The following is a 112,400-nucleotide window of genomic DNA, read 5'->3' on the forward strand; positions in this document are numbered from 1 at the left end:
ACCGATTTCATTCTGGTTGTTATTGTTTTACTCAGGTGTGATATTCCCATCACGTAGGGGCAGGGCGTCGCCGCCGAGGGACGTCGCCGCCACGTAGGGGCGGCGACGTGACCGCTGAAGAGGTGGTGTGGCTGCGGGTGTGGGAGGTGTCCGTGGATGGGTCGACTTCGGCGGTCGACGCGAGGAGTTTCGGATGCGACGGCCGCCTCATCCCCTCCGCGATGCCACTGCACCCATCCGTCTGGTCGTCGAGGGGGCGTACGAGCTGGTTCTCCAGACGCTCGCCAGTGGACGGCGCGGGCCCATGCGTGACGAACCGTTCAGGGCCGGGGACCCGCGTTCCCCTCGGCCGGCTCTACGGCAGGCGAAGGCGTTCGAGGTCGGGATCGGCCGTCCCCGGCACGACGGCGGTCAGCACTTCGGACGCCTTCCCTGACGTGACCGTCACCGCCTCCTCGGTGCGCAGGTAGCCGGAGGAGACGGTGGCCGTCCCCACCTCCATCCCCGTCGCGGGCCACTGCAGCAGCGTGACCCGCCAGTCGCCGTCGCCGAGCACCACGGCGCCCGCCCGCCGCTCGACCACCCGCAGCGCGGGGTCGAAGTGCCACAGGCTGCGCAGTGTCCCGGACGGCACCGAGTCGCGTACGGCCATCACGTCGTCGCCGTGCCCGACCAGGACGCGGCGGGTCCTGGTCACCCCGTAGGCGTCGTCGGCCAGCTCGAACACCTGACGTTCCGGGCCGAGGTCGGCGCTCAGCAGGTGGGTGTCCGTGCCGGGACGGAAGTCCCCGTCCGGGATCAGCACGTTGTGGGCCTGCGGGGTACGGGTCCAGGCGGCGTAGTCGGTCCGCTCGTAGGAGTGGAACCCGGCCTCGACCAGGATGCGGCGGCCCTGGGCGGAGTAGGTGACGCCGAGGTGGTCCTCGTGGCCGTGCAGGCGGCGGCCAGGGCCGAACCTGATCGAGTAGTGGGCCGAGCGCGGGTCGTCCCAGGCGGTCCGGCCGAAGACGTAGCCGGCGTCGAAGACCCGTACGAGGGGGCCGTCGTGGGGGAAGCCGGGGGCGCGGGTGCCGGCCGGGCTGTCGCCGATGGGGGTCAGGCAGCCGTCGGGCTGGGTGGCGTGCGCGACGTAGCTCTCCAGGGCGGTTCTGCGCTCGGTGAGGCGGGTGGGGGGCTGGGCGCCGCTCTCGCTGATGGCGCGCAGGGCCACGCCGAGGCGGCGGTGCACGTACAGGCCATAGCGGGGGGCCTGCTCGTGCAGGGCGCCCTGGGCGTCGACGGCCAGCTCGGCCGAGCCGGTCATCCTGCGTACGGCCAGCTCGCGCCACCTGGCGCGGCCAAGGCGGCAGGCGATGACCAACAGCCCGATGTCCTGGTCCAGGCCGTGGTTGTGGCCCGCGCGGTAGAACGCGGGGTCGGCCAGGATCTCGCCGTGCTCGGCCAGGCTCTCCCACAGCAGCGGCGTGCGTACGTGCTCGCTCAGGCAGACCAGCACGGGGGCGCGCAGCGCGACGGCGTGCTCGGCCCACGCCCACTCGCTCACCTCGCGCCCGCCGCGCGGGTTCCGGCTGATCCACTGCGCGGTCACGTCGGCGGCGCGCTCCAGGTACGACCGTTCGCCGGTGCGCTCGTACGCGGTGACCAGGCGGCCGGCCCAGCGCAGCGTGTGCAGGTTCAGCGACCAGGAGCGGTTGCCGTACGGGTCGGCGGTCCAGTCGATCTCCGTGCCGAGGTCGGCGGGCGGCAGGCCGGCGAACCTGACACGTCCGTCCATCACCTCCGCCACGTCTGCGGCGGGGAACTGGTCGCTCAGGCAGATGGCCCTGCCGGTGGTCGTGCGGGCACGCCAGAACACGTCGCGGCTCCTGTTTTCGGGCGCGCCGAACTCGCCGCGTGGCGGGTCACGCACCTGTCGAGGGTGGGATCAGTGCAGGTCGGGGGCCTGGTCGGTCCAGCCCGCCGTGAGGACGATCTGCGAGCCGCCCGTCCCGCCCGTGTCGGTGCCGGCGAGGACCTGGGAGGTGGCCGGATCGATGATCAACGTCCGCCGGACTCCGGCGGGGAGCGGATAGCTGAACGCCTCGCCGGAGCGTCCCCTGGGGTCGGCGCGGCGTCCCAGGTAGCGGACGTCGGGCAGGTCGGCGAGCGCCCGGTAGGCGGCGGCGCGGACGGCGGGCGGTGACGGCTTGCTCCACAGCAGGCCGCTGAGCGCGTCGGCCAGCAGGTCCGACGAGCCGGTGGGCAACATCGAGGCGACCCGTTCCCTGAGGGCTACGGGGTCGTCGGGCAGCTGCTGGATCTGCCGGAACGTCAGGTCGCGGCCCGCCATGCTGAACGGCGCCCGGCCGGTCACGGGCACGGCACGCCCCGCACAACTCTCCTCGGCGGCCGAACCCGAGGTGCAGGTCCACGCTTGGCCGGTGCTGGTGGCCCAGAGCTCGGTCAGGCGGTCGCCGTCGTGCAGCCGGCTGATGTGCCAGTAGGCGGCCTGCTGCCCGGAGGCCGCCGTACTGGCCGCCGCGAGCAGGATCGAGCGGCCCGGCGCGGCGGACGGCGTGCCCCGGACCAGCATGAGCGCCACGGCGAGTGCGGCGGCCGTGGCCAGGGACAGCGCCGACAGCCGGGCCAGGCGCCTGCGGCGGCGCGCGGCCGCCACTCGCCGCCACACCCTGGCCTGGGCGTAGGGTGCGGGCGCCGGATGCCCGTACAGGTCACGAACGGCCCCCAGGTCGTCGGGCGCGGGGGGCGGGGTGGGGGTGCGGAGGTGGGGGTCAGGCATGGGTGGCCTCCTCCAGGACGTGGGTGCCGAGCCGGCCGCGCAGCTTCCTGCGGGCGCGGCTGAGGCGCGACCCGACGGTTCCGTACGGGATGCCGAGCGCGGTGGCGATCTCGTCGTGGCTCAGCCCGGCGAGCGCGACGAGCAGCAGCACGTCGCGGTCGCGCCGGTCGAGCTCGGCCAGGGCGGCGGCCAGGTTCGGGCGCAGGCTCTGGGCGCTGACCCGCAGGGCGACGGCCTCCTCGTGGCCGGGCGCGTCGGCGTCGGGACCGAACCGGCCGAGTGCCCGCAGGGTGCGGGCCTCCAGTCTGCGCTGCTTGCCGATGAGGTTCGTGGCGATGCCGTAGAGCCAGGCGCGTACGCCCGCCCGCGACGGGTCGTAGTGAGCGCGCTTGCGGAAGGCCGTCAGGAAGGTCTCGGCGACGATGTCCTCGGCGTGGTCGGGGCCGAGCCGCTGGGCGACGTAGGCGTGGATCTCGCCGAAGTACTGGTCGAACACCTCCTCGAAGCGCTCGTCGAGCGTGCGCTCGCCGGGTGCGCGGGCGGCCCACGGCACCGCCGTCGCGATGGTCTCCCCCGTCATGTCCAGCCTCCGTGCGTCAAGTGGTTCATCTCTTATCACCCGACGCGCCGGATCACTTTCACGAAAGTTCGGCGAGGAAGCGGCGGATGTCCGCGATCTCGTCCTGGACCGGGCCCTCGGGCAGCTCGTCGAACGGCTGCACGCTCACCTGCGCCCCCTTCCTGGACCACACGCCCCTGACCATCCCGCCGGCCAGCACGACCGGCCGCAGGACGCCGCCGCCGGGGAACACCTTCGCGGCGTGCTCGGGGGCCAGGACGCCGTCCCTGCCGCGCCAGCCCATCAGGTACTCGTCGAAGGCGGGCGCGAGGCGCAGCACGGGCTCGCCCGGCTCGGGCGGGTCCTGGGCGGCGCTCGTACGCCAGGCCGTGCGGGCCTCGCCGAGCGGCAGGCCCGACCAGGCGGCCAGGTCCTCGGGGGTCGCCGGGTGGTGGGCGCGCCGGTAGCGCACCGCCAGCTCCTTCAGCGCCTTCCCGCGGTCGGACTCGGGGACGACGGGCGCGCCGAGCCAGTCGCCCGCGTGCACGTACGTCGGCTTGCCCGCCCGGGACGGGCCGAGCACGGCCAGGCCATGATGGGCGGCCAGGGCCATCAGGTGCACGACGCCCTGGCCTCGGGCCCGTCCGGCGAGGCGCTCCTCAAGCTGGGCCTTGGTCAGCGGGCCCTGGCCGGCGAGGGCCCCCTCGGCGAGCGGGAGCAGGTCGTCGCCCGTGACGCCCTCCTGGCGCAGGCGGCGCAGGGCACTGGTGTCGCTGCTGGTGAGGGTGTGGATCCAGGGGAGGTCGTCGGCGTGCACGAAGTGCAGCGTGCCGCGCGGGCCCCACGTCCTGACGATCTCGCGGGCCTGCCAGGCGTCCTCGACGGCGGACGGCGTGAGGGTGGCCGAGCGGGCGCGGAAGGCCAGCAGGGCGGAGGGCACGTCCTGGGCCTGGATCGCGGTCAGGTGCCTGACGACGTCGGCCGCGGCGAGGCCGGGCGGGCGGTGCAGGAGCTGGGCCTCGGCGCTTCTCATGGTCTGGATCATCGCAGGAGGAGGCGGTCGCGCAGGCGGGCGGGGAGGGGGGTGCGCGACCGGGCGGCGCGGCGGACGGCGTCGCTGTGGTCCCATGCGCGGGCGGCGTCGGCGTCGGTGACGTCGTCGGGGGCGTACCGGACGAAGTTTGAAATTTCGGCCAACGGCCCGAGATGGGGGGTGATGTCGGGTGATTGGCCGGTCAGGACGTCCTCGGCGGTCAGCGTCCGCCTGCCGCCCAGCCGCAGGTCGTCGCAGGTCTGCCGCCAGGCGCCGAGCACGCGTTCACCGGGCGCTCCACCGCTCCGCCTGGACCGCCTGCGCCACCAGGGCAGCACGGCGGCCGTCACCGCGTACGCCACCAGCAGGCCCCCGCCCACGGCGGCGCCGAGCACCCAGGGGGACGGCCCGCCGCCGGGCCGGACGTCCTCACTGCGAGCCTTCGGCCGCGACGTGCCGGACCGGTCGCCGTCCCCACGCGTGAACTCGCCTTCCAGCTGCTCGCTCTCCTCGATCGCCGAGGAGACGACGTCATGATCGTCCTTGGCGCCGCTGCGGCCCGGCGTGGGGTAGAACGGCCGCCAGCCCAGCTTCTCGAACTTGATCTCCGCCCAGGCCATGACGTGCCCCGACTTGACGCGATAGATCCCCCCGGACGCCTGCCCCGGCCGGAAGCCCACCACCACCCGCGACGGCAGCCCGAGCGTCCTGGCCATGAGCGCGAACGTCGCCGCGAACTGCTCCGACGTGCCCCGGTGCGTGGTCCGCAGGAAGAACTCCAGGCCCTTGAGCGAGTGACCGGGCGGCGCGGTGACGTCGTAGGAGGCGCTGGTGCGGAGGTAGCTCTGCAACCGGTACGCCTGCTTGATCGGCGCGTCCGCCCCCTTGGTCGCCTCCTGCGCGAGCTCGCGGAACAGCGCCTCCTGCGGACCCGCCGGGAACGCGGTCAGCTCGGGGTCGTCGTGCGCCGGGGTGGCCGCCAGCAGGTCCGCCTTGGACGGCTGCGGCACCTTCGAGGTCACCTCGTAGGTGAAGCCCTTGCCGGGGCTCGGGCCCGTCCCCGGGGCGGGGTCGGCCAGCAGGGCGCCGCTCCGCAGGTCGGTGGCCAGCCCGCGTACCCCGGTGACCTCGACCGGCCGTTCGGCGGCGGGCAGCCACGTCCCCGGCAGCCCGGCGAAGGTCACCCGCTGGCGTACGAGCCGCGCGGCCCCCGTCCACTCGCCCTCGGGGATCCGGCCGCCCGTGGGCTGGAAGCGGGCCCCGGACGTCCAGCGCACGCCGTCGTAGCGGTCGAGCACGGCCAGCCGCCAGTTGAGCGGTTTGTCCGCCCTGACGGTGAACAGTTCCCTGTCGGGGATCTGCAGCCAGCCCGACACGCGGTCCAGCGGGCTGACGCTGTCCACCCGCCGGGGCGGCGGCAGGTCCGCGTCCTGCCTCGGGTCGTACGGCTGCGCCGCCACGGGCAGCAGCGGGCCCAGCACCAGGGCCAGGGCCGCCAGCGCGGCGGCGACCGGCAGGCCGCCGAGCAGCCAGAGCGGTGAGCGGTCGTCGCGGATCAGGGCGAGGGCCGCGACGAGCACGAACAGGGCGGCGGCGACCGGCAGGTTCGAGCCCTCGCCGTGCACGCCGAGCAGCAGCGCGGCGGCGTACACGGCCAGGGCGGGGACGGCGGCGGCGATCCTCGTGCGGGTACGGGTGAGGGTCTCGGCGCCGATGACGGCGGCTGCCCAGACGAGCGTGTGCACGAGGACGAGCAGGCGCGGCTCGGGCTGGGCGGGGAGCAGCGTGGTGAGCAGCGCCTGCCAGGCGTTGGCCACGTCGGCGAGCACGCCGGGGGCCAGGCCGTGGTAGAGCGGGATCGTCCCGGCGAACCAGGCGACGAGGTCGAGCGCGAGCGCCGGCCACAGGGGGCGTCGCGCGGTGAGCGCCGCCACCAAGGCCGGGGCGACGGCCGCGGGGACGACGGCGAGCAGCAGGTCGCCGCCGGGGAAGACCCGGTGAAACCCCCACCCGGCGACCCCGCAGACCGCGGCCACCACCCCAAGCCCGACACCCCCACGCCACCCCACCCCGGACGCGGAAGCAACGGACGCAGAAGCAACAGGCGCGGAGACGACAGGCGCGGGGGATTCGGGGGTTCTGGTTCGGTGTGCCCTCGGCGCGGGGTCCGGGGGTGTCATCGGGGGGCCCAGGCGAAGGGGAGGGTGGCGAGGTCGGTGAGGGGGATGACCGTGACGCCGGGCGCGGCCGCCGTACCCGGCCCGGTGTGGACGCAGATGACCCGGTCGAACCGCCGCCGGACGCCGGCCGCCCGTCCCACCTCGGCCGCGTCACCGGTGACCAGCACCAGCGACCCGCCCCCACGCGCCACCCGCATCGTCTCCGCCACGCCCGCCGGGCCGGGCCGGGCGAGGGCGAGCCGGTCGAGGATCGTGTCGGGATCGGCCTTGGCGTCGGTCGCGACCCCCTCTCCGGCCTGCACCCGCACCGGGAACCCCGCGAGGGCCGCCGCCACCGCCACGGACGCCGCCGCGTCCACCGCCAGTTCCGTCAGCTCCCGCGTGTCCAGGACGACGGTCGTGGTGGGCAGGCTTGCGTCGATGAGCTGGCGGACCATCAGCGTGCCGGTCCTGGCGCTGGAGCGCCAGTGGACGTGCCGCAGGTCGTCGCCCACGACGTACTCGCGCAGGGTGTGGAAGGTGACCGTGCCGCTGGGGGCGTTGTCGCTGGTGGGCCCCTCCAGGTGGTGGGCCTTGCCGGACGGCGGCACGGGCAGCGCGACGGTGCGCGGGCGGACGAGGAGGGTGACGGCGTCGCCGTACCGGCGCACCCGGCGCGTGAGGCCGAACGGGTCGGCCCGGACCAGCAGCAGCGGCCCGACCGGGATCTCCCCGCGCACGTCGGTGGGCAGCGGGTACGACACCGTGCGCGCGGCGTTCCTGGGCAGCCGCGGCAGGCCGATCAGGTGCTCCGACGCCCCGACGCGGTCCTGGACGCGCAGCCCCGACAGGCCGCGCCGGCCCCGGTTGACCACGTTCAGCACGGCGACCGCCGCCTCGCCCCGCGGCACCTTGAGCGGCGTCACCTCGCGCCGCACCTCCAGGTCGGGCGCGGGGGCCGTCCAGGCGAGCGCGGCGGCCAGCGCGAGCACGCCGCCGCTGGCGAGCACGACCGGCTCGGGGTAGCCCAGCGCGAACCCCGCCGCGTAGAGCGCCGCCGAGCCCGCGAGCGTGGCCCACCCGAGCGGGGTGAACAGGGCCGTGAGCCGCATCTACGCCGCCTGCGGCACCGGCGTCCCGGCGAGGATCTCGCCGAGCGCCGACGCTGCGCCGACCTCGCGCAGCTCGGCCTCGGGCGTCAGGATCAGCCGGTGGGCCAGCACCGGGACGGCCAGCGCCTTGACGTCCTCGGGCACCACGTAGTGCCGTCCGGCGGCGGCCGCCTTGACGCGGGCGGCGCGCAGCAGCGCGAGGCTGCCCCGCGGGCTCGCGCCCAGCCGCAGGTGCGGGCTGGTACGGGTGGCCCCGCACAGCCCGACGATGTAGTCATAGACGGGGTCGGCCACGTGGATGCGGGAGGCGAAGTCGATCATCCCGGCCACGTCCGTCGCCCGCGCCACCACCGGCAGCCGTTCGACCTGCGGCCCGGTCGGCCCGCCCTTGAGCACCTCGACCTCCGACACGTGGTCGGGGTACCCGACGGAGATCTTCATCAGGAACCGGTCGAGCTGGGCCTCGGGCAGCGGGTACGTGCCGTCCATGTCCACCGGGTTCTGCGTGGCCACCACCAGGAACGGCCGCGGTACCGGGTGCGGCTCGGCGTCCACCGTGACGCGGCGCTCCTCCATGACCTCCAGCAGGGCCGACTGGGTCTTGGGCGAGGCCCGGTTGATCTCGTCGGCGAGCACGATGTTGGCGAACACCGGCCCCTGGTGGAACTCGAACCTCTGGTGCGCCTGGTTGAAGATGGACACGCCGGTGATGTCGCTGGGCAGCAGGTCGGGGGTGAACTGGATGCGCCGCCACTCGGCGTCCACGCTGGCGGCGATCGAGCGGGCCAGGGTGGTCTTGCCGGTGCCGGGGACGTCCTCGATGAGCAGGTGGCCCTCGGCGAACAGGCAGATCAGGGCCAGTTCAATGGCCTCGTGCTTGCCGCGGATGACGCGTTCGATGTTGCCGGCCAGGAGCTGGAACCGCTGGGCGAACTGGCCCGCCATGGCGGCGGACTGTTGCGGCGGGGGTTGCTGCGGGTAGGCGTGGGCGGTCTGCTCGAACTGGTCCTGGTAGTTGTACTGGGTCAACCGAGTCCCCCTCCTCAGTCGGTGCACTCGAAGAGCGGTGGCGCCGGGAACGAGCCGCGGGGCGTGGTCATGAGCGTCTCGCTCAGGTAGGCCACACCACCGTTCCACTCGATCCTGTTCCAGACGACGCTGGTCTCCTTGCTCTCGTCCTCGGTCACGCTCTGGCCCTTGACCTGGCAGATGACGGTGATCGTGAGGTACTGCCCCTTGGGGATGCGGCCCGCCTCGCCGGTCTTCGTCGCGGCGGGGCGGACCAGCGTGTCCACCACGTTGTTGTTGGCGTTCTTGTACTGCTGCCTCGGATAGGCCAGGTCCACGTCGGCGGTGGCGACGTCGGGGCTCTCCCCGGCCGCGTTCGTGGCCTTGAGCCTGAAGGAGTACTTCGCGTTGTTCTTCAGCCCGTCCACGGTGAACGACGTGCCCTTGATCGCGTCGTTCGCGGCCCCGCCGCTGAGCTGGTACGTCACGTCCGGATCGCCGTTCTCGGGGGCGTTCCAGGTCAGTTCGGCGCCCCGGTTCCTGGGCTTGGCGGCGAAGTTCGACGGCGCGCCCGGCGCCACGCACGGCCTGGCCCCGGCGCTCTGCTCCGACTCCACCTCGCCGCCCTTCCAGTGGGCGACGACGACGAAGGTGTACTCCCGCGCGCAGTCCCCGCCGGTGAACTCGAACTGTAAGGGCCCGTCGCCGGGCACCGACTCCGGTTCCGGCCGTCCCTCGCCGGACGCCTTGAGCGTGTAGCGCTCGACCTCGCCGCCGGCGGACGGGCTGAAGGTGACGATCACCCGGCCGGGGCCCGACCGCGCGGTCACCGCGCCGGGCGCGCCGGGCGCGGTGCCGGTGGTGGGCGTCGGTGTGGACGTCGGGGTCGGGGTGGGGGCCGGCGTGGCCGTCCTGGCCGGGCGGCGGGGCCGTTCGGCGTCCTTCGTCCTGGTCGGGTCGGGTTCGCTGGTCTCGGGCGGGTCGTCCGGCGGCGGTGGGTCGGTGTTCGTGGGGTCGGGGCGCGGGGTCTGCTTGGGCTTGGGGGTGTTGGTCGGCCCCGGTACGTCGGAGTCGTCCTTGTCCACGTCGTGCTTGCGGCCCTCGGGGTCGATGACCACGGCCTTGTCGCCGTTCTCGTCGTTGGCCCAGAGCAGGCCGTCCTTGACGAACACGTCCACCGGGCCCGGCCGGTCCGCCACCTGGAGCGTGGTGGGCTGCCCGCCGGCGGCGCTGTCCCAGACGATCAGCGCGCCACGGCCCTTGTCCGGTACGTACACCTTCGCCCCCAGCACGTGCGGCACCCCGAGCCCCGCGGGGTCGTCGATCGCGAACTTGGTGCTGAGGACGGCGTTCGAGGAGGTGTCGATCACGACGAGCAGCCCCGAGTCGCCCGGCGTCAGCACCGGGACGAGCGGGCCCTCGGTCGTGGCCGGGGTGAGCACGCCGCCCTTGGCCGCCCGCGCGACCTCCTTGGGCAGGGTGATCTCGCCGACGCCGCCGTCCGAGCCGATGGTGACGGCGGTGGCGGCCCGCGTGTTGACCACGACGGGCAGGCCACCGGCGATGGTGACGGCCAGTTCCTCGCCCGGTTCGCCCACCTTGACGGGGGTCGCGGCGACGCCGCCGGACACCGGCACGACCTCGCCCCTGGCGGTCACCGGCACCCACAGCCGGCCGCCGCCGTCGATGCGGGCCGCGCCGAGCGGTCCCGGCAGCGTGATCGGCGCGCCCACGGCGTTCAGCGTGACCGGGTCGATGCGCTGGACGCGGCCCGCCGCCGGATCGACGGCGTACGCGGTGCCGCCGGAGACGGCGAGCTGCATCCCGGCCGCGCCGAGGTCACGGGTCTGCGTGACGGTGAGCTGGCTGGGCTCGACCCGGCTGACGAAGCCGGTGCCGTCGTCGACGAGCAGCACGTTCGTGCCGTCCTGGACGACGCGCAGCCGTTTGCCGGCCTTGTCGTCGAGGTAGCCGTCCACCTCGCCGGACAGGCCGTTGACGTGCACGACCTTGCCCCGGGCCGTGGTCCACAGCCACGCGCCGACGTCGGCCAGCTTGGGATTGGCGCTGGAGACGCCCACGCCGAACCACGCCGCCGCGGCCACCAGGACCACGGCCGCTCCCCCGGCTATCAAGGCCGTCGCCCGGTCACCTCGGAGCACACGGATGGACAACCGTCACTCACCCCGTATGTACGATCACAGAGAGTTTGCCCCGCTTTTACCGGGGATCACCCTAGCGGGCAGGAGTCCCATCTGCGCCCGTACCGACTGGTAGCCCGCGTCGGGTTCCGAGTCTGTCGGTGTGAAGCCGTACCTTAGTGCGCGTGTCCGAACAGCCCCTGACCCTCGACGCCGCCCTCTCCGAGGAGGCGGTCCTGTCGACCTACCGCCGCATGTTCGCCGCGCTGGCCCGTGACAGCGGCGCGGTGGTCGACGACCCCGCCCTGGTCGACATCGCCGAGACGCTGTTCGCGGCGTTCGCCGAGGCGGGCGAGGAGTGGCTGACGCACGAGCAGATGCGCTTCGCCTGCCGGGCCTACCCGAGCGACCAGTTCGACAACCGGCTGCGAGTGCTCAAGGGGCTCGGCGCGATCCGCGAGGTGTTCCCCAAGCCCAACCAGCTCCGCTACCGCGCCTCGTTCACCAGCGTGGTCGGCCTGATGTTCATCCGCCGCATGATGGACGACGGCGGCCAGTCCGAGATGCACCGCCTGCTCGCCCTGGAAGACCTCAACGTCGCCGACCCCCGCACCACGATGGAGGAGGCCCGGCAGAGCGCGGTCAACCTGGCCCGCGCGTTCCGCCTGTGGGCCCTGGAGCTGATCACGCTGACCACGGGCACGATCGAGGAGCTGCGCGAGCAGGCCCCCAAGCTGTGGGGCACCGAGGAGATCGCCCGGCGCGCCCAGGGCCTCCACGGCACGATCCTGACCCGCTGGCCCGAGCTCGACCGGGTCTGCACCGACCTGCGCGCGTCCATCTACTCCTACAGCGACGCCTCGCGCCGCGCCGCCGGCCGTCTGGCCGACTCGGCGGGCACCACCCGCAACCTGACGCTGCTGCCCACCGAGACGTGGCGCACGTTCTCCCAGACCGCCTCCAAGGAACGCCTGGCCTCGGTCCTCGACGGGTTCGTCTTCGACGCGCCCGCGCCGTGGCACGATCCGGCCGCCGTCGCGCGGGCGGTCGACGAGGCGCCGCGGCCGGCGCCCGTCCAGCCCACTCCCCCGCGTTCGGCGCTGCCCGACCCCGGGCCGGAGGGCTCGCTCGACTCCTCGCCCGGGGCCGCCGTCGAGCGCCTCACCCAGGTGGCCGAGTCGCTGCTCGGCACGGCCTCGCGGGTCGCGCTGGCCGACGTGATCGGCTCCGACTGGCCCTCGGCCCGCCGCCTGCTCGCCGACCTGACCACCGCCGACCTGCGCCCCGAGCTGCCCTACCGGCTGGCCTGGTCCGACGGCCTGACCGTCGATCCCGACGGCGAGCCCGCGTGGCTCTCCCACGGCTACCTGGAGCGCACCTCATGACGTCCACCGGTTCTTCCGCGGGCCAGGCGCTCGCCCACGCGCGGGCGCGCTCCGGCGGGCCGCTGCGGCTGGGGGCCGGGGTGCCCGCGCCCGCCGGGATGACCCGGCTGACCCGTCCCGACTCCACCGGGCACGCGCTGCCGGTGTGGCCCGACGGGGTGACACCGTCGCTGCTGGAGGAGTACCAGGTCGCCGCCGTGCCGGTGGAGCGGGCCGGTGAGACGCGGCGGGTGCTGGCGGCCACGCTCAAGTGCTGCTGGAACGATCTTTCCGTCGATCCCTGGCCGGGCGATCCGGCGCCCGTCGAGCTGGTGCTCGACACGTACCGGGCGTTGATCGGGCGTACCGACGACCTGATGCGCAACTGGGCGCGGGGCGCGCTGCGGCGGCTGCACGACTCGGCGTGGATCGTCCTCGACGACGGGGTGGTGACGCTCGGGCCGCGCTGCGCGCTGTGGCCGGTGGAGTCGCACGCCCAGTTGCAGGAGCTGGTCCGCCGCCTGCCGGAGCCCGAGCGGCCGGAGCTCACCGTGGTGGCCGACGCCGACATCGTGGCCGCGGCGGTCCTGCCCCTGCCCGGCGCCGGTGGGCGGGCCGAGCCCGGCCTGGCGGAGTTCGACGACCTGCTGGGGGCCTACGACGAGCGGCGGCGGGCCGAGCTGGTGGCGGCGTTCATGGTGGTCGAGCACGCGGCCGATCCGGTCCCGGAGGGCCGATTCGCCGCGCTGCGCGATCCGGCGCTGCGCCACACGCTGGGCGAGATGCTGGCCCGCCGCGGCCGCGCCCTCATCCAGCTCCGCGAACGCTGGACCTCCGGCTACGACGACACCCACACGGCCGCCCTGGCCCGGCCCCAGGCCCCCGAGCCCCCGCCCGTCTCCCCGGCCGGAGATCCGCCCGCGCCCGAGGAAGAGGCCGAGAGGTCGGCGGATGCCGGGAGCGCGGGGCTCGGGGTCGGTGAGCGTGCGGTGCTGACGCTGGTGCTGGTGCACTCGGTCGCGATCCCCAGGGCCGAGGGCCTGCTGCCGGAGGACTCGTGGCTGTCGCCGCACCCCACCCCGGTCGACGAGCTGCGCCGCCACACCCAGGTCCCGATCGGCGAGCTGGAGTCGGCGCTGCGCACGTTGCGGCACGCCGGCCTGCTGGCCCAGGTGAAGGCCGGCGAGGAGGCGGGCGGCTACGTCCCGGGGCCGCAGTTCCACCGGCTCACGCCGGCGGCCAGGCGGCGGTTGCAGGAGGAGCTGATCCTGGCCGCCGGCCCGCACACGCCGCTCGCGGCGGCCGTACGCGCCCGCAGGTCGGCGCAGTGAACGTCATGACAGATGGAAGGGTTACGGGGGTTCGGGTGTCGCAGATGGAGAACGTCGTCGGAGACCGGGTGCTGATCGCCGTGCAGGCGGTCAACATCTCACGGCTCTCGACCCATCCGGTGCCCACGGTCCCCGGCACGCTCATCGTCGTCGCGGGCGCGGGCCCCAAAGACTCCAACGGCGCGGGCAAGTCGTCGTTCATCGCCTCGATCACGGCGCTGCTCGGCGACGAGCAGTGGCGGTTCGCCTCGGGCGCCAAGGCGGTCTCCGAGCTGCTCTTCAACGCAGAGCTGGCCAGCGGCGCGGGCGCCCGTCAGTGGGCGAGCGCCGACCACGGCTACATCGTGGGCGTCTTCGGCCCGCCCGGCATGGACTCCTTCTCCCCGCCGCCCGCCCCGGCTCCGGTCGAGCAGGTCGCCGCGCAGGACCTCACCCTGACCGAGGAGGGCGAGGAGGTCGAGGAGGACAGCGCGGAGCTGTTCGAGGTGCCCGACACCTCCGGCGGGGCGATCACCGTGTGGCTCAAGGTCAACCAGGAGGCCCCCCACCTGGAGATCCGCTGGCGGGAGGGCGTCCACCTGGCCGCCTCGCCGTCCGAGGCCGAGCGGGTGGCGCGGGCCGACGAGATCTGGGCGTCGCTGCCCAGGTCCGCCGGCAAGCGCGACGTCGTGGCCCGCGACCTGACCAAGGTGCTCTACGGCGACCGGGTCAGGTGCGTGTCGTTCCTGTCCACGTCCGTGCGCAGCAAGGTCGCCACCAACCTGCTCTCCCAGCCGCTCAACGAGATCTCCCCCGAGCGCGTCTTCGAGGCCATCGCCGCGCTCACCGGCCTCGACGCCGAGCTGGAGCAGGAGCGCGAGGCCCGCCGCGACGAGCACGCCAAGCGGGTGCGGGCGGCGCAGGCGGCCGACCGGCTGGCCGAGTTCGAGGTGGAGTCGAAGGCGCTGCTCGGCACGTTCGACCGGCGCGACCAGGCCCGGGTGCGCCTGGCCGAGGCGTTGCGCTGCTGGCGCGGCAGGCAGGCGCGCAAGCTCGCCGACGCCGCCGCCAAGGACGAGCTGCTGGCCGCCGACCTCGGACGCCACCGCGCGGCCGGCGAGTCGGCGGCCGAGGCGATCGCGCTGGTCAAGGCCGAGATCACCACGCTGCGCGAGGACACCCTCGACCGCCAGGTGTCCCAGGCCCGCAAGGAGCTGGCCGCCCTGCAGGCCCGTACCACCAAGCTCGACGCCGACCGCGCGGTGGCCGAGAACTCCGCCGACGAGCTGCGGGCCGCGATCCCGGCCCTGGAGGAGACGCGCAGGTTCGCCGACGGGCGCGACGTGCCCGCCGCCGAGGGCGAGCTGCGGGAGGCCGGGCTCCGGCTCAACCAGGCGCTCAAGGCGCTCGGCGTGGCCGACCAGGAGGTGGCCTCGGCGCGGGCGGCGCTCGACGACGCGGAGGGCGGCCCGGCCGCGGCCCAGCTCGACGCCCTGTCGGCGGCGGGCGTCGGGGCGACCGGCCTGCTCGATGCCCTCGACGTGGCCGAGCAGGCCCGCGACGCCGCCCTTCCCGGCGGTGGCCTGCGCGGCTGGCCGCACGAGCACGCCGTCATCGTCGACGCCGCGCGGCTCGGCGAGGCGGCCCGCGCCCTGGCCGGCCTGCCGGGGTCAGTGCTGGTCAGCGCGGCCGGGGTGAGCGTGGTGGGGGCGTTCGACGGGGTGGCGACCGGGCGGGAGGCCCGGATCAAGGCCGCCGGGCAGCGGCTCAACCGGGCCGAGGACGCGCAGGAGAGCGCCGCGGAGGTGGTGCGCGAGGCCGAGGAGGCCGTCGCCGAGGCGCAGCGGCGGCTGGAGGGCGCGCGGGCCGGGGTGCGGCTGGCGGAGCTGGAGGACCGGCTCGCTGAGCGGCGTGAGCGGCTCGTCGGGCTCAACGCGGCGATCGAGGAGCTGGCGCCGAAGGTGGCCGAGGCCGAGCGGCAGGCGGGCGCGCTCGACTTCCGGGCCCGTACCCGGGACATGGAGATCGAGCGGCTCGACGGGCGGCGGCAGCGGCACGAGAGCGAGCGGGCGCAGGCCCGCGAGCAGGAGGCCAAGGTCACGGGCGAGCGCGAGGCGCTCAGGCTCGACGCGCTGGCCGCCGACTGGGGCGGCACGGTGGAGACGGCCCGCGAGTGGATCGCGGCGCTGCCCGAGGAGGAGCGTCCGCGGGCGGCCGAGGAGTGGTGGCGGATCGCCGAGCGCCACTTCGACCAGGCGCTGCGCGACACCTTCCCCGAGGAGGACGCGGAGATCCCGGAGGAGCTGGCGTTCCTGCTGTCCGAGCGGGGCGGCAGCACGGCGCGCGAGCAGGCGACGTTCGCGGCGGTGTGCGGGGCGCTGGCCTCCTACCTGCGCGGCCAGGAGGAGTACGAGAAGCACCAGCGGCGGCAGATCGAGGCGCAGGTCGTCTCCCGGCAGCGCGACCTGGCGGCGGCGGCCCGGGGCGCGGAGGAGGCGGCGCAGTCGACGGCCGTGCACCGGGCGGCGCTGACGGCGGCGATCAAGGCGCGGCTGACGCGGGTGGCCGAGGAGTTCGAGAAGCTCGACACCTCCTACGGCGGCTACGGCGCGACGCTGGAGTTCCCGGTGCCGCCCGCACCCGCCGACCCCGAGCAGCGCTGGCAGTGGCGGGTGACGCCGAAGTGGCGGCGGGGCGAGGGGCAGGGGTTCGTGCCGTACAACCGGCGGGCCAACACCGCGCTCATGGACGAGAAGGCCGTCAAGCTGGTGTGCGCGGCGGCCATCGCCTCCTCCGGCGGCGGCCATCTGTGCCTGGTGCTCGACGAGCTGGGCCGCAACCTGGGCAAGGAGCACCGCAGGGAGGCGGTCGCGCTGTTCCGGCGGATCGGCGAGACGTACGGGATCACGGTGATCGGGGCGTTGCAGGACGACATGGAGCCGTACGCGATCGACGCCTGCGGCCAGTACGTCAAGCTACGGCGGTCGTCGGACGCGATGCCGTACAACGAGCCGCCGGTGATCGTGGGCCATGACCAGCACGCCGAGCGGGTGCGCTCGCTGGCCGCGTACGTCGACCGGGGTCAGCCGGTCGAGCACGCGGTCTAGCAGGCCCGCGGGGCAGGTACGCGGGGGCGGGTGGGTCAGGCGGCGCGGTCGAGGTCGTCCGGGGCCAGGGCCTGGCGGAAGTCCTCCTCCGCGTGCTCGATGGCGGCGAGCTGCACCGCCTCCCGCCGGAACACCATCGACAGCCCCCAGTCGGCCAGCACCCGCGCCTTGTGGTTGAACGTCGGCACCCACGCCAGGTGGTAGGCCCGGTGCGCCAGCCACCCCAGGAACCCGGTCAGCCTGATCGAGTACACCTGGGCCACGCCCTGGTGATGGCCGAGCCCGGCCACCGACCCCAGGTACGCGTGCCGGTACGCCTTCAGCTTCCGCCCCCTGACGTATGCCACCAGGTTGCGGGCCAGCAGCTTGGCCTGGCGCACCGCGTGCTGGGCGTTGGGCGCCGTGAACCGTCCCGGACTGGTCAGGTCGGGCACCGCCGCGCCGTCGCCGGCCGTGAACGCGTCCTCCAGGCCCGCCACCGTGAGGTATTCGGTGGCCTGCAACCGTCCGGCGGCGTCCACGGGCAGCCCGCTGCCGGCGGCGAGCGGGCTGGGCCGGCCGCCGGCCGCCCACACCAGCGTCCCGGCCTCCAGCGACGTGCCGTCCGACAATGTCGCCACGCCGCCCTCGGCCGAGGCCAGCCGGGTCTCCAGCCGCACGTCCACGCCTCGGGCGCGCAGCGCGTCCACGGTCCAGCGGCCGAGGTCGGGGTGGAGTTCGGGCAGGATGCCGCCGGTCGCCTCGACCAGTGTCCAGCTCAGCTCGGCGGGCGCGATCCCATCGTGGTAGCGCAGCGCCTCGTCGGCCAGCCCCTGCATCTCGGCCAGCGCCTCGACGCCCGAGAACCCGCCGCCGACCACCACGAACGTCAGCGCCCTGCGCCGCACCTGCGGGTCGTCGGTCGAGGCGGCCGCGGCGAGCTGGGTCAGGACGTGGTTGCGCAGGTGCACGGCCTCGCCGAGGCTCTTGAACCCGACCGCGTGCTCGGCCAGCCCGGGGATGGGCAGCGCGCGGGTGATCGACCCGGCCGCCATCACGAGGATGTCGTACGTGAGCGTCCTGGCCGGCCCCTGGACCGGCTGGAACCGCGCGGTGCGGTTCTCGTGGAACACGCGGGTGACGCGGCCCGTGAGCACCTGCGCGCCCTTGAGCACCCGGTTGAGCGGGGCGACGACGTGGCGGGGCTCGATCGTCCCGCCGACCGCCTCGGCCAGGAACGGCTGGTACGTCATGTACCCCCGCGGATCGACCACGGTGACCGTCACCTCGCCCGACCGGATCAGCCGCCGCAGCCCGAGGGCCGTGTACATCCCGACATATCCACCGCCGACGATCAGAATGTGCTTGCTCATCGCCCGCTCCTCCTTCATCAGGTTCTGCATCAGGAGGACGAGACAGCCCCGGCGAATGTGACCGGAAAAATAGAGTTATTTGAGTGATGTGCCGCCGGTCTCCGGCAGGGCGAACAGGCACAGCAGGCTCAGCAGGGCCATCGCCGAGACGTACAGGCCGACGCCCATGACGCCGAGGGCGCTCGTCTGCAGGCTGGTGGCGACCAGCGGCGGCACCGCGCCGCCCAGGACGCCGCCGAGGCTGTAGGCGACCGAGGCGCCGCTGTAGCGGAACTCCGTCCTGAACAGCTCGGGCAGGTACGCCCCCATCGGCCCGAAGATCAACCCCATCAGCCCGAGCGCGCCGGCCAGCGCCAGCCCGGCCAGGACGACCGACCCGGTCTCCATCAGCGGGAACATCACCAGGCCCCACGCGACGGCGGCGGCCGTGCCGACGAGGAGGGTGCGGCGGCGGCCCAGCCGGTCGCTGACCACCGCCGAGACGACCGTGCCCGCGCCCATGAACAGCACGCCGATCATGGTCAGGCTCAGCATGGTCGTCTTCGGGATGCCGAGGGTGGCGGTGCCGTAGGACAGGCAGTAGGTGGTGGCGGTGTAGAAGAGCGTGTAGGCGACGGTCATTGCGCCGGCGGCGAGCAGCACCCGCCGCCACTGGTGGCGCATCAGGCCGGCGAACGGCACCTTGGCGATGCGGCGCTCGTCCATGGCGGCCCGGAAGACCGGCGTCTCGGAGATCCTCAGGCGCACGTAGAGGCCGACGACGACGAGGAGCAGGCTGGCCACGAACGGCAGCCGCCATCCCCAGTCGCCGAACTGCTCGTCGGTCAGCGTCTCGCCGAGGATCAGGAACAGCCCGTTGGCCACGATGAACCCGGCCGACGGGCCGAGCTGGGGGAACATCGCGTACAGGCCGCGCTTGCCGGGCGGGGCGTGCTCGGTGGCCAGCAGCGCCGCGCCGCCCCACTCGCCACCCAGGCCGATGCCCTGGGTGAACCGCAGCAGCACCAGCAGCACGGGCGCGGCCACGCCGATGGCGGCGTAGCCGGGCAGCAGGCCGATCGCCACCGTGGACAGGCCCATCACCAGCAGCGAGACGACCAGCATCGACTTGCGCCCCACGCGGTCGCCCCAGTGGCCGAACACCGCCGACCCGAGCGGGCGCGAGACGAACGCCACCGCGAACGTCGAGAACGCGGCCAGGCGGCCGGCCACCGGGTCCATGCCGGGGAAGAACGCGGTGTTGAGCACCAGCGCGGCGGCGGTCCCGTAGATGTAGAAGTCGTAGAACTCGATCGCGGTGCCCATGAGGCTGGCCATGGCGATCCTGGTCGTGCTGGGCGCCGCGGCCCGGGGGGAGGTCTTCACATCGCTTCTCACTATCCGGACTGACATCTTGTCAAGTGATACAACGACGCTACCACCTGCGCAATGTCACACAGCCGCCCGATAGATTCGACCGCAAACGTCACTTTTTGGGAGGTTCACACCTTGGCCGTCGAACTGGTCATCTTCGACTGTGACGGGGTGCTCGTCGACAGCGAGCGCATCTCGGTACGTGTGGGCACCGCCGCCCTGCGCCGCCTGGGCTGGACGATCGACGAGACCGAGTACGCCGAGCGCTTCGTCGGCTGCAGCAACGAATACTGGGACGAGCAGGTCGGCGAGACGCCCCCGGGCTGGCGCGACCAGATCACCCAGGAGTACCTGGCCGCGATGGCGGCCGAACTGTGCGCGATCGAGGGCATCGAGTCCGCCCTTGACCGCCTGGACATCCCCAAGTGCGTGGCCTCCAACGGCCGGCACGCCAACGTCCGCAAGAGCCTGGAGCTGACCGGGCTCGCCCGGCACTTCGACGGCCGCGTCTTCAGCGCCGAGGACGTGGCCCGCGGCAAGCCCGCCCCCGACCTGTTCCTGCACGCGGCGGCCACGATGGGCGCGGCCCCCGAGGGGTGCGTGGTGATCGAGGACAGCCCGTTCGGCGTGCGGGCGGCGACGAGCGCGGGGATGCGGTGCCTGGCGTTCGCGGGCGGCCTGACGCCGCCCTCGCGCCTCACCGGCCTGGGCGCCACCCTCTTCCACGACCCCACCACCATCCCCGACCTGATCGCCACCCTCCCCTGACGCCCCGGACCGGCCCCCTCCCTCGCGACGCCCGAACCGGCTCCCGGCCCGCCCCAACCTGACGCCCCGCCGTCCCAGCTACCCCAGCGGAGGCGGGGCGGCGGGGCTGGGCGACTGGCGGGTGGGCATATCGGGACTGCCCGGGGCGCACGAGCAGGGCGTCACGCCTCGCCGTATCGGGCGGGTGGGCAGGTGGGGTCGAGGCGGTCGGCGGTGCGGCGCAGCGAGTGTGCGAGCCGGGCCCGTACGGCGACCCGTTCCGGATCCCGTCTGCGCGGCGCCCCCGGCAGGGCCGCGTCGAGCGAGTCGCGGAACCCCATCGCCGTCCGGTGCGCGAGAACCTGCATGGCATCCATGTCTCTCCTCCTTAATCAATTAAGACCTTAATCAATTAAGAGCGCACCGGCAAGGCCGTTCGATACGGTTGGACGATGGCAAGGGTCACCCTGCAGACGATCGCCGACAGGCTCGGCGTGTCCCGCGCCACCGTGTCGTACGCCTTCTCCCGGCCCGACCAGCTCAGCGACGGGCTGCGGCGGCGCATCCTGGAGGTGGCCGACGAACTCGGCTACGCGGGCCCCAACCCGACGGCGCGCTCGCTCCGGCTCGGCCGCGCCGGCGCGCTCGGCCTGCTGTTCAGCGAGACGCTGGCCTACGCCTTCGCCGACCCGTACGCGCTCGGGTTCTTCCGGGGGCTCGCCACGGCGGCCGAGGAGGCGGGCGTCGGCCTGCTCATCCTGCCGCTGCCGCACGGCGACCGGCGCAGCGACACCGTGCGTGACGCGGTGGTCGACGCGTTCTGCGTGGTCTCGCTGCCCGACGGCCATCCGGCGCTGGCCGAGGTGCTGGCCAGGAAGCTGCCCGTCGTCGTGGTGGACGAGCCGTACGTGCCCGGCCACCCCTTCGTCGGCATCGACGAGCCCGCCGCCGGGGCCGCCGCCGCCGCGCACGTGCTCGGCCTCGGGCACCGGCGGGTCGCGGTGGCGATGGTCGGCCTGCACGACGACGGCCACACCGGCTGGGCCGACCGCGCCCGCCAGGAGGGCGCGGTGTTCGCGGCGATGCGCGCCCGGCGCGGCGGCTACCAGGCCGCCTGCGAACGGGCCGGCCTCGACTGGGACGACGTGCCCTGCTACGAGGTCGCCAGGAACTCGCGGGAGGCGGGCAGGAAGGCCGGCCACGCGCTGCTGCGGCTGGACCCCCGCCCCACGGCGATCCTGACCAACACCGACGTGCTCGCCCTCGGCGTTCTCGACGCCGCCGCGGACCTGGACCTCGACGTGCCGGGCGAGTTGTCGGTCGTCGGGTTCTCCGACAGCGCGGCCGAGGAGGCGGGGCTCACCACGATCCGGCAGGCAAAGCAGGAGATCGGGGAGGCGGCCGGGCGGCTGCTGCTGTCGGGGGCCGCGGCCCGGCCGGAGCGGCGGCTGTTCCCGTACGAGCTGATCGTGCGCGCCTCGACCGCGCCGCCGGCTAGCTGACCAGTGTCGAGCCTCTGCGGGTCTTGCCCACCTTGAGCTGCACGGGGATGCGCGTGCGCAGCTCGCCGACGTGGCTGACGATGCCGACCGCGCGGCCGCCGTCGCGCAGCCCGTCGAGGATGTCGAGCACGTCGTCGAGGGTGTCCTCGTCGAGGGTGCCGAAGCCCTCGTCCACGAACAGCGTGCCGACCTCCGCGCCACCCGCCTCGGCCGTGACCACGTCGGCCAGGCCGAGCGCGAGCGCGAGCGAGGTGATGAAGCTCTCGCCGCCCGACAGGGTCGCCGGGTCGCGGTCGACGCCGGTCCAGGCGTCGGCCACCTTCAGGCCCAGCCCGCCGCCCGAACGCGCCCGCGATCCGGCGGTCTTGCGCAGGTCGTGCCGGAGCAGGTAGCGGCCGGACGACATGTGGTCGAGGCGTTCGTTGGCGGCGTCGACGACCTGCCTGAGCCGCTCCCCCAGCACGAACGACGTCAGGCTCATGTTCCACTGGTTGTCGCCGGACGTGCCCGAGGCCAGCGCTGCCATGCGTTCGGCCAGCCGGTGCCGCTCGGCCGCGGGGCGCCACCGCCCGATGCGCGCCGCCAGCTCCTCGCGCAGCTCGGCGAGGCGTCCGGCCCTGGCCACCGCCCGGTCGCGCTCGCTGGCCAGCCGCGTGTACGCCTCCTCCGCCGTGTCCCGCTCGGCCCCGGCCGCCGCCAGGTCCGGCTCGGGCTCGGCGGCGGCGGCGACCAGCTCGGGGTCGGCCAGCAGGGCGGTGACGGCGGCGTGCTGATCGTCCAGCCGCCGCAGCAGCTCCGCCCTGCCCTCCCGCTCGGCCGGGCTCCGGTACGCCTCCTCCGCCTCCCGCGCGTCGGCGAACCCGGCCTCGGCCGCCGCCCGCTCGGCCGCCTCGACGGCGGAGTCGAGTTCGCCGGCCGCCGCGACCGACGCCCTGGTGGCCTCCAGCGCCTCGCGCAACAGCTCGGCCTCGTCGTGGAGCCTGGACAGGCGGGCCGTCAGGGTCGGGTCTCCGCCCCGGGCCGCGTCGAGCCGTGCCGTCAACCGCCCGGCGTCGCCGCTCAACTCCTCATGCCTGGTGCGTCCGGCCGCCAGCCGCGCCGTGACGCGCCGCCCCTGTTCCTCCAGCTCGGCACGTTCGCGGCCGAGCGCGGCCACCTCGGCCGCCGCGCCCGGTTCCCTGGCCGCCACCGCCGCCAGCCGCCGCAGCTCCTCCTCGGCTGCCCTCAGCACCCGCACCCCGTCGACCTCGGAACCCGTGTCGGCGTCGGCCGCCCCGGGCCCGTCCGCCGCGAGGGGGCCGTCCGGCTGGGAGGGGTGGAGGGTCTGGGCGAGCCGGGTGTGCAGACGGGTGCGCTCGGCGGTGAGCCGGGTGCGATGGGCGTGGTGGGCGGCGAGCGCCTCGGCGATCTCCCTGGCCTGGTCTCTGACGTGGTCGCGCTCGCCTTCGAGGCGGTCGAGCGCGTCGGCGAGGACGGGCTCCCGGTCGGCGACCGACCGCAGCCGGGCCAGCTCCCGCTCGGCCGCGAGCACGCGTTCGGAGGCGGAGTCGGCGGACAACCCCTCGGTGGCCTCCGAGGCGTCGGCGAGCCGGGACTCGATCGAGGCCAGAGCGCGCTCGGCGGCCTCCCGGTCGGCCGCGGCCGACTCGTGGGCGGTCTCGGCGGCGTGCTCGTCCTCGGGCGAGGGGGCGCTGGGGGCCGGTGAGGCGGGCATGGGGTGGTGCTCGGAGCCGCAGACCGCGCACGGACGCCCGTCGGCCAGGTCGCGGGCCAGCTCCGCCGCCATGCCGTCGATCCTGGCCTGGCGCAGGTCGAGCCAGCGTTCGCGGGTCTCCTGGGCACGGTCGACCAGGGCCTGGTGGGCGGCGGCGGCCGACTCCAGCTCGGCGGCCAGGGTGTCACGGCGGTGCGCGGCCTCCAGGGCGGAACGGGCGGCGTCGAGCTGCGCGGCGGCGGCGGGGACGGCCGCCGCCTCGGCGCGTACCTCGGCCAGGGCGGCGCTCGCCTCGGCCAGCCGGGCGGGGAGCTCGGCCTCGGCCGCCGACACCTCGGCCTCGCGCCGCGCCAGCGTTTCGAGCTCGCCGGCCAGGGCGGTGAGCTCGCGGTCGACGTCGATCAGGTCGGCGGCGGCGTCGCGTACGGCCTGGGCCGCCGGGATGCGCGCCGCGGCCACCCGCGCGCCGGCGAGCCTGCCCTCGGCCTCCTCGATCAGCCCCGGCAGGACGCCGAGCCGCGCGGCCACGGCCGCGTCGGCTCCGACCAGCTCGGCCAGCTCCTGCTCCACCCGCAGCAGGTCGCGCCGGACGACCGACAGCCGGGCCTCCTCGGTGAGCAGCTCGGACAACCGGGCCGGCTCGGCCCGCCGCTCCCGTTCCAGGCTCTCCAGCTCCTCCACCGACGGCTCCCCGCCGCCCGCGGGCCCGCCGTCGCGCCGGGCCGGTGGGGTGAGGAGGTGGCGGGCGCGGGCCAGGGCGTCGGCGACCATGGCGCGGGCCTTGGCTGCGGCCTCGGCGCGCTGCCCGGCGGCCGTGACCAGCGGGAGCACCCGGTCGGCGCGGACGGCGTCGTCGAGGACGGCCTGGAGGTCGGCGCGTTCGTCGGCGCGCTCGTCGAGGGTGCGGCGCAGGGTCAGGGCCTCGGCGTGGCGGCGCCGGCGTTCGGCGAGGGCGGCGGCCTGCTCGAACCGCGACCGCGCCGCCCGCGCGGCCTCGCCCGCGGCGGCGTGCCGCTCCTCGCACCGGTGGACGACGGCCCGCGCCGCGTCGAGCAGCGCGCCCGCCCACGCGAGCGGATCGTCGTCCGCCGACGGCGGCCCGCCGTCGGCGAGCACGTCGAAGAGGGCGGGCGGGACGTCGGCGGGCCGCCCTTCGGGAGCCGGGGCACCGTCCGGCCCGGAGGGACGCGGCGCGAGGGAGAAGGCGGGGTCGGAAGGGTGCGACGTCAGGGCGGGCCCGGCGGCCTCTTCCAGGCGCTTGACGGCGAAGGCCACCTCCCGCCCCAGCTCCTGCTCCTCCCGCCCCGTGGCCCGCCGCAGCTCGGCCAGCCACGACTCGGCCTGGGTGAACACCTTGACGGTGAACAGCCGCTCCAGCAGCCGGGAGCGGTCGTCGCCGTCGGCGCGCAGGAACTTGGCGAAGTCGCCCTGCGGCAGCATCACCACCTGGCAGAACTGCTCGGCGTTCATCCCGAGCAGCCCGCCCACCAGGTCGCCCGCCTCGTCGAGCCGGGTCGTGAGCCCCTGCCAGGCCGACCCGTGGCGCTCCTCGACGACGACCTTGGCCTTCTCCTCGGTGAACCCGGCGCCGCGCAGCTTGGGACGCTGCCACGACGGCGACCGCCGGATGCGCAGCGACCGGCCCCGGATCGAGACCTCCAGCGTCACCGACGGCCCGGTGCCGGCGGGCGCGTGGTCGCAGCGCAGGCTGCGGGCGCTGTTGCGCTGGCCGGGCACGACGCCGTAGAGGGCGAAGCAGAGCGCGTCGAGGATCGTGGTCTTGCCCGCCCCGGTGGGCCCGTGGATGAGGAACAGGCCGGCCTCGGTCAGGGCGTCGAAGTCGACCGTCTCGGTGCCGGGGAAGGAGCCGAAGGCGGTGAGGGAGAGCCGGTGGGGTCGCATCTACGCCATCACCTCCTTCACCCGCGACGCCTCGATCGCCCGTCTGAGCAGGTCTTCCTCCTCGGGCGCGGCGGGCTCGCCGCGCACCTCGCGGACGAAGTCGAGGGCGACCTCCGCCTCGGGCCGTCCGCTGACCTTCACCGGCCCGGCGGCCGGCGCGGCGCCCACCGGCTCGAAGGACAGCGCGAGGGCGTGCGGGAAGCGGGCGCGCAGCCGGTCCATGGCCTGCTTGGGACGGACGGCGTCGGTCAGGGTGATCTGCAGCCAGTGGTCTTCGTAGGAGGCGAAGGCGGGCTGCGTGAGCAGGTCGTCGAGGTCGCCTCGGAGCCGCCCGACCGGCCGGGGCACGGGCGCGGGCACGAACTCCGCGCCCGACCCGAGTGTGACCAGCCAGCAGCCCTTGACGTGGCCGGTCTCGGAGAAGGAGTAGGCCAGCGGGGAGCCGGAGTAGCGGACGGTCTCGGACATGCGCTGGCGGCCGTGCAGGTGGCCGAGCGCGACGTAGTCGACGCCGTCGAAGGCCGACAGGGGCACGTGGGAGACGCCGCCCACGCTGATGTCGCGCTCGCTGTCGCTGGCCTGCCCACCGGTCACGAAGCAGTGGGCCAGCACGACGGCGGCCCGATGGCGTACGGCGTCGGCGCGGACGCGGCTCATCGCGTGGGAGAGCGCGGCGGTGTGGCCGCGGTCGGGCAGTTGCCAGGGGGCGCGCACCAGCTCCGGTTCCAGGTAGGGGATGCCGTAGAAGGCGACGTCGCCGACCAGCACCGGCTCCCACGACCGGTCGGGCTCGGTGCGGACGTGCACCCCCGAGGACTCGAACAGCGCCGACCCGAACCCCAGCCGCAGCGCCGAGTCGTGGTTGCCGCTGATCAGGACCACCCGCGCCCCGGCGGCGCGCAGGCGGGCGAGCGCGTCGGAGAGCAGGGCCACCGCGTCGACCGGCGGCAGGGCGCGGTCGTAGACGTCGCCGGAGACGGCCACGACGTCGACCCGCTCGGCGCGCACCGTCTCGACCAGGTGGTCCATGAACGCGGCCTGCGCCCCGAGCAGGCTCTCCCGATGGAAGGAGCGCCCGAGGTGCCAGTCGGAGGTGTGCAGGATCCGCATGTCGCAGGAAGCTAACATCTCTCACCGACAAATGCGGCCCCTCCCGTCACAGAAGCCGGGAGTAGGCTGGATGATCAGCGGGCAAACCAACGCACATGGGGAGGCCGATGCGCACTGGCCGTGGCACCTTGAGCGTCGCCGCCGGCCTGGTGCTGGTGGCTCTTGCGTCAGTCGGTTACGTGCTGCCGCCCGCGTTCGACCCGCCGCCCCTGAAGGCGGACCCGGCGTTCGCGGCGATCCCGGCGCAACCGGCGGACGAGCTGCGCCCGGTGGTCTCCGCCGACCCCGTGCGGCGGGAGGAGATCTCGCTGCCGGCCGAGGGCCAGCGTCTGGAGGGCACCTTACGCGTCCCGCTCACGCCCGGCCGGCACCCGGCGATGGTGTTCGTGTCGGGATCGGGCAACGGGTCGCGGACGGAGTTCACGCCGCAGGCGGAGTTCCTGGCCAGGGCGGGCGTGGCGACGATCGCGTTCGACAAGCGCACGGTCGGCTACGACTTCCGGGAACGCGACTTCGGCCTGCTCGCCGACGACGCGCTGCGCATGGTGGAGTACCTGCGCACCCGGCCGGAGGTGGACGCCGCGCGCGTCGGGCTGTGGGGGGTCAGCGAGGGCGGCTGGGTCGTCCCGATCGCGGCGGCCAAGAGCGCGGCGGTGGGCTTCACGGTGCTGGTCTCCTCGCCGAACGTCTCGCCGCTGCGGCAGGTCGCCTGGGCCCTGAACGAGCAGCTGGTACGGCTGCACGCCCCCATCGGCGCCCGTGACCTGCTGACCAGGGCGATGGGCGGCGTCGGCTTCAACTTCCTGCGCTACGACGCGATGCCCGCCTTACGGCAGGTCAGGCAGCCGGTCCTGGCGTTCTACGGCACGACCGACCCCTCGATCCCCTTCGTGGAGTCCACCAGGGCGCTGGTCACGGCGCTCACCGAGGCGGGCAACGACCGGTACACGATCCGTTTCATGGACAAGGGCGACCACGCGATGCGGGTCAACGGCGGCCCGTTCACCAGGGGCTACCTGGAGACCCTGGCCAACTGGATCACCGGCCTGCCCGCCACCGCCAGGCCGTCCGTGCACATGGCGGGCAGCACGCCGGTCCAGCGGTTCGAGGCCAGCGACGTGCCCGCGGCCCCCTGGTACGCCGGCGGCACGATGCTCGGGCTGACCATCTGCCTGGCCGCCGTCGGGTACGTGGCGGGCCCGGTGGCGGCGATGGTCGTCCGGCTGCGCGGCCACGGCAGGCCGCCCGTGGAGACCAACGCCCGGTTGTGGCCGCCGATCCGGCGCAGGCTGCGCAGGATGGCGTGGACGGGCCTCGGCCTGCTGGCGTCGGTCGTGGCGTTCATCACGCTGCTGGTGCTGTTCTCGGTGAACCAGGCGGGCGCCTGGCCGGCCGTGCTGGCGGGCTGGCTGGTGGTCCGCGTGCTGGCCGTGCTCATGCTGGTCCAGGAGGTCACGGCGGTGGCCGCGTACGTGTCGGCGCTGCGCGAGGGCATGCAGCCGACCCGGTGGCAGTACGTGGCGATCGGCGGCGTGCTCGGCGGCACCGGGCTGCTGCTGGTGGCGGCGGCCTACTACGGCCTGTTCGCGTTCCCCTGGTAGGCGTTCATCCAGCGGTCCAGCTCGGCGAAGACCTGCTTGCGCGCGGGCTCGGCCGACAGCACCAGGTCGTGCAGGCCGTCCTGGATCCGCACGCAGGTGACGTGGGGGCCGATCGAGGTGGCCCAGCGGGCCATGTGGGCGGGGTCGAGCACGATGTCGGCCGAGCGCGCCTCGGGCACGAAGTCGCGGACCCGCAGGCCGGTCGAGGAGGCGAGGACGAGCACCGGCACGTCCACCGCCAGCCCCCGGTGCAGCCGCCGCTGGGCCCGCCGGACGGCGGCCAGCCACATGCCGTGCACGGAGAACCCGACCAGCGGCTTGAGCTCCAGGTCGTAGTCCCATTCGCCCTGCTCGGTGCGGTGCAGGCTCTGGCCGTAGGCGGTGCTGATGCCCAGGGGCAGCGGGCGGCGGACGTAGGACATCGGGGTCTTGAGCAGGTCGGCGGCCAGCCGGAGCGGGGCGGGCACGTTGAGGTCGAGGAACGGGCTGTTGAGCACGAGCCCCTGCACCAGCCCCCGGCCGCGGACGCGGTCGGCCCACAGCGCGGCGATCAGGCCGCCGGTGGAGTGGGCGTTGACGGTCAGCTCGTCGTGGTCGCGGCGGATGAGGCGGACTGCCTCGTCGATCTCGGGGAAGTAGTCGGTGATGCTCCTGATCAGTCCCCTGGTCTGGTGCGGGAGCAGTGAGCGGCCGTACTTGCGCAGGTCGAGGGCGTAGAAGTCGATGCCGCGCTGGACGTAGTAGTCGGCCAGATGGTCCTGGAAGAAGTAGTCGGTGAACCCGTGGACGTAGAGCACCGCCCTGCGCGAACCGGCCTTCCTGGCAATCAGGGTCGCGACGACCTCGCCCTCGAAGTCGGGCTGCATGGGGAGAACGGTGATCTCGTACATATCAGACAGAATATGGATTGTCCGGCCATGAGGGGATGCCGGGCGGAAGGTCGGTGCTTACCTTCATCGGGAAGTCGGCCTGACGCTTCTCCAGGAACGCCGTCACCCCCTCCACCGTGTCGGCCGCGCCGCCGAGTTCGGCCATGAGCCTGGAGTCGGCCGCGTGCGCCTCCCACGGTGAGGCCGCCGACAGGCCCGACCACATCAGCCTGCGCACGGCGGCGACGGAGACGGCCGAGGTGTTGCCGGCGATCTCGCGGCCCAGCGCGTACGCGGCGGGCAGCAGCTCGTCGTCGGGCAGCACCCGTGACACCAGTCGGCCCTCCAGCGCCTCGGCGGCGGGGAAGATCCGGCCGGTCACGGCCCACTCCATGGCCCGGGAGATGCCGACCACCCGGGGCAGGAACCAGCCCGACGCCGCCTCGGTGACGATGCCGCGCCGGGCGAACACGAACCCGAACCTGGCACTCTCGGCGGCCAGCCGCACGTCCATGGGCAGTGTCATCGTGACGCCCACGCCCACCGCCGGGCCGTTGATCGCGGCGATGACGGGCTTGAGCGAGGCGGCGATCCGCAGCGCGACCGTGCCGCCGCCGTCGCGCGGCGCGCCGTCGACCAACTCGGCCTTCTCCCCATGGCCGGGCGCCCGGTGGTCGAAGGTGTCGCCGCCGCCGCTCAGGTCGGCCCCGGCACAGAAGGCGCGTCCGGCCCCCGTGACCACCACCGCGCGCACGTCATCGTCGGCGTCGGCGAGGTCGAACGCGCTGATCAGCTCGGCGCGCATGGTCAAGGTGAACGCGTTGAGCCGCTCGGGGCGAGACAGTGTGATGGTGGCGACGCGATCGGCCACGTGGTACTCGATCTCGGAGAAGGCCATGACCCGAATCTTATTCGGTTACCGATGTTCACCCTCCGATAAAGACATATTTCGCATCCAATGCGTAGGCTGCCCGCGCTGTTCGTGCCTGCGGGTTACGGTGGACTTCGGGGAAACGGGGATGGCGTGCAGGATGGCATGCAGGGCAGGAGACCGGTGAGCGCGGCAGCGGTCCTCGGCTGGCTGGCGCTCTCGGCGCTGGCGCCCGGGGCCGCCCATCTGCGCGCCGGCCGGCGCCGGACCGGCCTGATCCTGCTCTCGTGCTACGTCGCCGGGCTGTTTGCACTGCTGGCGGTGGCGCTGACGACCGACAACCTGCTGGGCTCGCTGACCCAGGACTCGTGGCTGACCGCGATCGTCGTCGGGGCCGTGTCGCTGGGCGTCGCCTGGTTCGTCGTGATCGTGCACTCCTTCGTGGTGCTGCGTCCCGGACGGCTGCCGCAGAGCGGCCAGATCCTGGCCGGCACGCTGGCCGGGCTGCTCGCCGTCGTGGTGGTGGTGCCGTTCGGGGTGGTCGCGAACAACGTGTGGACCTACCAGAAGACCCTCGGCGACATCTTCACCGGCCCCGAGCCGGTCGAGTCCCCCGTCCAGGCCGGGCAGAAGCCGCCGGAGGACCCGTGGACCGGGCGGGAGCGGGTCAACCTCCTGCTCCTCGGCGGCGACGCCGACGACAACCGCACCGGCGTGCGCACCGACAGCATGAACGTGGCCAGCATCGACGTGAAGTCCGGCAACACCGTGCTGGTCAGCCTGCCGCGCAACCTGGAGAACGTGCGCTTCCGCCCCGGCACGCCCATGGCCCAGCGGTTCCCCGGCGGCTTCCGCCTGCCGGCCGACCCCGGCGGCGGCCGCAGCGACCTGCTCAACAGCGTCTGGGAGTACGCCGACGCCCACCCGGAGATCTTCGGCGGCCGCCGGCACCAGGGCCCGCAGGTGCTCATGGAGACCATCGGCTACACCCTCGGCCTGGAGATCGACTGGTACGCCCTGGTCAACATGTGGGGCTTCGCCCGTCTCATCGACGCCATCGGCGGCATCACCATCACCGTCGAGCAGGACGTCGTGTTCGGCAAGTACAACGAGGGCCTGGTCAAGGCCGGCACCAGGAAGCTCAAGGGCGCCGACGCGATGTGGTACGCCCGCTCGCGCACGTTCAGCGACGACTACACCAGGATGCGGCGGCAGCGCTGCGTGCTCGGCGCGCTGCTGGGCCAGGCCGACCCGGCGACCGTGCTGGCCCGGTTCAACCGGATCGCGCTGGCCGCCAAGGAGCTGATCAGGACCGACATCCCGCGCTCGATGCTGACGAACCTGGTGCCGCTGGCGCTCAAGGTCAAGAACGCGAAGGTGACGAGCCTGCAGTTCGTGCCGCCGCTGATCAGCACCGGTTACCCCGACTGGGACAAGATCCGCGAGCTGACCGCCAAGGCCGTCCGCGACTCGACCGCGGCCACGTCCGCCGTCGCGGCCTCGGCGACCCCGTCGGCCGGCCCGTCGGCGTCGGACGGCACGTCCTCCCCCAAGCCCGGCAAGTCCGCCGAACCGGGGAAGTCCGGGCCGCCGACGAAGGGGCTCACCGAGGGGTGCGGGGCGGGCTGAGTCCGCGCGAGACGCTCCGGAGCCCCGGTCACCGATGGCATCCTGGACGGACCGGCAAATCTGGAGGAGATTCGCGATGTCCCACCCCCTCGGCACGTCACCCGCCATCCGGCACACCCCTCTCGACGCCGACGAGAGAGCGCGGGCCGAGGCCGGCTTCGTCCCCCTGGTGGCCCAGCAGCTCGCCGAGAACGGGCGGTTCAGGGTGAGTGCCGACACCCCGGAGCTGGTGGAGGTGTTCCAGGGGGTCGCCCGCAAGGTGGGCGAGCTGCTCGGGCGGCCCGTGGTCAGCTACTCCAACGGCCGGTACATGGTGATCACCTTCGGTCAGGGCTCAACGGGCGGCTGAGGCCGGAAGGCGTTCCAGGAGGGCGCGCAGGATCCGGTGGGGGTGCGTCCACAGCAGGGCGCCGCCGACGCCGGGCACGACGTGCCGCACGGCTCCCCGGATGCGGGCGGTCAGCCCCTCCCCCTGGTCGGGCGAGTGGGTGGCGTCATGCTCGCCGTACCAGACGTCGACCGGCACCGTGATCGACGACAGGTCGATGCCCCAGCGGCCCATCGCCAGGACGGTGTCGCGGGCGTAACCGGCCGGCCCCTGCGCGAACGCCTCCCCCAGCGCCTCGCGGTACCCGTCGGCGAACTCCGGGCCCTGGTAGACGGCCAGGTCGCAGGCGGGGCTGCCGCCCATCACCAGGTCCCACATGGCCTGCGGGGTGAAGCCCGCGAAGACCTGCTCGGCGGCCTGCGGATCGTGCGTGGACAGCTCCGTCAGCCGCCGCAGCTCGTCGGGCAGCGCGTCGGCGAAGCGCGGGTCGGCCACCTCGTCGGCGGCGGAGACCAGGGCCAGCGCGCCGACCACGTCTGCGGCGGCGCAGGCCAGCGCGAACGGCGCGCCCTGCGAGTTGCCGACCATGGCGGGACGCCCGAGGCCCAGACGCCCGGCGAAGACCTCCACGTCGGCGGCGAAGTCCGCGAACGTGCGGCCCGGCGCGGGGGTGGAGGCGCCCAGTCCGGGCCGGTCGAGGGAGATCAGGCGCACGCCGAGGTCGCCGGGCGCCGCCGCGCCCATGCCGAGCCGGCGGCTCGTGGCGGCCCCCGGGGAGAGCAGGACCGGCGTCCCGTCCGCCGGCCCCCATTCGGCCCAGCCCAGAAGCCGGCCGCCGGGCAGCCGTTCCGCGCCGGTGCGGGCAGGGCGTTCGATCAAGGTGGTCATGCGCCCATCATCGCGTGAGCACCTCGGAGGGCATCCACCGGTTTTCCGGGCGCGCCGGAGCCGCCGACGGGTGAATCCGCAGGTCATCCGGCACACTTGGCTTGTGCTCATCGATCTGGTCCCGCCCTTTGAAGGGCGTCACTGCGAGACGACCACCGCCGGCACCCTGCTGCGGCACGCGGGCGTGGAGTTGTCTGAGTCGATGCTGTTCGGGCTGGGCGAGGGGCTGAGCTTCGTCTACTGGGACAGCGGCTCGCTGGACGTCCCGCTGATCGGCGGCCGGGTCAAGCCGCACGCGATCACCGAGAAGCTGGCCTCGGCGCTCGGGTTCACGCTGGACACGCAGGAGACGTCCTCCCCCATCACGGCCTGGTCGAACGTCCGCCGCCACCTCGACGAGGGCACCCCCGTCGGGCTCCGGCTCGACTGCTACCACCTCGACTACATCAGGACGCCCTACCACTTCGGCGGCCACTACGTCGCGATGGTCGGCTACGACGAGGGCCACGCCCACCTCGTGGACACCGCCCAGCAGGGCACCCGCAACCGGGTGCCGCTCGACTCGCTCGAACGCGCCCGCGCGGCGACCGGGCCGATGACGGCGCACAACCTGTCGTACACGGTGGGGCCGTGCGCCGAGCCCGACCTGCCGTACGCCATCAAGGAGGCCGTCCGGTCCACCGCCGCCGCCTTCCTCAACCCGGCGATGAGGAACGTCGGCTACCGGGGCATCGAGCAGGCCGCCGCGCTCGTCCCCACCTGGCTGGAACGCGGGCCGACCGCGCAGCTCACGCGTACGGCCAACCTCATGGAGCGGGGCGGCACCGGCGGCGCGTTCTTCCGCAACCTCTACACCGAGTTCCTGGCCGAGGCCCAGACGATCGCGCCCGGCAAGGCCCTGGAGACGGCCTGCCAGGCGTACATGGCGCTGGCGCCCAAGTGGAGCCAGGTGGCGGACCTGCTGGCGCAGGCCGGGGAGACGGGCCGGCAGCAGCCGCTCGACGAGGCCGGGTCGCTGCTGTACGACCTGGCCGAACGCGAGCGGCTGGCCATGGAGACGCTGTACGAGGTGTCCTGAGAATCCCGCCGGACGCCCGGGGCGCGGGTCAGCGGGGGCGGCGGAAGGTGGCGCGCCAGCGGTGGCGACCGCCGTCGCGGAGGTCCTCGATCCGCTCCGCCGTCAGCCCGCCGGTCGCGAACGCCGCGATCTCCGAAGGCGTCAGCGGCCACGGCGGGCCGCCGACCGGGCCGCCGTGCTCGCGGCCCGACGCGATCACCAGCAGCGTGCCTCCGGGACGGACGAACGCGGCGACGCTCTCGGTGGCGCGAGCGTGCAGCGCCTCGGGCAGGGCCTGCACCGTCATGATCTCCACGACCAGGTCGAAGGCGTGCCGCCAGTCGGCGGGCGGGTCGAGCAGGTCGGCGGTGACGTACTCGACGGCACTGTCCGGGAAACGCTCGCGGGCCAGGCGCACGGCCGACTCGCTGACGTCGAAGGCGACCGTCGCGTAACCGAGGGCGGCCACGTGCTCGGCGTCGTCGCCCAGGCCCGCGCCCACCACGAGCGCCCGCCCGTCGCCGGGCTTCCGGTCGGCGGCCCACTCCACGAGCAGGAAGTGCGGGGTACGCGTGTCCCACGGCACGATCGCGTCGCCGGTCGCCGACTCGGCGTAGAGGCGCTCGAACCAGCCGGTCGGATCGCCGTCCGCGAGCGACCGGGCGGCCAGCCGCCGGGCGTCGGCGTCGGGGTCGAGGTCGGAGTCGGCGGCGGGGTCAGGGGCGGTCATGCGTGGAACGACTCCTTGGCGAGGCGGCTCAGGCGGCTCTCGTCGATCGTGTGGCCCAGGCCGGGCTGGGTGAGTGGGACGGCGATGACGCCCGCGTTCGCGCCGACCAGCGGCGTGACGATCTGGTTCTGCTTGGGCGGCTGGGTGACGTCGCACGGCAGCGTGCAGCCCGGCAGGCTCGCGACCGCCACCGTGGCCGCCCTGGCCAGGCCCGCTCCCTGGCCGCCCGTGCACTGGATGTCCCAGCCCGCGGCGGCGGCGCGGTCGTGCGCCCGGCGGGCCTCCGAGAGCGACGGGAAGGCGGTGGGCCGCAGCAGGAGGACCCTGGCGGCGCGCAGGGTCAGGTAGTCGTCCAGCTCCGCGGTCGAGCGCACCTCGACGGCGACCGAGGCGGACACGTCGTCCTGCAGCGCGGCGTGCGCGTGGACGTCGCCGAGCGGGAAGGGCCGCTCGATGACCTCAAGGCCGTAGGAGTCGAGGGCGACGAGCTGGCCGAGGTCGGAGTAGGCGTTGCCGCCGTCGACGGCCAGGGTCAGCGCGGGGTAGGCCTGCCGCACCGCGCGTACGGGCTCGACGTCCCAGCCGGGCCTGATGTCGAGGGTGACGTGCCCGTAACCGGCGCAGACCTGCTGGTTGACGCGGGCGACCAGGCTCTCGACGGACGGGTCGGGCGCCAGCCGCACGGTGGCCATCACCGAGGTTCGGGTGCCGCCGATGGCGTGCGCGAGCGGCACGCCGCGCATCCTGGTCCACAGGTCCCAGCAGGCCATGTCGACGGCCGGGTCGCCGCTCGGCACGGCGTCGGGGTGCTCCCAGTCGACGCCGATCAGCAGCGCGGCCAGTGACTCCTCCAGCCGCGACCAGGCTTTGGGCTCGGGTGAGACGGCCTCGCCCCAGCCGGTCATGCCGCCGTGGTCGGTGAGCTTGACGAGCAGGCTCTCCGTCCTCGCGCCGTACGGCAGGACCAGCCGGAAGACCTCCAGCTCCCGCACTCGCGGCATGAGAACCCCCCTTTAGCCATGACGAGAGAGTCGTCGCGCCTGGTGAAGGCCGTCCACGCCGATGCGTTTGGCAGCGTTCTCAGCACTTTGACGTTCTCATCACTATGACGCGGTCCCTTCCATAGTGCCTGCCTTGGCGGACTGCACAAAACGGGGGGCCAGCACGAAGGCCAGGACGGCGAGCACGACGGTGAATCCGAGCCCCACGGCGTAGTTCTCGCCGGTGGCGGTGAACAGGGCGCCGCTGACCGCGACGGCGACCACGGTGAACACCGACTCACCGACGCCCACGGCCGCGCTGTTCTGCCCCTCCTCGCCCTCCTTGGACATCTCCAGCACCAGCACGGACACCGTGGGGTGCAGAGCGCCGATGCCGAGGCCGGAGATGGCCATGGCGACGTAGGCGACCGCGATGGGCAGGGAGTCGACGAGCACGAGCGACACCAGCGTGATGCCGACGGCGATCATCGCGGCGCCGCCGCGGATGGCGGTCATGTGGCTGATCGTGCCGCGGCCCTTGATCCAGGAGCCGGTGGACCAGCCGAGCGCGCCCACCGTGAGGACGACGCCCGCGCCGGTGGCGGTCAGGCCGCGCTCGTGGATCAGCATGAGCGGGATGAGCACCTCGGCGGCCATGAGCGAGCCGTAGGCCAGGCCGCGCAGCACGGGAGCGGTCGGCAGGCCGCGGGCGGCGCGCAGCGAGCCGGGCAGCAGCAGCTTGGGCAGGGCCACGACCAGCAGCACGATGCCGGCCACGAGCAGCGGCAGGCCGGCCAGCTCCAGGGCGCTGCCGTACTGGATGAGGGCGGCGGCGACGGCGGTCAGCATGGCCCAGACGAGCTTGCGGCCGAGGCCGGGGGCGGGTTCGGCGGAGCCGCGCTCGGCCGAACGCCCGGCGGTGCCGCGCCACAGCAGCAGGGCCGAGGGGATGACCAGGGCGGAGACGCCGAGGAAGATCCACCGCCAGCTCACGTTCTCCACGACGAACCCGGCGATGGCCGGGCCGATCATGGAGGGCACCACCCAGGCGGCCGAGAACAAGGCGAACACCTTGGGATGCATGGCCCCCGGGAAGACCCGGGCGACCAGCACGTACAGGGAGACCTGGATCAACCCGGCGCCGAGCCCCTGCACGAAACGGCCCGCGACCAGCACCTCCATCGTCGGCGCGAATCCGGCCACCAGGAGCCCGGCCACGAAGGTGGCCACGCCGACGGCGATCGGCTGCACCGGCCCCCGCACGTCGCTCCACCGGCCGCCGAGCACGGTCGCGATCACGCTGGCCGCGAGAGTGGCGCTGAAGGCCAGGTTGTACAGGGCCATGCCGCCCAGGTCGCCGGCCACGATGGGCATCGCGGTCGCCACCGCCATCGCCTCGAAGGCCACCAGCATGACGAGCGCGACCAGGCCGACGCTGAGCGCCCGGTACTGCGCGGACAGCACGCCGGCCGGGGCCGGGGCGACGTCTTCGATCGGTTCAACAGTCGTTGTCATGACCGTAAAAGTAGGGGGAACCGCGCGTCGGCACATCGGGCGCGGGGCCTAGGCAATTGGGCCTAAGGCATGCGGGACTCGATGCCGTCGAGGAGCAGTTCGAGGCCGTAGCGGAAACGTTCCTCGCCGTCGGCGGCGATCAGGTCGTCGATGTGCTCGACCAGGTACGGGAAGCGGTCGCGCGGCAGGGCGCGGTAGTAGTCGGCGATCTGGGTCGCGAACGCGGTGAAGTACTCCTCCGGCGTGGACATGTCCGAGGCGCGCAGCCGGCTGATGTGCACCGAGCCCTCGTAGGCGTCGCCGATGAGGTAGAGGGACAGGCGGTCGAGGCACAGGGCGGCCTCGCGCGGCGGCATCCCGGCCTCCACCATCAGCCCGTACACGAACTCGCCGGTGCGCAGCGAGTTCTCGCCCGTGGGGATGTTCGCCAGGGCCGCCCTGGCGACGTCGGCGTGCTTGTTCAGCACCCGGTAGACCTCCAGCGCGTACGCCCTGAGCTGGTCCTTCCACCGGCCGGGGTCGCGCTCGGGCAGCCGGATCTCGCCGAGGACGCGGTCGTAGACGAGTTCGAGCAGCTCCTCCTTGTTCGCGACGTGCGCGTACAAGGAGGCGGGGCCGGTGTCGAGCTCCTGGGCGACGCGTCTCATGCTCAGCGCGTCGAGCCCTTCGGCGTCGAGGACGCGCAGCCCGGTCTCGACGATGAGGTCCTGGCTGAGCTGCCGCCTGATCGGCGCGGGCTTGCGGGACTTGCGCCACGGCGGCACCGGCACGGCTTCTTCCTTGCTCCCCATGGCGAACACTGTACTTGACACGAACGCTGTTCGCTACTAAAACGGTGTTCGTAACGAACAGTGTTCGTATCAAGAACAGCGTTCTTAAGGAGTTCCCCCCGATGACAGTGACCAACTCGGCGCAGGCCACGGAGGCCGTCGCGCCCTACCGGTGGCGCTGGGCCGCCCTTTTCGTGATCCTCGCCGCCGAGGTGATGGACCTGCTCGACGCGTTGATCACCACGATCGCCGCCCCCACCATCCGCGCCGACCTGGGCGGCAGCGACAGCCTCGTACAGTGGCTCGGCGCCGGCTACACGCTGGCCATGGCCGTCGGCCTGGTCACCGGCGGACGGCTCGGCGACCTGTTCGGCCGCAAGCGCATGTTCCTCATCGGCGCCTTCGGGTTCACCGCCGCCTCGCTGCTGTGCGGCGTGGCGGGCAGCCCCGAGATGCTGATCGCCAGCCGGGTGCTGCAGGGCCTGTTCGGCGCCGTGATGTTGCCCCAGGGCCTCGGCCTGATCAAGGAGATGTTCCCGCCGCAGGAGATCGGCAAGGCGTTCGGCATGTTCGGGCCCGTCATGACGATCTCGTCGGTCGGCGGCCCCGTGCTGGCCGGCTGGCTGGTCGACGCCGACTTCTTCGGCACCGGCTGGCGCATGATCTTCCTGATCAACCTGCCGCTCGGCCTGGCCGCCGCGCTGGCCGGCATCCGCTTCCTCCCCGAGTACCGCCTCTCGAACGCCACCAGGCTCGACCTGGTCGGCGTCGGCCTGGTCTCGGTCGCCGGATTCCTGCTGATCTACCCGCTGATCCAGGGCCGCGAGCTCGGCTGGCCCGCCTGGACGTTCGTCTCGATGGCCGCCTCGCTGGTCGTCTTCGCCCTGTTCGGCAGGTACGAGTCGCGCCGCGCCGCCTCCGGCAAGGACCCGCTGGTCACCCCCAGCCTCTTCCGCAAGCGGGCCTTCTCCGGCGGCCTGGTGGCCGGCCTGGCGTTCTTCTCCGGCATGATCGGCCTCAGCCTGGTCTTCAGCATCTACATGCAGGCCGGCCTGCACTTCAGCCCGCTCAAGGCCGGCCTGGCCAGCCTTCCCCAGGCGGTCGGCGGCGTGATCGGCTTCGGCCTGGCCATGTCCGGGCTCCAGGAGAAGCTGGGCCGCGGCCTGCTGCAGATCGGCGTGGTCGTCATGGCCGCCGGCGCGGCCGTGCTCGGGGTGACCATCCACCTGGCCGGCACCGACGTCGGCGTCTGGCAGCTCGCCCCCGGGCTGGCGCTGGTCGGCATCGGCATGGGCCTGACCATGGCGCCGTTCTTCGACATCGTGCTGGCCGGGGTCGAGCCGCACGAGTCGGGGTCGGCCTCGGGCACGATGACCGCCGTCCAGCAGCTCGGCGGCGCGCTCGGCACCGCCGTCCTCGGCACGCTCTTCTTCAACCTGCTCAAGGATCAGTGGAGCTTCGGCTCGGCCATGCAGGTGACCGTCTGGGTCGAGATCGGGCTGCTGGCGATCACCTTCGCCCTGTCGTTCCTCATGCCGCGCAAGGCCCGCCCCGAACAGGCCGGCCACTGAGCGCTGACCCGGCCGCGGCTCCCCTGCGGGGGTGGAGCCGCGGCCTCGGCCTTTCTCAGCCGCCGGCGTGACGCTCGGCCCACCGGGTGATGTCGCGGCGTTCGACGGCGGCGGCCATCAGGTCGGGGAAGGCGTCGGGGGTGCAGGCGAAGGCGGGCACGCCCATCGCGGCCAGCGCGGCGGCGTTCTCGTGGTCGTAGAAGGGCGCGCCCTCGTCGGAGAGCGCGAGCAGCACGATCACCTGCACGCCGGCCTGCGTCATCGCCGCCACCCGGCGCAGCATCTCCTCGCGCACACCGCCCTCGTACAGGTCGCTGATCAAGACGAAGATCGAGTCGGCCGGACGGGTGATGAGACCCTGGGAGTAGGCGATGGCCCTGTTGATGTCGGTGCCGCCGCCGAGCTGGGTGCCGAACAGCAGCTCGACCGGGTCGTGCAACTGCTCGGTCAGGTCGACCACCGCCGTGTCGAACACCACGAGCGACGTCTTCAGCGACCGCATCGAGGCCAGGACCGCCCCGAACACGCTCGAATACACCACCGAGGCCGCCATCGAACCGCTCTGGTCGATGCAGAGCACCACCTCGCGCTGCACCGACCGCTGCCTGCGCGCGTAGCCGACCAGCCGCGACGGGACGACCGTGTTCCGCTCCGGCAGGTAGTTCTTGAGGTTCGCCCGGATCGTGCGGTCCCAGTCGATGTCGGCCACCCGCTTGGGCCGGTGCGTACGCGCCGAACGGTCGAGCGCACCCGTCACCGCCGCCCGCGTACGGTCGGCGAGGCGGCGTTCGAGCTCCTGGACCACCTTGCGCACCACGGCCCTGGCCGACTCGCGGGCCTGGGCGGGCATGACCCGGTTGAGCGCGAGCAGCGTGCCGACCAGGTGCACGTCGGGCTCGACGGCCTCCAGCATCTCCGGTTCGAGCAGCAGCCTGGTGAGGTTCAGCCGCTCGATCGCGTCCTTCTGCATGACCTGGACGACCGTGGACGGGAAGTACGTCCGGATGTCACCCAGCCAGCGGGCCACCCGCGGCGCGGACGCCCCGAGGCCGCCCTCGCGACGGCTCTGCCCCTCGCGGCCGTCCTGGTCGTAGACGGCGGCCAGGGCCGCGTCCATCTGCGCGTCGGCACCCTCCAGGGCGCGGCCGGTGCCGTCGGCGTCGCCGCCCCCGAGCACCAGCCGCCACCTGCGCATGCGCTCATCCACGGTCTCTCCCGATGATCGCCAGCACGGTCGCCACGGCTCCCGCCGCGCGCCGCTCGTCCACGTCCGGCTCCGCCGCGCCGCCGGGGTCGCCCGTGCGGCCCGCCGCGCTCACCCGCTCTCCGACGGCCCGCCGCTCCGGCGCGGCGAACCCGCCGAACGTGCGGCGCAGCAGCGGCAGCACGTCGGTGAACTGGTCGGCGGGCAGCGCGGTCAGCCAGGCGTCGACCAGGCCCAGCAGGCGCGGGTCGTGCACCAGGAGCAGGCCGCCGCCGGACAGGAAGCCCTCGACCCAGGCCGCCGCCCTGACCGGGGTCTGGCCCCGGGACATGGCCCTGGACATGCGGTCGCCCGCGTCGTCGAGCTCGCCGCAGTCGAGCAGGAGGCGGGTGAGCCGGCCCTCGATGAGACCGTGCAGGTCAGGCCGGTCGGCGATGCCCCGCAACGTGCCCAGCCACCGCCCGCGCGGCGACGCCCCCTCACCGGCCGCTCCGCCGTCACCGGCCGCGTCATCAGCGGCCTCGGCGGCAGGTTCGGCGAGGAGGGCGACGGCGGCGTGGACGGCGTCGACGTGCTTCAGCAGCCCGGCCGCCGCGTCGTCGTCGAGCGCGGTGACCGCCACCGGCAGCCCGACGCAGATCCGGTCGAGCATCGAGCGCACGATCACCGCCAGCCCCTCGGCCGAGGTGCCGCGCACGTCGCCGTAGCGGTGGGCGCGCACCATCGCGGGCAGCGCCGCCATCAGGTGCGTGACGTCGGTGTCCAGCGCCGCCTTGGCCGACAGCGCGGCGAGCACGCCGGGCAGCGCCTTCGGCAGGTCGGCCAGCAGGCACAGCTCGACCAGCGCGGTCAGGTCGGCGAGCGCCGCCGACGCCGCCCCGGCCAGGTCGCGGGCCCGCTGCGCGGCCGCGGCGGCGACGGTGGTGCCGAGGGCGGCGTGCTCGATGAGCGCGAGGTCGTGCTCGGGCCGCCACTGCAGCGTCCACGACTCCCTGAACGTGCCCTTGCCGCGCGCCTGGCCCGGCGTGCCCCAGCCCACCTCCAGCATCCGCAGCCGGTGCAGCAGGTGGCTGCGCTCCAGGTCGAGCGGCTTGCGCAGGTCGAGGTCGAGCTCCCGGTCGAGGGCCTCGGGCCGGAGCTTGAGCCGCCGCCGCTGCTCGCGCAGGTCGCGCTGGAGCGGGACCATCGGGGTGCCGTCGGTGACGTGGCCCAGCCGGTCGCCGACGACCATGCGCCGCTGGATCAGCTCGACGGCCAGGTCGTCGCCCTCGCACAGCACCGCCCTGGCCGCCTCGGTGACCTCGCCCAGCCCGGCCAGCGGCCTGCCGCGCAGCCCCGCCAGGGTCGCGGCCAGGCGCACGGATTCGATGACGTGCGCGGACGAGACCGGCAGGCCCTCCTCGCGCAGCACGGCGGCGGCCTCGGTGAGCCAGCGCTCGACCGGCCGGTCGGGGGCGGCGAACAGGTGGTGGTACCAGCCCGGCGAGGTGATGCCCGCGCCGTAGCCGCTCCGGGAGGCCAGCCGTCCGTACGTCCACGGCACCCAGGTCAGCTCGGCCTTCACCTTCGGCATCCCGCGCAGCAGCGCGTTGTCGGCCGAGGCCGGGGGCAGCGGACCGGTCAGCGCGGGCACGTGCCAGGCGCCGCAGACCACCGCGATCGTGCCGAACCCCTCCTTGATCGCCGCGCGCAGCGTCCTGCGCATGTACGCCTCGCGCCTGGCCTCCCGGCCGGTCGGCTCGTGCCCCTCGCGCACGGCGGCCATGGCCTCGGCGATCGCCTCGAAGGGGGTGTCGCCGCGGTGCTCGACGACGTCCTCCCACCAGCGTTCGGGGTCGTCGTGCCCGGCGGCGGCCGCCAGCGCGCCGATGGGGTCGGTACGCAGCCCGTCGCCCCCCGCCTCGGCCTCCTCCTCGCCCTCGGCCTCGTCGGCCAGGGAGTGGGCGGCGGGCAGGTCGCAGAAGCGCACCGGGACGCCGGCGGCGACGCCGTACAGGATCGCCTGCCATTCGGGGGAGAACTCCGCGAACGGCCAGAACGCGGCCTTCGCCGGAGCGCCGGGGACGTGCGCGAGCAGCGCGACCGGCGGCTCCAGGTCGGGGGCGAGCGGCACGAGCGCGTCGGCCTCCGGCGGCCCCTCGACGAGGATCGCGTCGGGGCGCAGGCGTTCGAGCTCACGCCGGAGCGCGCGGGCCGAGCCGGGGCCGTGATGGCGCACGCCCAGGACGGACACGGTGCTCATGACACCTCGCGGCAGGCGCGGTAGAAGTCGCGCCAGTCGGGACGCTCGCGCACCACGGTCTCCAGGTACTCGCGCCACACCACCCGGTCGGAGACCGGTTCCTGCACCACCGCGCCCACGATCCCGGCCGCCACGTCGGACGGCCGCAGCACGCCGTCGCCGAAGTGGGCGGCCAGCGCGATGCCGCTGGTGAGCACCGAGATCGCCTCGGCCGTGGACAGGGTGCCGCTGGGCGACTTGACCTTGGTGCGGCCGTCCTCGGTGACGCCGGCGCGCAGCTCGCGGAAGACGGTCACCACGCGCCGGATCTCGGCCAGGCCGGTGGTGGTCTCCGGCAGCTCCAGCGCACGGCCCAGATCGGTGACGCGGCGGGCGACGATGTGCACCTCCTCCTCGGCGTCGGCGGGCACGGGGAGCACGACGGTGTTGAACCGGCGGCGCAGGGCGCTGGACAGCTCGTTGACGCCCCGGTCGCGGTCGTTGGCGGTGGCGATGACGTTGAAGCCGCGCTCGGCCTGCACCTCGCGGTTGAGCTCGGGGATCGGCAGCGTCTTCTCCGACAGGACGGTGATCAGCGCGTCCTGGACGTCGGAGGGCATGCGGGTCAGCTCCTCGACGCGGGCGACCCGCCCCTCGGCCATGGCCCGCATCACCGGCGAGGGGGTCAGCGCCTCGAACGACGGGCCCTCCGACAGCAGCCTGGCGTAGTTCCAGCCGTACCTGACGGCCTCTTCCGCGGTGCCCGCGGTGCCCTGGACGAGCAGCGTCGAGTCGCCGCTTACCGCGGCGGCCAGGTGCTCCGACAGCCACGTCTTGGCCGTGCCGGGCACGCCGAGCAGCAGCAGCGCGCGGTCGGTCGCGAGCGTGGCCACGGCGACCTCGACGATGCGGCGGGCGCCGACGTATTTGGGGGTGACGCGGTCGCCGTCGCCCAGGATGTACCGGGTCACCGCCCAGGGCGACAGCTTCCAGCCGGGGGGCCGGGGACGGTCGTCGTCCTTGGCCAGGTAGGCCAGCTCCTCGGCGTACTGGTCTTCGGCGTGGGGACGCAGGACGGTCATGCGAGCTCCTTGTACATGTCGGCACGGAAACGCAGGAGGGCGGCGACCTGCTGGATCGGCGCCACCGGCGAGTAGCTCTCGGCCAGCGGGAACAGGGCGGGGTCGATGTGCTCGCCCGCCAGCTTGACCAGCTCGCCGAGGTTCCACGGCTGGACGGCCGCCACCTTGACGATCTTGTGGAGGACGGCCGTCGCCAGCCCCTCCCCCCACTGGGACGAGACGCCGCCGAGAACCATGATCAACTGGCTGTCCAGGTCGTGCTCGACGACGAAGCCGGCGGCGAGCTCCTGCTGCTCGCCCGGCGGGAGCGCTTCGAGCAGGTCGGCGATCGGGTCCCAGCCGAACATCGCGCGCGCCCACTCCGGGTCCTTCTGCAGCACCGCGGCCCGCACCCAGGCGGCCTTCACCTCGGCGTCCCAGTCGGGGACGCGCATCGTGAGCAGCTCGGACGGCGGCCGGCCCCAGACGCCCAGCGGGGCGCGGGCCAGGATCTGCTGCAACCACCAGGCCCGCTCGCCGATGCCGCGCGGCGGCTTGGGACGCACGCCGTCGCGTTCCATCGCCCGGTCGCACTCCAGGGGCGCCTCGACGGCGATGGTCGAGCCGGAGATCGACACGCAGGCCCGCGCCCGCTCGGCCATGCGCCTGGACAGGCGGGAGCCGGGCAGCCGGGTCAGCAGGTTGGCGGCGGCCTGGCGGACCTCGCGGCGGCGGTCGTCGAGCGCCGCTTCGAGGAACGGCTCGTCGCCCATGCCGAGCCCGTCGGCCAGCAGCTCGACGAACTCGGCCCGGTCGTCGGGCGTCTCCCGCTCCCACGTGCTCTCCAGCAGCTCCCTGGCCCCGGCGGGGTCGGCGGCGCGCAGGGCGCGCAGGTGGGCGCGGCGGTCGGCGGCGCCGCCCAGCTCCCACGTCTCGCCGGTGGGCTCCTCCAGCAGGTAGCCCCACGCCGGGTTGAGCCCGGCCAGCCAACGGCCGCGCTGCCCGGCCAGGACGCCCAGATGGGCCCGGATCGAGCGGTCGCGCCTGCCTCTTTCGAGCAGGTCGGGCAGCACGTCGCAGGGCACCCGGCGGCCGGTCGCGGCGGCCGCGGCCAGCCATTCGGGGAGCAGGCGGGCGTACTCGCCGCCCATGATGCGGACCAGCCGCCCGGCCGCGCGCCGGTCGACGGCGGGCAGCTCCTCGGCGGGGGCGGGCGCCGGCGGCGCGGACCCGACCGGGCGGCGGCCCGCGCGCCGCCGGGCCGTCTCGACGGCGGCGGCCTCCAGCAGGTCTCCTCCGTACGGCCTGCGGTCGGTGCCCACGAGGGCCGTGGAGGCCAGGTCGTCCCAGGTCACAGGATCACCGCCGTTCCTTCGTCGTCCCAGGTGGTGAGCGGGCGCAGGCCCTGCGGGGTCCATTCGGCGGCCAGCGTGACGGGATGGCCGCCCGAGACGGCGATCAGCCGCCAGGGGTCACGGGCCCGGGGGTGCAACGGCAGCCCCCCGACCGACGCCCGGCCGGGGACGACGCCGGCCAGCACGACCGGCCACGACTCGGTCCAGGGATCCTCGGCCAGCACCCGCGCCACCTCGTCGAGCGCCTCGTCGGCCGACACCCCGACCGGCCCGGCGGCCCCGGCCGCGAGAGGCGTGGCGGGGTGGCGGGCGGCGACGAGGGCGCGCAGGGGGGCGGCGCCCGGGTAGAAGGCGAGGTCGGCGTCGATCGTGGTGCCCGTGACCAGGGAGGCGTCGAGCGGCTGGCCCTGAGGGGCGAAGGAGAGGATCAGCGCCGCCCGGCCGGTCGCCCGGCCCTTGAGCCAGACGCGGCGGGCGGTCAGCCGGTCGTGCTCGTCGTCGCGCCCGCCGAGCACGTGCCAGTGGTCGCGCACCGCCGGCCCGGCCAGCACCTCTTCCTTCGTGACGGGGAAACCGGTGCGGATCTGGACGGTCTGTGCCAGGGGCCCGGGGAGGTCGGCGCGGCGGCGGTAGGCGACGGCGAGGAGGTTGACCAGCGCGTACTCCTCCAGGAGCCGGCCGGGCCAGTCGTCCTCGGCACGCACCTGGGTCAGCCGGGACACCAGGCCGGCGACGCCGGGGGCCTGGGCGTCGATGAGGCGCTTGGCCAGGCCGTCCCAGTCGTGCTCGGCGGAGGAGGCCAGGCCCTGGCGGATCTGGTCGGCCAGCCAGCGCTCCAGCTCCGCCAGCCCGGCCCCCACCCGCGCGTGCCGCACCGACTCCGCCCGCTCGGCCCGCTCCACCCGCTCCTTCCCGGCAGCCTCGCCATCGGCCACCCCGGCCGCATCGGCGCGGGACGCCTCGACGCGGGCCGCGGACCTGGCGGCGCGCTCGGCGCGGCCGTCGAGCCACTCGGTCACCCACTGCGGCGCGGCCTCCTCGGCGGGCACGCCGTCGGCCGACCACAGCAGCAGCAGGCCCAGCGCGTGCTTGCAGGGGAACTTGCGGCTGGGGCAGCTGCACCGGTAGGCGGGCTCGCTCAGGTCGACGCACGCCAGGTAGGGCTTGGACCCGCTGCCCTTGCACTCGCCGTAGAGGACGCTGCCCGTCGTGCCGCGCGAGGACCACTTGCCCGCCGCGGCCACCCCCTGGGCCGCCTTCTGGGACGAGGCGTCGGGGGCGAGGGCGAGCACCTGATCACGGCTCCACCGTTCGATCACCTGCCGCAGACTAGCCAGGCCGACCGACAGTTCGCGCGGCGAGCACCCCGCCGACGGGCGCCGACGAACACGGGCGTGGGCGAGGTGGTCGGCCCGCGCGCCCGGTTCCTCGTAAGATCGGCCATGTGGAGCTGAGGATCTTTCCCGACGGCGCGCCCACCGAGGTCGCCGACGAGGCGGCCGCCCTGGCGCTGGCCGCGACGTTCGACGGGCAGGCCGTCCTCGACGGCGCCCGTTTCCTGCGGCGCGACGTCACCGGCGCGCCCGTCGCGTTCGTCGCCCGGCCGCCCGTGGCCGCCGAGCTGGACCTGCTTCCCCATCCGGAGGGCGGCTGGTACCGCGAGACCTGGCGGTCGCCCGTCACGATCCGGCCCGACGGCTACCCGGGCCCGCGCGCCAGCGCCACCGGCATCTACTTCCTGCTCCAGCCGGGCGAGGAGTCCGTCCCGCACATGGTGAGGTCGGACGAGGTGTGGCTGTGGCACCGGGGCGGCCCGCTGAGCCTGACCGTCGGCGACCGGGACGTCGTCCTGGGGCCGCTGGTGGAGCGGGGGCAGGTGCCGCAGGCGGTCGTGCCCGGCGGCGTGTGGCAGTCCGCGCGTCCGGCCGGGGACGAGGCGGTGCTGGTGAGCTGCGTCGTGTCGCCGGGGTTCGACTTCGCCGATTTCACCGCGTGACCGGAAAGATCGTCTTATATAGAAGGCATGCCGGGCATCGAGGCGGCCCTGACCGCCGCTGGGAAGAGCATCGCTGAACGTGCCATGCGCGAATGGCTGGCCACCCGGGCCGCGCGCAAGGACCGTACGAGTGAGCTGAAGGATCTCGTCCAGAGCGGGTTCCGTGACCGGCTGGCGCCACGGAAGATCGACAACCAGCTCCAGGGCATCGCGCTGGCCGTCGAGGGCCGGCTGTCGCGGCTCGTCGAGCAGGAGTTCCGCGGGCTGGACGAGTCCGCGCGGGCCGCCGTCCTGCTGGAGGCCGTGGCCGCGCTGCGCGCCGCCGACCTGTCGGACGAGGCCCTGTTCGAGTCGGACGCCGACCCCGCCAAACTCGCCGGACGCATCCTGGCGGCCCTTCCGGAACCCCGCCTCGGGGAGGCCGAGGACCGCCTGTACGCCGTCCTGCTCGCCGAGTCCGTCGACTGCCTGGTCGGTCTCATGCGTCAGCTCCCCCAGTACCTGCCGCGCGCCGCCACCGAGACGCTGGGCCGGCTCAGCAGCCTGGCCGAGGGCGTCGAACGCCTGCTCGCCAGGATGCCGCAACGCACGCTGGAGGCCCCCGAGGGCACCCAGGACGACGCCGCGTTCGCCCGCCTCTACCTCGGTTTCGCCAGCCGCACCCTCGACGAGGTCGAGCTGTTCGGCGTCCGGGTGGAGACCTACCGTCCGCGCACGTCGCTGAGCGTCGCCTACATCAGCCTCAACGTCTCCTCCGGCGAACGCGGCCCGCGCACGCCGGAGCGGCTGTCGGTCGCCGCGCTCACCGGCGTGCACCCCGCCGAGCGCGGCACCGAGCGCATCGAGTCGGCGCTCGGCCGCTCCAGGCTCACGCTGCTGCGCGGCGACGCGGGTTCGGGCAAGAGCACGCTGCTGCGCTGGCTGGCGGTCACCGCCGCGCGCGGCGGCTTCTCGGGCGACCTGGCCGCCTGGAACGGCTGTGTGCCCCTGATGATCAAGCTGAGGAGCCATTCGTCAGGACGGCTGCCCGCGCCCGCCGACTTCCTCGACGACGTCGCGCGGGAGGTCGCCGGCCGCATGCCGCGCGGCTGGGTGGAGCGCGTGCTGGCGTCCGGCCGCGGGTTGCTCCTGGTCGACGGCGTGGACGAGCTGCTCGTACGGCACCGGCCGGCCGTACGGGAGTGGCTGTCGCGGCTGCTGGCGGCCTATCCGGAGCTGCGCGTCGTGGTGACCTCCCGCCCGACCGCCGCCGACGCCCGCTGGCTGGCCGACGAGGGGTTCGCGGCGGCCACGCTGGAGCCCATGACGCCCGACGACCAGCGGGAGCTGATCCGTCAGTGGCACGTCGCGATACGCGACTGCCCGAGCCTGCCGTGCGACCCCGGCGAGCTGGAAGGCTACGAGGTCGCCCTGCTGGCCAGGATGGAGTCCAATCCGCACCTGGGCGTGGTCGCCTCGACCCCGCTGCTGGCCGCCATGCTGTGCGCGCTCAACCTCGACCGCCGCACCCAGCTCCCGCGCAGCCGGATGGGCTTCTACGACGCCGTGCTCGGCCTGCTGCTCGAACGCCGCGACGCCGAGCGGCGGATCGACGACGACGTGTCCCTCGACCCCGGCCAGAAGGTGTGGATCCTGCGCGACCTGGCCTGGCGGCTGGTGTCGATGGGCCGTTCCGAGCTGTCGAAGGCGACCGCGCTGCGGCGGGTCGAGCAGAAGCTCGGCTCGATGACCCGCGTCTCGCACACCGCCTCCGACGTGCTCGAACACCTGTTACGCCGGAGCGGCGTGCTGCGCGAGCCGGTGCCCGGCCGGATCGACTTCGCACACCGGACCGTCCAGGAGTACCTGGCCGCCGGGCAGCTCGTGGAGGACGAGGACGTCGAGGCGGCGGTCGAGCGGGCGCACCTGGACCAGTGGCGCGAGGTCGTGGTGATGGCCGCCGGGCACGCGAACGGCCGGCTGCGCGGCGAGCTGCTGAGCGGCCTGCTGGACCGCGCCGACCAGGGCGGCAAGCACGCCCGCAGGCTGCGGCTGCTGGTGGCGGCGTGCCTGGAGACCGTCCAGGAGATCCCGGCCGGGGTGCGCGACCGGTTCGAGGCGTGCCTGGCGCAGGTGGTCCCGCCGCGCACGGAGGAGGAGGCGACCCTGCTGGCGGCGGCGGGCGAGGAGATCCTGCGCCGCCTGCCCCGCGACCTGACGGGCCTGCCGGCGAGCCGCGCGGCGTGGACGGTCCGCACGACGTTCCTGATCAACGGCCCGGAGGCCCTGGACCGCCTGGCCGGCTACGCGTCCGACCCGCGGTGGCAGGTGCGGGAGCAGCTCCGCCAGGGCTGGGAGTACTTCGACGCCGACGTCTACGCCCGGCGGGTCCTGGCCGACATGGAGGACGTCACCTTCTCCAGCGCCCGCCATCTCCGCAGCGCCGCCCTCCTGAAGGCGTCCGAGGTGCTCGTCACCGTGCCCACCCCCCTCCCCGACCTGCGATTCCTCCGCGACATGCCCCAGACGCAACTGCTGAGCGTGCAGGACGCCCCGATCCGCTCCTTGGACGGGGTGGCGTCGCTGCCCCGGCTGACCGAACTCGGCCTGCACTTCTACGCCACGCCTCACGCCGTGGACCTCGGCCCCCTGGACGGATCGCCGCGTCTGCGCACCATGCGGCTCTGGGGAGTCCGGCTCGACGATCCGGCCTTCCTCGACCGTCTGCCGCGCCTGAGGGAGCTCGTCCTCGACCTGCGCGACGACGACCGGGACGCCTGGCACGCGCCGCTCGCCCGGCAGGACCAGCTGGAGTCACTGCACCTCCGGCGCGACGGCCTGCCGATCCCCGGGACGGTCTTCGCCGGGATGCGGCGACTGGAGAAACTGTGGCTGGACGGCGTCGCGGAAGCCGGCGCCTGCCTCGACGCCGCCTCCCTGACCTGCCCGTCCGTCGCCGACGTGTCCCTCGACGAGGTCGGCGGGCTCGATCTCGCGGCACTCGGCCGCTTCTCCCTGACCCGCCTCCGCCTGCGCCACTGCCCCGCCCTGACGGATCTCACCCCGCTGTGCGGGCAGACGCGGCTCTCCTCCCTGACCCTGGCCGTGTGCCCCGGCGTCACCGACCTGTCCCCGCTCGCCGCTCTGCCCGGGCTGCGCAACCTGAATCTGTTCCTCATGCCCGCCGACCTCGACGTGAGCCCGCTGGCCGGGATGCCGGGGCTCACCGTCCAGCTCGGGCGTACGCAGCGGGTGGTCAACGGGGACGGTGTCAGGGTCAGGAGGCTGTGACGCCCGGCGGTCGGTGGGGGCCGCTTTAACTACCCGGAATTTCGTGCTAAACGTGGCAATATCCCGTTCGGAGTTCCCATCAACCGGCCATGCCGGCCTGGCGCCCTGCTCTGATCACCGTCCAGGCCGTTGTCACAGAACGTCACAGAACGTCACAGAACTTGCACGGCGTACGCGTTCACCCCCCAGGACGCCCGGCGCCCGCCCGCGTGCGGGCGCCGCCTCCTGCTGGACGAGAAGGGGAACCACCATGACCCTGCCCCTCGCCGCCACCCCCGCCGTCGAACCCGCGCCCGCCCGCCGCCGCGGGCTCGTGCTGCTGCTCAGCGCCCTCGCCGGATTCCTGCTGACCGTCGTGTGGTCGGCCGAGTTCGTGGACCAGACGATCGGCTCGACGGTCGCCGACACGATGCTCGGCCACGACGCCGACGCCACCCCCATCGCCGGGACGCTCTCCGGCATCGTGTTCGCCTTCGCCTCCGGCCTGGCGGGCTCGTTCACCGCGTGCAACATCGCCGCGCTCGGCGCGGTCGCGCCCCTCGTCGGGGCCAGGCCGTCGGTCGGCGCCCGGATCCGCGGGACGCTGCGCCCGCTCGGTTGGCTGGCCGCCGGCGCGCTGACCGTGTCCGGCGCGTACGGCGTCGTGGTGGGCATCGTCGGCACCTCCATGCCGCAGTTCGCCACGGCCAGACCCGCGCCGGGCACCCTGTCCCCCGGCCTGGTCCAGGCGATGGTCACGTTCGGGCTGATCGGGCTGGCCTTCCTCTACCTGGGCCTGGCCGCGCTCGGCTACCTGCCCGACCCGCTGTCCCGCCACCCGAGCGCCCGCATGGCCGTCATGGGCGCGCTGATCGGCGGCTTCCTGATCGGCCGCCCGTTCCCGCTGTTCCGCCAGCTCTTCAGGGACGCCGCCGAGAGCCACAACCCCCTGTACGGCGCGCTGGCCTTCATGCTCCAGTCGGCCGGCAACATCGTCGTCATGGCGGTCCTGTTCATGCTGCTCGCCCTGGCCACCGGGGGCCGCGCGCACCGCTGGCTGACCGCGACCCCGGCCCGCCTGGCCCTCATCACCGGCGCGGCGCTGGTCGTGGCCGGGGTCTTCACCCTTCTGTACTGGGACGTCCGGATCCTGGCCCGCCGCGACCTCATCTGGTACCCGACGGCGCCCTGGAGCTGAACGGCGCGGCAGCCCGCTTCCTGGCGGGCTACCCGCCGTTTCTGCGGGAAGGAGGAAGGTGACCGTGGGAGGTGCGCGATGAGGGCCGTCATGAACGCCGCGATGCTGCGGATCCGCAGGCACCGGCCGGACCGCAACCCGTTGCGCCGCCGCTCCGACCGGCTGGAGAGCGCCGGGCTGGCAGTGGCGGTGCTCCTGGTCCTGCTCAGCGTCTGGCCGGCGGTGCTGGCCGGCCGGGTCGCCTTCGAGGGCGGCCTGCGCGACGCCCGCGTGGGCCCCGGCCACCGCCAGCAGGTGACCGCGACGGTGCTGCGGGAGCCGCGGCCCGTGCGGCCGGGGTTCGGCGAGGCCGCGACCTCCACGGTGCCGGCGAGCTGGACCACTCCGGCGGGCTCGGCCAGGACCGGGCAGGTCCAGGTCCCGGCCGGTACGCGGGCGGGCCAGACCGTGCCCCTGTGGATCGACCCCGAGGGCGACCCGACGACGCCGCCGGCCGGCCACACCGACGTGGTCCTGCGCGGCGTGGGCCTGGCGGCGTTCGTCCAGGTGCTGGCGTGCCTGCTGGTGCTGGGGGCGGTCGCGGGGCTGCGCCGGCTGCTGGACCGGCGCAGGTACGCCGACTGGGACGCCGCCTGGCTGCGCGCCGACGACCGGTGGCGCCGTCCTCGCCGCCCGTAGCCGGGCCATCCGGTTTACCGCCGTACGTCCGGGCAGCCGTACGGCGGAGGAGGCGAGAGATGGAAGCCAAGGAGTGGACCGTGCGGATCCGACTCGCCGAGGACGGCGACGACACCTCGGCGCGGGCGGTCCTGACCACCCCGGACGGCACGACGGCCGAGGGCGCGGGCCACGCCCGCCGCAACCCCGCCGACCCGTCCATGCCGGTGGTCGGGGACGAGCTGGCCGTCGCGCGGGCGCTGGCCGACCTGGCCGGCCGGCTGGCCGGCGACGCCCGGCACGAACTGGGTGACGGCGGCCCGGTGCCGACCCGGTCCTGGTGAGAGCGGAGGCGGCGAAAACGGTTTGACGCGCCTGCCCCCGGCCCGCTGACATGGGCCTCGGACCGTACGGACCGAGGGGGAGCGCATGGGCGGCAGGATGCACGCGGACGAGGCCGACATCGACGAGGCCCTCGTGCGGCGGCTGCTGGCCGCGCAGTTCCCGCGCTGGGCCGGCCTCCCGCTGCGCCGCTTCCCCTCCTCCGGCACCGTCAACGCGGTCTTCCGGCTCGGCGACGACCTGGCCGTCCGCCTGCCGCGCGTCGGGAACGGCGTCGGCGACGTCGCCAAGGAGCGGCGGTGGCTGCCGCTGCTGGTCCCCGCGCTGCCCGTCCCGATCCCCTCGGTGCTCGGCCAGGGCTCACCGGGAGAGGGTTTCCCCTGGCCGTGGTCGGTGTGCCGGTGGCTCGACGGCGAGAACCCGGAGGCGGGCGCGCTCTCCGACGCCGAGGCGCTGGCCGCCGACGTGGCGGCGTTCGTCGCCGCGCTGCGCGAGGTCGATCCCGCCGGCGCCCCCGACGCCTACCGGGGCGGCCCGCTGGCCCGCCTCGACGACGCGACCCGGGCCGCGATCGGCGAGCTCGACGGCCTGATCGACACCGCCGCGGCCACGGCGGCCTGGAAGGAGGCGCTGAGCGCGCCCGGATGGCAGGGCGGGCCCGTCTGGGTGCACGCCGACCTGATGCCGGGCAACCTGCTGGTCCGCGACGGGCGGCTGAGCGGGGTCATCGACTGGGGCACGCTCGGCGCGGGCGACCCGGCCTGCGACCTGATCCCGGCCTGGAACCTGCTGCCGCCCGCCGCGCGCGAGGTCTTCCGCGCCGCGCTCGGCGTCGACGACGCCACCTGGGCCCGCGGGCGCGGCCGGGCCCTGTCCATGGCGCTCATCCAGCTCCCCTACTACAAGGACACCAACCCGGCCATGGCGGCCAACGCCCGGCACGTGATCCGCGAGGTGCTCGGCCGGCCCGTACGCTGACGGGATTCTTGGGTTTTTTCCGGCGAGATGATTGTCTGTCCGGAGGAACTACGAGGAGGCCACCGGTGAGCCGTCAGATCGTTTCAATCGTGGGTGGGAAGGACACCACCGGCGAGAGCGTGTACGAGTCGACCAACCCCGCCCGCCCCGGCGAGGTCGTGGCCCGGGTCGGCCTGGCCGACGCCGCCGCGTTCGCCGCCGCCTGCCGCACCGCGAAGGAGGCCCAGCGCGAGTGGGCCAAGGTGCCGGCGCCGGTGCGCGGACGGGTGATCGCCTCCATCGGGCGGCTGGTCGAGGCCAACGCCGAGAGCCTGGCCCGTCTGGTCACCCGGGAGATCGGCAAGCCGTACGCCGAGGCGCTGGGCGAGGTGCGGGAGATCGTCGACACCTGCGACTTCTTCCTGGGCGAGGGCCGCAGGCTCTACGGTCAGACCGTCCCCTCGGAGATGCCGGACAAGAACCTGTTCACCTTCCGCAACCCGGTCGGGGTGGCCGCGGTGATCACGGCGGGCAACTTCCCCGTGGCCGTGCCCTCCTGGTACCTCGTGCCCGCGCTGCTGTGCGGCAACGCCGTGGTGTGGAAGCCCGCCGAGTACGCCGCCGCCTCCGCCGAGGCCATGTACCGGCTGTTCGCCGCCTCGGGGCTGCCCGACGGGGTGCTCAACGTGGTCTTCGCCGACGGCGCCCAGACCTTCGCGGGGCTGGAGCTGGCCCTGGAGGAGGGCAGCGTGCACAAGGTCGGCTTCACCGGGTCGAGCGAGGTCGGCAGGAAGGTCGGCGAGCTGACCGGACGCCACCTGCAGTCGGCGTGCCTGGAGCTCGGCGGCAAGAACCCGATGGTGATCATGCCGGACGCCGACCTCGACCTGGCCGTCGAGGGCGCGCTGTTCTCCGGCTTCGGCACCGCCGGCCAGCGCTGCACCAGCCTCGGCACGGTCATCGTGCACGAGAGCGTGCACGACGAGTTCGTCGAGCGGTTCGCGCGGGCGGCCGGGGAGGCCAGGATCGGCGACCCCGAGCAGGACGTGCTGGCCGGCCCGCTGCTCGACCAGAAGTTCGCCGACCGGTACGAGGAGTACCTGACCTGGATCCAGCCGCACCACGAGGTCGTCTCGGGCCGCACCGGCAGGATCACCAAGGACAACCCGCGCGGCGACTTCGACGGCGACGGCGGCCTGTACTACCACCCGGTCATCGTCGACGGCGTGCGCCCCGGCGACCGGCTGTTCCTGGAGGAGACGTTCGGCCCGCTCGTCGGCGTCACCACCTTCACCACCCTGGACGAGGCCGTCGAGCTGGCCAACCGCCCCGGTTACGGCCTGTCGAGCTCGATCTACACGACCAACCCCAAGCACGCCTTCCGCTTCCGCGAGGGCATCTCGGCGGGCATGGTCAGCGTCAACAACTCCACCTCCGGCGCCGAGGCCCACCTGCCCTTCGGCGGCAACGGCAAGTCGGGCAACGGCAGCCGCCAGTCGGGCGTGTGGGTGCTCGACCAGTTCACCCGCTGGCAGGCGATGAACTGGGACTTCTCGGGCCGTCTGCAGAAGGCGCAGATGGACGTGGCGGAGATCGTCCCGGATCTGGAGTTCCGGATCTGAGAAAGGCGAAGCCGCCCCCGGGAGCCGGGGGCGGCTGTCACGCGTACGGGCGGATCAGACCTGGCCGGCCTTCTCCAGGGCCGCGCAGCAGGTGTTCACCAGCAGGCGGGTGACCACGTACGGGTCGACGTTGGCGTTCGGGCGGCGGTCCTCGATGTAGCCCTTCTTGTCCACCTCGACCTGCCACGGGATGCGTACGGACGCGCCGCGGTTGGACACGCCGTAGGTGTACTTGTTCCACGGGGCGGTCTCGTGGTGGCCGGTCAGGCGCAGCTCGATGTCGGCGCCGTACTGGGAGACGTGCTCCATGGGCTTGTCGCCCTCGCCGAGCGACTCGCAGGCGGTGATGATGGCGTCGTAGCTCTCGCGCATGGCCTTGGTGGAGAAGTTGGTGTGCGCGCCGGCGCCGTTCCAGTCGCCGCGGGCGGGCTTGGCGTCGAGGGTGGCCTCGACGCCGAACTCCTCGGCCGTCCGGTAGAGCAGGTAGCGGGCGACCCACATGTGGTCGGAGACCTCAAGGGGGCCGGCCGGGCCGATCTGGAACTCCCACTGGCCGGGCATGACCTCGGCGTTGATGCCGGAGACGGCCAGGCCGGCCGTCAGGCAGCGGTCGAGGTGCAGCTCGACGATGTCGCGGCCGAACACGGCCTCGGCGCCCACACCGCAGTAGTAGTGGCCCTGCGGGGCGGGGAAGCCGCCCTCGGGGAAGCCGAGCGGGCGGCTGCCCTTGAAGAAGGTGTACTCTTGCTCGATGCCGAACCAGGACTCCTGGTCGGCGTACCGCTCGGCGATCGGGCGGAGCAGAGCGCGGGTGTTGCTGGAGTGGGCCTGCCCGTCGATCTCCTCGACCTCGCACAGGACGAGCACGTTGTCGCCGCCGCGGATCGGGTCGGGGCAGGTGAACACCGGGCGGAGCACGCGGTCGGAGGCGTGGCCCTGGGCCTGGTTGGTGCTGGAGCCGTCGAAGCCCCAGACCGGAGGCTCGGCACCGTCGGCCAGGATCTTCGTCTTAGAGCGCAGCAGAGCCGTGGGCTCGGTGCCGTCGATCCAGATGTACTCAGCCTTGTAGCTCACGGTGTTCCTTTCGGGATTTCTCTCAGCCACGCCGAGTCTTATGGACGGCCATTTCCCGGTTTTTGCCCGAATGTGAACGCCGTGTTAATCGTGCCGCCAACCGCGTCCTTATTAGGGGGTAAATCCAATAAGGGCGGTTAGCTGGGGCAGGTCGGCCGTCCGGGGGACGGCGGCCGTACGACGATCGAGGCCGGGGGATGATGATCATGGAGGATGTCTGGTTCGGCGCGTTCCTCGCGCCCGAGGCGGCGGGCGCCGACCGGGTGATGCGCCACGCGGAGCTGGCCGACCGGCTGGGCCTGGACCTGGTCGGCGTCCAGGACCACCCCTACCAGGCGGGCTTCCTCGACTCCTGGACCCTGCTGGCCTCGATCGCGCAGCGCACCGAGCGCGTCCGGCTGGTGCCCGACGTGGCCAACCTGCCGCTGCGCCCGCCCGCCGTGCTGGCCAGGGCCGCCGCCTCGCTCGACGTCCTCAGCGGCGGCCGGGTGGAGCTGGGCCTCGGCGCGGGCGCGCTCTGGGACGCCATCGCCGCCATGGGCGGGCGCCGCCTCTCCCCCGGCGAGTCGATCGACGCGCTGGCCGAGGCGATCACCGTCATAAGGGCGCTGTGGACGCCGGGCGACCCGGTGACCTTCTCCGGCGCCCACCACCGCCTGGAGGGCGCGCGGCCCGGCCCGTTCCCGCCGCACCCGATCGGGATCTGGATCGGCGCGACCAGGCGGCGGATGCTGGAGCTGACCGGGCGGACGGCCGACGGCTGGCTGACCTCCTCCTTCCACAGCCCGCCCGACGCCGTGACCGCGCAGGCCAAGATCATCGACACGGCCGCCGAGGACGCCGGACGCGACCCGGCCTCGATTCGCAAGGTCTACAACCTCTGCGGCAGCCTGTCGCCACTGCGTGGTGAGGGCTTCCTCGACGGCCCGGCCGCCCTGTGGGCCGAGCAGCTCACGGAGCTGGTGTTCGAGGCGGGCATGAGCGGGTTCGTGCTGGCCCCGGGGGTGGAGGCCGAGCGGGACCTGCGGGTGTTCGCCGAGGAGGTCGCGCCCGCCGTACGGGAGGCCGTGGCCGGGGAACGTGGCCGGCCCGCGCCAGAACCGGTCCGGCGGCCGGTGCTGATCCCCGACCTGGACGAGGCCGGCCGCCCGAGGACGGCGGAACGCGCCCCCGGCCCCCTGCCGCCCGGCCAGGCCCGGCCCGGCCGCCGCCTGGTGGACGTGCACGACGGCTACCGCGCCCAGCTCCGCCAGGTCAGGGACGCCGTCGAGCAGGTCGCGGCCGAGACGGCGGCCCCCCACCCGGACGGCGGCCGGCTCGCGGTGCGCCAGAACCACTGGACGCTGGGCGTGTTCTGCGCGACCTTCCGCCGCCTGCTGACCGTGCACCACGAGATCGAGAACGGCCGGACCTTCCCGGCCCTCACCGAGCACGACCCCGCCCTGGAGCCGGTGGTCAAGAAGCTGGAGCAGGAGCACGAGGTCATCGCCGAACTGCTGGCCCGCCTGGATCGGGCGTGCGCGGAGCTGATCGCCGACCCGGCCAGGATCGACCGCGTGCGGGCCGGCGTCGAACGGCTCTCGCAGGCCCTCGCCTCGCACTTCGCCTACGAGGAGGAGGAACTGGCCGAGGCCGTCGGCCGCCTGGAGATCGGCCTCTAGCCCGAGGAGCCGTCGTGGACGTGTCCGCGCCCGTGTGGTGGCTGACGATCCTGGGGATCGCCGGCCTGCTGCTGTTCGACTTCTTCTTCCACGTACGGCGGGCGCACGTCCCCACGCTGCGCGAGGCGGCCGTCTGGTCGAGCCTGTACGTCGGGATCGCGCTGCTGTTCGGCGTGGGCGTGTGGGCGTTCGGCGGCGCCGAGCCGGGCGCGGAGTACTTCGCCGGGTACGTGACCGAGAAGGCGCTGTCGGTCGACAACCTGTTCGTCTTCCTCGTCATCATGGCGAGCTTCCGGGTGCCGCGCGCCGACCAGCAGAAGGCCCTGCTGTTCGGGATCGTGTTCTCGCTGATCGCCCGGACCGGGTTCATCCTCATCGGGGCCGCGATGATCGAGACGTTCGCCTGGGTGTTCTACGTCTTCAGCCTGATCCTGCTGCTCACCGCGGGCAACCTGCTGCGGCCCGAGGGCAGCGAGGGCCACACCGACAACTTCATGGTCCGCCTGGCCCGCAGGGTGTTCCGCGCTTCCGACACCTACGACGGCGACCGGCTGTTCACGGTGCGGGACGGCAAGCGGGTGATGACGCCGATGCTGCTGGTCATGGTCGCCCTGGCCGGCACCGACGTGCTGTTCGCGCTCGACTCCATCCCGGCCATCTTCGGCCTCACCCAGAACGTCTACCTGGTCTTCACCGCCACCGCCTTCTCCCTGCTGGGGCTGCGCCAGCTCTACTTCCTCATCGACGGCCTGCTCGACCGGCTCATCTACCTCGCCTACGGGCTGGCTGTCATCCTGGCCTTCATCGGCGTCAAGCTCGGGCTGCACGCGCTGCACGAGAACAACGTGCCGTTCGTCAACGACGGCGAGCCGGTGAACGTGACCGAGATCAGCACCGGGCTGTCCCTGTCGGTGATCGTCGGCGTGCTGCTCGTCACCGTGGCCGCCTCGCTGGCCAGCCCCCGCGGCCGGGCGCAGAACGTGCTGTCGGCCGTGCGCCGGCACGCCCAGGACTACCTCGACGTGGAGAAGGACCCGGCGCGACGCGAGGAGGTCTACCGCGACCTGCTCGCGGCCGAGGCGCGGCTGGGCGAGCTGCCGGACCGCCAGCGGGCCCACGCCGCCCGGGACGAGTCGCTGGCGGCCCTGGTGGCCCGGGCGCACGCCGAGCACGACGCTTCTACGTCTGGGTGACCTGACGGGAGGTCAGCGGCGCCGCGATGTGCTCCAGCGGGGTGCGCTCCGCCTTCACCCCGAACGCGATCTCCACCAGCCCCGCCGCCACCATCATCGCCGCGCCGAAGCAGTAGCCGTAGAACAGCCTGGTCGGGTCGGGGTTGTGCTGGTCGCCGATGAGCGAGGCGAAGACGGTCGGCCCGAACGCCCCCGCGACCTGCCCGAGCGCGAAGAAGATCGCGATGGCCTGCGCCCGCAGCTCGATCGGGAAGATCTCGCTCACGGTCAGGTACGCCGAGCTGGCCGCCGCCGAGGCGATGAAGAAGATCACCGACCAGAGCACGGTCTGCGTGACCGCCGTCAGCAGCCCCTCCTTGAACAGCCACCCGGTCACCGCCAGCAGCAGCCCTGAGGCGATGTACGTGCCCGAGATCATCTGCCTGCGCCCGACCGTGTCGAACAGCCTGCCCAGCAGCAGCGGCCCGAGCAGGTTCCCGGCCGCGAAGGCGAACATGTACTGCGGCACCGAACCCGCCGGGACGCCGTAGAAGTGCGTCAGCACCAGCGCGTACGTGAAGAAGATGGCGTTGTAGAGGAACGACTGGCAGATCATCAGCGTCGCCCCCAGCACCGAACGCTGCGGGTAGGTGCGGAACAACGTCCTGGCGACCTGCGACAGCGGCGCGTGGTGCTCGGGGACGACCTCCAGCGCCTGGTCCTGCGGCACCGGCTCCAGCCTGACCCGGTCCTCCCGCTCGACCTCCCGCTCGATGCGGCCGACGACCTCCTCGGCCTCCTCCTCGCGGCCGTGCGTCATCAGCCAGCGCGGGCTCTCCGGCAGGTGCCTGCGCAGCCGCCAGATGGCCAGGCCGATCACCGGCCCGACCACGAACCCCAGCCGCCAGGCCCAGTCGGGGTCCAGCGGCCCGCCCGGGTGCAGCAGCAGGAACGTGGCCGAGGTCGCCAGCAGCGACCCCAGCCAGTACGTGCCGTTGATGGCCAGGTCGACGTGGCCCCGGTAGTGGGAGGGGATCATCTCGTCGATGGCGGAGTTGACGGCCGCGTACTCGCCGCCGATGCCCGCCCCGGCCACGAAACGCAGCAGCAGGAAGCTCCACAGGTCCCACGACAGCGCGGTCAGGCCGCTGGCGACCAGGTAGATGCCGAGCGTGAGGATGAACAGCTTCCTGCGGCCGAGCCGGTCGGACAGCCAGCCGAAGTAGAGCGCGCCGACCACCTCGCCCATCAGGTAGACGGTGGCCGACAGGCCCACCTGCGTGGAGGTGAAGCCGAGCGTGTCGGGACGCTGCAGGAACGCCCCGACGTTGCTGGCGATGGTGATCTCCAGTCCGTCGAGCACCCAGGCCACGCCGAGCGCGATCACCAGGCGGGTGTGGAACGGCGCCCACGGCAGGCGGTCCATCCGGGCGGGGACCAGGCTGCGCACGACGCCGTCCTTGCTCATGCCTCCCTACTCTAGGTGACCGGGCGATCACCCGTCGGCGCGGGCGCCGTTGCCGTTGCCGTCGTAGCCGAGCAGTCGCATGGCCGTGTCCGGGTCCATGGCCGCGGCCAGGAGCTGGGCCCGCCGGTGGGCCTCGTCGCGCTCGCGTTCCGCCTTGGCCTGCGCCGTCCGTACGCCCCTGACCGCCACGAACGCCAGCCCGGCGCCCACGATCACCCCGACGACCACGACGAACAGCAGGAGCAGCAGGGCCGGCGAGGCGAGCGCGGGAGCCGCCGCGACGCCCGCGCCCGGCGTTGTGCCGGACCCTGTGATAGGCGCTGTGCCGAACACTGTGCCGGTCACCGCGAGCCCCGCGATGAGGGCCAGCGCGATCAGGCCGAGCAGGCTGGCCACGACCAGCCAGACCCGCCCGGCACGCCGCCGCCGCCGGGGCTCGGGGACCGCCACCGGGGAGCCCACCAATGGAACCGTGCCCGGAACCGCGCCCGGGACCGCGGCCGACGCCACACCCGCCACCGGGACCGCGGCGGGTCTCGGGCCGGGCGACCAGGGCACGAACTCGGGCCGGTCCACGGCCTGCGCCACCCCCTGGTCGAGCCGGGTGACCTCCGCCGTGATCACCTGCGCCACCGCCGTGCCGGCGCCCGCCGCCGGAGCGGCGAAGGCCGCCGCCCGTGGCTCGGCCCGCTCCTCCACCGGGCCGGGAAGCTCGCGATCGATGCGGCTGTGCTCCTTGTGCGCCCTGGCCGCGTCGCGGTGGTAGTCCTCAAGCTGCTCGTAGAGCTCGTCGGAGGCGTAGATCGTGCCGTTGACGAGCGGTCCGGGCTCCCTGCGGATGACCGCCACCACGTCGTCGCCGTTGAGCGTCTTGTGCGTCTCCAGCGCGTGTGCCAGGCACAGCACCTCCCTGCGGTGCTCCTCCAGCAGCCGCTCGGTCTTCTCCAGCAGCCGCACCAGGTTGAACTCGATCCGCTCGCCCAGCACGTCGGGCGTCAGGTCGGGCTGGGCGCGCACCGGCTCGCGCTCGGTGATGCCGATGCCGCCGCCCGCGCCGCCCCGGCCGCGCACGGACTTGCCGCCGTGGATGTCCAGTTCCTGGAGCGCGGGCAGCGAGGTGACGCCGGACCCCATCCCCCAGTACGACTCCATCAGCGCGGTGAGGAACGTGGCCGCGTGCAGGTCGCCGGAGACGCCGGAGGAGTTGTCCTCGCCGAAGAACATGCGCTCGCCGGCCAGCGAGGCCAGGGAGACCATGATGTCGGCCTCGTACTCGGACTTCCAGCGGGTGAACTGGTCCTCGGGCTTGATCGAGGCGACCATGCCCAGGTAGTCGGCGCCCTTCTCGATGGTGGCGATGTCGATCTCCAGGTGGAACCGGGTCACGTACGCCACCACCGCGTGGCACGCCTCGTGCACGGCCACCGCGTGCCGCTCGCGCTCGATGTACTCGACGTCCTCGGGCGGGCCGAGCTGCTTGAGCCGCTTGGCGCGCAGCACGTCCGACCAGGTGATGACCTCCCGCCCGTCGCGGATGGCGGTGATCAGCGACTCGTTGACCAGGTCCTTGATCGTGGCCCCGGTCGCGTACGGCGTGATCGTGGCCAGCTTGTCGACCTGCTCCTCGGTGAGCTCGTGCTCGACCTTGTCGAAGTAGCCCTGGTACGTCCGGACCCGTCCGGCCTTGGACGGGTAGCCGACCTTGTAGATGCGGTCGATGCGGCCCGGCCGCAGCAGCGCCTCGTCCAGCGCGTCGGGCCGGTTGGTGGCCATCATGACGAGGATGCGGTATTTGGGCGGCGGCTTGGGCCGCATCCCGAGCAGCCGCCTGACCAGCCGGTTGAAGAAGCCACGCGGCTTCTTGAGCCCGGACAGCTCGGTGAGCAGCGCCTGGAGGGTGCCGGGGTCGCCGCTGTTCATCATGCCGCCGCCGGCGAAGAAGCGCTCGCGCCAGGTGCCCGGCGGGTCGTCGGCCTCGCGCCGCCCCTTGAAGGCCAGCACCGAACGGGTCTCCTCCGACAGGTACGTCATCCCGTGGCAGCCGGAGTGCGCCGAGAAGCCGCCCTGCCCGGGAGGCCCCTGCTGGGCCAGCTTGCCGCGCTTGCCGAGCGAGTCGGCCTCGTCGAAGAAGACGATCACGCCGCCGTACCGCAGCGCCAGCTTGCGCAGCTTCCTGAACAGGCCCTTGACCTTCAGGATGCCGATGCCCATGAACATGTTCGTGAAGGCTCCCGGATCCACGAACACGTACGGCTTGCCCGTCTCGCCGGCCACGGCCTCGGCCATCAGGGTCTTGCCGGTGCCGGGCGGGCCCCACAGCAGCAGGCCGCTGGGCACGTATCCGCCGCGTCGCTCGATCTCGTCGGGCCGCTCCAGGAAGACGATGTTCTCCTGCACCCGCTCGACCACGTGGTCCTGGCCCCAGACGTCGGCGAAGCGGGTCTTGATGTCGTCGGGGAAGTACGTCTCCACGCCGCCCCTGGACAGGAACCAGAACAGGCCGACGAACTGGATGATGACGAAGAAGAACAGGAAGACGATCTGCATCAGGAACGGCAGCGCCTGCCAGATCAGCGTCGGCGCCTGCAACAGGGCGACGAACGGGCTGACGTCCAGCACCGCCCCCGCCACGAGCGCGGTCAGCGTGACGAAGAAGGCGATCTTCAGGGCTCTGGAGATGCGGTACCTGGTCCAGTCGTCGAAGCGCCGGTGCGTCCACCGTTCGAACCCGCCGAAGACCTTCTGGCTCCAGAACCGGTGGTAGCCCGACCAGTGCTCGCTGACCAGGAAGTGCAGTTGCCGCGCCGCCTCGGCGCCGAGCAGCCAGAAGATCCACTGGTACTCGTAGCCGATCTTCTGTGCCGCCTCGGGGAAGGTCACCACGCCCGTCCAGTCGGCCATCACCTTCCAGGTGAGGATCAGGTAGGCCAGGACCAGCGCGACGAGGAACTTGCTCCGGTCCCAGAACTGCATCTTCTTCCTGGTCACGGAGTCCGGGTCGGAGGGCCCGCTGCCGGGGGCGCGCAGCCCTTCGTGCTGAATGGTGGTGGTCACTGGCGCTCCCTCATCCGGGCACCCGGAGCAGCTTGAAAGAACCCGCGATCTTGTCGAACTCGGCGCCGCGGTCGCGGAAGCAGGTCGCCTGGCAGCCGATGAGCATGACCGAGACCGTCGCGCCCTTCTCGTCGAGAATCGCGGTCTGGTCGAACGTCTGCACGCCGAGGCCGATCTGGTAGTTGAAGCGCACCCGTACGCCCTTGGCGCCGTCGTCCAGAATGAGCACGTCGTCGCTGAGGAGCTCGAAGTTCGCGAACATCGGCGGCCGGCCGGTGCTCGTGACCTTCTGCTCGTACAGCTCGCGCATCGTGTCGGTCACCGGCAGGACGAAGTCGCGCAGCCGGTTGAGCGAGATCGCGTCGCGCTGCTGCTCGGTGAGTTTGTGCACGGTCGCGTACACGAAGGGGTCGGACGAGCTCAGCAGGTGGTTGACCGACGGCTCGGACGACTGGTCGAACGCCGTGGACCAGACCCGCTGCGCGCGTGTCGCCGCCGCCAGCGAACCGGGTTGGTCACCCGTCAGATACAGTTCGATCGGATAGGCGTTGAGCTGGGTGAACGAGGCGGGCACCTTGAAATAGGTGGTGCCTTCCCTGTCCCGTACGTAGGTGAAATCCGGCTGCCCGCAGGCCGACAGCATGAGGATCGCGACCATGAGCGCGATCCAAGCCCGTGTCTTTTTCACCAGGGCTTACCTCCGCTTTACGGACCAACGCAGTTGTTGTGCCCGCTTTCATGCGGAATGAGGCCGGATGCGCGCTGAGAAATCTTGACCAAATCTTGGCCATTGATTGGCTTTACTTGTTACAGATCGACAAAACCTGGTATGCGCCAGGCCGACACACTCTACGGTCGCCCGGGATACAACGTTCCTGCAACCCCCATTGGTTCACCACAGGAAGTAGCAAAGGATATGAGGACGCCCATCCCGAGCCTCGGAGCGCACCATGAAAGAACCCGCGACGGAGACCGTGGACTCCTTCGGCATGACGGCTGAGCGGCAGTTCGCCGACCTGTGGTCCAGGACCGCCCTGTCGGTCAAGGAGCGCCGGCTGCTCCTGCTCGGGCTGCTCGTCGGACAGGGGCTCGACGACATGACCGGCGTGCAGCTCGACGTCGCGCTGCGTGCGGGCGACCTGAGCGAGACCGAGCTGCGCGAGGTGGTGGTGTTCCTGACCCACTACGCCGGATGGACGCGCGGATCGCGGCTCAACGACCAGGTCGAGGAGCTGATCGAGCGGGTCAGGCAGGCTCGATCCGGTAGAGCGGACCCCGCAGGCTGAGCGCGTACAGCTCGCCGTCGAGCCCCTCCCCGAACGACGAGAGCTGCTCGACCCTGCCGATCTCGGCCGCCTTCGACGGCTCGCCCGCGGGCGCGGCCCTGACCCAGCCCGCGCAGAAGTCCCCGTACAGGAAGCTGCCGCGCAGCCAGGACAGCGCGGCGCCGCGGTAGACGTACCCGGCGATCACCGAGCAGTTGCCGTCCTTGTGCAGCGGGTAGGTGATGACCGGCTCGGTCAGGCCGCGGCCCGTGCCGCCACGGAAGGGCCGCTCGCCCTCGCGCAGGTTCCAGCCGTAGTTCTCGCCGCCCTTGGAGGCGGCCGGCTGGTGGTCGACCTCCTCCGCCGAGTCCTGGCCGACGTCGCCGATCCACAGGTCGCCGGTCCGCCGGTCGAAGCCGAACCGCCAGGGGTTGCGCAGGCCGTAGGCCCAGATCTCGGCCCGCGCGCCGTCCTTGCCGACGAACGGGTTGTCCTCGGGCACCTTGTACGGCCTGCCGCGCGGGTCGATGCGCAGGATCTTGCCCAGCAGCGTGCCGAGGTCCTGGCCGTTGCCCTGCGGGTCGCCCGCGCTGCCGCCGTCGCCGAGCCCGACGTAGAGGTGGCCGTCGGGGCCGAAGGCGAGCTGGCCGCCGTTGTGGTTGGCGTAGGGCTGCTCCTGGGTGAGCACGTCGCGCCGGCCGGTGGCGCGCCGGCCGTCGAAGGCCCATTCGGTGACGTGGGTGGCGCCGCGCGCGTCGGTCCAGTCGAGGTAGAGCCAGCGGCCCGAGGGATGGAAGGCCACGCCGAGCAGGCCCTGCTCGTTGCCGCCGCTCACCTCGCCCGACAGGTCCACGACGACGTCGCCGTCGGTGGCGCGCAGCCGGCCGCCCTGTTCGGCGACGTAGAGCCGCTCCTCGCCCGCGCGCACGGCGAGGGCGACCGGCCGCTCGAACCGGCCGAGCTCGCGGAAGCGCACCTGCCCGGGAGCGCTCTTCGGTTCCGGGCTCGCCGGCGTGGAAGCCCGGGTGGAGGCCGGCGGGGCGGAGGACACGGTGGCCGGGCCGGGTGGCGGCGAGGCGGCCGAGCAGGCGGTGAGGGCCAGGAGGAGCACGGCCGCGAGGGGGCGCACGCCGTCCATACTCGCACGCCTGATCGGGGACGTTAAGGTTCAGAGCATGCCTACCGCATTGATCACGGGCGCCACCGCCGGCATCGGCGCCGCCTTCGCCCGCCGCCTGGCCGCCGACGCCTGCTCGCTCGTCCTGGTCGCCCGCGACGAGCGGCGGCTCGTCCAGGCCGCCGACCAGCTCAAGCTCAGGTACGGCGTGAACGTCGAGGTGCTGCCCGCCGACCTGGCCACCGAGGAGGGCCTGGCCAAGGTCGAGTCGAGGCTCCGCGACGGCGTCGACCTGCTGGTGAACAACGCCGGCTTCGGCCACCCCGGCGACTTCCTCAAGGTGCCGGTCGCCGACGAGCTGCGCATGCTCAAGGTCCACTGCGAGGCCGTGCTGCGGCTCACCCTGGCGGCGCTGCCCGCGATGCGCAAGCGCGACCGGGGCGCGGTGATCAACGTGGCGTCGGTCGCGGCGTTCTTCTCGCGCGGCACCTACAGCGCGTCGAAGGCGTGGGTGGTCAACTTCAGCGAGTCCGCGGCCAACGACGTGCGCAACCCGCGGATCAAGATCATGGCGCTGTGCCCCGGTTTCGTGCGCACCGAGTTCCACCAGCGGGCGTCCATGGACACCTCGGGCATCCCCGGGTTCCTGTGGCTGAAGGCCGACAACGTGGTCAGGGACGCCATGCGCGACCTCGCGCTCGGCAAGCGGGTCTCGGTGCCCGACCTGCGTTACAAGGCCATCGTCGCGATCGGCAAGCTGGTGCCGCACAACCTGGCCGGGCGCGTGTCGGCCAGGCTCGGCCGCCGCTGACGCCGGGCGTACGACAAAGTGGGCCCCCGCCGCGGGAGGGGGTCGCGGTGGGGGCCCGGGACGGCCGTGAGGAACTCACGGCCGGGAACCGGCAGATCCGGCTGGACCTGCTAGCGGTTGGCCTCGTGACCGATGGCCAGGCCGCTCGTCGGGTCGAAGAAGTGCAGGTTGTGCGTGTCCAGCACCAGGTCGATGCGCTGGCCGGGACGCGCGTGGCTGCGGGCGTTGACGCGGGCGGTCCACAGGGACTTGTCGCCCACGAGCGGCAGCGCCGCCTCCTCGTCGTCGCCCGTGTCGGCGGCGGCGACGGTGTCCTTGTGCTCGACCGGCGGGGCGTCGATCAGGAACAGCACGTTGATCTCGGAGCCCAGCTCCTCGGTGACCTCCGCCTTGACGGGCAGGGTGGCCCAGCCGTTGGCGTGGTTGCCGGCCGAGTTGGCGTCCTCGAAGTCGGACGGGCGGATGCCGAGGATGACCTTCTTGCCGATGTACTGGTCGAGGCCCGGCTTGTCGGCGAACGCCGAGTCGGGGATCGGCAGGCTGATGTCGGCGAAGCGCACGGCCGCGCCGTTGTCACGGACCAGCTCGGCGGTGACGAAGTTCATCGAGGGCGAGCCCATGAAGCCGGCGACGAACAGGTTGACCGGCTTGTCGAACAGGTTCTGCGGGGTGTCGACCTGCTGGAGCAGACCGTCGCGCAGGACGCAGACGCGGTCGCCCAGGGTCATGGCCTCGACCTGGTCGTGGGTGACGTACACGGTGGTGACGCCGAGGCGCTCGTGCAGGGTGTTGAGCGAGGCGCGCATGGAGACGCGGAGCTTGGCGTCGAGGTTCGACAGCGGCTCGTCCATGAGGAAGGCCTGCGGCTCGCGGACGATGGCGCGGCCCATGGCGACACGCTGGCGCTGACCACCGGACAGGGCGGCCGGCTTGCGCTTGAGGTAGGTCTCCAGGCCGAGCATCTTGGCGGCCTCGTTGACCCGCTTCTGGATCTCCGGCTTGGGCATCTTGCGGAGCTTGAGGCCGAAGGCGAGGTTCTCCTCGACCGTCATGTGCGGGTAGAGCGCGTAGTTCTGGAAGACCATCGCGATGTCGCGGTCCTTGGGCGGCAGGTGGTTGACCACCTTGTCGCCGATGGCGATCTCGCCGCCGCTGATGTCCTCCAGGCCGGCGATCATCCGGAGCGCGGTCGACTTACCGCAACCCGATGGGCCCACCAGCACCATGAACTCGCCGTCCTTGATCTCAAGGTTCAGCCCGTTCACGGCCTTCACGCCACCGGCGTAGATCTTGTCGACGTTCGTCAGAACGATGGATGCCATGACATTCCTTCGCGCTCCAGGGCGATCGGCCCGGATGTTGGTTCTCGGTTCCCGTGGATACGTTTTCACGTATCTCACCCGAAACGGACATCGGTGTCAAGGGGTACCGCGTGACCAGCCCTTGTGGGAACGGTGACCTTCCAGTGGGACGGAATCCATGATGGAATCGTTTCCATGGAGAAGCGGGCGACGATCAAGGATGTGGCCGAGGCGGCCGGCGTGGGCGTCGCGACCGTGTCCCGGGTGTTGTCGGGCGGCTCGGCCAGCCCCAGCACCAGGGAACGGGTCCTGGCCGTCGCCGCCCAGCTCGACTACCGGCCCAGCGCGCTCGGCCGCAACCTGCGCCAGCGCCGCACCGGCGGCCTCGGGCTGCTCGTGCCCGACCTCACCGACACCTTCTACGGCCAGCTCTCCGAGGGCGTGCTCGCCTGCGCCCGGTCGGCGGGCGAGCCGGTCGTGCTGGGCTCGACGGGCGGCGACCCCGAGCAGGAGGCCGAGCTGATCGGCATGCTCCTCGAACAGAGCGTCGACCGGGTCATCGCGGTGCCCTCCGGCGACGCCGAGACGTGGGCGCCGGTGATCAGGGCGGGCATGACGGTGGTCTTCGCCGACCGCCTGCCGCCCGAGGCCGGACGCGAGGAGGAACACGACCGCGACCCCGCCGAGAGCGCGCTCGACGATCTCATGCTCCTCGACGGCGTGTCCCCCCGGGGGCGCGTCCCCGAGGTCGCCGCGCGTCCGCCGGACGTGCCCGCCGTCCTGGCCGACGACCGCGCCGGCATCCGCACGGCCGTGCGCTACCTCAGGGGCCTCGGCCACCGGCGCATCGCCTTCCTCGGCGGCCCCGGGCACGACCGGCGGGCCGACGCCTTCCGCGAGGCCGTGGGCGCGCCGGTCGACGAGGAGCTGGTGGTCTTCGGCACCGGCAGCCGCGACTCGGCGTACGCCGCCGCCTCGGGCCTGTTCCAGAGCCGTCCCGACCTGTCGGCCGTCGTCGCGGGCGGGAACGTCCTGGGCGAGGCCGCCGTGCTGGCCGCCCGCGAGCTGGACCTGCGGGTGCCGCGGGACGTGTCGCTGGTGATGTACGACGACGTGCCCTGGGCCGAGCTGTGCGCCCCGCCGCTGACCGTGATCGCCCAGCCGGGGCGGGACATGGGGTACCGGGCGTGCGAGCTGGTGCTGCGCGAGGGCACCCGGCGGGCCCGCTCGGTGGTCCTGCCCACCGAGCTGATCATCCGGGGGAGCTGCGGCCCTCGCAGGTGAACGAGGGCTCCCGTACCTCTCAACCCCGTAGTACCTCAGAGCTACGCGGAAGGTGCATCCTCCAGCGGGAAGCCGACTACAAGGCGTGATCCCTACCTTCGGTGCCGGAAGGAAGAACCGGCACGAAAGGGATATCCGCCATGGCCTCGCTCAGGAACCGTCTGCTCGCCGCGCTCGTCACCGCCTCGGTGGCGCTGCCGGCGTCCGGCGCGGGCGGGTCCGCCGGGGTGCCCGCGCCCGTTCCCGCCGCCGTGGCGCCGCTGCGCGCCGCGACCCCCGCCGCGCTCGCCGAGCGGTACGCCGCCGGCCGTACGGCCGTCCTGGCCGCCGAGCACACCGCCGCCGCGCGGGGGCACCACCTGCGGGCGGCGGCGCTGCGGGCCATGGCGGACCCGTCGCGCACGTTCCTGTCCTTCGACGGGCGCGACGGCGGCCGGACCGTGGAGGTCTTCGGCGACCTCGCCACCGCCCGGCGGATCGCCGTCCTGGTGCCCGGCTCCGACACGAACCTCGACCGGTACGGCCTCCTGCGCGCCGGCGCGACCCGCCTGCGCGAGGCGCTCGGGGACGGCTCGGCGGTCGTCGCCTGGGCCGGGTACCGCACGCCCAGCACGCTCAGCCTGGACGTGCTCACGCCCACGCGGGCCGACGAGGCCGTGCCGGGGTTGCGGGCGTTCGTCCGGGAGCTGCGCGCGCTCAAGCCCGACGCCCGGCTGTCGCTGGTGTGCCACTCCTACGGCTCGGTGGTGTGCGGACGTGCCGCGCCCGGCCTGGACGTGGCCGACATCGTCCTGATGGGCAGCCCCGGCGCGGGCGTCCCCGACGTCGCCGCGATGCGCACCCGCGCGGCCGTGTGGGCCGGGCGCGGCGGCGGCGACTGGATCGGCGGCGTGCCGCACGCGCTGGTCGAGCTGCCGTTCGTCACGTTCGGGCTGGGGGCCGACCCGGTCTCGCCGGGGTTCGGCGCCCGCGTCTTCCCGGCGGGGGACGGCGGCCACAGCGACTACCTGCGGCCCGGCTCCCCCGCGCTGACGGCCGTCGTCCGCATCGTCTCCGGAAAGGCCGCCCACGATGGCTGACTCCTCCCTGCCCGACTCCCCCCTGCCCGACTCCCCCCTGCCCGCCCCCTCCCACCGCACGCCCCGCGCCCTGCGCGGCCGCCCGTCGGACGGTCGGCGGGGGCTCGTCGCGCGGATCGAGGCCGGGACGCCGCCGGAGCGCGACCGGGCACTCGACGCCCTGCGGGCCCTGGCCATCCTCGGGGTGGTCGCCGGGCACTGGCTGGTGACCGCCGTGGTCACCGACAGCGGCAGCCTGCGCGTCACCAGCCCGCTCAAGGCCCTCCCGCAGCTCGCCCCGGTGTCCTGGGCGTTGCAGATGCTGGCGATCTTCTTCCTGGTCGGCGGCCTGGTCGCGGCGAAGGGCTACACGTCGGCGCGGGCGGCGGGCATCGGGTACGGCCCGTGGCTGCGCGGCCGGCTGGGCCGGCTGTTCCGCCCGGCCTCGGTCGTCCTGGCGGTGTGGGCGGCGGCGGCGGTCGCGATGCTCGCCTCCGGTGTGTCGCTGGAGGAGGTCCGGGTGATGGTCAGGATGGCCGTGGCCCCGATGTGGTTCCTGCTGGTGTTCGCCGCGCTGACGGCGGCCACGCCGCTGGTCGCCCGCCTGCACCCGGTCTGGCCGTTCGCGGCGGTCGTGGTCGCCGACGTGCTGCGGTTCGGGCCCGGCGGCCCGGCGTGGCTCTGGTGGGTGAACGTGGCGGCCGGATGGCTGGTGCCGTACTGCCTGGGCGCGGCCTGGGCCCGCGGGGAGCTGCGGAGCCGGGCCACCGGCTGGACGCTGCTGGCCGGCGGCGGGGCCGGGGCCGTGGCGCTGGTGGTGTGGGGCGGCTATCCGGCGACCATGGTCGGGGTGCCGGGCGCCCCCGTCTCCAACCTGGACCCGCCCTCGCTCGCGGCCGTCGCCTACGGGCTCGCCCAGTGCGGCGCGGCGCTGCTGCTGCTCGGCCCGCTGCGCAGGCTGCTGCGCCGCCCCGCCGCGTGGGCGGCCGTGGCCGTCGCCAACCTGGCCGCCATGACGATCTTCCTGTGGCACCAGACCGCGTTGATCGTGGTGACCGAGCTGGGCCTGCTGGCGAGCCGGGTGCTGCCCGGCCCGCCGGGCGGCACCCAACTGCCCGGCCTGCACACGGTTCCCGACGGGTTCGGCTGGCTGGCGGCCCGGCTGGCCTGGCTCCCGGCGTTCGCGGTGGCGCTGCTGGTGTGCTGCGCCGCCTTCCACGCCTACGAACGCCGCGGCGCCCGCTAGAGCCCGCTAGAGCAGCTTCTCGATGGCCGAGACGACGGCCGGGTCGTCGGGGGTGGTGCGGGGACGGAAGCGGCCCACGACGTTGCCCTCGCGGTCGAGCAGGAACTTCTCGAAGTTCCACTGGACGTCGCCCGCCGCGCCCTCCTCGTCGGCGGTCTGGGTGAGCTCGGCGTAGAGCGGATGCCGGTCGGGGCCGTTGACGTCGGCCTTGGCCAGCAGCGGGAAGTCGACGCCGTACGTCGCCGAGCAGAACTCCTGGATCTCCTCCGCCGTGCCGGGCTCCTGGCCGGCGAACTGGTTGCAGGGCATGCCGACCACGCTGAAGCCGCGCGGGCCGAAGTCCTGCTGAAGCTTGACCAGGCCGGTGTACTGGGGGGTCAGGCCGCAGCGGGAGGCCACGTTGACCAGGAGCACGGCCTTGTCCCCGGCGAGGTCGCCGAGCGTGGTGGGGTCGTCCGCGAGGGTGCGGAGCGGGATGTCGCGAAGGCTCATGATCTGAAGCTTACAGAACGACGCCGGCCGCAGATTGTGACCTATTCCTCATTTTTCCCCTAAAACCCCTGAATATCCACTATTCGTGATCTTGTAATTGTTCCCGATTTTTCATGGTCAATTAGGAAAGAAGGTCGTTTGTCAGGCAGGGTGACGCGGTCCCCGTCACCTTCGAAAGGGAATCCGCATGCCCATGCTCCGCCGTACCGGTGTCCTGGTCCTGGCCGCCACTCTCGTGGCGGCGACCGGCACCACGGCCGCACAGGCGCAGACCTCCCAGAGCAGCGGCAGGAACAAAGCCATCGCCAAGTCCCTGCTCGCCCAGCGCGGCTGGGGTGCCGCGAGCTACGGCTGCCTGGTCAGACTCTGGGCCAGAGAGAGCGGCTGGAACCACAGGGCCGGCAACCGGTCGGGCGCCTACGGCATCCCGCAGGCACTCCCGGGCCACAAGATGGCCTCCTCGGGCGCCGACTGGCGCACCAACCCGCGTACCCAGATCAGGTGGGGTCTGGGCTACATCAAGCAGCGGTACGGCTCGCCGTGTCGCGCGTGGGCGCACTTCCAATCCCACAGTTGGTACTGAGTCAAACCCCAGGTATGTCCGCGTTTTTCCTCAAGGACATGCCATATAGGCGACGGGCAGGGCAATCCCGGCCCAGCGAGATCGCCTTTTATCCGAATTGAGCGCGCAAACTCCTGTCCTTCGCGTGTCGCGATCGCGGCCCGCGGTCACGGCCCGTAATAGGAATCGTGCTAGAGGACACGTCGTGGCGCCTTCCGGGCCGTCCAGCACGATCGGGCGGTACAGGATCCCGGGGGGCCGCGCGGACCCTCCGCGTCCGAGCCACGGACGCCGGACGGCAGGGCGCCCCCGCGGGGGCGCCCGTCCGCACGCGACCCGGAAGCAAGGATCGCCTTGGACAGCAAACGCGTGCTCAGCGGCACTCTTCTCACTATCAGCGCGTTCGGCGTCACGACCGGTGCGGCCTGGGCGGAGTCCCAGCCACCGATGATCAAGATGCGGACCTGGACAACGTCAGCGCAACCGAAGATCGCGGCCGTGAGGCCCGCCGGAAGAAACAAGAAGATCGCCCTGGGACAGGTCGTCCAGCGTGCGTGGAACTACCGGGAGTTCCGCTGCCTGGACAACCTGTGGACCAGAGAGAGCAATTGGAACCACCACGCGCTCAACAGATCGTCGGGCGCCTACGGAATCCCGCAGGCGCTGCCCGCGGGCAAGATGAGCGGCGCGGGCAAGGACTGGAGGTCCAACCCCGAGACGCAGATCCGCTGGGGCCTGGCCTACATCAAGGGCAGGTACGGCAGGCCCTGCGGCGCCTGGGGACACTGGAGATCGCACAACTGGTACTGATCTCCCGCTCCGGAGGGCACCCGGGCCCGCCTCGGGTGCCCTCCTACTGGCCCGCGTGCACCGCGATGGCCTGGATCAGCAGCTCGACCCCGAACTCGAACTCCGCCTCATGGTCGCACTCGGTCAGCAGCGGCGCCAGCGCGCTCACCTCGGGGAACAGCGCCGGATCGACCTCGGCGGCCTCGACCGTCCGGCTGTGGACGGGCGCGAACGTGGGCGTCACGCCGACCTCGCGCAGCAGCGAGCCCACGATGAAGGCGATGAACATGCGCAGCATGCGGACGGCGTCCGGCCCGTCGAAGCCCGCGCCGCGCAGCGTGGCCAGCGCCCGCTCGACCGGCAGCAGCCCGGCGTGGGAGTGGAGCTGACGGCTGACCACCACCATGGTCGAGCGCGGATGGTGATGGGCGATCTGCCGGAAGGCGCGGGCCTGCGCCCGCACCCGGTCGGTCCAGTGGGCGTCGGGGTCGTCGGTGAACTCGATCCCGCTCAGCACGCTCTCGGCCACGCCGTTGAGCAGGGCGTCCTTGTTCGGCACGTGGTTGTACAGGGACATCACGCCGACGCCGAGCTCGGCCGCGATGCGGCGCATGGAGACCGCGTCCGCGCCCTCACGCTCGATGAGGTCGATGGCCGCGGCCACGATGCGCGGCCTGGACAAGGGCTCGGTGGTCATAGCTCATTCTATTGACGCACGTACACCGTACGTGCAAGGGTCGAGCCGTGGACGTACACCGTACGTAATCCCCCTCGCGGAGGTCCCTATGTCGACGCACGATCTCTACACCCTCCCCGCCGAGCTCTCCACCTGGGACGTCGGGATGGCCGGCGCCAGCCGGTTCACCTGGGAGTACGACGAGGGCCGCGATCGCATGCTGGCCTTGTACCAGAAGGGCAAGGACAAGCAGTGGGACTCGACCAAGCGCATCGACTGGGACCTGGAGGTGGACCCGTACAACGTGCTCGGCATCCCCGACACCACGATCGCCATCTACGACACCCCGCTGTGGCACCGGCTCGGCCCCCAGCAGCGCCAGGACGTCCGGCTGCACGGCGCGGCCTGGCAGTTCTCCCAGTTCCTGCACGGCGAGCAGGGCGCGATGATCTGCTCGGCCCGGATCGTGGAGTCGGTCCCCGACCTCGACTCCAAGTTCTACGCCGCCACCCAGACCATGGACGAGGCCCGCCACGCCGAGACCTACGCCCGTTTCCTCCAGGAGAAGGTGGGCCTGGCCTACCCGATCAACGAGCATCTCAAGGCGCTGCTGGAGAGCACGCTCAGCGACTCCCGCTGGGACATGCCCTACCTCGGCATGCAGGTGCTCATCGAGGGCCTGGCCCTGGCCGCGTTCGGCGTGATGCGCGACATCACCACCAAGCCGCTGCCCAAGCAGATCCTCGCGTACGTGATGCAGGACGAGGCCCGGCACGTCGCCTTCGGCCGCATGGCGCTGCGCGACTACTACCAGAACCTGTCGGAGTCCGAGCTGCGCGAGCGCGAGGACTTCGTCATCGAGGGCTGCTACCTGATGCGCGACCGGCTGCGCGGCGCGGAGTCCTGGGAGCACCTGGGCCTGTCCAGGGCCGAGACCGACGAGGTCATGCGGGCCACCGACCAGTCGGAGTACCTGCGGCTGTTCCGCTCGCTGCTGTTCAGCAGGATCGTGCCGTGCGTCAAGGACATCGGGCTGTGGAGCCCCCGGCTGCAGCAGGCGTACGCCGACATGGGCGTGCTGGAGATGGCCGGCCAGTCGCTCGACGCCCTCATGAAGCAGGACGAGGACATCGCCGACCAGCTGGACGCGGCCCGCTTCGCCGCCGAGGAGTCCGAGCGGCACGCCGAGGTCGCCGACACCATCGCCCTCGGCTCGACCACCCCCTGACCGGTGGCGGGCCGAACGGCCTGTCCTCAGCGTCCGCCGTAGAAGCGCCGGTGCAGCGCGTGCACCTCGTCGGCCAGCTCGGGGACGGGCCCGTCCACCGTCACGCCCGGCGCGACGGCGCTGACCGGCAGCGTGCTCACCGGCGGCGCCGGCACGCCCAGCTCGCCCAGCCAGTCGGCGAGCTGGGCCGACGACGCCACGTAGACGATGCGTCCCAGCCCCACCCAGGCGTGGGCCGCCGCGCACATCGGGCAATGCTCGCCGGAGGTGTAGACGGTGGCCGCCGCCCGCTCCGGCGGGGTCAGGTTGGCCGCCGCCCAACGTGCCAGCTCGAACTCCGGGTGCCGGGTGCGGTCTCCCCCGGCCACCCGGTTGTGGTCCTCGGCCAGCACGGCGCCGTCCCCGGCGACCAGCACCGACCCGAAGGGCTCGTCGCCCGACTCAAGCGCCTCGGCGGCCAGCTCGACACAGCGGCGCAGGTACGGCAGTTCACTCTGGTCGATCATCACGACTTCCTGTCCGGTGAGAAATGGTGAGCGGAAAGGACAGCCCCGTTGGCCTACGCCGCACCCGAGCCGCAGGTGGACGTGTTGCCCGGCCGCCGCGACGGTGACGGAGGCGGGGCCGGCGGGCAGGTCATGGGGGTCTCGTTTCCGCACGTTACCTGCAGAAACCCCCACATTTACCGCAAAAAATGGGTTGATCCCACGTATTAACCTGGATGGGATGCCTCCCGATACTGACACACCTCGCCGTCCCCTGCTCTCCTCCAACTCCCTGTGGCGGATGAAGTCCTACCTCCGCCCGTACGCCGCCAGACTGGTGCTCATCTGGCTGGCCGCGATACTCAGCATCGCCGCGAGCATCGCGCTGCCCCTGATCAGTGAGAAGGTCATCGACGGCCCCGTGACGCGGGGCGACTCCGACGGGCTGCTCCCGCTCGGGCTCATCGCCCTGGGCGTGGGCGTCGTGGAGGCCGGGCTGATCTTCCTGCGACGCTGGACCCAGGTCAAGCCCGTCCTCGGGCTGGAGACCGCGATCCGCGACGACCTCTACGAGCACCTTCAGCGCCTGCCGATGGGTTTCCACGGCGACTGGCAGTCGGGCCAGTTGTTGTCGCGGGCCACGACGGACCTGTCCACGATCCGCCGCTTCCTCGGCTTCGGCATGCTCTTCCTGGTGATGAACGTCCTCCAGCTCATCACCGTGACCGTGCTGCTGCTGAACAAGTACTGGCCGCTCGGGCTGCTGGTGCTGGCCTCGGCCGTGCCGATCGTGTGGACGTCCCTGCGGTTCGAGAAGCGGTACATCAAGATCTCCCGGCAGGTCCAGGACGAGCAGGGCGACCTCGCCACGCTCGTCGAGGAGTCGGCCATCGGCATCCGTACGATCAAGGCCTTCGGCCGCCGCCACCACGTCTACGACCGGTACGACGAGGCGGCCCGCAAGGTGTACGGCAGCTCGGTCGACAAGGCCAACCTGTCGGCGAAGTTCTTCGCCTTCCTCGAAGTGATCCCCAACGTCACCCTCGCCCTGGTGCTGCTGCTCGGCGCCCTCGCGGTGGGCTCCGGCTCGATGACGCTGGGCACGCTGGTCGCCTTCACCACCCTGATGCTCCAGCTCGTCTGGCCCATCGCCAGCCTCGGCTACATCCTGGCCATGGCCCAGGAGGCGATGACCTCCGCCGACCGTGTCATGGAGGTCATGGACACCGTCCCGGCCATCGAGAGCGGCACCCGCACGATCGAGCTGCCCCGCGGCCACCTGCGGTTCGAGGGCGTCGGGTTCACCTTCCCCGGCGCGGACGGGCCGGTGCTGCGGGACGTCTGGCTGGACGTGCACCCCGGCGAGACGGTGGCCGTCGTCGGCGCGACCGGCGCCGGCAAGACCACGCTGACCGCGCTGGTGCCCCGGCTGATCGACCCCACCGTGGGCCGCGTCACGATCGACGGCGAGGACGTGCGCGCCCTCGACCTGACCACGCTGCGCTCGCTGGTGGCCACCGCGTTCGAGGAGCCGACGCTGTTCTCGATGAGCGTGCGCGAGAACCTCATGCTCGGCCGGCTCGACGCCACCGAGGAGGAGCTGGCCGACGCCATCCGCACCGCGCAGGCCGGTTTCGTGTACGACCTGCCCTGGGGCCTCGACACCCGCATCGGCGAGCAGGGCCTGTCGCTGTCCGGCGGGCAGCGGCAGCGGCTCGCCCTGGCGCGGGCGGTGCTGAGCAGGCCGCGCGTCCTCGTCCTCGACGACACCCTGTCCGCGCTCGACGTGGAGACCGAGGCGCTGGTGGAGGAGGCGCTGCGGCACGTCCTGCGCGAGGCGACCGGCATCGTGGTCGCCCACCGCGCCTCGACCGTGCTGCTGGCCGACAAGGTGGCGCTGCTGCGCGACGGCACCATCACCCACGTCGGACGTCACCACGAACTGCTGGCCGACGTGCCCGAGTACCGCGAGCTGCTGGCCCAGGACGCCGACTTCGACCCCTCGGAAGGAGCGCTGCGATGACCACCGCCCCCGTCTCCTCCTGGCGCGGCGTCGCCTCCGAGGAGCAGGACGAACTGCCGGAGAAGGTCTCGGTGCTTCTGCGGGAGCGCTCCCGCAGGCTGCTCGGCGACCTGCTGCGCCCGTACCGCAAGCCCATCGCGCTGCTCACAGCGATCATCGTCGTCTCGAACGCCGCTGCGCTCGCGATCCCGTACCTGGTCAAGGTGGGGATCGACGACGGCATCCCGCCGATGACCAGGGGGTCCGGGCCGGGAATCCTGCTGATCGTGGTCGGGGTGATCCTGGCCGCGGCCGTCACGCAGGCGCTCACCCGCAAGGCGTTCCTGCGCCTGTCGGGGAAGATCGGCCAGAGCGTGCTGCTGGAGCTGCGCAGGCGGGTGTTCGACCACTTCCAGCGGCTGTCGCTCAGCTTCCACGAGAAGTACACCTCGGGCCGGGTCATCTCCCGGCTGACCTCCGACATCGAGGCCATCTCCGAGCTGCTCCAGTCGGGCTTCGACGGGCTGGTCAAGGCGGTGCTGACGATGTTCGGCACGGCCGGCCTGCTGCTGATCCTCGACGTGCACCTCGGCCTGGTGGCGCTGGTCCCGCTGCCGCTGCTGCTGCTGTTCACGCGGTGGTTCCGGCGCCAGTCGGTGATCGTCTACCGGCGGACGCGGGAGACGGTGGCCCTGGTGATCGTGCACTTCGTGGAGTCGATGACCGGCATCCGCGCGGTGCAGGCGTTCCGCCGGGAGCCGCGCAACCAGGAGATCTTCGCCCAGCTCAACGACGACTACCGGGACGCCAACGCGCGCAGCATGCTGCTGGGCGCGGAGTTCATGTTCGGCATCAAGCTGATCGGCAACCTGACCGTGGGCGGGGTGCTGCTCTACGGCGGCTACCTGGCCATCAACGACGAGGTCACCGTCGGCGTGCTGGCCGCGTTCCTGCTGTACCTGCGGCAGTTCTACGAGCCGATGCAGGAGCTCAGCCAGTTCTACAACACCCTGCAGTCGGCGGGCGCGGCCCTGGAGAAGCTGTCCGGGGTGCTGGAGGAGGAGCCGGGCGTGCCGGAGCCGCGGCGGCCCGAGCCGCTGCCCCAGCCGGCCCGCGGCATGGTCCGCTTCGAGGACGTCCGGTTCGCCTACGTCGAGGAGATGCCGATCCTGCCCGGCCTCGACCTGACGATCCCCGGCGGGCAGAGCGTGGCGCTGGTCGGCGCGACCGGCGCGGGCAAGACCACGCTGGCCAAGATGATCTCCCGCTTCTACGACCCGACCGCGGGGCGCGTCCTGCTCGACGGGGTCGATCTGCGCGACCTGGACGAGACGACGCTCCGCCAGGCCGTGGTCATGGTGACGCAGGAGAACTTCCTGTTCAGCGGCACGGTCGCGGACAACATCAGGTTCGGCCGGCCGGACGCCACCGACCGCCAGGTCCGCGAGGCGGCCAAGGCGATCGGCGCGCACGAGTTCGTCGCCGGCCTGCCCGACGGTTACGACACCGAGGTCGGCAAGCGCGGCGGACGCATGTCGGCGGGCCAGCGGCAGCTCATCGCGTTCGCCAGGGCGTTCCTCGCCGACCCCGCGGTGCTCATCCTCGACGAGGCCACCTCCAGCCTCGACGTGCCGAGCGAGCGGCTGGTGCAGCGGGCGCTGCGCACGATCCTCGCCGACCGCACCGCGCTGATCATCGCCCATCGGCTCTCGACGGTGGAGATCGCCGACCGGGTGCTGGTGATGGAGGCCGGCCAGGTCGTCGAGGACGGGCCGCCCGACCGGCTCATCGCCGCCTCGGGCCGCTTCGCCGGGCTGCATCGGGCCTGGCTGGAGAGCCTGAGTCAGTGATCCGGGACACCATCGGCCCGCCGCGCGGGCGGCGGGCTAATGGTGGACGGGCGTGACGGCCACGAGGCTCCGGTAAAGCTCGTACCCGATGAACAGGGCGACGGGCACCCCGATCGCGACGAGCAACCGGCCGGCCAGGGGCGCCCCGGGCAGGGGCGCCTTCCGCTCCTCCAGCGGCGGGCCGGACGCGGTGCCGAACCCGGGCGTGAGCTCGGGCAGCAGCGCGGGCAGCACTTCCGGCTCAGGCCGCAGCTCGGGGTGCCTGGCCAGGTAACCGCTGGGGAACGACGTCACGTGATAGCCGCCGCATCCCGGGCAGCACGCGCCCGACGAGGGAGGTTGTACGGCAACGCCGGAACTGAGCCAGATCTCGACCTCGTTGCCGTGGTCGTCGGCGAAATGCCGGACGACGAATTCCTCCTCCCAGACACGCAGACAGCGAAGGCACTCGAAGGGCCAGGTCTCGCGGGTCTCGAACCCGTCGCGCACGAGGATCACCCCCGGCTGGGATTCGGTGGTCTAGGTGGTCTAGACCTGAGTCTGCGCCTGACCGTGCGCCTCCGCAAGGCGTAATTTATGACACTTCAAGCTACGAAACGCTCACCAAGTGTCATGGTTTACCGGCGATTTTCGCTACTTGTCCGCCCACCTCCGGGACCGGCGTCAGTACGGACGTCGCGGCGGAACCGGGCTGAGCAGCGGCGTCGCGTCCGGCACGCCGGGTTCGGCCGCCCGGAAAAGCTCCGGATGACGGGCCAGATACCCGGCCGGGAACGTGGTGGTCTGCTGACAGCCGCAATGCGGGCAGATCACCCCGGACGACGGCGGCGGCACCACCAACCCGTCCCTGAGCCAGATCTCGGCGGCGTTCCCGTGCTCGTCGTCGACGTGCCTGACGAGGTAGTCCTCTTCCCAGACGTGCCAGCAGCCGCGGCACTCCAAGGGCAGGGTCCTGCGTTCTTCCTCCACTGAGGTCACCCCCTCCCTTCGAGTGTCCGCCTCCCCTCCCGCCTGCCGCAAGCCGGGGGTCACCGAACCGTGAGCACGAAGGTGGCAGCCCCCAGCACGACGCTGAGGGTGCCGAGCCAGGCGAACAACGCGTCGAGACCCGCGTCGATGGGCCGTCCGCCGTGCAGGGCCTCCTGGACCCGGCGGAACCGCACCCCGGTCCTGATCAGCAGGACGGCACCGCAGAGCGCGGCCAGCGCGAACCCCGCGACGGCCACGGCGGGCAGGCCGTGGCGCACCGCGAGCCCGGCGGCGCCGAGCCCGCCCGTGGCCAGCGCCACGGCGGTACGCACCCAGGCGAGCCGGGTGCGCTCGCTCTGCAGGCCCTCGTCCCAGATCTCCTGTGACATCTACACCGACAGGATGATGAGGACGAGGGCGACGACGGCGACGGTGGCGACACCGTACCCGAAGACGGCCGCGAGGGCGGGCGGCGGGAGCGGCGCCTGGTTGCGCAGGGCGCGCTGGATGTTGCGCCAGCGCGGATAGGCCATGCCCGCGGCCAGCGCGGACAGCGACACGAGCATGACGGCCAGCACTGTGCGGACCCACGGCACGAACACGTCCGCGGGGACCGCCGCCATGGCCACCCCGCCCGCGCTGAGCGCCAGCGCCGTGCTCAGCCACGTGAGAAAGGTGCGTTCGTTGGCCAAGGTGAAACGCGGGTCGGGCTCCATGCCTTATATGGTAATTCGTCCCCTTTTCCCCTAGAGAAGCCGGGATTTCAGCTGCACGCCTTGGCGACCTGCCGCGCGTAGTCGACCGCTTCGCCGGCCACCTTCTGGGCCGCGTCGACGGCGTCGTTGACGTTCTGCACGTCGATCCCGCTCAAAGTCTTGGCAAGATCTTCGCTGGCCTGCTTGAGCGTGGTGTTGGCGGCCTTGTCGGCCACGTCGTTGAGCTTGCCCGCGGCGTCGTCGAGCGCCTTGTCCATGGCCTTGGGGTCGTCGGTGAGGTCCTTGACCTTGGCGGCCAGGTCGGTGACGATCTTCGGCGCCTCCAGGCACGCCTGGGCCTTGTCGATCGTGTCGTTGACCTCGCCGCACCCGGCGGCCAGGACGCATACGGCGAAGAGCGCCAGGGGAACGAACCGGCTCTTGATGAGTCGCATACCTCGACCTTACCCAGCGCTCCTGGGCACGCGGCGGCCCCGAAACCCTGGGAATCCCCTGATCTCCACCCCCACCCCCCGACGCACCAGCCGTACTGCGCTGGGATCACGGCCGTACCTCCCGTCCGGACGGTCAGGACAGGAGGCCCGATCGGTGGCCGGCGGACGCGAAGGCGGCCGTGATGCGGTCGAGCTGCGCGTCGGTGTGGGTGGCGGTGATGCTGACCCGGATGAGCGCCCGCCCCGGCGGCACCCCCGGCGACACCATGGCCGTGGTGAACACCCCTTCGTCGAACAACTCCCGCCACAACCGGAAGCACAGCAGGTCCTCCCCCACCGCCACGGCGATGACCGGACGCTCCGACGGCACGACCGCGTACCCCAGCCCCGCCAGCTCGCCGCTCAACCGCCCGGCCGCCGCGCGCAGCCGCCGTCGCCGTTCGGGCTCGGCCGCGACGATGTCCAGGGCGGCCAGCGCCGCGGCGGCGCAGGCCGGGGGCAGCGCGGCGGTGAACACCATGGACCGCGCGTGATGACGCAGGTAGAGGATGATCTCCTCAGGCCCCGCGACGGCGCCGCCGACCGTGCCGAGCGACTTGGAGAAGGTGATGGTCTGCACGTCCACGGCTTCCTCCAGGCCGTGCGCCTCGGCGGCGCCGCGTCCGCCCTCCCCGAGCAGGCCGACGTCGTGCGCGCTGTCCATCACGACGCGGGCGCCGTACGCGCGGGCGAGCTTGGCGATGCCCGGCAGGTCGCACACGTCCCCGGAGGTGGAGAACATGCCTTCTGTCACGATCATCCGGCCGGCGTCCGGGTCGCATGCGTCCAGCAGGCGTTCCAGGTGGTCCAGGTCGTTGTGCCGGTAGCGGCGTAAGCGGGCCCCGCCCAGGCGTACGGCGTCGATGAGGCAGGCGTGCACCAGCCGGTCGCCGATCACCACGTCGCCCGGCCCCAGCAGCGCGCCCAGTGCGAGGTTGGCCAGGTAGCCCGCGCTGGTCACCATGACCGCCGGACGCCCGAGGAACGCGGCGAGCCGCGCCTCCAGCTCCTCGTGCAGCGCGAGGGAGCCGTTCGCCAGCCGCGACCCGCCGCTGCCCGTCCCGAATCGCCGGACCGCCGCGACGGCCGCCTCCTTGACGCGGGGATCCCCCGACAGCCCGAGGTAGTCGTTGGACCCGGCCTGCACCAGCACCCGCCCGCCGACCACCACCTCCCCGTCGCCCGGCCGCTCCTCGACGGGGTGGTAGTAGGGATAGACGCCCAGATCCTTGACCGGCCGATACTCGGGCAGACGACACTTCGCGAACACATCGGTCATGACTTCTCGCTCCCCTTGGGTGCGGGCCCCTGAGAAGAAGTCTGATCGACCACCTTGCGAACCGCGCGCCTGGCAGCGGTCCTCCGGATGTCGTCGCTGGTCAGGACACGCACAAGAGGTCCGGACGGCAGAGGACGACGCCCGCGTTCTAGGATCTGGTTCATGGCAATGTGCGAGCATCTTTCCCAGGCCGACGACCCGGCGGCGAATACCCCTGAGGGCTGCGAGGAGTGCCTGGCCATCGGCAGCCGGTGGGTGCACCTGCGGCGCTGTCTCGAGTGCGGCCACATCGGCTGCTGCGACTCCTCGCCCAACAAGCACGCGACCAAGCACTTCCACGAGACCACGCACCCGGTGATGCAGTCGTACGAACCGGGCGAGAGCTGGCGCTGGTGCTTCGTGGACAACCAGATGGGCTGACCTCGCAAGACCCTAACCTGCCCTGCCCTGCCCTGCACGCGCAGGGCGGCGGCTCTGAGGGAGGCGTCTGTCGGGGTCAGCGTTCGAGGATGGCCTCCTCGAAGTCGAGCTGGGCCATCACCTCGCGCAGCACCTCGTCGTCGAGGCGGCGTTCGTCGCGCAGCCGCACGAACACCTCGCGCTCGGCCGTGAGCATGTCACGGCGCAGCCGCCGGTAGAGGCTGCTGGGGGTCTCGGCGCCGCCCTGGGCGGTGCCGCCGCCCAGGCGTTCCCACGCGGTCAGCGAACGACGCCACGACTTCTCCTTGAGCTGGTCGATGACCTGTTTCTTGATCTCGTCGGGCTCGCCCTCCTGCTGGACCAGCCGTTCGAGCTCGGCCAGGCCCGCCTCCAGCGCGGCCTGCTGGGCGGCCGCCTCGGCCAGCGTGTCCTCGTAGCGCTCCTGCTCGCTCGACACGCGCAGCTTCCTGATCAGCGCGGGGAACGTCATGCCCTGGATCAGCAAGGTGCCGATCACCGTGGTGAACGTCAGGAAGAGCAGCATGGCCCGGTCGCGGGCCGGGATCTCCGGCGGGATGGAGAAGGCCGCCGCCAGCGACACCACGCCGCGCATGCCGGCCCAGCCGAGGATCACCGTCTGCTGCGGGCTGGGCGGCGACGCGCCCCGCCGTACGAGCTTGACCAGCGGGGTGAAGGCGAACACCCACACGAACCTGGACACGATCGTCACCCCGAGCACCGCCAGCGCGTATCCGGCCACCTGCCAGGGGCCGTAGCCGGTGATGCCCTTGACCACGGTCACGAGCTGCAGCCCGATGAGGGCGAAGACGATCGACTCCAGGAAGAAGTCGGTGACCTTCCACACGGCGTCGGACACCAGCCGGGTGCCGAACCCCCGCTGGTGCATGCGGTTGCCCAGGTAGAGGCCGACGACCACGACGGAGATCACGCCCGAGGCGTGCACCGGCTCGGGACCCAGCCCGGAGACGTGCACGGACTCGGCCGCGAGGTAGGCCGCGAACGGGATCAGCAACATCAGCGTGTTCTCGACCAGCGAGTCGCGGGTGTGCTGGAACACCCACGCGAACACGAACGCCAGCGCCAGCCCGATCGCCACCCCGCCCAGCGCCGCGAACAGGAACTGCGCCACGCCCTGGAGCAGGTCGATGCTGCCGCCCACGGCCGCCCCGATGGCCACCCGGTAGGCCGTCAGCGCCGTGGCGTCGTTGAACAGGCTCTCGCCGATGAGGATCGTCAGCGACCTGCGCGGCAGCCCGAGCCGCCGGCCCACGGCGACGGCCGCCACGGCGTCGGGCGGCGCGATGATCGCGCCGAGCGCGAACGCGGCGGCGAGCGGGAGCTGGGGCAGCAGCAGGTGGACGACCAGCCCCACCACGGCCGTGGTGAACAGCACCAGGCCGATCGACAGCAGCGCCACGGCCCGCTTGACGTCACGCAGGCGCAGGTAGGAGCTGTCGAGCGCGGCCGAGTAGAGCAGCGGCGGCAGGAACACGAACAGCACCAGCTCGGGCTGCAACGGCACCGACGGCACCAGCGGCGAGACCAGCAACCCGGCCGCGACCAGCAACAACGGGGCCGGCCAGCCCCGCCGCCGCGCCACGGCCGCCACCGCGACCGCGCCACCGGCCATCAGCAGCAGTTGCAGGCCCATGGTCGGATTCAAGGACGCTCCTCCAGCTCACCCGGGTGGATGCCGAGAGCGTACCGGGCGGGCGGGAGGAGGGTGTCACCACTCCCGGCGGTCGCGCCCGTCGTCGTAGTCCTGCTGCTGGTCGGGGCGCAGGCGTTCGCCGGTCGAGAACAGGGGGTCGCCGACGTAGGGGCGGCCCATGTTCGGGTCGGACGACTGCGGCGGGTACTCCTGGCGGCCGAGCGCCAGCAACGGGTCCACCGGGTTGGGCGGCGGGGACTGCTGGTAGCCCTGGTAGGTGTCGGCCGCGCGGTAGGAGTCCTGGGCGGGCGCGGGGTTGTGCCTGCGGCCCGCGCCGGGGATGCCGTGCATGGGCGTGCCGAGCCCGGCCGTGCTCTGGGCCTGGGCCTGAGGCTGGGACGGAGATGGGGAAGCCGGCTGCTGGTAGGAGCCGTACGAGTCCGAGTGGTACTGCTGGGCCGGCGGGAAGGGGTCGGCGGCCTGGGACGGGAAGCCGAGCGGGTCGGTGCTCAGCGGCTGCGGGCGGCGCTGGTCACCGGGGAGCTGGTAGACCGGCTCGCTGCTGTCGACGTACTGGGGACCGGTGAAGGGGTCGCCGGCGTACTGGGGGCCGCTCAGCGGGTCACCCGTGTACTGCGGGCCGCTGTAGGCGTCACCCGTGTACTGGGGGCCGCTCAGCGGATCGCCCGTGTACTGCGGGCCGCTGAACGGGTCGCCGGTGTAGTGGGCGCCGCTGTGCGGGTCGCCGGGGTACTGGGCGGCGGGCTGCTCGACGTACTGGGGGCCGGTGAAGGGGTTGCGCTCGCCGTACGACGGCGTCTCCCTGGGCCCGGTGGTCTCGCTGTAGGAGGCCACCAGCTTGTCCTGCGGCGCCGGGCCGCGCGCCACCAGCACGTCGTTGGGCGACAACGACGCGGTGGGCCGCTCGTCGAGCGCGGACGGAGGCTGCTGCTGGGCGTGGTGGGACGGCCGGTGGTACGTGCCGGTGCCCGGCATGACCTCGGTGCCCGGATCGGCCGCGGGCACCGCGGGCTGCTCGCCCGTGGCCTCGGCGAAGCCGTCGTCGAGCGTGTCGAGCAGCCTGCCGACGTCCTCCATCGGCATGCGGAAGCTCGCTGTGCACATCTCCCCTCGCCACAGGCTGAGGACCAACGTGCCCTCATGCCACGTGACCCGGAGGCACCGCTCCTGACCTCGTGCATCGAAGAAGACTTCGCCGAACGACGGCAACGGGACAACTTCCGACATGGCAGACATACTGCTTTAACCAGCCTTTATTCGTCCACTCAACCCCGGAAAACCCTACCTAAACGGTCTCACCACTGAGACCGTAAACCCCACTGACCACACGAGCAAGATCGTCCTGACCAGTTGGAGTTCCGATCGACAGTGTGCCACGCGACCCGCGAAAGGGGCCCGTGAACGCCGGGATGCGCATGGCCGAACACACCGCGTCCGGCGCGTCGGCCCGGGATTGCGGGTACCGTTGACGACCGTGCCGGACTCCCATCTCCCGTCAACGGACGAACTGCTCAGCATCGCGGTCGGCGCTCTCGGAGGGAGCGAACGGCAAGGCCAGATCACCATGGTCAAGGCCGTCCAGAAGGCCATCGACGACGAGGAGCACCTGGCCGTCCAGGCGGGCACGGGCACCGGCAAGTCGCTGGCGTACCTGGTGCCCTCGATCCGGCACGCCATGGACAGCGACACGCCCGTCGTGATCTCCACGGCCACCATCGCGCTGCAGCGCCAGCTCGTCGACCGCGACCTGCCCCGGCTGGCCGAGGCGCTGGGCAAGGAGCTGCCGCACGAGCCGACGTTCGCCATCCTCAAGGGCCGGCGCAACTACCTGTGCCGCTACAAGGCGACGGCGGGCTGGCCCGAGGAGGACGAGCAGGACCAGCTCTTCGACCCGCGCGAGGTGAGCGCCACCGGCCGCATGGTCCAGCGCATCCAGGAGTGGGCCGACGAGACCGAGACGGGCGACCGCGACGAGCTGGTGCCCGGGGTGAGCGAGCAGGCCTGGCGGCAGTTCTCGGTGAGCGCGCAGGAGTGCCTGGGCGCCACCCGCTGCCCGAGCGGCCCCGAGTGCTTCGCCGAGCTGGCCAGGGCGCGCGCGGGCGAGGTCGACGTCGTGGTGACCAACCACGCGCTGCTGGCCATCGACGCCATGGGCGACCTGCCGGTGCTGCCCGAGCACGAGGTCGTCGTCGTCGACGAGGCCCACGAGCTGGTTGACCGGGTGACCTCGGTGGTCACCGCCGAGCTGTCGGAGGCGTCGGTGATGCTGGCCGTGCGCCGCGTCGGCCGGCTGATCGAGCAGCCGCTCGCCGACCAGCTCATGGAGGCGGGCGAAGACCTCAAGGCGCTGCTGGCCGCCGCGCCGCCCGGCCGCATCGACGAGCTGCCGCAGGTGCTCGGGCTCACGCTGCAGCTCATCCGCGACACCGCCTGGCGCTGCGTCACCGCCATGGGCCCGCGCAACGCCGACAAGGACGACCCCGACAAGGCGGGCCAGCGCAAGGCCGCCTTCACCGCGCTCGACGAGGTGCACGACACCGCCGTCCGCATGCTCGACGCCTACGGCCACGCCTCCGAGGCCGACCGCGCCGAGGTGGTCTGGCTCGACGGCGCCACCGACCGCCGTCCGCCCATGCTGCGGGTCGCGCCGCTGAGCGTGAGCGGCATGCTGCGCGACCGGCTGTTCGGCGAGCGCACGGTGGTGCTCACCTCCGCCACGCTCGCCCTCGGCGGCACGTTCGAGGGGCTGGCCGCGCAGTGGGGGCTGGGCGACAGCAAGCGCTGGCAGGGCATCGACGTCGGCTCGCCGTTCGACCACCCGCGCGCCGGCATCCTCTACGTCGCCAAACACCTCCCCCAGCCGGGCCGCGACGGGCTTCCGGAGCAGTATCTCGACGAGATCACCGAGCTGATCGAGGCGGCCGGCGGGCGCACGCTGGGGCTGTTCTCCTCGATGCGGGCCGCCAAGGCCGCCACCGAGGCGCTGCGCGAGCGGCTCGACGTGCCGCTGCTGTGCCAGGGCGACGACTCCACCATGCTGCTGGTCAAGCAGTTCGCCGAGGACGAGCCGACCTGCCTGTTCGGCACGTTGTCGCTGTGGCAGGGGGTCGACGTCCCGGGGCCGTCGCTGCGGCTGGTCATCATCGACCGGGTCCCGTTCCCGCGTCCCGACGACCCGCTCACCTCGGCCCGCCAGCGCCACGTGGCGGCGCGCGGCGGCAACGGATTCATGGCGGTGGCCGCCAACCACGCGGCCCTGCTGCTGGCCCAGGGCACCGGCCGGCTGCTGCGCGCCCAGAACGACAAGGGCGTCATCGCGGTCCTCGACCCGCGCCTGGCCACGGCCCGTTACAGCGGTTTCCTCCTGGGCTCGCTGCCGCCCTTCTGGCGCACCACCGACCCGGCCGTCCCCCGCGCCGCCCTCAAGCGCCTGTCCACCGAGTCCTGACCTTTCAGGCAGGTCACGGCACACCACGGAGAGGGGCGAGGCGGGCTCGCGTCGCGGCGGCCCGCCGGTGAAGGGTCAGCGGGCGTTTCCTGGACGGCCCCGGGCCGGAGTACGGCGGGTGGGCCGACCAGGCGAAGCCGTACGGGAAAAGGCCCTGACCCGGCGGCGGGAAAGCTAGAACGGGGTGAGGTCGGGGCGCTTCGGGGTGAGGCCGTCGCCGGAGGAGGTGCCGCGCAGGCGGCGGGACATCCACGGCATCAGGTGCTCGCGGATCCACAGGGCGTCCTCGCGGCGCCGCGCCCGAGGGTCGACCATGCGCTCCGGCCACTCCTTGCGCCAGTCGTCGAACGGCACCCCCAGCACGTCGAGCACGCGGGCGGCCACCAGCCGATGTCCGTCCTCGTTCATGTGCAGGCGGTCGGCGCTCCAGGCCCGCCAGTCGCGCAGCCCCTGCATCGACCACTGGTCGACCAGCCGGCACCCGTAGAGGTCGGCGATGGAGCGGATGTGCAGGTAGAAGATGGCGAACCGGCCGCGCAGCCGCCGCATCAGCGGCGTGTCACGCGGGTCGACCCCGGTGAACAGCAGCACGTCCGCGCCTCCGGCCCGCAGGTCGCGCACCGCGCGGGACAGGCGCTTGGCCATCACGTCGGGGTCGCTGCCCGGCCGCAGCAGGTCGTTGCCGCCCGCGCAGAAGCTCACCAGGTCGGGGCCCATCTCGACGGCCCTCGGCACCTGCTCGGCGATGATCTGGTCGAGCAGCTTGCCGCGGACGGCCAGGTTCGCATAGCGGAACGCCGGGTCGTCCGCGGCGAGCCGTTCGGCGACCCGGTCGGCCCAGCCGCGGTAGTGCCCGTCGGGGCCTGGATCGTTCAGTCCTTCCGTGAAACTGTCCCCGAGGGCGACGAAGGACTTGTATTGCCTCATGAGCTGCTGTTCATCTCCGCGATAGCGTGTAGCGCCAGGACGTAGGACTGTAGTCCGAATCCGGCGATCGTGCCCGTCGCCACCCCGGCGACGACCGAGGTGTGGCGAAACTCTTCCCTGGCCGCGGGGTTGCTGATGTGCACCTCGACGAGCGGGGCGGTGCGCTGGGCGATGGCGTCGCGCACGGCGTAGGAGTAGTGGGTGAAGGCGGCCGGGTTGAGCACGACGGGGATGCGGCCGTCGGCGGCCTCGTGCAGCCAGCCGATCAGCTCGGCCTCGTCGTCGGTCTGGCGCACCTCGACGTGCTCGCCGAGCTTGCGGCCGGTGTCGCGGCACAGCTCGGCGAGGTCCTCAAGCGTCTCGGCCCCGTAGACGTCGGGCTCGCGGGTGCCGAGCCTGCTCAGGTTGGGGCCGTTGAGCACGAGGATCATCGCGCGATCTCCTTGTAGGCGGCTTCGAGCAGCTCTTCGGCGGGGTCTTCGAGCCGGGCGGGCCTGGCCAGGTCGTCGAGGACGACGAAGCGCTGCTTGGCGCCGCGGTTCTTCTTGTCCAGCCGCATGTGGTCGCGCAGCCGCGGCCAGGCGTCGGCGCGGTAGGAGACCGGCAGGCCCACGGAGGTGAGGATCGCGCGGGTGCGGCCCACCAGGTCGGCGCGGCCGGACAGCCGGGACAGCTCGGCGGCGTAGACCATGCCGACGGCGACGGCCTCGCCGTGGCGGATCGTGTAGTGCTCGTCGCGCTCGATGGCGTGGGCGAGCGTGTGGCCGTAGTTGAGGATCTCGCGCAGGCCCTGCTCGCGCAGGTCGGCGCCCACGACGTCGGCCTTGACGCGGATCTTGCGCTCGATCAGCTCGCGGGTGTGGGGGCCGTCGGGCCTGGTGGCGCCCTCGGGGTCGGCCTCGACGAGCGCGAGGATCTCCGGATCGGCGATGAAGCCGCCCTTGACGATCTCGGCGAGCCCCGCCACGTAGTCGGCCCTCGGCATGCCGGGCAGCACGGCCAGGTCGCAGAGCACCCCGGCGGGCGGCAGGAACGTGCCCACCAGGTTCTTGCCCTCGGGGGTGTCGATGCCGTTCTTGCCGCCGACGGCGGCGTCGACCATGGCCAGCAGCGTCGTCGGCACGAGCACGACCTGCACGCCGCGCAGCCAGGTGCCGGCCACGAACCCGGCCAGGTCGGTCGTCGCGCCCCCGCCCACGCCGACGACGGCGTCGGAGCGGGTCAGGCCGTGGCGGCCGAGCGCGGACCACAGGCCGGCGGCCACCTCGGGCGTCTTGCACGCCTCGCCGTCGGGGACGGGCAGGTCGGCCACCTCGTAGCCGGCCTCGGCCAGCGCCGCGAGAACCGGGCGGGACAGCTCGGGCAGGCCCTGCGGGCGGACGACGGCGACCGTGCGCACACCCGGCCTGAACAGGCCCGGCAGCTCGGCCTGCACGCCGCTGCCCACCACGACGTCGTAGGGGCTGTCGCCGGAGACGGAGATCCGCGTCGCGGTCATGCCGGCAGGCCCTCCAGGATCTCGTCGGCGAGCTCGCCGGGCTCGCGCTTGTCGGTGGCGAGCGTGACGACGGCCAGCCGCTCGTAGACCGGCCGCCGCTCCTCCATCAGCTTCTTGAGCTGGCTGCGCGGGTTGAGCACGAGCAGCGGCCTGGCCGAGGCGAGGCCGACCCGCTGGACCGCGTCGGCCAGGCCCACCTGGAGGTAGACCACGTGGTGACCGGCGAGCAGGGCCTGGGTCTCCTCGTTGAGCACGGCGCCGCCGCCGAGCGACAGGACGCCGTCGTGCTCGGCCAGGGCGCGGCGCACGGCCTCGTGCTCCAGCTCGCGGAAGCGGGCCTCGCCGTCCTCGACGAAGATGTCGGCGACCGGCTTGCCGGCCACGGCCTCGACATCGGCGTCGGTGTCGCGGAAGGCGACGCCGAGCCGCTCGGCGAGCAGCCGTCCGAGCGTGGTCTTGCCGGATCCGGGCGGGCCGATGAGCACGGCTCTGGTCATTGGTCGCTCACCTCTTCTCGTTCGCGCCGCGAGGCCGTCACTTGATCACCATCGAGGAGAGGTAGCCGGACAGGTTGCGGGCGACCTCCTCCACCGAGTCGCCGCCGAACTTCTCCAGGGCCGCGTCGGCCAGCACCAGCGCGACCATGGCCTCGGCCACGATGCCCGCGGCCGGGACGGCGCACACGTCGGAGCGCTCGTGGTGGGCCTTGGCGGCCTCGCCGGTCTTGACGTCGATGGTGGCCAGGGCCCTCGGCACGGTGGAGATGGGCTTCATGGCGGCGCTGACCCGCAGGACCTCGCCGTTGGTCATGCCGCCCTCGACGCCGCCCGCGCGGTTGGTGACGCGCTTGACGCCGCTCGCGGCGGTGTACTCGATCTCGTCGTGGGCGCGCGAGCCGGGCCGCCGGGCGGTCTCGAAGCCGTCGCCGACCGCGACGCCCTTGATCGCCTGGATGCCCATGAGGGCCGCGGCGAGCCGGGAGTCGAGCCGGCGGTCCCAGTGGGTGTAGCTGCCCAGGCCGGGCGGCAGGCCGTAGGCGAGCACCTCGACGACGCCGCCGAGTGTGTCGCCGTCCTTGTGGGCCTGGTCGATCACGGCGACCATGGCGGCGCTGCCCTCGGCGTCGGAGCAGCGGACCGGGTCTTCGTCGATCCTGGACAGGTCGCCGGGGCCGGGCAGGATCTCGGTGGGCGTCTGCGCGCCGCCGATGGAGGTGACGTGGCTGAGGATGTCGACGCCGAGCGCCTGCTTCAGGAAGCGCCTGGCGACCTCGCCGAGCGCGACGCGGGCGGCGGTCTCGCGGGCGCTGGCCCGGTCGAGCACCTGGCGGGCGTCGTCGAAGCCGTACTTCTGCATGCCGGCCAGGTCGGCGTGGCCGGGGCGGGGGCGGGACCGCGGCGCGTTGCGGCCCAGGCCCTCCAGCTCGGCCGGGTCGACCGGGTCGGCCGACATGACCTTCTCCCACTTGGGCCACTCGGTGTTGCCGACGCGGACGGCGACCGGGCTGCCCATGGTGCGGCCGTGGCGTACGCCGCCGACGATCGTGACCTGGTCCTGCTCGAACTTCATCCGGGCGCCGCGGCCGTAGCCGAGCCGGCGGCGGCGCAGGGCCTCGTCGATCGCGGCCGTGGTCACCTCGACCCCGGCGGGCAGTCCTTCGAGGATGGCAACGAGTTCGGGGCCGTGGGACTCTCCGGCCGTCAACCAGCGCAACATGACTCCAAGTCTTCCACGTGCGGCCGGGTGGGATGTCCGTCGTTCACCAGCCGAGACAGAGCACCACAAAAGCCCCGAGCAGCATGAACGGCCCGAAAGGGAACTGGGTGTGCCGGTCACCCCGCCGGGTGAGCAGCAGCGCCACCGCGTACAGCGCGCCGAGCGCCTGCCCGGCGAACGCCGCGGCCACCCACGCCTGCCAGCTCGTCGCGGCCGCCGCCATGCCGATGAGGCCGGCCAGCTTGACGTCGCCGAGCCCCATCGCGTCGGGCCGGGCGAACCACAGCAGGCCGTAGACGGCCGCCAGCGCCGCCGCGCCAAGGAGCGCGCGCGGCAGCTCCCCGGTGGGGAGCAGGGTCAGTGCGATGATCGGGTACGCGGGCAGCGTGATCGCGTCGGGCAGCAGGGTGGTGCGCCAGTCGATGACCGCCAGCGCCGTGCCGGCCAGCGCGAGACCGGCGTACGGCGGCCCGGCGAGCCAGGCGGTCAGGGCCGTCACGGCGGCGGTCAGCACTTCCACGCCGGGCGGCCAGGGCGGCGGGGGCGCGAGGTCGTCGTAGGAGTCGGCCAGGGCCCTGACCTGGCGTCCGGCGACCAGACCGAGCAGCGCCATCAGTGCGACCACGAGCCGACCTTAATGCGGCGGCCCGGCGGCCGTCCCGGGATCGCGCCGGGCGGTCCGGGTATGGCGCTCGCCAAGAGGGAAGCCGCGCCCCGGCGGGCCTTCGCGCTCCGGACGGTGGGCCACGACGCACTCCGGCGGTCATGGGTTCGGGGGCGATCCCCCAAGGAACTTTGATCGTCCGGGCCGGGGTGGCACGCGCTCCGGAGGGTCGTCGGGAACCTACTTTCTGTCGTGGCCCCCCCGGAAGAGTGACCGAGAGGAAGACCCATGTTCCGTGGCATCCTGGCCGGCGGCCTCGCGCTGAGCGCCGCAAGCCTCATCATGACCGGCCCCGCCGCGTACGCCGACCTGCAGGCCCCGTACGCGCGGGCCGCGGCGATCGTCGACGCGGACGGCGAGCTGAACAACGGCAAGAACATCCTCAAGACGTGGCGGGCCTCGACCGGCCGCTACTGCGTGATGGTCGACAAGCACGTCACCACGTCCGCCGCGGTGATCCAGATCACTCCGCGGGCGCCCCGCCGCCTGCCGTTCATCGCCTACCGGAGCCCGTCGGCGACCTGCCACGAGACCAACACCATCACGGTCGGCGTCTACGACACCAGCACCGGCCGGCTCGCCGACGGCGGCTTCGACCTGACCATCTCCTGATCCGAGAACCGAAGGAGCACCCGATATGAACATCATCCGGCGCGCCGCCGTCGCCGCGCTCGCCGCGGCCGCCGTCCTGACTCCGGCGGCGGCGCACGCGGACACCCCGTACGCCCAGGCCTCGGCCGTCGTCGAGGCGGACGGCACGGTGGCCGACAGCAAGAACGTCGAGGAGGTCAAGCGCCTGTTCCGCGGGACGTACTGCGTGATCCTCGGCGAGGACATCGACTACGACGGCGCCGTGGTGATCCACGTGACGCCGACGGGCCGGGCCACCTACCCGCGTTCGCTGGCGGTGCAGCGTGGGGCGGCGATCTGCGGCGGCCACTACCGGGCGGTCGCCGTCTACAGCCAGCTCGCCAACGGCGTGGCGGCCGACACCGGGTTCTACCTGACCGTCTCCTGAGGACGTCCGCGGACGCCCCCGGCCGGTGACCTGCACCGGCCGGGGGCGTCGGCGCGTCCGGCCGTCCGCGGGGACGGGCGCGTGGAGGGCGGTGTCAGCCGCTTCTGCGGGAGAACCAGCGGCGGCGGGGCGGGGCCGGCTCCATCCTGGCGACGGTGACGCCGCTGAGCTGGTCGACGGTGCCGGACTCGACCGCGGCCAGCGCCCGCAGCACCTCGCCCTCGATCACGAACTGCACCGGCCCGGCCACGTCGACCACGACCGCCGCGGCCTCCTCGTGCACGGCCGCCCGGCAGACCTGGAGCGTGCCGGTCTGGATGGGCCGGGCGTCCTCGCGCCACCTGGTCAGCGCGTCGGTGCCGGTGAAGGCGAGCACCGCGTGCCTGCCGTCCGCGCCGACGAGCTTGGGCAGCGCCATCTCGCTCTCCTTCTCCTGGCGCAGCCCGTGCTCGCCGACCTCGGACTCGGTCAGCAGGGCGACCACCGGCACCAGCAGCCGCGCGCCGCTCAGGGCGGCCAGCACGTCGGCGGGGCCGCACGTGCCCGCCTCGTAGGCGGCCAGGGCGGCGGCCACCGCGGGAGCGGCGCTGCCGTCGTCGTCGGGGTCGAGTGGTTGCGGGATGGTCGGCACAGCGAATGAGACTACCCGCGGCTGCCCACGCTCCGGTTCCCGGCGCGGTCCTGCCGGTGCGGGGCGTGATGCCCTGGCGCTAGCCGAGGTCGGCGATGGCCGCGACCGGGCCGCCGCCCGAGGGCCCCTGGTGCACGGCGGCCACCGAGACGAACACCGCGGGGTCGCCGGTGACCGAGGCCGCCACCCCGCCGACGGCCGCCTTGATCTGCCGGTGCCAGTGCACGTCGGAGTCGTCCAGCATGATGTTGCGCCGCCCGCGCACCCGCCCCGACGGGTCGGCCTCGCACTTCATGAACACGTTGACCAGCCGCCCGCCGAGGTCGGAGGGGTGGGGGCGGTCGGGCAGCGGCAGACCGGCGTCCCTGATGGCGTCCCAGATGCCGTCGGCGTCGAGCGCGTCCTTCATGACGCTGTGCCCGATGCGGTAGCGCCCGCCGATGCCGCGCACGTTCCCCACCAGCACGATCTGCGCCCGGTCCAGCTCCACCCCGGACGAGCACGAGGCCACCGACGAGTACAGCGACAGGTCCTTGTGGATCTGGTCGGCGGCCGGCATGTCGATCTCGCCGAGCGCGACCGCGATGCCGAGCGCGGTGGTGGAGTTGGACAGGTCCATCGACGGGCCGGTCTCCTCGATGGCGGTGTCCTGGCCGCGGCTCCTGGCCTCGGTGATCGTGGCCAGGGTGAGCAGCGGCGTCTTGGTCTGCACGTAGTGCACGTCGCGCGGGTCGTCGATGCCGGCGATCTTCATGGCCTCCCGCACCCCGGCGGCCACCTTCTCCACCATCGCCGGGCGGCCGATGTCCTCCGGCAGGATCACCTCGCTCATCGCCACGCCCACCGACAGGCGCGGCTCGTCGCCGGCCGGGGCGTCCGCCGTGGTGGCGAAGACGGTGGCGTGCGGGCTGAGGACGCCGTCGGTGCCGCCCGACCACACCAGCGGCACGCTCTCGGGGGACGGGTGGCCGTGCTCGGCCAGGACCTCGCGGAAGGCGCGGTCGGCCAGGATGCGCGTGTAGTCGTTGACGCCGCCGTTGCCCTCGGTCTTGCCGATCACCGCGAGCACCCGGCGCGCCTCGATCACCCCGTCCGCGATGAGCCGTGACAGCCCGGAGGCGTCGGTCACGCTCTCGATCGGCACCTTTCGCACTTCAATCGGGTCCGGCATGCGTTGCCCCTTCTCCAGTACCGGCTTCCCCACCGTCGCGACGCTAGCCGAGCGGCCCGGCGAGGTTCATGGGCAATGTCTGCCCATGAACGGCCGCCGCGATGTCAAGGTGCGCTCGCCTCTCAAGCTCTCGGCGGAACCTCGAAGCTCACAAAAGCACCGAAGGTAGTGTTCCCGGATGTGATTCGCGAAGCCCACGTCAACGGCATCAAGCTCGTCTACCGCGAGGAGGGCGACCCCGCCGCTCCCCCGCTGGTCCTCGTCCACGGCAGGACCGCGAACCACAACGACTGGAACGGCATCACCCAGCACTTCGCCGCCCGCCACCACGTCCTCGCCCCCGACCTGCGCGGCCACGGGGCCAGCGACCGGCCCGGCGAGTACGCGGTGGGCACGATGGCCGAGGACATCGTGGCGCTCCTCGACCACGTGGGCCTCGACCGCGTCCGGCTGGTCGGGCACTCGCTGGGCGGCATGGTGTCCTACCACGTGGCCATGCGCCACCCGGGACGCGTCGAGCGGCTGGTGCTGGAGGACGTCACGCCGCCGTACCCGATCGAGGGGCGGCAGCCTCTCGTGGAGGACGACTCCACCGGGTTCGACTGGCGGATGATGCACCAGACCGAGCCGTACATCGTCGATCCCGACCCGGCGCTGGCCGCCGAGCTGGGCAGGATCACGGCGCCCACGCTGGTGCTGTCGGGCGGGCGGCAGAGCCCGTTCGACGCCCCCGCGCTGGCCCGCCTGATCCCCGGCGCCGAACTGGTCACGATCGAGGCCGGGCACCTCGTCCACGCCACCGAACGGGCCGCCTTCCTGGACGCGGTGGACGCCTTCCTGGACGGGTGAGCCCCGGACGTCCGGAGCTCTATGCTGGTCACCCCCCACGATTCTCGGAGACCCGCTGTGTCCAGCCCCCCACCGGCTCCCCGTCCCGGCATGACCCCGGAGCGGGTCGGGATGTTCAGCGACGCGGTGTTCGCGATCGCCATCACGCTGCTCGTCCTGGAGATCCCCCGCCCGGCCGAGGAGGACTTCCGTGACCTCGCCGGTTTCCTGGGCCACCACCAGGGCTCCTTCGTGGCGTTCGTGCTGGCCTTCCTCATGCTGTGGTTCAGCTGGCGGGCCCACCACACGCTCTTCGACCAGCTCCACCGGGTCTCCCAGCCGGTCCTGCTGCTGCACGTGCCGCTGCTGCTGTTCTCGGCGTTCCTGCCGTACACGATGAACCTGTGGAGCGAGATGTCGGCGGCGGACGTCGACGTCCAGGCGTCCAAGGGGGTCGCGCTGGCGCTGTTCGCGGGGACGGAGGCGATCCTGATGTTCTGCCAGGGCGCGCTGTTCACGCTGGCCCTGTCGCAGGGGCTGCTCAACGGCAACGCGAACAGGCGGCGCATGGGCACCTCGGCCTGGGTGTACTGGGGGTGCGGCGTGTTGTGGGCGGCCAGCGCGGTCCTGGCCTTCGGCGTCGGCGAGAACTCCACGTACGTGTGGATGGCCACGCCGGTCGTGGTCGCGGTCATCGTGTTCGTCCGCAGGCGGCTCGCGCCGGCCGCGATTCAGCCGGATGTCACGGGGCAAACGTGACCCCAATGTCACAAAGATCCGCCAAGGTGGAAAGGTGCGAACGAGGCTCAGCGATCACGTAAGGGAACGACTGGGCACATTCGGCCTTATGGCGCCCTCGATCGTGCAGTGCGCGGTGGGTGCGGCGCTGGCCTGGATCGTCGCCGTCGACCTGCTCGGGCACGCCCGGCCGTTCTTCGCGCCGATCTCCGTGCTGATCTGCGTCGGCGTGGGGCTCGGCCAGCGGCTGCGGCGCGTCGCCGAGCTGGTGGTCGGCGTGAGCCTCGGCGTCGGCGTCGGCGACCTGCTCGTGTCGTGGATCGGCTCGGGGCCCTGGCAGCTCGCGCTGGTCGTCGGGCTGGCCATGGCCGTCGCGCTGCTGCTCAACGGAGGGGCGCTGTTCGTCGCGCAGGCGGGGTCCTCGGCCGTGCTGGTGGCCACGCTGCTGCCCGGCGAGAACGCCGGCGGCCTCGACCGCATGGCCGACGCACTCACCGGGGGTGTCATCGGCGTCGCGGCGGTCGCGCTGATGCCCGCCAGCCCGTTCACGATCGCGGCCAAGCATCTGTCCGGCGTGCTGGACGCGCTGTCGACCGTCCTGGAGCAGGCGGCCGAGGCGATCGAGAAGCGGGACGTCGACCTGGCCGCCGAGGCGCTGGATGAGGCGCGCACGACGCAGGCGGCCGTCGAGGAGTTCGCGATGGCGCTGGAGACCAGCAAGGAGATCACCATGATCTCGCCGCTGCACTGGCACCGCCGGGCCGCGCTGGCCCGGTACGAGACCGCCGCCGTGCCCGTCGACCTGGCCCTGCGCAACGCCCGGGTGATGGTCCGCCGCACGCTGGCGGCGCTGGGCGAGGCGAGCCCGCCGCCCACGGCGCTGGCCGAGGCGATGCGGGAGGTCTCGGAGGCGGCGCTGCTGCTGCAACTGGAGCTGGCCGCCGGGCGTGATCCCCTGCTGGCCCGGCAGGCGCTGCTCGCGGTGGCCGGCCGGGAACGGCCCGAGCGGCTGGGCTTCTCCGCACATGTCATCATCGCGCAGCTGCGCTCGATCGCGGTGGACCTGTTGCAGGCCACGGGCCTGGAGCACGAGGAGGCCAGCCAGGCGCTCACGCCGCTCGACGAGCCCCAGGCCGGCTAGCCCCGCACGCCCGCCCCCGCAGCACGTCCAGCCCCGCACGTCGGGCCCCCCGCACGTCGAAGGCGGGCGCCCGTACGGGCGCCCGCCTTCACGGTCTCGCGAGGAGGTCAGACCGTCAGAAGTGCGGCCTCGGCCTCCAGGGTCGCGGCGGTGGCGTTGATCACCGCGGCCACCCGCAGCGCCTCCTGGACCTGCTCACGCGGCATGCCCGCGCCCCGCAGCACCTGCTCGTGCGACTCCAGGCAGCGGCCGCAGCCGTTGACCGCGGAGACCGCCAGGCACCACAGCTCGAAGTCCGTCTTGTCCACGCCCGGGTTGCCGATCACCGACATCCGGAGCCTGGCCGGCAGCGTCGCGTACGTCTCGTCGCCGATCAGGTGGGTGGCGCGGTAGTAGACGTTGTTCATCGCCATGATCGACGCGGCCGCCTTGGCGGCGGTGAACGCCTCGGCCGACAGGTGGTCGGCGGCGTCCTGCGAGAGCTCGGCGATGACCCGCGCCGACCTGGTGGCCAGCGCGCACGCCAGGACCGCGCCCCAGAGCTGCTGGTCGGTCAGCGACGAGGTGGTCGTGACCGAGCCCAGGTTGAGCCTGGTGTCCTTGGCGTAGTCGGGCAGGAGCGACTTCAGGTTGTCGACGCTCACTGGGCCAGCAGCTTCTGGGCGTCGAGGCCGGCCTCGCCCTTGTTCCAGTTGCACGGGCACAGCTCGTCGGACTGCAGGGCGTCGAGGACCCGCAGGACCTCCTTGACGTTGCGGCCCACGGAACCGGCGGTCACCATCGAGAACTGGATCTCGTTGTTCTGGTCGACGATGAACGTGGCGCGCTGGGCGACGCCGTCCTGGCCGAGCACGCCGCAGGCCTCCGACAGCTCGCGCTTGATGTCGCTCAGCATCGGGAAGGGCAGGTCGCGCAGGTCGTCGTGGTTCTTGCGCCAGGCGTGGTGCACGAACTCGGAGTCGACGGAGACGCCGAGCACCTGGGCGTCACGGTCGGCGAACTCGCCGTTGAGACGGCCGAACTCGGCGATCTCGGTCGGGCAGACGAACGTGAAGTCCTTCGGCCAGAAGAACACCACGCGCCACTTGCCCTCGTAGGTCTTGTGGTTGATCTCAGCGAACGCCTTGTCGGGGTCGAGGTCGACACAGGCCGTGAGTTCGTACTCGGGGAAGCGGTCACCGACGGTGAGCAAGTTCCTTCTCCTTTGGAGGAAGTGCGGGTCAGGGCACCTACGTTGCCGCACCTACCATTGATTCGAGAAATCGAGCAGTCGAACCAATCTGAGAGGTGATTCCTATCAGTGAGCCCACGCCCACCCTCGCTCAGCTGCGCTCCTTCCTCGCCGTGGCCGAGCATCTCCACTTCAGGGAGGCGGCGACGGCACTGAGGATGAGCCAACCCACCCTGTCCGGAAATATCGCCTCATTGGAGGAGATATTGGACACACAGCTCCTGGAGCGGACCACCCGGAAGGTGCTGCTCACGCCCGCCGGCGAGCGCGTGGCCGAGCACGCCTGGCGGGTTCTGGCCGCCGTGGAGGACCTGATGGGCGAGGCCGCCCAGAACCGCGAGCCGTTCAGCGGCCCGGCCCACCTCGGCGTGATCCCCACCGTGGCGCCGTACGTGCTGCCCGCGCTGCTGCCCATGTTCGCCCAGCGCTTCCCGCACCTGAAGCTGACCGTCCACGAGGCCAAGACGGACACGATCGTGGAGGAGATCCGCGAGGGGCGGCTCGACCTGGTCCTGCTCGCCCTGCCGACGGACGTGGGCGGCCTGGTGGAGGCGCCGCTCTACGACGAGGAGTTCCTGCTGGCCCTCCCCCGCGACCACCCCCTGGCCGCCGACCCGGCCCCGCTCGACCGCGACGCGCTCAAGGGCCTGGACATCGTCCTCCTCAACCAGGGCCACTGCCTGCGCGAACAGGCCATCGACGTGTGCCGCGAAGTGGGCGCGCGGGCCACCGCGACCACGTACGCGACCAGCCTGCCGACGCTGGTGCAACTCGTGGCGGGCGGTCTGGGCGTGACGCTGCTGCCGGAGTCGGCCGTGCCGGTGGAGACCGGCAAGCGGGTACGCCTGTCGCTGCGCCGCTTCGCCGCCCCGGCCCCGGGCCGCACGATCGGCCTGGCCTACCGCGCCTCCTCGGCCCGCGTGAGCGAGTACGCCCAGCTCGCCAAGGCCATCCGCACCGCCATCCGCCAACGCCGCCTCCCGGTCAGACTCACCTCCTGAACGCACGCAGCGCCGCGGCGATCTCCGCCGCGGCCTTGGTCATCAGGTCGGGATGGGCGTCACGCCCGAACAGCGAGGTCCGCGGCCTCCAGGAGCCCGAGGTCGCACACCTGGACGAGGCCGCCCACCGCGACACGGGCGATGCGCAGCCCCTGTTCGAGGCTGACGTGGCGGACGCCGGTTCGGGGTCAGCGGGGGACGAGGTGGAAGAAGGAGCCGTCGGTGGGGGTGGGGGTGGGGTCGGAGAGGTCGTCCAGGCGGGTGGTCGCGTCGGGCGGGAGGGCGAGGTCGAAGGCGGCCAGGTTCTCCTGGAGCTGCCGTACCGAGCGCGGCCCGAGCAGCACCGACGTGACGCCCGGACGGCCCGCGACCCAGGCCAGGGCGACCGCGGCGGGGTCGGCCCCGAGTCCGGACGCGACCTCGGCCAGCCCTTCGGCGACGGCCAGGTTGCGGTCGTTGAGCAGCGACTGCGCCCAGCGGGTCGCGCCGGGCATCGCGGCGCCGAGCAGGCGGCCCATGCGGCTGTCGGGGTCGGGGATCTCGCCGCGCCGGTAGCGGCCGGTCAGGACGCCGCCGCCGAGCGCGCCGTACACGACCGTGCCGAGGCCGAACCGGGCGCAGGCGGGCAGGATCTCGGCCTCGACGACCCGCTGGATCAGCGAGTACTGCGGTTGCAGGCTCACGAACGGCGTGCCGCCCACCCGTTCGGCGGCCCACTGCGCCTCGACGAGCTGGGCGGCGGTGAAGTTGGAGCAGCCGAGGTAGCGCACCTTGCCCGAGCGCACGAAGCCGTCGAGGGTGGCCATCGTCTCCTCGATGGGCGTGCCAGGGTCCCACTGGTGGCACTGGTAGAGGTCGATGTAGTCGGTGCCGAGGCGGCGCAGGCTGGCCTCCAGGGCGCGGGTGAGGTGCCGCCGGGACAGGCCCCGCCCCTCCGGGCCGACCGGCATGGCACCCTTGGTGGCCAGCACGACCCACTCGCGCCGGCCGCGCAGCGCCCGGCCGACGATCTCCTCGGTCTCGCCCCGGTGGTAGAGGTCGGCGGTGTCGATGAAGTTGCCGCCCGCGTCGAGGTAGGCGTCGATGACGCGGCCCGCCTCGGCCTCGTCGCCCGCGGCCAGGCCGTACTCGGTGCCGAAGTTCATGGTGCCGAGGCACGCGCGGGAGACGCGCAGCCCAGAACGTCCCATGGTCTGGAAGTCCACGAAAGCCCCTAGAATCGGAATGACTGTTCCGCTTGGATGCCGGGAACGATACGGAACAACGGTTCCGGATGTCAACGCGAGGAGGAGCCATGCGTGCCGACGCCCGGCGCAACCGTGCCCGCGTGCTGGAGGCGGCCGAGGTCGTGCTGGCCCGCGACGGGCTCGACGCCTCGATGCGCGAGATCGCCACACTGGCCGGGGTGGGCGTGGGGACGATCTACCGCCAGTTCCCCACCAAGGAGGCCCTGTACCAGGCGATCGTGACCGACCGGCAGGAGCGGCTGGCCGCGATGGCCGAGGAGCTGGCCGGCGCCGCCGACGCGGGTGCGGCCTTCTTCGAGTTCTTCGACCGCATCGTGGCCCACTCGACGGTCAAGAGGATCCTGGTGGACGCCCTGGCCAGCGCCGGCATCGACGCCAAGGCGGGCGCGCCCGACATCAAGGGCGCGATCAGCGCGCTGCTGGTGCGCGCGCAGGAGGCCGGGGCGGTGCGGGCGGACGTGGGCATGGCGGAGCTGCTCGCCCTGCTCAGCGCCGCCTGCCTGGCGGCGCAGCACAACAACTGGAGCGACGACCTGCGGACCAGAGCCCTGGCCGTGATGTTCGACGGCCTGCGCAGGCCCACTTCTGCGTCAGGCGCCTGAGCCCGGCTACCCCTGGGACAGGCGCTTGAGCCGGGTGACGGCCTCGTCGATGACCTCGTCCTTCTTGCAGAAGGCGAAGCGGACGAAGTGGCTGCCGCGTTCGGGGTGCTCGTAGAAGACCTGCGTGGGGATGGCCACCACCCCGGCCAGCTCCGGCAGGCGACGGGTCAGCTCCAGGCCGTCGGTGAAGCCCAGCGGCCGGATGTCGGTCTGCACGAAGTACGTGCCCGCCGGCCTGAGCACCTCGAACCCCGCCGCCGCGAGCCCGTCCATCAGCCGGTCGCGCTTGTCCTGGAGCCCGGCGCGCAGGGCGGCCACCCACTCCAGCTCGGTGCGCAGCCCGTACGCCACCGCGAGCTGCCAGGGCGCGCCCGCGGTGAAGGTGAGGAACTGCTTGACCGTCGAGACCGCCCGTACCAGCTCGGGCGGCGCGCACACCCAGCCGGTCTTCCAGCCGGTGACCGAGAACGTCTTGCCCGCAGAGGAGATCATGACCGTGCGCTCGCGCATGCCGGGCAGCGTGGCCAGCGGGACGTGCTCGACGCCGTCGAAGGTGAGGTGCTCGTAGACCTCGTCGGTGATCGCGATCAGGCCGTGCTCCTGGCACAGCTCGGCGATGACGGTCAGCTCGTCCCTGGTGAAGACGGTCCCCGTCGGGTTGTGCGGCGAGTTGACCAGAATCGCCCGGGTACGCGGCGTGACGGCCGCGCGCAGCTCGTCGGGGTCGAAGGTGAACCGGCCGTCCACCGGCCGCAGCGTCACTGCCGCGAGCCTGGCCTGGGCCAGCGCGATCGAGGCCGCGTAGGAGTCGTAGTACGGCTCGAAGGCGATCACCTCGTCGCCCGGCTCGCACAGCGCCAGCACGCTCGCCGCGATGGCCTCCGTGGCGCCCACGGTGACCAGCACCTCGCCCGCGGGGTCGTAGTCGAGCCGGTAGTGGGCCATCCGGTGCTCCGAGACCGCCTGCCGGAGCTCCAGCACCCCCGGCCCCGGCGGGTACTGGTTGGCGCCCGAGGTGATCGCCTGCACCGCGCGGTCGAGCATGGCGGCCGGGCCGTCGGTGTCGGGAAAGCCCTGTCCGAGGTTGATGGCCCCGGTCTGCACGGCGAGCGCGCTCATCTCGGCGAAAATTGTCGTGCCGAAGGCGCGCATCCTGGAAACAAGTGGTTCCGTCACGCCCCCACACTATTAGTCTCGTCTCGTGATCATCCGGGTCGTGCTAGCCCTCGCCCTGAGCGTCCCCCTTCCCATGCGTGACACGCCCCCTCCCGTCGAGGCCGCGCCCTGCCCGGTCGCCGTGCCGGAGCACACCGTCTGCGGCTTCCTGGCGGTGCCCGAGCGCCGCGACACGCCGGGCCGGACGGTCAAGGTCGGGTACGCCGTCCACACCTCGACGGCCCCCGCCCGCAGGCCCGACCCGATCGTGTACATGGGCGGCGGGCCCGCGTCGTCGTCGTTGCAGCTCACCGGGTTCCTGAGCCAGATGTTCCCCGACCGCGACGTGGTGACGATCGAGCAGCGCGGCGGGAAGTACTCCCGTCCGGTGCTGGGCTGCCCCGAGACGGCCGAGGCGATGCTCGGACGGCTGCGCAGGCCGCGCGCCGACGTCGCCGCGGCGGCCCGGCGCTGCCGGGCCCGCCTCCAGGAGCAGGGCATCGACCTGCGCGGCTACAACACCAAGGAGATCGCCGCCGACGTGGTCGCCCTGCGCCAGGCGCTCGGCTACCCCTCCTGGAACCTGTTCGGCGTCAGCTACTCGACCCGCGTCATGACGGACGTCGCAGCGGCCGACCCGGAAGGCGTGCGCGCGGTCGTGCTGGACTCGTTCCTGCCCGAGTCCGTGGCCTGGTACGACGACGCCGACCGCAACCTGCGCGACACCATGGCCGCGCTCGGCACGGGCGACGCCTTCGACCGGCTGGTGTCCCGGCTCAACCGCGCCCCCGCCCGGGTGCCGGCCACCGATCCGCTGCTCGGCCGCCCGTTCACGGCCACGATGTCCGGCGACGACGTGGCCACGGTGCTCGCCGAGGCGCTGCACGAGGCGGACGTGTCGGCCGTCGCGCCCGCGCTGGTCGGCGGCCTGGCCGAGGGGCACGACGAGCTGCTGCGGCCGCTGGCCGACGCGGTGGGCCAGGGGCTGGTGTCGCACGAGTTCGGGCTGTACCACGCGGTGCAGTGCCAGGACGAGGTGCCGTTCAACACCTTCACCACCAGATCCCGACTTTTCACGGTAAATGTGGACAAAGCGGTGTGTGATGCTTGGCGGCTCCCCAAGTCCACCCCCGTGAACGCCGTCCCCAAGGCCCCCGTCTACGTCGTCGGCGGCGACCGGGATCCCACCACCCCCGTGCGGACCGCCGGGGCCGCCGCCAGGGCCATCCCCGGCGCCCGTTTCGAGACGTTCCGCGGCAGCCACGCCGTCTTCCTCACCAGCGCGTGCGCCAGGAAGCGCATCGCGGAGTTCGTCGAGACCCCCGACCGCGCCTGGCCGAAGCCCTGCGAGCCCGACCCGGCCCAGCCGCCCACGCTGCGGCTCGCCGACACGCACGTCACCGGCGCGCCGTACCTGATCTCGAAGGCTCCCTGGCTGGCCGCGCCCTTCGGGCTGTTCGCGCTCGTCTCGCTCGTCCAGCTCGCCGCCGGCGCGCTGCGCGGCCGGTCGGTGACCGCCTTCGCGGGGCTGGCCGGCGTCGCGTTCGCCGGGCTGACCGGCCAGGCCGTCTACGGCATGGCCGAAAGGAACGAGACGGCCCTGGCCGTCGGCGTCCCGGGCACGATCGGCCTGTACACGTGGATCGCGGTGGCCTCGGCCGTGCTGAGCGTCGCGGCCCTGTTCCACGATCGGCGGTGGCCGCACATCGTGGCGGCGGTCGCCGGCGCCGGATTCCTCGTATGGTGGTTCACCTGGTTCCTGTGACGCGCATCCGTGAGCTGGACGCCCTCCGCGGCTTCGCGGTGGGCGGCATCATGCTGGTCAACACCTGGCAGCACGCGAGCCACGAGCCGTACACCGGGATCGACCGCGCGATCGAGGCCCTGTTCCAGAGCCGCTTCTACCCGATCTTCTCGCTGCTGTTCGGGATCAGCTTCGTGCTGTTCCTCGACCGCTCGAAGAGCCGCTGGGCGCTGGCCCGCCGGCTGGCCTGGCTGGCCTGCTTCGGCCTGCTCCAGCACACCTTCTACGAGGGCGAGGTGCTGACCGACTACGCCCTCTACGGCCTGGTGGTGCTGCTGCCCGCCTCGTTCCTGCCGGGCGGCCTGCCGGTGCTGGCGCTCGGCGTCGTGGCGACCGTCTGGGCGACGTGGCACGGCGCGGGCCCGACGCTCATCCCGGGCCTGTTCCTGGTCGGCATGGGGCTGATGCGGCTGCGTCCGCCGCGGAGCCTGCTGGCGCCGGTGTTCGCGGGCTCGGCGCTGACGTCCTTGGTGCTGACGGCCACCTGGGCGGGCGTCGCCGACGTGCCCGGGGCGGGCGACTGGACCGTCTACAGCGTGGCCGCGCTGGCCGGGGCGGCGGCGTACACCAGCGGGCTGCTGCTGGCGCTGCGGCCCTGGTTGTCGGCCCTGCTGGAACCGCTGGGCCGGATGGCGCTGACCAACTACGTCACGGGCACGGCGGTGATCGCGCTGTGCACGGTCCCGCTGAAGACCGGCGCCACCCGCTGGCCGGTGCTCGCGGTGGCGCTGACGACCGTGGTGGCGCAGACGTTGATCAGCGGGTGGTGGCTCACCAGATTTCGGTACGGCCCCCTTGAGTGGATCTGGCGGTGCCTGACCTGGTTTCGACTGGTGCCCAACCGGTTAGAGTCGGGCCGTGACCACAATCGCCCTCTGCCAGATTCCGGTCTCTCCTGACCCCGCCACCAACCTCAAGAGGGCCAGGGAGGCGCTCGCCCGCGCCGAGGGGGCCGACCTGGCGATCTTCCCCGAGGCCACGCTCACCCGTTACGGCAGGCGCGTCACCGAGCTGGCCGAGCCGCTGGACGGGCCGTTCGTGTCGGGGCTGTCGGAGGCGGCCCGCACGCACGGCCTGGCGGTGATCGCCGGGGTGTTCGAGCCGGGCGAGGGCCCGGCCGGGTCCAAGGTGCACAACACGGCCGTGGCGATCGGCGCGGACGGCGCGATCAAGGCCGCGTACCGGAAGATCCACCTGTTCGACTCCTTCGGCTCCAAGGAGTCCGACATGGTGGCGCCGGGCGCCGAGCCGACCGTGGTCGAGCTGGCCGGGCTGCGCGTCGGGCTGGTCACCTGCTACGACATCCGCTTCCCCGAGCTGACCAGGGCGCTGGTCGACAAGGGCGCCGACCTGTTCGCGATGATCGCCGCCTGGGGGTCGGGCCCGCTGAAGGAGGACCATTGGGTCACGCTGGTCCGCGCACGGGCCCTGGAGAACACGATGTGGACCGCCGCCGTCGGCCAGGCGCCCAACCCGGAGGAGTCGAAGGACGGGTTCGGCGTGGGGCGCAGCATGCTGGTCGACCCGCTCGGGGTGGTACGGGCCGACCTCGGCACCGGCCCGGGGGTCCAGCTCGTCCGCCTCGACACCGAATGGACGGCCACCGCCAGGGCCATGCTCCCGTGTCTGGATCACCGGGTGCTCAAGGGTCAACCGACCGTAAAGTAGAGCCATGAGCGGAACGCAGATGCAGAAGGTCGTGCCGCCGCGTCTGCTCGTGCCGTACCTGTCGGGCAAGCGCACCGTGATCTCCGGTTACGTCTACCGGGTCCAGGACTGCGTCAGGCTGACCACGCCGGCGGCCCTCTACTACGGCCTCGACCTGTCCTTCGACGGCTCGGAGCTGTTCCCCGAGGTCCCCGAGCTCTACGTCATGCGCTGGCACGCCCGCGACGTCGACACCTACGCGGTGCCCTACGGCCCGCACATGGGAGGTGACTGGAGCGACGTGCCGCCGTTCGCCGGCAACGGGTTCACCACCTCGCCCGACCACGTGGTACCGCAGTTCCACACCGTCCCGATGCCGATCCCGGCGGGCGCGGAGATCGTCCACGTCACCGGCGAGGGCGAGCGGCCCTTCGCCGGCTACGACGGCCTGACCTGGCGGCCCGCCGCATGAGCGAGGAGATCACGCCGGTCGCCTCCGGCTTCGTGGCCCGCTTCGGCGAGCGTACGCTGCCGGCCGCGCTCGGCCCCGACAACGACCAGGTCGTGCTGTTCAGCGAGGTCGACCTCGACGGCTTCGAGCCCTCCTCGGGCTACTGGCGGCGGGTGGTGGCCAGGTCGCAGCTGGAGTGGCTGGTGCTCATCCGCACCGTCGGCGCCTTCGGCGGCGAGCCGTGCATCGTGCTCGACGAGGACGACGACGGCCTGCACATCGCCTACACCGGCCACAGCGGCATGAAGGCCGAGGCGCTCGGCTACTGGATGGTCGACCACGGCGCGTACGAGGTCGTCGTGCCGCGCGAGGAGGTCTTCTCCATCCGCGTCGAGCGCGTGCCCGTGCCGTAGCCTCTCAGCCGAGGCCGCGGTAGCGGGCCAGGCGGGCCGCCAGGCGGTCGGCCGGGCCCACCTTCAGCAGCTCGGCGATCTCGTGCTCCAGCGCCCGCCCCACGCGCTCGCAGAACTGCCTGGGCTCGTAGGCGGCGTCGGGCAGCTCGGGGATCACCCGGTCGACGATGCCGTCACGCCGCAGGTCGGTGGCGCGGATGCGCTGGGCCTGGGCGATCTCGGGGGCGAAGTCGACCGACCGGTAGAGGATGGCCGAGGCGCCCTCCGGCGGCAGCGGCGACAACCAGGCGTGCTGCGCGCACAGCACCCGGTCGGCCGGCAGCAGCGCCAGCGCCGCCCCGCCCGCGCCCTCGCCGAGCAGCAGGCAGACGGTCGGGGCGTCGAGCGTGACCAGCTCGGCCAGGCAGCGGGCGATCTCGGCGGCCAGCCCGCCCTCCTCGGCCGACTTCGACAGGTCGGCCCCCGCGGTGTCGACCACGGTGACCAGCGGCAGCCCCAGCTCGGCCGCCAGGCGCATGCCGCGCCTGGCCACCCTGAGCCCGGCCGGGCCGAGCGGCGAGCGCTGGCGCTGCCTGCGCCGGTCCTGGCCGAGCACCACGGCGGGCGCGGACCCGAACCTGGCCAGCGCCAGCACGAGCCCCGGCTCGTTCTCGCCGGCGCCGCTGCCGCTGAGCGGCGTCACGTCGGTGGCGGCGAGCTTGAGCAGCGTGCGCACGCCCGGACGGTCGTCGCGGCGCGAGCGGGTGATCGCCTCCCACGCCTCGACGGGCCGCAGGTCCTCCTCGGGCGGCTCGCCCGCCTCGACGGGGGCGCGGCCCGCGCACAGCACGGAAAGGGCCCTGATCGCGACCCTGCGGGCGTCGTCGGCCGACACCACGGCGTCGACCAGGCCGTGGTCGTAGAAGTTCTCGGCCACCTGGACGGCCTCGGGAAAGGGGTAGCCGTGCAGCGCCTCGAACACCCGCGGCCCGAGGAACCCGATCAGCGCCCCCGGCTCGGCCGCGGTGACGTGCCCGAGCGACCCCCAGGAGGCCAGCACGCCGCCGGTCGTCGGGTGGCGCAGGTAGACGACGTACGGCAGCCCCGCCGCGCGATGTTGTTGCACCGCGACGGTGATCCGGACCATCTGGACGAACGCCAGCGCGCCCTCCTGCATCCGCGTGCCGCCCGAGGCCGGGGAGGCCAGCAGCGGCAGCCGCTCACGCGTGGCCCGCTCGATCGCGGCCGCGATGCGGGTGGCCGCGGCGACCCCGACCGATCCGGCCATGAAGGAGAACTCGCAGACCACGACGGCGACCCTGCGGCCGTCGAGCAGCCCCTCGCCGGTGATCACCGACTCGTCGTAGCCGGACTTCGCGCGGGCCGCCGCCAGCTCCTCGGCATAGGAGGAGCCGGGCTCCGCCGGGTCGGCGGGCGGCGCGTCCCACGATTTCCACGACCCCCTGTCGAGGACCGCTTCGATCAGTGTGCGCGCGTCCGGACGGCTCACTATCGCTCCTAACGATCAACCGATGATGCCATGGTGACGCACGAGGGTACATGCCGGAGCCGGGAATTGCCGATCATCCCTCCCGCTCTTCGAGCCAGGCGAGCACGGCCTCGCCGTCCTGGCCGAGCGCGGGGGGCGCGGTGTGCTCGGCCGCGGGCAGGCCGTCGAAGCGCAGCGGCGGCCCGGGCAGCTCGATCGGGCCGAGCACGGGGTGGTCCACCTCGACCAGCAGCCCCTGGGAGCGGGTCTGCTCCCAGGCGTAGACCTCGTCGATCGACCTGATCGCGCCCGCGGGCACGCCGGCCTCGCCCAGCCTGGCCAGCCAGTGGGCGCGGTCGTGGTCGGCCAGGGCCTTCTCCATGTCGGCGATCAGCTCATCCCGGTGCGCGAATCTCTGCCTGTTGGTCGCATATTTCGCCACATCAGGGTCGATGTCGAGTAGTTTGGCGACCTTCTTCCACTGGCCGTCGTTCGCCACGGCGATCTGCAGCAGGCCGTCGGCGCAGCGGAAGGCGCCGTAGGGGGCGATGGAGGCGTGGTGGTTGCCGTTGGCGCCGGGGACCTGGCCGCCGACCGTCCAGGCCGTGCCGTGGTAGGAGTGGACGCCGGTGACCGCGGCCAGCAGGGACGTGCGCACCACCCGGCCCCGGCCGGTCCGCTCACGCTCGTACAGGGCCGCCGCCACGCCGTACGCGCCGTGGATGCCGGCCAGCAGGTCGGCGATCGAGGCCCCCACCCGGTACGGCTCCTCGCGCGAGGGCCCGGTCAGCGACATCAGCCCCGCCTCGCCCTGGGCGATCACGTCGTAGCCCGGCCGGCCGCCCTCGGGCCCGTCGTGGCCGAACCCGGTGATCGACAGGACGACCAGGCGCGGGTTGAGCTCGTGCAGGCGCTCGACGGGGAAGCCGAGCCGGTCGAGCACGCCGGTGCGGAAGTTCTCGATCAGCACGTCGCTCTGCCGGACGAGCCGCTCGATCAGCTCCCTGCCCTCGGCGGACTTGAGATCGACCGCGATGGACTGCTTGTTGCGGTTGGCCGCCAGGAAGTAGGTCGAGATGTCATGGTCGGGCCCGACGAAGGGCGGCCCCCAGCCGCGCGACTCGTCACCCCCGTCGGGATGCTCCACCTTGATCACCCGGGCGCCCAGGTCGCCGAGCATCTGCGCGGCGTGCGGCCCCGCGAGGGCCCTGGACAGATCGAGCACGACGACGTCGCCGAGGGGTCCGGGCAAGGTCAACCTCCAGCTTGCGTTGGGCCGGAGGAATATTCTCTCAGGCGGCCGTCGCCCATCGCCTACCCTGGTCCGGTGAAATCCCTGGCCCGCCGCATCCGGGCCCTGCCGCCCTCCTGCGGGCCCGTCCGCCTGGTGGCCGTCGACGGCCCGGCGGGCTCGGGCAAGACCACGTACGCGGGCCGGCTCGGCGCGGCGCTCGGCTGCCAGGTGATCCACAGCGACGACTTCCCCGTCCACTGGGACGACGGCCCCGGCGCCTGGTTCCGCCTGCTGGACGAGCAGGTCCTGCAACCGCTGCGGCACGGCCGCCCGGCCGGTTTCCGCAGGTACGACTGGGTGGGCGAGCGCTATGCCGAGCACGTCGCCGTGCCGGCCGGGCCCGTCCTGGTCGTCGAGGGCGTCGGCACCGCCCGCCGGTCGGCCGCCGGCCTGCTGGCCTTCACCGTCTGGGTCGAGGCCCCGGACGCCGTGCGGCTGCGGCGCGTCCTCGACCGCGACGGCCCGGAGCTCGAACCCCGCTGGCGGAAGTGGTTCGCGGCCGAACGGGCCTGGTTCGCCGCCGACCGCACCCGCGAGCGCGCCGATCTCGTCGTCGAGACGTGAACCGGGTCGCCCTCCCGCCCGACTGAGCAGGGTGACGGAAGGACGACATGACAGATGAGCTGCTCGTCGTACGCGCCCAGCTGGGCGAACGCGCGGCGATCGCCGAACTCGTGCACCGGTGGCACACCCCGGTCTGGACCTACGTCCGGCGCATGCTGGACGCCGAACGGGCCGACGACGTCGCCCAGGAGATCTGGGCGGCCGTCGTGCGCGGCCTGCCCCGGCTGCGCGCCCCCGGACGGTTCGCGCCCTGGCTGTTCACCATCGCCCGCCGGGCGGTCACCGACCGCCTGCGCGAGGAGTACGCGAGGGCGGAGAGCGCGGCCGAGCCCGAGCCGGTGACCGAGGACCCCGCCGGGGCAGTCGTGGACCGCGCCGGCCTGGTGGCCGCCCTGTCCGCCCTGCCCCTTCCCGAGCGGGAGATCCTCGTCCTGCACTACCTGGAGGACCTGCCGGTCGAGGAGTGCGCCCAGATCTGCGGCATCCCCGCCGGAACCGTCAAGTCCAGACTCAGCCGCGCCCGCCGCCTCCTGCGCGACCACCTGAAGGAGATCGACCATGACCGATGAGCCGCGCCTGACCGCCGACGAGATCATCGAGCGCCTCGAACCGTCGCTGTCGCCGTGGCGGCGCGTGCGCGCGCTGACCGCCCTGCTCGCGGGGACCGCCGGGACG

Annotated in this window: 102 protein-coding genes (1 of these 102 running past the window's edge); 46 read left to right on the forward strand and 56 right to left on the reverse strand. The window is 72.9% G+C overall.

Annotation, left to right across the window (positions count from 1 at the left end):
- Positions 1–355 precede the first annotated feature (355 nt).
- The 8 genes from AB0J97_RS17590 to AB0J97_RS17625 all read right to left on the reverse strand — a co-directional run bounded on the left by AB0J97_RS17590 (position 356) and on the right by AB0J97_RS17625 (position 10,764).
- Positions 356–1,909 carry a heparinase II/III family protein gene (locus AB0J97_RS17590; protein ID WP_364089571.1) on the reverse strand — a complete coding sequence of 518 codons (1,554 nt, stop codon included), beginning with the start codon at positions 1,907–1,909 and terminating at the stop codon, positions 356–358.
- A 15-nt stretch (positions 1,910–1,924) separates the two neighbouring features.
- On the reverse strand, positions 1,925–2,779 hold the full coding sequence (locus AB0J97_RS17595) for a hypothetical protein (RefSeq protein ID WP_364089574.1): 855 nt from the start codon (positions 2,777–2,779) through the stop codon (positions 1,925–1,927).
- Complete coding sequence (locus tag AB0J97_RS17600; RefSeq protein ID WP_364089577.1) at positions 2,772–3,359, reverse strand: RNA polymerase sigma factor; 588 nt, start codon at positions 3,357–3,359, stop codon at positions 2,772–2,774. Before AB0J97_RS17600 ends, AB0J97_RS17595 begins: the two co-directional genes overlap by 8 nt.
- Positions 3,360–3,417: 58 nt before the next feature.
- Positions 3,418–4,371 (reverse strand): winged helix DNA-binding domain-containing protein, encoded by a 954-nt coding sequence (locus tag AB0J97_RS17605; protein WP_364089580.1) that lies wholly within the window; start codon positions 4,369–4,371, stop codon positions 3,418–3,420.
- Between the two features lie 8 nt (positions 4,372–4,379).
- A complete protein-coding gene (locus AB0J97_RS17610) occupies positions 4,380–6,410 on the reverse strand; it encodes a transglutaminaseTgpA domain-containing protein (RefSeq protein ID WP_364089583.1) in 2,031 nt (676 codons plus the stop codon).
- A 137-nt stretch (positions 6,411–6,547) separates the two neighbouring features.
- Positions 6,548–7,642 (reverse strand): DUF58 domain-containing protein, encoded by a 1,095-nt coding sequence (locus AB0J97_RS17615; RefSeq protein ID WP_364089586.1) that lies wholly within the window; start codon positions 7,640–7,642, stop codon positions 6,548–6,550.
- Positions 7,643–8,671, reverse strand: coding sequence for a MoxR family ATPase (locus AB0J97_RS17620; RefSeq protein ID WP_364089589.1), 1,029 nt, complete (start codon positions 8,669–8,671; stop codon positions 7,643–7,645). It lies immediately after the preceding gene.
- A gap of 14 nt (positions 8,672–8,685) precedes the next feature.
- On the reverse strand, positions 8,686–10,764 hold the full coding sequence (locus AB0J97_RS17625) for a hypothetical protein (RefSeq protein ID WP_364089592.1): 2,079 nt from the start codon (positions 10,762–10,764) through the stop codon (positions 8,686–8,688).
- 212 nt (positions 10,765–10,976) lie between these two features.
- Here AB0J97_RS17625 and AB0J97_RS17630 point away from each other — a divergent pair, with 212 nt between their 5' ends.
- Genes AB0J97_RS17630 through AB0J97_RS17640 form a run of 3 tightly spaced genes read left to right on the forward strand, consistent with a single transcriptional unit; the run spans position 10,977 to position 16,572 of the window.
- Complete coding sequence (locus AB0J97_RS17630) at positions 10,977–12,176, forward strand: hypothetical protein (RefSeq protein ID WP_357701208.1); 1,200 nt, start codon at positions 10,977–10,979, stop codon at positions 12,174–12,176.
- Positions 12,173–13,486, forward strand: a complete 1,314-nt coding sequence (locus AB0J97_RS17635) for a hypothetical protein (RefSeq protein WP_364089596.1) — start codon at positions 12,173–12,175, stop codon at positions 13,484–13,486. The genes AB0J97_RS17630 and AB0J97_RS17635 overlap by 4 nt, the downstream gene beginning before the upstream one ends.
- Positions 13,487–13,530: 44 nt before the next feature.
- Complete coding sequence (locus tag AB0J97_RS17640; protein ID WP_364089599.1) at positions 13,531–16,572, forward strand: chromosome partitioning protein ParA; 3,042 nt, start codon at positions 13,531–13,533, stop codon at positions 16,570–16,572.
- A 35-nt stretch (positions 16,573–16,607) separates the two neighbouring features.
- Here the strand turns inward: AB0J97_RS17640 and AB0J97_RS17645 are convergent, their stop codons facing one another.
- Positions 16,608–17,924: an FAD-dependent oxidoreductase gene (locus AB0J97_RS17645; protein WP_364089602.1), complete on the reverse strand. Its 1,317-nt coding sequence runs from the start codon at positions 17,922–17,924 to the stop codon at positions 16,608–16,610.
- 75 nt (positions 17,925–17,999) lie between these two features.
- Positions 18,000–19,289 (reverse strand): MFS transporter, encoded by a 1,290-nt coding sequence (locus tag AB0J97_RS17650; protein WP_364089605.1) that lies wholly within the window; start codon positions 19,287–19,289, stop codon positions 18,000–18,002.
- Between the two features lie 123 nt (positions 19,290–19,412).
- Between AB0J97_RS17650 and AB0J97_RS17655 the strand changes: the two genes are divergently transcribed.
- Entirely contained in the window at positions 19,413–20,045 is a 633-nt protein-coding gene (locus AB0J97_RS17655; protein ID WP_364089608.1) for an HAD family hydrolase, read from the forward strand.
- 161 nt (positions 20,046–20,206) lie between these two features.
- Here the strand turns inward: AB0J97_RS17655 and AB0J97_RS17660 are convergent, their stop codons facing one another.
- Positions 20,207–20,401, reverse strand: a complete 195-nt coding sequence (locus tag AB0J97_RS17660) for a hypothetical protein (RefSeq protein WP_364089611.1) — start codon at positions 20,399–20,401, stop codon at positions 20,207–20,209.
- A gap of 75 nt (positions 20,402–20,476) precedes the next feature.
- Between AB0J97_RS17660 and AB0J97_RS17665 the strand changes: the two genes are divergently transcribed.
- Complete coding sequence (locus AB0J97_RS17665) at positions 20,477–21,526, forward strand: LacI family DNA-binding transcriptional regulator (RefSeq protein ID WP_364089614.1); 1,050 nt, start codon at positions 20,477–20,479, stop codon at positions 21,524–21,526.
- On the opposite strand, the gene AB0J97_RS17670 is transcribed toward AB0J97_RS17665, so the two are convergent.
- Positions 21,519–25,142 (reverse strand): AAA family ATPase, encoded by a 3,624-nt coding sequence (locus tag AB0J97_RS17670; protein WP_364089617.1) that lies wholly within the window; start codon positions 25,140–25,142, stop codon positions 21,519–21,521. The two genes, AB0J97_RS17665 and AB0J97_RS17670, sit on opposite strands and share 8 nt — an antisense overlap.
- On the reverse strand, positions 25,143–26,252 hold the full coding sequence (locus tag AB0J97_RS17675) for an exonuclease SbcCD subunit D (RefSeq protein ID WP_364089620.1): 1,110 nt from the start codon (positions 26,250–26,252) through the stop codon (positions 25,143–25,145).
- 107 nt (positions 26,253–26,359) lie between these two features.
- Between AB0J97_RS17675 and AB0J97_RS17680 the strand changes: the two genes are divergently transcribed.
- Positions 26,360–27,853 carry a prolyl oligopeptidase family serine peptidase gene (locus AB0J97_RS17680; protein WP_364089623.1) on the forward strand — a complete coding sequence of 498 codons (1,494 nt, stop codon included), beginning with the start codon at positions 26,360–26,362 and terminating at the stop codon, positions 27,851–27,853.
- Here the strand turns inward: AB0J97_RS17680 and AB0J97_RS17685 are convergent.
- On the reverse strand, positions 27,826–28,743 hold the full coding sequence (locus tag AB0J97_RS17685; protein ID WP_357701228.1) for an alpha/beta hydrolase: 918 nt from the start codon (positions 28,741–28,743) through the stop codon (positions 27,826–27,828). The two genes, AB0J97_RS17680 and AB0J97_RS17685, sit on opposite strands and share 28 nt — an antisense overlap.
- Before the next feature lies 1 nt (position 28,744).
- Complete coding sequence (locus AB0J97_RS17690) at positions 28,745–29,620, reverse strand: enoyl-CoA hydratase-related protein (RefSeq protein WP_364089627.1); 876 nt, start codon at positions 29,618–29,620, stop codon at positions 28,745–28,747.
- 156 nt (positions 29,621–29,776) lie between these two features.
- Here AB0J97_RS17690 and AB0J97_RS17695 point away from each other — a divergent pair, with 156 nt between their 5' ends.
- Both AB0J97_RS17695 and AB0J97_RS17700 read left to right on the forward strand, forming a co-directional pair.
- Positions 29,777–31,222 carry an LCP family protein gene (locus AB0J97_RS17695; protein WP_364089630.1) on the forward strand — a complete coding sequence of 482 codons (1,446 nt, stop codon included), beginning with the start codon at positions 29,777–29,779 and terminating at the stop codon, positions 31,220–31,222.
- Between the two features lie 76 nt (positions 31,223–31,298).
- The gene (locus AB0J97_RS17700; RefSeq protein ID WP_357701234.1) at positions 31,299–31,571 is read left to right on the forward strand and encodes a hypothetical protein; all 273 of its coding nucleotides are present in this window, start codon (positions 31,299–31,301) and stop codon (positions 31,569–31,571) included.
- Here the strand turns inward: AB0J97_RS17700 and AB0J97_RS17705 are convergent.
- Positions 31,557–32,438 (reverse strand): alpha/beta hydrolase, encoded by an 882-nt coding sequence (locus tag AB0J97_RS17705; protein ID WP_364089634.1) that lies wholly within the window; start codon positions 32,436–32,438, stop codon positions 31,557–31,559. The two genes, AB0J97_RS17700 and AB0J97_RS17705, sit on opposite strands and share 15 nt — an antisense overlap.
- 103 nt (positions 32,439–32,541) lie before the next feature.
- Here AB0J97_RS17705 and AB0J97_RS17710 point away from each other — a divergent pair, with 103 nt between their 5' ends.
- Positions 32,542–33,516, forward strand: coding sequence for a BtrH N-terminal domain-containing protein (locus tag AB0J97_RS17710; protein WP_364089637.1), 975 nt, complete (start codon positions 32,542–32,544; stop codon positions 33,514–33,516).
- A 28-nt stretch (positions 33,517–33,544) separates the two neighbouring features.
- Here the strand turns inward: AB0J97_RS17710 and AB0J97_RS17715 are convergent, their stop codons facing one another.
- From AB0J97_RS17715 to AB0J97_RS17730, 4 genes are all read right to left on the reverse strand, one after another.
- Positions 33,545–34,225, reverse strand: coding sequence for a class I SAM-dependent methyltransferase (locus AB0J97_RS17715; RefSeq protein ID WP_364089640.1), 681 nt, complete (start codon positions 34,223–34,225; stop codon positions 33,545–33,547).
- Complete coding sequence (locus tag AB0J97_RS17720; RefSeq protein ID WP_357701241.1) at positions 34,222–35,226, reverse strand: enolase C-terminal domain-like protein; 1,005 nt, start codon at positions 35,224–35,226, stop codon at positions 34,222–34,224. Before AB0J97_RS17720 ends, AB0J97_RS17715 begins: the two co-directional genes overlap by 4 nt.
- 102 nt (positions 35,227–35,328) lie before the next feature.
- Positions 35,329–36,720 (reverse strand): MFS transporter, encoded by a 1,392-nt coding sequence (locus AB0J97_RS17725; protein WP_364089643.1) that lies wholly within the window; start codon positions 36,718–36,720, stop codon positions 35,329–35,331.
- A gap of 62 nt (positions 36,721–36,782) precedes the next feature.
- The gene (locus tag AB0J97_RS17730) at positions 36,783–37,511 is read right to left on the reverse strand and encodes a TetR/AcrR family transcriptional regulator (RefSeq protein WP_364089646.1); all 729 of its coding nucleotides are present in this window, start codon (positions 37,509–37,511) and stop codon (positions 36,783–36,785) included.
- Positions 37,512–37,612: 101 nt separating this feature from the next.
- Between AB0J97_RS17730 and AB0J97_RS17735 the strand changes: the two genes are divergently transcribed.
- On the forward strand, positions 37,613–39,061 hold the full coding sequence (locus AB0J97_RS17735) for an MFS transporter (RefSeq protein WP_364089649.1): 1,449 nt from the start codon (positions 37,613–37,615) through the stop codon (positions 39,059–39,061).
- 55 nt (positions 39,062–39,116) lie between these two features.
- Here AB0J97_RS17735 and AB0J97_RS17740 read toward each other — a convergent pair whose 3' ends face one another.
- The 5 genes from AB0J97_RS17740 to AB0J97_RS17760 are packed head-to-tail and all read right to left on the reverse strand — an operon-like array spanning position 39,117 to position 46,221.
- Complete coding sequence (locus tag AB0J97_RS17740) at positions 39,117–40,256, reverse strand: VWA domain-containing protein (RefSeq protein ID WP_364090291.1); 1,140 nt, start codon at positions 40,254–40,256, stop codon at positions 39,117–39,119.
- Between the two features lie 4 nt (positions 40,257–40,260).
- Positions 40,261–42,507, reverse strand: a complete 2,247-nt coding sequence (locus AB0J97_RS17745) for a DUF5682 family protein (protein WP_364089652.1) — start codon at positions 42,505–42,507, stop codon at positions 40,261–40,263.
- Complete coding sequence (locus AB0J97_RS17750; protein WP_364089655.1) at positions 42,504–43,568, reverse strand: AAA family ATPase; 1,065 nt, start codon at positions 43,566–43,568, stop codon at positions 42,504–42,506. The genes AB0J97_RS17745 and AB0J97_RS17750 overlap by 4 nt, the downstream gene beginning before the upstream one ends.
- Positions 43,565–44,902: a DUF5691 domain-containing protein gene (locus AB0J97_RS17755; protein WP_364089658.1), complete on the reverse strand. Its 1,338-nt coding sequence runs from the start codon at positions 44,900–44,902 to the stop codon at positions 43,565–43,567. The genes AB0J97_RS17750 and AB0J97_RS17755 overlap by 4 nt, the downstream gene beginning before the upstream one ends.
- On the reverse strand, positions 44,899–46,221 hold the full coding sequence (locus AB0J97_RS17760; RefSeq protein ID WP_364089661.1) for an SWIM zinc finger family protein: 1,323 nt from the start codon (positions 46,219–46,221) through the stop codon (positions 44,899–44,901). The genes AB0J97_RS17755 and AB0J97_RS17760 overlap by 4 nt, the downstream gene beginning before the upstream one ends.
- 125 nt (positions 46,222–46,346) lie before the next feature.
- Between AB0J97_RS17760 and AB0J97_RS17765 the strand changes: the two genes are divergently transcribed.
- From AB0J97_RS17765 to AB0J97_RS17795, 7 genes are all read left to right on the forward strand, one after another.
- Positions 46,347–46,898 (forward strand): cupin domain-containing protein, encoded by a 552-nt coding sequence (locus AB0J97_RS17765; protein ID WP_357701257.1) that lies wholly within the window; start codon positions 46,347–46,349, stop codon positions 46,896–46,898.
- 27 nt (positions 46,899–46,925) lie between these two features.
- Positions 46,926–50,168, forward strand: a complete 3,243-nt coding sequence (locus tag AB0J97_RS17770; RefSeq protein WP_364089664.1) for an NACHT domain-containing protein — start codon at positions 46,926–46,928, stop codon at positions 50,166–50,168.
- A 250-nt stretch (positions 50,169–50,418) separates the two neighbouring features.
- A complete protein-coding gene (locus AB0J97_RS17775; RefSeq protein ID WP_357701261.1) occupies positions 50,419–51,345 on the forward strand; it encodes a hypothetical protein in 927 nt (308 codons plus the stop codon).
- Between the two features lie 78 nt (positions 51,346–51,423).
- Positions 51,424–52,023, forward strand: coding sequence for a hypothetical protein (locus tag AB0J97_RS17780; protein ID WP_364089667.1), 600 nt, complete (start codon positions 51,424–51,426; stop codon positions 52,021–52,023).
- 59 nt (positions 52,024–52,082) lie between these two features.
- Entirely contained in the window at positions 52,083–52,346 is a 264-nt protein-coding gene (locus AB0J97_RS17785) for a dsRBD fold-containing protein (protein ID WP_364089670.1), read from the forward strand.
- An 85-nt stretch (positions 52,347–52,431) separates the two neighbouring features.
- Positions 52,432–53,322: an aminoglycoside phosphotransferase family protein gene (locus AB0J97_RS17790; protein ID WP_364089672.1), complete on the forward strand. Its 891-nt coding sequence runs from the start codon at positions 52,432–52,434 to the stop codon at positions 53,320–53,322.
- A gap of 89 nt (positions 53,323–53,411) precedes the next feature.
- A complete protein-coding gene (locus AB0J97_RS17795) occupies positions 53,412–54,923 on the forward strand; it encodes an aldehyde dehydrogenase family protein (protein WP_364089675.1) in 1,512 nt (503 codons plus the stop codon).
- Positions 54,924–54,977: 54 nt separating this feature from the next.
- On the opposite strand, the gene glnII is transcribed toward AB0J97_RS17795, so the two are convergent.
- Entirely contained in the window at positions 54,978–55,997 is a 1,020-nt protein-coding gene (gene glnII, locus AB0J97_RS17800; RefSeq protein ID WP_357701270.1) for a glutamine synthetase, read from the reverse strand.
- A 206-nt stretch (positions 55,998–56,203) separates the two neighbouring features.
- On the opposite strand from glnII, the gene AB0J97_RS17805 reads away from it, so the two are divergent.
- Both AB0J97_RS17805 and AB0J97_RS17810 read left to right on the forward strand, forming a co-directional pair.
- Positions 56,204–57,658, forward strand: a complete 1,455-nt coding sequence (locus tag AB0J97_RS17805; protein ID WP_364089679.1) for an LLM class flavin-dependent oxidoreductase — start codon at positions 56,204–56,206, stop codon at positions 57,656–57,658.
- A 14-nt stretch (positions 57,659–57,672) separates the two neighbouring features.
- A complete protein-coding gene (locus AB0J97_RS17810) occupies positions 57,673–58,851 on the forward strand; it encodes a TerC family protein (protein WP_364089682.1) in 1,179 nt (392 codons plus the stop codon).
- On the opposite strand, the gene AB0J97_RS17815 is transcribed toward AB0J97_RS17810, so the two are convergent.
- Genes AB0J97_RS17815 through AB0J97_RS17825 form a run of 3 tightly spaced genes read right to left on the reverse strand, consistent with a single transcriptional unit; the run spans position 58,838 to position 64,040 of the window.
- On the reverse strand, positions 58,838–60,298 hold the full coding sequence (locus AB0J97_RS17815; protein WP_364089685.1) for an MFS transporter: 1,461 nt from the start codon (positions 60,296–60,298) through the stop codon (positions 58,838–58,840). The genes AB0J97_RS17810 and AB0J97_RS17815 overlap by 14 nt on opposite strands.
- A gap of 27 nt (positions 60,299–60,325) precedes the next feature.
- Positions 60,326–63,352, reverse strand: a complete 3,027-nt coding sequence (locus tag AB0J97_RS17820; RefSeq protein WP_364089688.1) for an AAA family ATPase — start codon at positions 63,350–63,352, stop codon at positions 60,326–60,328.
- 10 nt (positions 63,353–63,362) lie between these two features.
- Complete coding sequence (locus tag AB0J97_RS17825) at positions 63,363–64,040, reverse strand: hypothetical protein (RefSeq protein ID WP_364089691.1); 678 nt, start codon at positions 64,038–64,040, stop codon at positions 63,363–63,365.
- Positions 64,041–64,302: 262 nt separating this feature from the next.
- Here AB0J97_RS17825 and AB0J97_RS17830 point away from each other — a divergent pair, with 262 nt between their 5' ends.
- Complete coding sequence (locus tag AB0J97_RS17830) at positions 64,303–64,638, forward strand: carboxymuconolactone decarboxylase family protein (RefSeq protein ID WP_357701282.1); 336 nt, start codon at positions 64,303–64,305, stop codon at positions 64,636–64,638.
- Here the strand turns inward: AB0J97_RS17830 and AB0J97_RS17835 are convergent.
- Entirely contained in the window at positions 64,598–65,746 is a 1,149-nt protein-coding gene (locus AB0J97_RS17835; RefSeq protein WP_364089694.1) for a PQQ-dependent sugar dehydrogenase, read from the reverse strand. The genes AB0J97_RS17830 and AB0J97_RS17835 overlap by 41 nt on opposite strands.
- Positions 65,747–65,792: 46 nt before the next feature.
- On the opposite strand from AB0J97_RS17835, the gene AB0J97_RS17840 reads away from it, so the two are divergent.
- A complete protein-coding gene (locus AB0J97_RS17840; protein ID WP_357701286.1) occupies positions 65,793–66,545 on the forward strand; it encodes an SDR family oxidoreductase in 753 nt (250 codons plus the stop codon).
- 110 nt (positions 66,546–66,655) lie between these two features.
- On the opposite strand, the gene ugpC is transcribed toward AB0J97_RS17840, so the two are convergent.
- Complete coding sequence (ugpC, locus tag AB0J97_RS17845) at positions 66,656–67,867, reverse strand: sn-glycerol-3-phosphate ABC transporter ATP-binding protein UgpC (protein WP_357701288.1); 1,212 nt, start codon at positions 67,865–67,867, stop codon at positions 66,656–66,658.
- A gap of 174 nt (positions 67,868–68,041) precedes the next feature.
- Here ugpC and AB0J97_RS17850 point away from each other — a divergent pair, with 174 nt between their 5' ends.
- From AB0J97_RS17850 to AB0J97_RS17860, 3 genes are all read left to right on the forward strand, one after another.
- Positions 68,042–69,130: a LacI family DNA-binding transcriptional regulator gene (locus AB0J97_RS17850; protein WP_357701290.1), complete on the forward strand. Its 1,089-nt coding sequence runs from the start codon at positions 68,042–68,044 to the stop codon at positions 69,128–69,130.
- 140 nt (positions 69,131–69,270) lie between these two features.
- Positions 69,271–70,209: an alpha/beta hydrolase gene (locus tag AB0J97_RS17855; protein WP_364089699.1), complete on the forward strand. Its 939-nt coding sequence runs from the start codon at positions 69,271–69,273 to the stop codon at positions 70,207–70,209.
- A complete protein-coding gene (locus AB0J97_RS17860) occupies positions 70,202–71,434 on the forward strand; it encodes an acyltransferase (RefSeq protein WP_364089702.1) in 1,233 nt (410 codons plus the stop codon). Before AB0J97_RS17855 ends, AB0J97_RS17860 begins: the two co-directional genes overlap by 8 nt.
- Positions 71,435–71,440: 6 nt before the next feature.
- Here AB0J97_RS17860 and AB0J97_RS17865 read toward each other — a convergent pair whose 3' ends face one another.
- Positions 71,441–71,926, reverse strand: a complete 486-nt coding sequence (locus AB0J97_RS17865) for a glutathione peroxidase (protein WP_364089705.1) — start codon at positions 71,924–71,926, stop codon at positions 71,441–71,443.
- 187 nt (positions 71,927–72,113) lie between these two features.
- Here AB0J97_RS17865 and AB0J97_RS17870 point away from each other — a divergent pair, with 187 nt between their 5' ends.
- Entirely contained in the window at positions 72,114–72,509 is a 396-nt protein-coding gene (locus AB0J97_RS17870) for a transglycosylase SLT domain-containing protein (protein WP_364089708.1), read from the forward strand.
- 477 nt (positions 72,510–72,986) lie between these two features.
- Positions 72,987–73,298: a transglycosylase SLT domain-containing protein gene (locus tag AB0J97_RS17875; protein ID WP_357701299.1), complete on the forward strand. Its 312-nt coding sequence runs from the start codon at positions 72,987–72,989 to the stop codon at positions 73,296–73,298.
- A 43-nt stretch (positions 73,299–73,341) separates the two neighbouring features.
- Here AB0J97_RS17875 and AB0J97_RS17880 read toward each other — a convergent pair whose 3' ends face one another.
- On the reverse strand, positions 73,342–73,974 hold the full coding sequence (locus AB0J97_RS17880; protein ID WP_357701301.1) for a TetR/AcrR family transcriptional regulator C-terminal domain-containing protein: 633 nt from the start codon (positions 73,972–73,974) through the stop codon (positions 73,342–73,344).
- A gap of 88 nt (positions 73,975–74,062) precedes the next feature.
- On the opposite strand from AB0J97_RS17880, the gene AB0J97_RS17885 reads away from it, so the two are divergent.
- Positions 74,063–75,181, forward strand: a complete 1,119-nt coding sequence (locus tag AB0J97_RS17885) for a ferritin-like domain-containing protein (RefSeq protein ID WP_364089712.1) — start codon at positions 74,063–74,065, stop codon at positions 75,179–75,181.
- 26 nt (positions 75,182–75,207) lie between these two features.
- On the opposite strand, the gene AB0J97_RS17890 is transcribed toward AB0J97_RS17885, so the two are convergent.
- Positions 75,208–75,687 (reverse strand): nucleoside deaminase, encoded by a 480-nt coding sequence (locus AB0J97_RS17890; protein WP_364089715.1) that lies wholly within the window; start codon positions 75,685–75,687, stop codon positions 75,208–75,210.
- A 220-nt stretch (positions 75,688–75,907) separates the two neighbouring features.
- Here AB0J97_RS17890 and AB0J97_RS17895 point away from each other — a divergent pair, with 220 nt between their 5' ends.
- On the forward strand, positions 75,908–77,689 hold the full coding sequence (locus AB0J97_RS17895) for an ABC transporter ATP-binding protein (RefSeq protein ID WP_357701307.1): 1,782 nt from the start codon (positions 75,908–75,910) through the stop codon (positions 77,687–77,689).
- Positions 77,686–79,518, forward strand: coding sequence for an ABC transporter ATP-binding protein (locus AB0J97_RS17900; RefSeq protein WP_364089718.1), 1,833 nt, complete (start codon positions 77,686–77,688; stop codon positions 79,516–79,518). Before AB0J97_RS17895 ends, AB0J97_RS17900 begins: the two co-directional genes overlap by 4 nt.
- Before the next feature lie 36 nt (positions 79,519–79,554).
- Here AB0J97_RS17900 and AB0J97_RS17905 read toward each other — a convergent pair whose 3' ends face one another.
- The 6 genes from AB0J97_RS17905 to AB0J97_RS17930 form a co-directional block, all read right to left on the reverse strand.
- Positions 79,555–80,007 (reverse strand): hypothetical protein, encoded by a 453-nt coding sequence (locus tag AB0J97_RS17905; RefSeq protein ID WP_357701311.1) that lies wholly within the window; start codon positions 80,005–80,007, stop codon positions 79,555–79,557.
- A gap of 174 nt (positions 80,008–80,181) precedes the next feature.
- Positions 80,182–80,496, reverse strand: coding sequence for a hypothetical protein (locus tag AB0J97_RS17910; RefSeq protein ID WP_357701313.1), 315 nt, complete (start codon positions 80,494–80,496; stop codon positions 80,182–80,184).
- Between the two features lie 50 nt (positions 80,497–80,546).
- Positions 80,547–80,876, reverse strand: a complete 330-nt coding sequence (locus AB0J97_RS17915) for a DUF202 domain-containing protein (protein WP_352324107.1) — start codon at positions 80,874–80,876, stop codon at positions 80,547–80,549.
- Positions 80,877–81,203, reverse strand: a complete 327-nt coding sequence (locus tag AB0J97_RS17920) for a DUF202 domain-containing protein (RefSeq protein WP_364089723.1) — start codon at positions 81,201–81,203, stop codon at positions 80,877–80,879. It abuts the gene before it with no gap.
- Positions 81,204–81,250: 47 nt separating this feature from the next.
- Complete coding sequence (locus AB0J97_RS17925) at positions 81,251–81,637, reverse strand: hypothetical protein (protein ID WP_364089726.1); 387 nt, start codon at positions 81,635–81,637, stop codon at positions 81,251–81,253.
- 133 nt (positions 81,638–81,770) lie between these two features.
- The gene (locus AB0J97_RS17930; RefSeq protein ID WP_364089729.1) at positions 81,771–82,955 is read right to left on the reverse strand and encodes an aminotransferase class I/II-fold pyridoxal phosphate-dependent enzyme; all 1,185 of its coding nucleotides are present in this window, start codon (positions 82,953–82,955) and stop codon (positions 81,771–81,773) included.
- Positions 82,956–83,117: 162 nt separating this feature from the next.
- Here AB0J97_RS17930 and AB0J97_RS17935 point away from each other — a divergent pair, with 162 nt between their 5' ends.
- Positions 83,118–83,375, forward strand: a complete 258-nt coding sequence (locus AB0J97_RS17935; protein ID WP_364089732.1) for a UBP-type zinc finger domain-containing protein — start codon at positions 83,118–83,120, stop codon at positions 83,373–83,375.
- Positions 83,376–83,451: 76 nt separating this feature from the next.
- Here the strand turns inward: AB0J97_RS17935 and AB0J97_RS17940 are convergent, their stop codons facing one another.
- Positions 83,452–85,059, reverse strand: coding sequence for a Na+/H+ antiporter (locus AB0J97_RS17940; protein ID WP_357701322.1), 1,608 nt, complete (start codon positions 85,057–85,059; stop codon positions 83,452–83,454).
- 63 nt (positions 85,060–85,122) lie between these two features.
- Positions 85,123–86,151 (reverse strand): hypothetical protein, encoded by a 1,029-nt coding sequence (locus tag AB0J97_RS17945; RefSeq protein WP_364089735.1) that lies wholly within the window; start codon positions 86,149–86,151, stop codon positions 85,123–85,125.
- A 391-nt stretch (positions 86,152–86,542) separates the two neighbouring features.
- Here AB0J97_RS17945 and AB0J97_RS17950 point away from each other — a divergent pair, with 391 nt between their 5' ends.
- Positions 86,543–88,516 carry an ATP-dependent DNA helicase gene (locus tag AB0J97_RS17950; protein ID WP_364089738.1) on the forward strand — a complete coding sequence of 658 codons (1,974 nt, stop codon included), beginning with the start codon at positions 86,543–86,545 and terminating at the stop codon, positions 88,514–88,516.
- Between the two features lie 174 nt (positions 88,517–88,690).
- Here the strand turns inward: AB0J97_RS17950 and AB0J97_RS17955 are convergent, their stop codons facing one another.
- Genes AB0J97_RS17955 through AB0J97_RS17980 form a run of 6 tightly spaced genes read right to left on the reverse strand, consistent with a single transcriptional unit; the run spans position 88,691 to position 93,282 of the window.
- Complete coding sequence (locus tag AB0J97_RS17955; RefSeq protein ID WP_357701328.1) at positions 88,691–89,443, reverse strand: SGNH/GDSL hydrolase family protein; 753 nt, start codon at positions 89,441–89,443, stop codon at positions 88,691–88,693.
- A complete protein-coding gene (gene aroQ, locus AB0J97_RS17960) occupies positions 89,440–89,874 on the reverse strand; it encodes a type II 3-dehydroquinate dehydratase (RefSeq protein ID WP_357701330.1) in 435 nt (144 codons plus the stop codon). Before aroQ ends, AB0J97_RS17955 begins: the two co-directional genes overlap by 4 nt.
- The gene (gene aroB / locus AB0J97_RS17965; RefSeq protein ID WP_364089743.1) at positions 89,871–90,941 is read right to left on the reverse strand and encodes a 3-dehydroquinate synthase; all 1,071 of its coding nucleotides are present in this window, start codon (positions 90,939–90,941) and stop codon (positions 89,871–89,873) included. The genes aroQ and aroB overlap by 4 nt, the downstream gene beginning before the upstream one ends.
- Positions 90,938–91,438 carry a shikimate kinase gene (locus AB0J97_RS17970; RefSeq protein ID WP_364089746.1) on the reverse strand — a complete coding sequence of 167 codons (501 nt, stop codon included), beginning with the start codon at positions 91,436–91,438 and terminating at the stop codon, positions 90,938–90,940. The genes aroB and AB0J97_RS17970 overlap by 4 nt, the downstream gene beginning before the upstream one ends.
- 37 nt (positions 91,439–91,475) lie before the next feature.
- Positions 91,476–92,657, reverse strand: coding sequence for a chorismate synthase (gene aroC / locus AB0J97_RS17975; protein ID WP_357701336.1), 1,182 nt, complete (start codon positions 92,655–92,657; stop codon positions 91,476–91,478).
- 43 nt (positions 92,658–92,700) lie between these two features.
- Complete coding sequence (locus tag AB0J97_RS17980; protein ID WP_357701338.1) at positions 92,701–93,282, reverse strand: A24 family peptidase; 582 nt, start codon at positions 93,280–93,282, stop codon at positions 92,701–92,703.
- Positions 93,283–93,549: 267 nt separating this feature from the next.
- Here AB0J97_RS17980 and AB0J97_RS17985 point away from each other — a divergent pair, with 267 nt between their 5' ends.
- Both AB0J97_RS17985 and AB0J97_RS17990 read left to right on the forward strand, forming a co-directional pair.
- Positions 93,550–93,933 carry a hypothetical protein gene (locus AB0J97_RS17985; protein WP_357701340.1) on the forward strand — a complete coding sequence of 128 codons (384 nt, stop codon included), beginning with the start codon at positions 93,550–93,552 and terminating at the stop codon, positions 93,931–93,933.
- A 25-nt stretch (positions 93,934–93,958) separates the two neighbouring features.
- Positions 93,959–94,339 (forward strand): hypothetical protein, encoded by a 381-nt coding sequence (locus tag AB0J97_RS17990; protein WP_357701341.1) that lies wholly within the window; start codon positions 93,959–93,961, stop codon positions 94,337–94,339.
- A gap of 94 nt (positions 94,340–94,433) precedes the next feature.
- Here the strand turns inward: AB0J97_RS17990 and AB0J97_RS17995 are convergent, their stop codons facing one another.
- Together AB0J97_RS17995 and AB0J97_RS18000 are read right to left on the reverse strand one after the other, a co-directional pair.
- Entirely contained in the window at positions 94,434–94,970 is a 537-nt protein-coding gene (locus AB0J97_RS17995) for an SseB family protein (protein WP_357698286.1), read from the reverse strand.
- Positions 94,971–95,049: 79 nt separating this feature from the next.
- Positions 95,050–96,141, reverse strand: coding sequence for a ring-opening amidohydrolase (locus tag AB0J97_RS18000; protein WP_357698284.1), 1,092 nt, complete (start codon positions 96,139–96,141; stop codon positions 95,050–95,052).
- A gap of 180 nt (positions 96,142–96,321) precedes the next feature.
- Between AB0J97_RS18000 and AB0J97_RS18005 the strand changes: the two genes are divergently transcribed.
- The 3 genes from AB0J97_RS18005 (at position 96,322) to AB0J97_RS18015 (ending at position 98,848) form a co-directional block, all read left to right on the forward strand.
- Entirely contained in the window at positions 96,322–96,990 is a 669-nt protein-coding gene (locus tag AB0J97_RS18005; protein WP_364089753.1) for an alpha/beta hydrolase, read from the forward strand.
- 90 nt (positions 96,991–97,080) lie between these two features.
- The gene (locus AB0J97_RS18010) at positions 97,081–97,728 is read left to right on the forward strand and encodes a TMEM175 family protein (RefSeq protein WP_364089756.1); all 648 of its coding nucleotides are present in this window, start codon (positions 97,081–97,083) and stop codon (positions 97,726–97,728) included.
- 88 nt (positions 97,729–97,816) lie between these two features.
- Entirely contained in the window at positions 97,817–98,848 is a 1,032-nt protein-coding gene (locus tag AB0J97_RS18015) for an FUSC family protein (RefSeq protein WP_364089759.1), read from the forward strand.
- Positions 98,849–98,955: 107 nt separating this feature from the next.
- Here the strand turns inward: AB0J97_RS18015 and AB0J97_RS18020 are convergent, their stop codons facing one another.
- Positions 98,956–99,492: a carboxymuconolactone decarboxylase family protein gene (locus tag AB0J97_RS18020; protein ID WP_357698276.1), complete on the reverse strand. Its 537-nt coding sequence runs from the start codon at positions 99,490–99,492 to the stop codon at positions 98,956–98,958.
- Positions 99,489–100,040, reverse strand: coding sequence for a peroxiredoxin (locus AB0J97_RS18025; protein ID WP_357698274.1), 552 nt, complete (start codon positions 100,038–100,040; stop codon positions 99,489–99,491). Before AB0J97_RS18025 ends, AB0J97_RS18020 begins: the two co-directional genes overlap by 4 nt.
- Positions 100,041–100,135: 95 nt before the next feature.
- Here AB0J97_RS18025 and AB0J97_RS18030 point away from each other — a divergent pair, with 95 nt between their 5' ends.
- Complete coding sequence (locus tag AB0J97_RS18030) at positions 100,136–101,080, forward strand: LysR substrate-binding domain-containing protein (RefSeq protein ID WP_364089764.1); 945 nt, start codon at positions 100,136–100,138, stop codon at positions 101,078–101,080.
- A gap of 188 nt (positions 101,081–101,268) precedes the next feature.
- Here AB0J97_RS18030 and AB0J97_RS18035 read toward each other — a convergent pair whose 3' ends face one another.
- Entirely contained in the window at positions 101,269–102,285 is a 1,017-nt protein-coding gene (locus tag AB0J97_RS18035; protein WP_364089767.1) for an aldo/keto reductase, read from the reverse strand.
- A gap of 89 nt (positions 102,286–102,374) precedes the next feature.
- Between AB0J97_RS18035 and AB0J97_RS18040 the strand changes: the two genes are divergently transcribed.
- Positions 102,375–102,929, forward strand: coding sequence for a helix-turn-helix domain-containing protein (locus AB0J97_RS18040; RefSeq protein WP_364089770.1), 555 nt, complete (start codon positions 102,375–102,377; stop codon positions 102,927–102,929).
- Positions 102,930–102,935: 6 nt separating this feature from the next.
- Here AB0J97_RS18040 and AB0J97_RS18045 read toward each other — a convergent pair whose 3' ends face one another.
- Positions 102,936–104,105: a pyridoxal phosphate-dependent aminotransferase gene (locus AB0J97_RS18045; protein WP_364089773.1), complete on the reverse strand. Its 1,170-nt coding sequence runs from the start codon at positions 104,103–104,105 to the stop codon at positions 102,936–102,938.
- Between the two features lie 40 nt (positions 104,106–104,145).
- Here AB0J97_RS18045 and AB0J97_RS18050 point away from each other — a divergent pair, with 40 nt between their 5' ends.
- From AB0J97_RS18050 to AB0J97_RS18070, 5 genes are read left to right on the forward strand one after another with little or no spacing between them, the layout of a single operon-like run.
- On the forward strand, positions 104,146–105,849 hold the full coding sequence (locus AB0J97_RS18050; protein WP_364089776.1) for an alpha/beta fold hydrolase: 1,704 nt from the start codon (positions 104,146–104,148) through the stop codon (positions 105,847–105,849).
- Positions 105,846–106,787 (forward strand): DUF418 domain-containing protein, encoded by a 942-nt coding sequence (locus tag AB0J97_RS18055; protein ID WP_364089779.1) that lies wholly within the window; start codon positions 105,846–105,848, stop codon positions 106,785–106,787. Before AB0J97_RS18050 ends, AB0J97_RS18055 begins: the two co-directional genes overlap by 4 nt.
- Positions 106,747–107,556: a carbon-nitrogen hydrolase family protein gene (locus AB0J97_RS18060; protein ID WP_364089782.1), complete on the forward strand. Its 810-nt coding sequence runs from the start codon at positions 106,747–106,749 to the stop codon at positions 107,554–107,556. Before AB0J97_RS18055 ends, AB0J97_RS18060 begins: the two co-directional genes overlap by 41 nt.
- A gap of 4 nt (positions 107,557–107,560) precedes the next feature.
- The gene (locus tag AB0J97_RS18065; protein WP_357698257.1) at positions 107,561–108,007 is read left to right on the forward strand and encodes a hypothetical protein; all 447 of its coding nucleotides are present in this window, start codon (positions 107,561–107,563) and stop codon (positions 108,005–108,007) included.
- Complete coding sequence (locus AB0J97_RS18070; RefSeq protein WP_357698255.1) at positions 108,004–108,399, forward strand: hypothetical protein; 396 nt, start codon at positions 108,004–108,006, stop codon at positions 108,397–108,399. Before AB0J97_RS18065 ends, AB0J97_RS18070 begins: the two co-directional genes overlap by 4 nt.
- Before the next feature lie 4 nt (positions 108,400–108,403).
- Here AB0J97_RS18070 and AB0J97_RS18075 read toward each other — a convergent pair whose 3' ends face one another.
- Both AB0J97_RS18075 and AB0J97_RS18080 read right to left on the reverse strand, forming a co-directional pair.
- Positions 108,404–109,888, reverse strand: coding sequence for a carboxyl transferase domain-containing protein (locus AB0J97_RS18075; RefSeq protein WP_364089785.1), 1,485 nt, complete (start codon positions 109,886–109,888; stop codon positions 108,404–108,406).
- A 73-nt stretch (positions 109,889–109,961) separates the two neighbouring features.
- Complete coding sequence (locus AB0J97_RS18080; RefSeq protein ID WP_364089788.1) at positions 109,962–111,119, reverse strand: CoA transferase; 1,158 nt, start codon at positions 111,117–111,119, stop codon at positions 109,962–109,964.
- Positions 111,120–111,194: 75 nt separating this feature from the next.
- On the opposite strand from AB0J97_RS18080, the gene AB0J97_RS18085 reads away from it, so the two are divergent.
- The 3 genes in view from AB0J97_RS18085 to AB0J97_RS18095 are tightly spaced (at most 47 nt apart) and all read left to right on the forward strand, a layout consistent with a single transcriptional unit that may run on beyond the window.
- On the forward strand, positions 111,195–111,725 hold the full coding sequence (locus AB0J97_RS18085; RefSeq protein ID WP_364089791.1) for a hypothetical protein: 531 nt from the start codon (positions 111,195–111,197) through the stop codon (positions 111,723–111,725).
- 47 nt (positions 111,726–111,772) lie between these two features.
- A complete protein-coding gene (locus tag AB0J97_RS18090; protein ID WP_364089794.1) occupies positions 111,773–112,294 on the forward strand; it encodes a sigma-70 family RNA polymerase sigma factor in 522 nt (173 codons plus the stop codon).
- Positions 112,284–112,400: the start of a hypothetical protein gene (locus AB0J97_RS18095; protein WP_364089797.1), read on the forward strand. Its footprint extends 333 nt past the window's final position; only the first 117 of its 450 coding nucleotides appear in the window; the start codon lies at positions 112,284–112,286; the stop codon falls past the right edge of the window. The genes AB0J97_RS18090 and AB0J97_RS18095 overlap by 11 nt, the downstream gene beginning before the upstream one ends.

This window comes from Nonomuraea sp. NPDC049607 (assembly GCF_040675375.1).
Taxonomy (GTDB): Bacteria; Actinomycetota; Actinomycetes; order Streptosporangiales; family Streptosporangiaceae; genus Nonomuraea.

Bases quoted from the DNA above. Each gene is read 5' to 3' on its own strand.
- AB0J97_RS17595 (WP_364089574.1), bottom strand. From the start codon at position 2,779: ATGCCTGACCCCCACCTCCGCACCCCCACCCCGCCCCCCGCGCCCGAC.
- AB0J97_RS17600 (WP_364089577.1), bottom strand. From the start codon at position 3,359: ATGACGGGGGAGACCATCGCGACGGCGGTGCCGTGGGCCGCCCGCGCA.
- AB0J97_RS17605 (WP_364089580.1), bottom strand. From the start codon at position 4,371: ATGAGAAGCGCCGAGGCCCAGCTCCTGCACCGCCCGCCCGGCCTCGCC.
- AB0J97_RS17615 (WP_364089586.1), bottom strand. From the start codon at position 7,642: ATGCGGCTCACGGCCCTGTTCACCCCGCTCGGGTGGGCCACGCTCGCG.
- AB0J97_RS17635 (WP_364089596.1), top strand. From the start codon at position 12,173: ATGACGTCCACCGGTTCTTCCGCGGGCCAGGCGCTCGCCCACGCGCGG.
- AB0J97_RS17640 (WP_364089599.1), top strand. From the start codon at position 13,531: ATGGAGAACGTCGTCGGAGACCGGGTGCTGATCGCCGTGCAGGCGGTC.
- AB0J97_RS17645 (WP_364089602.1), bottom strand. From the start codon at position 17,924: ATGAGCAAGCACATTCTGATCGTCGGCGGTGGATATGTCGGGATGTAC.
- AB0J97_RS17660 (WP_364089611.1), bottom strand. From the start codon at position 20,401: ATGGATGCCATGCAGGTTCTCGCGCACCGGACGGCGATGGGGTTCCGC.
- AB0J97_RS17665 (WP_364089614.1), top strand. From the start codon at position 20,477: ATGGCAAGGGTCACCCTGCAGACGATCGCCGACAGGCTCGGCGTGTCC.
- AB0J97_RS17670 (WP_364089617.1), bottom strand. From the start codon at position 25,142: ATGCGACCCCACCGGCTCTCCCTCACCGCCTTCGGCTCCTTCCCCGGC.
- AB0J97_RS17675 (WP_364089620.1), bottom strand. From the start codon at position 26,252: ATGCGGATCCTGCACACCTCCGACTGGCACCTCGGGCGCTCCTTCCAT.
- AB0J97_RS17680 (WP_364089623.1), top strand. From the start codon at position 26,360: ATGCGCACTGGCCGTGGCACCTTGAGCGTCGCCGCCGGCCTGGTGCTG.
- AB0J97_RS17685 (WP_357701228.1), bottom strand. From the start codon at position 28,743: ATGTACGAGATCACCGTTCTCCCCATGCAGCCCGACTTCGAGGGCGAG.
- AB0J97_RS17690 (WP_364089627.1), bottom strand. From the start codon at position 29,620: ATGGCCTTCTCCGAGATCGAGTACCACGTGGCCGATCGCGTCGCCACC.
- AB0J97_RS17700 (WP_357701234.1), top strand. From the start codon at position 31,299: ATGTCCCACCCCCTCGGCACGTCACCCGCCATCCGGCACACCCCTCTC.
- AB0J97_RS17705 (WP_364089634.1), bottom strand. From the start codon at position 32,438: ATGACCACCTTGATCGAACGCCCTGCCCGCACCGGCGCGGAACGGCTG.
- AB0J97_RS17715 (WP_364089640.1), bottom strand. From the start codon at position 34,225: ATGACCGCCCCTGACCCCGCCGCCGACTCCGACCTCGACCCCGACGCC.
- AB0J97_RS17720 (WP_357701241.1), bottom strand. From the start codon at position 35,226: ATGCCGCGAGTGCGGGAGCTGGAGGTCTTCCGGCTGGTCCTGCCGTAC.
- AB0J97_RS17725 (WP_364089643.1), bottom strand. From the start codon at position 36,720: ATGACAACGACTGTTGAACCGATCGAAGACGTCGCCCCGGCCCCGGCC.
- AB0J97_RS17730 (WP_364089646.1), bottom strand. From the start codon at position 37,511: ATGGGGAGCAAGGAAGAAGCCGTGCCGGTGCCGCCGTGGCGCAAGTCC.
- AB0J97_RS17735 (WP_364089649.1), top strand. From the start codon at position 37,613: ATGACAGTGACCAACTCGGCGCAGGCCACGGAGGCCGTCGCGCCCTAC.
- AB0J97_RS17740 (WP_364090291.1), bottom strand. From the start codon at position 40,256: ATGCGCAGGTGGCGGCTGGTGCTCGGGGGCGGCGACGCCGACGGCACC.
- AB0J97_RS17745 (WP_364089652.1), bottom strand. From the start codon at position 42,507: ATGAGCACCGTGTCCGTCCTGGGCGTGCGCCATCACGGCCCCGGCTCG.
- AB0J97_RS17750 (WP_364089655.1), bottom strand. From the start codon at position 43,568: ATGACCGTCCTGCGTCCCCACGCCGAAGACCAGTACGCCGAGGAGCTG.
- AB0J97_RS17770 (WP_364089664.1), top strand. From the start codon at position 46,926: ATGCCGGGCATCGAGGCGGCCCTGACCGCCGCTGGGAAGAGCATCGCT.
- AB0J97_RS17775 (WP_357701261.1), top strand. From the start codon at position 50,419: ATGACCCTGCCCCTCGCCGCCACCCCCGCCGTCGAACCCGCGCCCGCC.
- AB0J97_RS17780 (WP_364089667.1), top strand. From the start codon at position 51,424: ATGAGGGCCGTCATGAACGCCGCGATGCTGCGGATCCGCAGGCACCGG.
- AB0J97_RS17785 (WP_364089670.1), top strand. From the start codon at position 52,083: ATGGAAGCCAAGGAGTGGACCGTGCGGATCCGACTCGCCGAGGACGGC.
- AB0J97_RS17790 (WP_364089672.1), top strand. From the start codon at position 52,432: ATGGGCGGCAGGATGCACGCGGACGAGGCCGACATCGACGAGGCCCTC.
- AB0J97_RS17805 (WP_364089679.1), top strand. From the start codon at position 56,204: ATGGAGGATGTCTGGTTCGGCGCGTTCCTCGCGCCCGAGGCGGCGGGC.
- AB0J97_RS17815 (WP_364089685.1), bottom strand. From the start codon at position 60,298: ATGAGCAAGGACGGCGTCGTGCGCAGCCTGGTCCCCGCCCGGATGGAC.
- AB0J97_RS17830 (WP_357701282.1), top strand. From the start codon at position 64,303: ATGAAAGAACCCGCGACGGAGACCGTGGACTCCTTCGGCATGACGGCT.
- AB0J97_RS17840 (WP_357701286.1), top strand. From the start codon at position 65,793: ATGCCTACCGCATTGATCACGGGCGCCACCGCCGGCATCGGCGCCGCC.
- ugpC (WP_357701288.1), bottom strand. From the start codon at position 67,867: ATGGCATCCATCGTTCTGACGAACGTCGACAAGATCTACGCCGGTGGC.
- AB0J97_RS17850 (WP_357701290.1), top strand. From the start codon at position 68,042: ATGGAGAAGCGGGCGACGATCAAGGATGTGGCCGAGGCGGCCGGCGTG.
- AB0J97_RS17855 (WP_364089699.1), top strand. From the start codon at position 69,271: ATGGCCTCGCTCAGGAACCGTCTGCTCGCCGCGCTCGTCACCGCCTCG.
- AB0J97_RS17860 (WP_364089702.1), top strand. From the start codon at position 70,202: ATGGCTGACTCCTCCCTGCCCGACTCCCCCCTGCCCGACTCCCCCCTG.
- AB0J97_RS17865 (WP_364089705.1), bottom strand. From the start codon at position 71,926: ATGAGCCTTCGCGACATCCCGCTCCGCACCCTCGCGGACGACCCCACC.
- AB0J97_RS17870 (WP_364089708.1), top strand. From the start codon at position 72,114: ATGCCCATGCTCCGCCGTACCGGTGTCCTGGTCCTGGCCGCCACTCTC.
- AB0J97_RS17880 (WP_357701301.1), bottom strand. From the start codon at position 73,974: ATGACCACCGAGCCCTTGTCCAGGCCGCGCATCGTGGCCGCGGCCATC.
- AB0J97_RS17885 (WP_364089712.1), top strand. From the start codon at position 74,063: ATGTCGACGCACGATCTCTACACCCTCCCCGCCGAGCTCTCCACCTGG.
- AB0J97_RS17890 (WP_364089715.1), bottom strand. From the start codon at position 75,687: ATGATCGACCAGAGTGAACTGCCGTACCTGCGCCGCTGTGTCGAGCTG.
- AB0J97_RS17895 (WP_357701307.1), top strand. From the start codon at position 75,908: ATGCCTCCCGATACTGACACACCTCGCCGTCCCCTGCTCTCCTCCAAC.
- AB0J97_RS17900 (WP_364089718.1), top strand. From the start codon at position 77,686: ATGACCACCGCCCCCGTCTCCTCCTGGCGCGGCGTCGCCTCCGAGGAG.
- AB0J97_RS17915 (WP_352324107.1), bottom strand. From the start codon at position 80,876: ATGTCACAGGAGATCTGGGACGAGGGCCTGCAGAGCGAGCGCACCCGG.
- AB0J97_RS17920 (WP_364089723.1), bottom strand. From the start codon at position 81,203: ATGGAGCCCGACCCGCGTTTCACCTTGGCCAACGAACGCACCTTTCTC.
- AB0J97_RS17925 (WP_364089726.1), bottom strand. From the start codon at position 81,637: ATGCGACTCATCAAGAGCCGGTTCGTTCCCCTGGCGCTCTTCGCCGTA.
- AB0J97_RS17930 (WP_364089729.1), bottom strand. From the start codon at position 82,955: ATGACCGATGTGTTCGCGAAGTGTCGTCTGCCCGAGTATCGGCCGGTC.
- AB0J97_RS17935 (WP_364089732.1), top strand. From the start codon at position 83,118: ATGGCAATGTGCGAGCATCTTTCCCAGGCCGACGACCCGGCGGCGAAT.
- AB0J97_RS17945 (WP_364089735.1), bottom strand. From the start codon at position 86,151: ATGCCGATGGAGGACGTCGGCAGGCTGCTCGACACGCTCGACGACGGC.
- AB0J97_RS17955 (WP_357701328.1), bottom strand. From the start codon at position 89,443: ATGAGGCAATACAAGTCCTTCGTCGCCCTCGGGGACAGTTTCACGGAA.
- aroQ (WP_357701330.1), bottom strand. From the start codon at position 89,874: ATGATCCTCGTGCTCAACGGCCCCAACCTGAGCAGGCTCGGCACCCGC.
- aroB (WP_364089743.1), bottom strand. From the start codon at position 90,941: ATGACCGCGACGCGGATCTCCGTCTCCGGCGACAGCCCCTACGACGTC.
- AB0J97_RS17970 (WP_364089746.1), bottom strand. From the start codon at position 91,438: ATGACCAGAGCCGTGCTCATCGGCCCGCCCGGATCCGGCAAGACCACG.
- aroC (WP_357701336.1), bottom strand. From the start codon at position 92,657: ATGTTGCGCTGGTTGACGGCCGGAGAGTCCCACGGCCCCGAACTCGTT.
- AB0J97_RS17985 (WP_357701340.1), top strand. From the start codon at position 93,550: ATGTTCCGTGGCATCCTGGCCGGCGGCCTCGCGCTGAGCGCCGCAAGC.
- AB0J97_RS17990 (WP_357701341.1), top strand. From the start codon at position 93,959: ATGAACATCATCCGGCGCGCCGCCGTCGCCGCGCTCGCCGCGGCCGCC.
- AB0J97_RS18000 (WP_357698284.1), bottom strand. From the start codon at position 96,141: ATGCCGGACCCGATTGAAGTGCGAAAGGTGCCGATCGAGAGCGTGACC.
- AB0J97_RS18010 (WP_364089756.1), top strand. From the start codon at position 97,081: ATGACCCCGGAGCGGGTCGGGATGTTCAGCGACGCGGTGTTCGCGATC.
- AB0J97_RS18015 (WP_364089759.1), top strand. From the start codon at position 97,817: ATGGCGCCCTCGATCGTGCAGTGCGCGGTGGGTGCGGCGCTGGCCTGG.
- AB0J97_RS18040 (WP_364089770.1), top strand. From the start codon at position 102,375: ATGCGTGCCGACGCCCGGCGCAACCGTGCCCGCGTGCTGGAGGCGGCC.
- AB0J97_RS18065 (WP_357698257.1), top strand. From the start codon at position 107,561: ATGAGCGGAACGCAGATGCAGAAGGTCGTGCCGCCGCGTCTGCTCGTG.
- AB0J97_RS18070 (WP_357698255.1), top strand. From the start codon at position 108,004: ATGAGCGAGGAGATCACGCCGGTCGCCTCCGGCTTCGTGGCCCGCTTC.
- AB0J97_RS18090 (WP_364089794.1), top strand. From the start codon at position 111,773: ATGACAGATGAGCTGCTCGTCGTACGCGCCCAGCTGGGCGAACGCGCG.